Source organism: Aquincola agrisoli (assembly GCF_036621135.1).
GTDB lineage: Bacteria > Pseudomonadota > Gammaproteobacteria > Burkholderiales > Burkholderiaceae_C > Aquincola > Aquincola agrisoli.
In genome coordinates, this window is sequence record NZ_JAZIBG010000036.1 from 508,854 (window position 1) to 621,828 (window position 112,975).

Here is a 112,975-nt window from a genome sequence, read left to right on the forward strand (position 1 = left end):
GCCTCGATCAGCTTGCGCAGGATCGCGCGCTCTCGGACGATCTCGGCGTAGCGGCGCAGGTTGGCCGCGCTGGGCACGCTCTGCGCCAGCGCATTGAGGTAGACCAGGCCACCGCACTCGTCGGCCTTGCCCAGGCTTTGGAGCTGCTCGAAGACGGTGATGACATCGGCCGGCTTGTTGGCATTGATGAGCCCGCCGATGGCGCCGTAGATGGCCTTGTGCTCGAAACGATAGAAATCGGTTTCCTGCAGCACGTCGCCCGCGCGGTCCCATGCGCCGTTGTCCAGCAGCAGGCCGCCGAGCACGCTCTGCTCCGCCTCGATCGAGTGGGGCGGCACACGCAGGCGGGCGACCTCTTCATCGCGCGGACCGGGAAAGACGGGGCTTTGGAATACGGCGGACATGAGCCTGAGGATAAGCCGGACGCAGCGCAGCGCCTGTGGACAGCTCTGTGCATGACCTGGGGAAGTTCGGCGGATAACCCGCCGAGCCAAAGAAAAAGGGCCGGCGATGAGCCGGCCCCTTCTTGCAGCAGCGCGAAAGCTGCGTGTCGATCAGTCGGCTTCGCCGACCACGACGATCGTCACGTCGGACACGACGTCGGTGTGCGGCGCCACCGACACGGTGTATTCGCCGACCGTCTTCAGCGGGCCGTTGGGCAGGCGGACCTGCGCCTTGGCGATCTCGAAGCCGTCCTTCTTGAGGGCTTCGGCGATGTCGGCGTTGGTGACCGAACCGAACAGGCGGCCGTCGACACCGGCCTTCTGGCTGATGCGCACGGTCTTGCCGCTGAGCTTGTCGCCCAGGGCCTGTGCGGCGGCCAGCTTCTCGGCGGCAGCCTTTTCGAGTTCGGCACGACGGGCTTCGAATTCCTTGATGGCCACGTCCGTCGCACGGCGTGCGCGCTTGGTCGGGATCAGGAAGTTGCGGGCGTAGCCGTCCTTGACCTTGACGACATCACCGAGGTTGCCCAGGTTGGCAACCTTGTCCAGCAGGATGATTTGCATGGCGGGTTCCTCAGGACTTGTGCTGGTCGCTGTACGGCAGCATCGCCAGGAAACGGGCGCGCTTGATGCACGTCGTCAGCTGGCGCTGGAAGAACGCGCGCGTGCCGGTCAGGCGGGCAGGCGTGATCTTGCCGTTTTCACCGACGAAATCGCGCAGCGTGTCGATGTCCTTGTAGTCGATCTGCTCGACACCGGCGACGGTGAAGCGGCAGAAACGCTTGCGGCGGAACAGCAGCGACTGCTGGTTGCGCTTGGGCTTGCGGTCCTTGGAGAACCGACCTTTACCACGTGGCGGGGGCATAGTGACCTCTCTTGAATCTGAATCCGGGATTGAACAGGGCTCGTCAGTCGAGCGCCGTGACGTGAAACACGACTCCGCGGCCGTTGCGTGCTGCAGCCAGAAAGCCGGCGAAGGTGCGCGAGGCGCCCAACTCCAGCCTGCCGACCGGCTGCGTGATCTCCCCGATCGCCACCGCCCTCAGTTCCATCGAAACCTTGCGGGGGTGTCCGTCTTCCGTGACCTCGGATTCGTGCTTGAGCACCAGATCCAGGGCCGGGAGCCCGGCGGGGGTGTAGCGCAGCGCCGCACGTTCCTGGAGTTGCGCCTGCAGAACCAGCCGGTTCATGCAGCGCGCCGATGCCAGGCCGCGGGGATCATGCTCAGGCCGCGGTCTCCTGGGCTTGCTGCTTGCGGGCTTCTTCGCGCTCGACCTGCTTCATGATCACGGACGGCGCGGTTTCGGCCTTGTCCATGGCCACGGTCAGGTGGCGCAGCACGGCGTCGTTGAAGCGGAAGCCGGTCTCGAGCTCGTCCAGCGATTCCTTGCTGCACTCGATGTTCAGGCACAGGTAGTGCGCCTTGCTCAGCTTCTGGATCTGGTACGCCAGTTGGCGGCGGCCCCAGTCCTCGACACGGTGCACCTTGCCGCCGGCATTGGTGATGCTGCCCTTGTAACGTTCCAGCATGGCCGGAACCTGTTCGCTTTGATCCGGATGGATCAGCAGAACGATCTCGTAATGACGCATGGATTCTCCTTGTGGATTCCGAAGTGGAAGCCGCGGCGCTGCATCGTTCGCCTGCGGCAAGGCCGCACCGGGATGTGCGGATCGCCTCTCCCGACGCGCCGCTTCGGACAAAAATGCCCAAAGCCTGGTATCGGGAAAGCCCGCTAGTATAACAGCACAACGGACGCCGGGTCAGTCCGCCAGGGGGCTGCGCAACCGGTCCACCAACGCCGCCTGGGCCGGCTCCGGCGCAGGCCCGAAGCGGCTCGCCAGCCACATCACCGCAAACCCGACCGGCACCCCAAAGACGCCGGCAGCCACAGGGTCGATGCCCCACCAGCGGAAGTCGGCAGCCGGCTCGGCCCAGCCGAGCAGTCCGCGCAACGCTGGCAGGTTGGCCGCCATGTAGCCCATGCACACGGCCAGTCCGGACAGCATGCCGAGCGTGGCTCCCCAGCGTGTCGCGCGCCGCCAGAAGATGCCCAGCACGAGCGCCGGGAAGAAGGCCGAGGCCGCGAGCGAAAAAGCTGCGGAGACGAACTGCAGGATGTTCGCGATGCGCAGCGATGCCACCCACGCGGCGAGCAGCGCGACCACCAGCACGAGCATCTTCGACATCATCACGCGCCGGATGGCCGACGCACGCCGGTTGATTGAACGGTAGTAGAGGTCGTGCGACAACGCATTGGCCACGGTCAGCAGCAGCCCGTCCGCCGTGGACAGCGCAGCCGCCAGGCCGCCGGCGGCCAGCAGGCACGTCACGACGTAGGGCAAGCCACCGATCTCGGGCGCTGCCAGCACGATGATGTCGCTCGACAGCCGCAGCTCGGCCAGCTGCAGCACGCCGTCGGCGTTGATGTCCTCCACCCGCACCAGGCCCGAGTCGAGCTTCGACCAGCGGCGGATCCAGGCGGGCAGTTGATCGAACGGGGTGCCGATCAGGCTGCTGAGCACCTCGTACTTCACGAGCACCGCCAGCGCAGGCACCGACACGTACAGCAGCATGATGAACAGGAGCGACCACCCCACGGAGTTGCGCGCCTGCGCCACCGACGGCGTCGTGTAGTAGCGCGTCAGCACATGCGGCATCGCGGCCGTGCCCACCATCAGGCAGAACACCAGCGCGAGGAAATTGCGCCGTGCATTCCGGTCGAGCGCCTCGCCCGGCGCACCGGCCGCGAAGGGCTCCGCCTGCGGCGCCATGCCGCCCAGCGGCCGGGCCTGCTGCGTCGACTGGTCGCGGTCGCGCTCGTAAGCCGTCCGAGCCTCGTCCTCGGTGCTGGGCGCCAGGGCCAGCTGACGCTCGGCCTGCTGTATGCGGCGCAGCGGCGCATCTTCCGCTTTCAACGCCTGGATGCGCTCGGCCTGCACGCGGGCGTCCTCGGCCATGGCCGCAGGCACATCGGCGAGCTTCTGCTGGGCGGCGATCGCCCGGCGCTCCAGCGCCGCCTGCGCACGCTGCTCGGCGGCGTCGTTGCGCAGGTGCTCCTCCATGCGCGTGACTTGCTGCAGCTGCTCGTCGTAGGTGAGCTGCGGCAGGAAGTTGCCGCTCTGCTTGACCGACAGCCACACCAGCGGCAGCAGGAAGGCGATCAGCAGGACGATGTACTGCGCGACCTGCGTCCAGGTGACCGCCCGCATGCCGCCCAGGAACGAACACACCAGCACGCCGCCCAGGCCGACGAAGATGCCGACCTCGAAGCTGAAGCCCGTGAGGTGCGATGTGATCAGCCCCACACCGTAGATCTGCACCACGACGTACACGAACGACACCAGCAGCACCGCCATCACCGCGACGATGCGCGGCACGCCGCCGTAGCGCTCGCCGATGAAATCCGGAATGGTGAACTGCCCGAAGCGGCGCAGGTAGGGTGCCAGCAGCAGCGCCACCAGGCAGAAGCCGCCCGTCCAGCCCAGCAGGTAGGCCAGCCCCCCGAAGCCCTGCAGGTACAGCACGCCGGCCATGCCGAGGAAGGAGGCGGCGCTGATCCAGTCGGCCGCGGTCGCCATGCCGTTGTAGAACGCCGGCACACGGCGCCCGGCCACGTAGTACTCGGCCTCGTCGGTCGTGCGGCAGGACAAGCCGATGGTGGCGTAGACCGCCACCGTGGCCACGAGGAACAGGGTGCCGATCCATGCCCGGGAGAAGCCCGAGCGCTCTGCCACCGCCAGCAGCGCGACGAACACCAGCACCCCCACCGCGAACAGGCCGTAGCGCCGGTGCAGGCGCCGCTCGAAGGCGCCTGACGGGGTACCGCTGGCCGGGTTCAGGGCTGCCTCTTCACGCGGGCCGGCGACTGCGGACTACTTCGCCGCGGCGAGCCGCTGCCAGGTGTCGACCACGGTGTCCGGGTTGAGCGAGATGGAGACGATCCCTTCCTGCGCCAGCCAGTCGGCGAAGTCGGGGTGGTCGCTCGGGCCCTGGCCGCAGATGCCGACGTACTTGCCGGTGGCGCGGCAGGCCGCGATGGCGCGCGAGATCATCGCCTTGACCGCCGGGTCGCGTTCGTCGAAGTCGCTGGCCAGCAGTTCGAGGCCGGAATCGCGGTCCAGGCCCAGCGTGAGCTGCGTCAGGTCGTTCGAGCCGATCGACATGCCGTCGAAGTGCTCGAGGAACTGCTCGGCCAGGATCGCGTTGCTGGGCACCTCGCACATCATGATGAGGCGCAGGCCGTCCTGGCCGCGCTTCAGGCCGTGCTCGGCCAGCATCTCGTTGACCTTCTTCGCCTGGTTCAATGTGCGCACGAACGGCACCATGATCTCGACGTTGGTCAGGCCCATGTCGTTGCGCACGCGCTTGAGCGCCTCGCACTCCATCGCGAAGGCGTCGCTGAAGTCGCCGCTGATGTACCGCGACGCGCCGCGGAAGCCGAGCATCGGGTTCTCTTCGTCCGGCTCGTAGCGCGAGCCGCCGATGAGCTTGCGGTACTCGTTGCTCTTGAAATCCGACAGCCGCACGATCACCGTCTTCGGCCAGAAGGCCGCGGCGATGGTGGCCACGCCTTCGACCAGCTTGTCGACGTAGAACGCCCGCGGGCTGGCATGGCCGCGCGCCACCGACTCGACGGCCTTCTTCAGGTCGGCGTCGATGTTCGGGTAGTCGAGGATCGCCTTCGGGTGCACCCCGATGTTGTTGTTGATGATGAACTCCAGGCGGGCCAGGCCCACGCCGGAGTTCGGCATCTGCGCGAAGTTGAACGCGAGCTGCGGATTGCCCACGTTCATCATGATCTTGATCGGGCAGTACGGCAGCTCGACCTTCTCGACGTCGGTGATGTCGGTCTCGAGCAGGCCGTCATAGATGTAGCCGGTGTCGCCTTCCGAGCAGGCCACGGTGACGAGCGCGCCGTCGGCCAGCTTGTCGGTCGCGTCGCCGCAGCCCACGACGGCCGGGATGCCCAGCTCACGGGCGATGATCGCCGCGTGGCAGGTGCGGCCGCCGCGGTTGGTGACGATGGCGCTCGCGCGCTTCATCACCGGCTCCCAGTTCGGATCGGTCATGTCGGTGACCAGCACGTCGCCCGGCTGCACACGCTCCATCTCGGCGATCGAGCTGACCAGGCGCACAGGGCCGGTGCCGATCTTCTGGCCGATCGCGCGGCCCTCGGCCAGCACGGTGCTCTTGCTGGTGTCGCCCTTGAGCTTGAAGCGCTGCTCGACCTGGCCTTCGGACTGGCTCTTCACCGTCTCGGGGCGGGCCTGCAGGATGTAGAGCTTGCCGTCGCCGCCGTCCTTGCCCCACTCGATGTCCATCGGGCGGCCGTAGTGCTCCTCGATGATCAGCGCGTACCGGGCCAGTTCGGTCACGTCGGCGTCGTTCAGCGAATAACGGTTGCGCTGTTCGGGCGGCGTGTCCTCGGTCTTGACCAGCTTGCCGCTGGCCGCCTTTTCCTCGGGCGAGGCGAAGGTCATCTTGATCAGCTTGGAGCCGAGGTTGCGGCGGATCACCGCCTGCTTGCCGGCCTTCAGCGCGGGCTTGTGCACGTAGAACTCGTCGGGGTTCACGGCGCCCTGCACCACCGTCTCGCCCAGGCCGTAGCTCGAGGTGACGAACACCACGTCCTTGAAGCCGGACTCTGTGTCGATCGTGAACATCACGCCGGCGGCGCCGAGGTCGGAGCGCACCATGCGCTGCACGCCGGCCGACAGCGCGACGTCGGCATGGGCAAAACCCTTGTGCACGCGGTAGCTGATCGCGCGGTCGTTGTAGAGGGAGGCGAACACCTCCTTCATCTTGGCCAGCACTTCGGCCAGGCCGACGACGTTCAGGAAGGTCTCCTGCTGGCCGGCAAACGAGGCGTCGGGCAGGTCTTCGGCGGTGGCCGACGAGCGCACGGCAAACGAGGCGCCGGGGTTGCCCGCGGTGAGCTTCTCGAACTCGGCCGCGATGGCCTGCTCCAGTTCGACCGGGAATGGCGTGGATTCGACCCAATGCCGGATCTCGGCGCCGGCCTCGGCCAGCGCGCGCACGTCGTCGGTGTTCAACGCCGCCAGGCGGGCGTTGATCTTGTCGGCCAGGCCGCCGTGCGAGAGGAACTGGCGGAACGCGTGCGCCGTGGTGGCGAAGCCGCCCGGCACGCGCACGCCGGTGCTGGCGAGCTGGCTGATCATTTCGCCGAGGCTGGCGTTCTTGCCGCCGACGACCTCGACGTCGGTCATCCTCAGATGTTCAAACGGCACGACCAGGGCGGTCGCCAGGTTGGGTTGGGACATGGGAAAGCTCCGTGATGACAAAAAACCGGGTGTTCCGTCGAGCAGCCGACGTGCGTTCCCCTGCCGGCCAGGCATGTTCTGGATGGTTGGAGGCGGGCGGGAAGCAAAGGGGTCGGGGCGCGGAACTGAATTGGGGCGATTCTAGAGTCAGAGCCCTGGCCGCTGGCGACCTATCATCGGCGCATCACCACGCGCTGCCATCGGCCATGCCCAACCGCTCCGTCTTCTTCGTCTCCGACGGCACCGGCATCACCGCCGAGACCTTCGGCAACTCGATCCTGGCGCAGTTCACCGCCAAGCCCCGGCGGGTGCGCCGACCGTTCATCGACACCGAAGACAAGGCCCGGCAGGTGGTGGCCGAGATCAACCAGGTGGCCGACCAGGAGGGCAAACCGCCCATCGTCTTCATCACGCTCGTCAACGAAGACATCCGCGACGTGGTGACCAACACCGCGTGCCGCGGCATGGTGCTCGACATGTTCCGCACCTTCGTCGAGCCGCTGGAGCGCGAGTTCGGCATCAAATCGAACCACCGCGTGGGACGCTTCTCGGATGCGGCGAAGAGCCAGGAATACGACGACCGCATCGAGGCGATCAACTTCTCGCTGGCGCACGATGACGGGCAGTCGTCGCGCAACCTCGAGCTTGCCGACGTCATCCTGGTCGGCGTGAGCCGCAGCGGCAAGACGCCGACCTCGCTGTACCTGGCCATGCAGCACGGCATCAAGGCGGCCAACTATCCGCTGATCCCCGAGGACTTCGAGCGCAACAAGCTGCCTTCGGCACTGGCACCGTTCAAGGCCAAGTGCTTCGGGCTCTCGATCGACCCGGGCCGGCTGGCGCAGATCCGCAACGAGCGGCGGCCGGGCAGCAAATATGCAGCGCTGGAAAACTGCCGCTACGAGGTCAACGAGGCCGAGACCATGATGCGCCGCGAAGGCATCGGCTGGCTCAGCTCGACGCACAAGTCGATCGAGGAGATCGCGACGACCATCCTGCGCGACATCCGGCCGGATCGGTTGATCTACTGACTACGGTACGGCGCGCCTGCGCGCCGACTCGTACAGGCACACGGCCGCCGCAGCGGCCACGTTCAGCGATTCTTCGCCGCCGGGCTGCGGGATGCGCACCGTCACCGCGCAACGGGCCATCAGCGCAGGATCCACTCCCCGGCCCTCGTGACCCAGCACCCAGGCGCACGGCCATGGCAGATCGGCATCCGGCAGTGCCGAAGGCGCGTGCGAGCTGGTGGCCACCCAGGGGACCTCGAGTGCCGACAGCCCAGAGGGCTCCAGGCCCTCGATCAGGCGCAGGCCGAAGTGCGCCCCCATGCCGGCGCGCAGCACCTTCGGCGACCACAGCGCCGCAGTGCCCTTGAGCGCAATGACCTGCTGCACCCCCAGGGCTGCGGCGCTGCGCAGGATGCTGCCGACGTTGCCTGCATCCTGCAAGCGGTCGAGCACCACCGTCGGCGCCAATGGCAGCAGCGGCTGCGACGGCGGGACATCGACCACGAAGCCGATCGGCGCCGGCGATTCCAGCGTGCTCAAGGTTTTGAAGATGGCATCGGGCAGCAGGCTGACCCGCTCTGCCCACTGCGCCAGATCGTGCAGCGACGGCTCACGCGCCCAGGCGCCCTCCGCCACCAGGGCGTGCTGCGCCCGGCCGCCGCGTGCGCGCAACGCACGTGCGAGGTGGTCGCCTTCGAGCCACAGTAGGCCGTACTTGCGGTAGCCCGCCGGGTCCTGCGCCAGCTTGCGCAGCTTCACCAGCAGCGGGTTGTCGCGCGACGTGATGTGGCCCGGCGTGCTCATCGAGTCAGGCCGGATGCACCACGGCAGGCAGCACCTGCCGGACCGGTGCGAAGCTGCGGCGGTGTGCCGAACAGGCACCATGGGTGCGCAATGCATCGAGGTGCTCGCGCGTGCCGTAGCCCTTGTGCACCGCAAAGCCGTACTGCGGGAACTGTTCGTGCAAGGCCAGGCAGCCGCGATCGCGGTGCACCTTGGCGATGATCGAGGCCGCGGAGATCGAGGCCACGGTCGCGTCGCCGCCCACGATCGCTTCCGCTTGCACACGCAGCACCGGCAACCGGTTGCCATCGACGAGCACCTTCCCGGGCAGCAGCCGCAGGCCTTCGACCGCACGGCGCATCGCGAGCATCGTGGCGCCGAGGATGTTCAGTGCGTCGATCTCCTCGACCGTCGCCTCGCCGACGGCACAGCACAAGGCATTGGCGCGGATCTCGTCGTAAAGCTGTTCGCGCCGGCGTGCCGTCAGCACCTTCGAATCGGCCAGGCCGCGCACGGGCCGCAGGTCGTCGAGGATGACGGCAGCAGCGACCACCGGGCCCGCCAGCGGCCCCCTGCCCGCCTCGTCGACGCCCGCCGTCAACAGGCCCGGCACGTCCCAGGACAGGCCGAGTTGCTCAGGCTTCGAGGACTTGCGCGATGGCATGGGTGGCGGTGCGGCCGGTATCGCGCCGCAACAGATGGTGGAGTTCTTCGAAGCGGCGTTCCACCGCCTCGGCCTTGGCGGGAGTATCGAGCCAGTTGAGGACATCGGAGGCCAGCGTCTGCGGATTCGCAGCCGCCTGCAGGCGTTCGGGCACGACAAAATCGCGGCACAGGATGTTGGGCAGGCCCACCCAGGGCTGGTAGGCCATGTGCCTCATCAACTGCCAGCTCAGTGCATTCATCCGGTAAGCGATGACCATCGGCCGCTTGAAGAGCGCGGCCTCCAGCGTGGCCGTCCCGCTGGCGATCAGCGTGACATCGCAAGCGGCCAAGGCCTCGTGCGACTGCCCGTCCACCAACATCAACGCCGCATCGGGCGCCAGCCGTTCGCGCAGCGGCTCGACCAACTCCCGCAGGCCCGGCACGACCGGCAGCACGAAGCGCAGGTCGGGCCGCAGCGTCGACAAGCGCTGCACCGTCTCCAGGAACACGGGCGCGATCATCTCGATCTCCGAACGCCGGCTGCCAGGCAGGACCGCGAGCACGGGCACGTCATCGGGCAGCCCGAGCTTCGCGCGCGCGGCCGAGCGTGGCGGAGCCAGCGGAATCACATCCGCCAGCGGGTGGCCGACATAGGTGGCGGCGACGCCATGGCGCTGCAGCAATTCGGGCTCGAACGGGAAAAGGCACAGGACGTGGTCCGCACTGGCGGCGAGCTTCTTCGCACGCCCCCCCCGCCAGGCCCAGATCGACGGGCAAACGAAGTGGATCGACCGGATGCCGGCGCGCTTCAATCGGGCCTCCAGGCCGAGATTGAAATCCGGCGCGTCGATGCCAATGAACGCGTCGGGCCGCTCGCGCAGCAGGCGTTCGGCCAACTGTTCGCGGATCCGCGAAATGCTGCGGTAGTGGCGCAGCACCTCGAAGTACCCGCGCACCGCGAGCTTGTCGTGCGGCCACCAGGCCTCGAAGCCGTGCGCTGCCATCCTGGGTCCGCCGATGCCGGCGGCGGCCATCTGCGGCCATCGCGCCTTCATGCCGTCCATCAGCAAGCCGGCCAGCAGATCGCCGGACGTTTCGCCCGCGACCATGCCAAACCGCGGAGCCTGCGCCGCGGCAGCCACGGTCAGCGCGCGATGCCGCGGGTGGCGGCCTGCAGGAAGTCGAGCATCAGCGCCACGTCGGGCGCTGCCTCGGGCGTGGATGCGCCCAGAACGCCGATCTCCGCGCGCGCCTCGTCGAGCGTCTGGCTCTTGCGGTACAGGGCACGGTGCATCTGCTTGATCGCGTTGACACGCCCGACGGAGAAGCCGCGGCGCTTCAGGCCCACGGCGTTGAAGCCGCGAACGGCCAGCGGATTGCCGTCGACGAGCATGAAGGGCGGCACGTCCTGCGTCACCGCACTCGCGAAGCCCACCATCGCATGCGCGCCGATCTTGACGAACTGGTGCACGCCGGTCAGCCCGCCCACGGTGACCCAGTCGCCCACGTGCACGTGGCCTGCCAGCGTGGCGTTGTTGGCCATCGTCGTCTGGTTGCCGACCTGGCAATCGTGCGCGAGGTGCACATAGGCCATGATCCAGTTGTCGTCGCCGACGCGGGTGACACCGGCATCCTGGGCGGAGCCGGTGTTGAAGGTGCAGAACTCGCGGATCGTGTTGCGATCCCCGATCTGCAGCTCGGTCGGCTCGCCGGCGTATTTCTTGTCCTGAGGCACTGCCCCCAGCGACACGAACTGGAAGATGCGGTTGTCACGGCCGATCGTGGTCCGGCCCTCGATCACCGCATGCGGGCCGACCGTGGTGCCCTCGCCGATGCGCACATGCGGCCCGATCACCGCGTAGGCACCGACGCTCACCGACGCGGCAAGCTCGGCCTTCGGGTCGACGATCGCCGTGGGGTGGATGATCGTCATGCCACCTTGCGCATCGTGCACATGAGCTGGGCCTCGGCGGCCAGTTCGTCGCCGACGAACGCCTTGCCACCGAACTTGAAGATGCCGGCCTTCATGCGGTCGAGCGTGACGTCGAGGATCAGCTGATCGCCGGGCTCCACCGGCCGCTTGAAGCGCGCGCCGTCGATGCCGGCGAAGTAGTAGACCGAGTCGTCGTCGAGCTCGATGCCCAGCGTCTCGAAACTCAGCAGCGCGGCCGCCTGCGCCATCGCCTCCAGCATCAGCACCCCCGGCATCACCGGCCGGTTCGGGAAGTGGCCCAGAAAAAACGGCTCGTTGATCGTCACGTTCTTCAGCGCACGGATGCGCTTGCCCTTCTCGACTTCCAGCACCCGGTCGACCAGCAGGATCGGGTAGCGGTGCGGCAGCTTCTTGAGGATCTGGTGGATGTCCATCTTCAAACGAGTTTCTTTTCCAGCGCGCGCACGCGGTCGCGCAATTGATGCAGGTGGCGCAGCGTGGCAGCGTTCTTTTCCCAGGCCGCATTGTCATCGAAGGGAAACACGCCGCTGTAGTGCCCCGGCTTGAGGATCGAGCGTGTGACCACCGTGGCCACCGAGACATGGACGCCGTCGACGAGCTGCAGGTGCCCGAGGATGTTCGCCGCGCCGCCGATGGTGCAATGCGCACCGATGCGCGCGCTGCCTGCGACACCCACGCAGCCCGCCATCGCGGTATGGCGCCCAATGTGGACGTTGTGGCCGATCTGGATGAGGTTGTCGAGCTTGACGCCGTCCTCCAGGACCGTGTCGTCGAGCGCGCCGCGGTCGATGCAGGTATTGGCGCCGATTTCCACGTCGTTGCCGATGCGCACCGCGCCGAGCTGCTCGATCTTCTCCCAGCGGCCCTCGGTCGGCGCGAAGCCGAAGCCGTCCGCGCCGATCACCACGCCCGAATGCACGATGCAGCGCTCGCCCAGCGAACAACCGTCGCCCACGACCACCCGCGGGGCCAGCCTGGTGTGGGCGCCAATGCGGGCGTCGCGGCCGATGTGGGACTGCGCCCCGATCACCGCCCCTTCGCCGACGACCGCGCCTGCCGCCACCACCGCCAGCGCACCCACCGTCGCGGTGGGGTGCACCTGTGCAGCGGCGTCGACGACGGCGGTGGGATGCACGCCTGCGGCATCACGAGGGCGCGAAAGCGCCGCCCACATCTGCGTCAGGCGTGCAAAGTAGAGATAAGGGTCCGGCGTGACGATCACCGCCCCGCCCCCTGGCCGGCCCCGGGCCTCGTCGGCTTCCGAGGGTGCCACGATGACGCAGCCCGCCCGCGTGTCCGCCAATTGCGCCCGATACCGGGGATTGGACAAGAAGCTCACCGTGGAGGCGGTGGCCCCGGCAAGCGGCCCGATGCGGTTGAAACGCATCGCCGTGTCACCGGACACCTCGCCGCCGAGACGGGCAACGATGTCGGCGAGCGTGACTTCGATCGTCATGCCAGCCAGCCTGCTTGCTGGCCGGGCATCACTTGCCGGCGTTGAGCGCGTCGATCACCTTCTTGGTGATGTCGATGCGCGGGCCGGCGAAGACCACTTCCTGCAGGATCAGGTCGTACTTCTCGCTGTCGAAGATCTGCTTGATGACCTTGTTGGCGCGGTCGACCACGAGGGCCAACTCCTCGTTCTTGCGGTTGTTCAGGTCTTCCTGGAACTCGCGGCGCTTGCGTTGGAAATCACGGTCCTGCTCGACCAACTCGCGCTGGCGGCGGGTGCGCTCGGCTTCGCTCAGCGTCGGTGCGTCCTTGTCCAGCTTGTCGGAGGCCGCCTTCAGCCGGTTGGCCACGTCGGCCAGATCCTTTTCACGCTTGCCGAACTCGGCCTCCAGCTTCGCCTGGGCCGCCTTGGCCGGGTTGGCTTCGCGCAGCACACGCTCGCTGTTCACATAGCCGATCTTCAACTCCTGGGCCTGCGCCAGCGTGCACGTCGCCCACAACGACGCGGTTGCCACCGCGGCCGCCAACGTCTTCCACTTGTTCATCAAAACGCTGTCCCGATCTGGAATTGGAATTTTTGGATTCTATCGTTGCGTTCCTTGCGGATCGGCATGCCGAAGCTGAGCTTCAGCGGACCGACCGGCGAGATCCACGACAGACCCACCCCCATCGACGCGCGCATGGTGCCGAAGTCGAGTTTTTCATCTTCGCCCCAGACGTTGCCGACATCCGTGAAGCCGAAGATCCGCAGCGTCTTGTCGTTGCCTGCGCCCGGGACCGGCACGTACAGCTCGGCGTTCAGGTTGAGGCGCCGATTGCCGCCGATGTAGGTGCCGGTGACGTCCACCGGGCCGAGTGAACTCTGGTCGAACACCCGCACCGAGCCCAGGCCGCCGCCATAGAAATTCTTGAAGATCGGGTACGGACGGCCCCCGAGACCTTCGCCCCAACCGAGTTCCCCGTTGAGGCCGAGCGTGAACCGGGGGCCGAGCGAGATGTACTGCTGGTACTGCGCATTGGCACGCACGTAACGCGCATCGCCGACCACCGATGCTTCGACGTTCACGCGCTGGTATTTGCCGTTGGTGGGCACCAGTGCGCTGTCGCGCTCGTCGCGCGCCCAACCCAGGGTCAGCGGCACCGACAGGCTGCGTTCGCCGAACTGCTCCCGGTAGATCAGGTAGCTGTTGGGCAGCGCGCCCGGCCCCTTGATCTGCGTACTTTCCACACCGATGCCGAAGAAGACGGTGTCGTACTCCGAGAACGGCACGCCAAAACGGATCGACGCCCCCGGCGTGGACAGCTCGTAGTCGGTGCCCTGGCTGTTCAACGGACGGCTCGTGCGGTAGTAGATGTCGAACGCACGGGAGATGCCGTCCATCGTGAAGTACGGATCGACCGTCGACAGCACGATGTTGCGGTTGTACTTGCTCGTGTTGACCTCGATGCCGAGGTAGTTGCCCGAGCCGAAGACGTTCTCCTGCTTCACGGAGGCCGTCAGCGCGAGCTTGTCGGCGCTGGAGAAGCCGGCTCCGAGCATCAGGTTGCCGGTTGGCTTCTCGACCACGTTGACCGTCAGGTCGACCTGGTCGGCCGTGCCGGCCACCTCATTGGTCTCGATGTTGACCTCCCTGAAGTAACCCAGGCGGTCCACACGGTCACGCGAAAGCTTGATCTTCTGGCCGTCGTACCACGCGGATTCGAACTGGCGGAACTCGCGGCGTACCACTTCGTCGCGCGTGCGGGTGTTGCCTGCGACGTTGACGCGGCGCACGTATACGCGGCGCTGCGGCTCGGCGTTGAGCGCCACCACCACCTGGCCCGTGGCCCGATCGATCTCGGGCCGCTGCTCGACGCGCGCGAATGCGTAGCCGAACAGCCCGAAGCGCTCGGTGAACAAGCGCGTCGTCTGGGCAACGTCCTCGGCACGGTACGGCTCGCCCGGCTTGATCCGCACCAGTTCCTTGAACTCGTCGTCCCGGCCGAGGTAATCGCCTTCGAGCTTGACGGCGGTGACGGTGTAGCGCTGGCCCTCGCGGATCGAGACCGTGATCGAGATGTCCTGCTTGTCCGGCGAGATCGTGACCTGCGTCGACTCCACAGCGAACTCGAGGTAGCCGCGGTTCGTGTAGTAGGCGCGCAAGGTCTCGAGGTCGGCGTTGAGCTTGGTACGGGAATAGCGGTCGTTCTTGGTGTACCAGCTCAGCCAACCGCCGGTGCTCTGCTCGAAGAGGCCCAGGAGCGTGCTTTCGGAAAACGCCTTGGCCCCGACGATGCGGATCTCGCGGATCTTCGCTGCGTCGCCTTCGGTCATCGTGAAGGTCACGTCGACGCGGTTGCGCTCCAGCGGCGTGATGGTGGTGACGACCTCCGCACCGTAGAGGCTGCGCGTGAGGTACTGGCGCTTGATCTCCTGCTCCGCGCGGTCGACCACCGCACGGTCGAACGGCAGGCCTTCGCCGATGCCGGCGTCCTTCAGGGACTTGGTCAGGGTGTCCTTGTCGAACTCCTTCAGTCCGATGAAGTTGACCGACGAGATCACCGCACGCTCCTCGGCGAGGACGATGAGCACATCGCCCTCGACCTCCATGCGCACGTCCTTGAACAAGCCGGTGGCGAACAGCGCGCGCAGGCCGGCAGCGCCCTTCTCGTCGGTGTAGGTGTCGCCGATGCGGAAGGGCAGCGCCGCGAACACCGTGCCGGGGTCGGTCCGCTGCAGGCCTTCGATGCGGATGTCCTTCAGCGTGAAGGGTTCGACGGCCAGGGCCGGCAGCGCCGCCATGCTGCAGGCAATGGCCACGCAGGCAGCCACCGGCCGCAGCGGGCTCGAGCAAAAGAATGAATGCATCGGGAGAACGCGTCAGTGCAAGCCCAGCAGCCGGGCCACATCGTTGGAAAGGGCGAGGGACATCAGCAGCAGCATGATGAAAGCGCCGCCGCGCTGCAGCCACTTGAGCCACAAATCGGACACGGGGCGCCCTGTCAAACCCTCGAAAAGATAATACATGAGGTGCCCGCCATCGAGCATCGGCAGCGGCAGGAGGTTCAGCACGCCCAGGCTCACGCTGACCAGCGCGAGGAAGGCGAGGTAGTCGGGCAGGCCGCGCTGGACCGACTGGCCTGCATAGTCGGCGATGGTCAGCGGACCCGACAGGTTCTTCAGCGACGCTTCGCCGACGAGCATGCGCCCCATCATCTTCAGCGTGAGCGCCGACACTTCCCAGGTCCGGGAGGCACCGTTCACCAGGCCATCCAGCGGCCCGCGGCGAACCGTGACCATCTCGGCAGGCAGGCCGACGAACGCGTCGATGCGTCCGACGGCGCTCTTGCCCTCGCCGGCCATGCGCGGCTGAACGGACAGTTCCAGCATCCGCCCGCCTCGATCGACGACCCAGGTGGACGCCGAGGAGACACCGTCGCGCACGCTCTCGCGGATGCGCTCCCGCAGGACCTGCGCATCGCCCACCGGCTGCCCGTCGACACGCAGCACCCGGTCGCCCGCCCGCAGCCCGGCGCGTTCGGCGGGGCCGCCGGCCTTGATCTCACCCATCACCGGCTCGCTGTAGGGAGCGCCGATCCCGATGCGCTGCATCAGGGCGGCATCGACTTCCTGCCCCGCCACCGCGTCCAGGTCGAGTGTCAGTGCGCGACCGCGATGGCCGGTGCCACCGCCGACCATCAGGTGCAGGCGCTCGCCGCGAAGCGCGGCCTGCGTGACACGCCAGCGCAGGTCGGTGAGGGAGACGACGTCCTCCCAGGCATCCCCGTCGTCGGACACGGCGGTGACCTCGTCACCCGCGCGCAGCCCCGCGCGCTCGGCCAGGCTGCCGGCGGCGGGCGTCGACAACACGGCCCTCGGTTCGTCGACGCCGATCCACTGTGCCGCGGCATAGAGGAACACCGCCAGGATCAGGTTGGCCGCCGGCCCGGCGGCAACGATGGCAGCCCGCTTGGCCAGGGGCTGCCGGTTGAAAGCCTGGCTCGCCTGCGCCGGCGCCACCGGCCCCTCACGCTCGTCCAGCATCCGCACATAGCCGCCGAGCGGCAAGGCACTGAGGACGAACTCGGTGCTGTCGGGGGTGCGCTGGCGCCGCCACAGGACACGACCGAACCCGACCGAGAACCGCAGCACGTTCACCCCGCAGGCCCGCGCCACACGGTAGTGGCCGTACTCATGGATGACGATCAGCACGCCCAGCGTGACGAGGAAGGCCAGGACGGTGATCATCTGGCGCAGCCTTGCACCAGTTGCCGGGCGTGCGCCCGGGCGGCTTCGTCGAGCGCGAGCAGGTCGTCCAGCGACGGTTCCAGCGGCAGCGCCGGGTGCACGGCGGCGACCGTGGCCGCGTTGATCCGGTGGATGTCCAGGTAGCCGATGCGCTCTGCCAGGAAAGCGGCGACGGCCACTTCGTTGGCGGCGTTCAGCACCGCTGCGCCCCCCTCGGGGCCGCGCAGCGCATCCCAGGCGAGGAACAAGCCGGGGAAGCGCTCCCGCTCCGCGGGAACAAACGTCAGCGCCGACAACGACGTGAAGTCGAGCGACGCGGCGCCGGACACGATGCGCTCGGGGAAGGAAAGCCCATAGGCGATCGGGACGCGCATGTCTGGCGTGCCGAGCTGGGCCAGCACCGAGGCGTCGCGGCACACGACCATCGAATGGATGATGCTCTGGGGGTGGATCACCACGCGCACCTGCTCCGGCGCCAGATCGAACAACCAGCGCGCCTCGATCACCTCGAGCGCCTTGTTCATCATCGTCGCCGAATCGACCGAGATCTTGCGGCCCATCACCCAGTTCGGATGCGCGCAGGCCTGGTCCGGCGTGATGCCGGCCAGCGTCGCCGGATCGCGGTCCCGGAACGGCCCGCCCGAGGCGGTGAGCACGATGTGATCGATGCGCTGGCCCCAGGTGCTGCGGTCTTCCGGCAGGCACTGGAAGATGGCCGAATGCTCGCTGTCGATCGGCAGCAGTGTCGCGCCGCCGTCGCGCACGGCCTTCATGAAGAGCGCACCGCCCACGACCAGTGCCTCCTTGTTGGCGAGCAGCAGGCGCTTGCCGGCGCGCGCTGCCGCCAAGCACGGCGCCAGCCCCGCCGCGCCGACGATCGCGGCCATCACCGCATCGACGTCAGCGTGAGCCGCGAGCTCGCACAGCGCCTGCGGGCCCTGCAACACCTCGGTGGGCACGCCTTCGGCGCGCAGCTTCTCCCGCAGCGCCCGGGCGGCCTCCGCACCCGGCATGGCCGCGAACTTGGGACGCCACCGCGCACACTGCGCAGCGAGTTCGTCGACCTTGCCATGCGCGGTCAGCGCAAAGACTTCGAATCGGTCGGGATGGCGCGCCACCACGTCGAGCGTGCTCGTACCGACGGAGCCGGTCGAGCCTAGGATGGTCAGGCGTTGGCGCTGTGTCATGAATGGAGGATCAAACCGATGCGAAGGCCATGGCGATGGGCAGCACCGGCAGCAACGCATCGATGCGGTCCAGCACGCCGCCGTGGCCGGGCAGCAGCTGGCTGCTGTCCTTGGCGCCGGCAGACCGCTTGACCAGGGATTCGAAAAGATCGCCGGTGACGCTCATCATGGCCAGCACCAGCAGCGCCACGACCGCGCCCGGCCAGCCCAGCCGCTCGGGCAGCAGGCTGTAGAGACTGGGGGAACCGACCGCCCAGTGGGTGTCGGCCAACGACCAACAGAGGGCCATCACCAGCACCCCCGCCATCCCGCTCCAGACGCCTTCCCAGCTCTTGCCCGGGCTGATCGTCGGCGCGAGCTTGCGACGACCGAAGGTGCGCCCGCCGAAGTAGGCGGCAATGTCGGCCATCCACACCAGGCAGAACACCGACAGCAGGAAATTCAGGCCCAGCGACCGGGCTTGCACCATCGCCAGCCATGCGAAGCACAGCATGGCCAGGCCGAGCAGCCACCGCGCCACGACGGGAACGCGGGGCCAGCCTGCGGGCCCGGCACGCAGCGCCAACGCGCCGCCGACGATCCAGAGTGCCGCGGCGATCCACCATGCCCCCCCAGGAAAGGCCAGCCACCATCCCATGGCGAGGACCACGCCGCACAGTACGGCGACGGCCAGGCCCAGCATGACGGCGCCCGCGGCGCCGCTGGCGTTGAGACGCCCCCATTCCCAACCGGCCGCCCCCACCATCACCAGCGTGAACAGCGCGAACGGCCATGGGTTGGGTGCAAACACCGCTGGCAGCAGCACGGCCAGCAGGACGATCGCAGTGATGACGCGCTGCTTGAGCATGGCGCGTGGCGCTCAGTGGCCCGCGGCGAGCGTTTCGGCCGGCGCGGTCTTGACACCACCGAAGCGGCGATCCCGCTCGGCAAAGGCGGCGATGGCGGCATCGAGCTCGGCCTCGCCGAAGTCGGGCCACAGGCAATCGGAGAAGTGGAACTCCGAATACGCCACCTGCCACAGCAGGAAGTTGCTGATGCGCACCTCGCCGCCGGTACGGATGAACAGATCCGGGTCGGGCGCGAAGCCCATGGTCATGTAGCGGCCGAGGCGCTGTTCGTCGAGTTGGTCCGCCGGCACGCCGTCGCTGATCGCCCGTTGGCAAGCCTGGACGATGTCCCACCGGCCACCGTAGTTGAATGCGACGATCAACGTGATGCGCTTGTTGTCTGCCGTGGTCGCTTCCACCTGCTCCCAGGCCTGACGCACCTTGTCGGACACCGCCGAGCGATCCCCGACGATGCGGATGCGCACCCCTTCACCGGCGAGCTTGCGCAGGTACTTGGAGACGGCGACGAGCACCAGCCCCATCAAGCCCGAAACCTCCTCGGTCGGACGTTTCCAGTTCTCCGTGGAAAACGCAAACACCGTGAGGTACTCGACGCCGCGATCGGCGCAGGCCTGCACCGTGCGCACGAGCGCATCGACACCCTGCTTGTGGCCGAAGAAGCGCGGCATGAAGCGCTTCTTGGCCCAGCGGCCGTTGCCATCCATCACGATGGCGACATGGCGCGGAACGTTGCTGGTCACGCTCAGACCGCCAGGATCTCGGCTTCCTTGGCCTGCGTCAGGCGATCGATCTCGGCGATCGTGCGGTCGGTGAGCTTCTGCACCTCGTCCTGCGCACGGCGCTCGTCGTCCTCGCTGATGGCCTTGTCCTTCAGCAGCCGCTTGAGCTGCTCGTTGCCGTCGCGGCGCAGGTTGCGCACGGCGACCTTCGCGTCCTCGCTGGCATGGCGCACGACCTTCGTGAGGTCCTTGCGTCGCTCTTCGGTCAGGGCGGGCATCGGCACGCGCAGCAGGTCGCCCTGCGACGACGGGTTCAGGCCGAGGTCGCTCTCGCGGATCGCCTTCTCGATCTTCGGTCCCATGCCCTTTTCCCAGGGCTGCACGCTGATCGTGCGCGCATCGATGAGGGCGACGTTCGCCACCTGGCTGATGGGCACCATCGAGCCGTAGTAGTCGACGTGCACCTGGTCGAGCAGCCCGGGATGGGCGCGGCCCGTGCGGATCTTCTGCAATTCGCTCTTGTAGGACTCGACGGACTTGGCCATCTTGCCTTCGGCGGTCTTCTTGATGTCTGCAACTGTCATGACGGTTCCTCAGACGTGCACCAGCGTGCCCTCGTCCTCGCCGAGCACCACACGCTTGAGCGCACCACTCTTGAAAATCGAAAACACCTTGATCGGCAGCTTCTGGTCGCGGCACAACGCAAATGCCGTGGCGTCCATCACCTGCAGATTCTTGATGATCGCTTCGTCGAAGGTGATGTTGGTGTAACGGGTCGCCGAGGGATCCTTCTTGGGATCGGCGGTATACACCCCATCGACCTTGGTCGCTTTCAACACGACTTCGGCCCCGATCTCTGCGCCACGCAAGGCTGCCGCGGTGTCGGTCGTGAAGAAGGGGTTGCCGGTGCCGGCGGCGAAGACGACGACCTTGCCCTCTTCGAGGTACTGCAGCGCTTTGGGCCGCACGTAGGGCTCGACCACCTGCTCGATGGCGATCGCCGACATCACGCGGGCGGTCATGCCCTCCTGGCGCATGGTGTCGGCCAGCGCCAGCGAGTTCATCACCGTGGCCAGCATCCCCATGTAGTCTGCCGTGGCACGGTCCATGCCGACGGAACCGCCAGCGACGCCACGGAAGATATTGCCGCCGCCGATCACCACTGCCACTTCGCAGCCGAGTTGGGTGACCTCATGCACTTCGCGCACCATCCGCACCATGGTGGCGCGGTTGATGCCGAACGAATCGTCACCCATCAGGGCCTCGCCGGAGAGTTTGATCAGGATGCGTTTGTACGCCGGCATGCAGCTCCCCCGTGGGCGATATGGATCAGGTTTTCTAGTTTACGGGGCCGCACACGCGGCCCCGGGGCTTTGCAGATCGTTACTGGCCCTTGGCCGCAGCGACCTGGGCCGCCACTTCGGCCGCGAAGTCGTCCTGCTTCTTCTCGATGCCCTCGCCCACCACGTAGAGCGTGAAGCTCTTGACCGTCGTGTTGGCGGCCTTCAGCATCGCAGCGACGGTCTGCTTGTCGTTCTTGACGAAGGTCTGGTCGAGCAGCGAAACCTCCTTCAGGAACTTCGCCACCGAGCCTTCGACCATCTTCGCGACGATCTCGGCCGGCTTGCCCGACTCGGCTGCCTTCTCGGCCGCGATCTTGCGCTCCTTCTCGACCAGTTCGGCCGAGACCTCGGAAGACGACAGTGCCGCCGGCTTCATCGCCGCGACGTGCATCGCCACGTCCTTGGCTGCCACGTCGTCGCCTTCGAACTCAACGACCACGCCGATGCGCGTGCCGTGCAGGTAGCTCGCGAGCTTGCCGCCGCCCGCATAGCGCTTGAAGCGGCGGATCGACATGTTCTCGCCGATCTTGCCGATCAGGCCCTTGCGCACGTCTTCCAGCGTAGGCCCGAAGGTGTCCTGCTCGTAGGGCAGCGCAGAAAGCGCCTCGACGTCCGCCGGGTTGTGCTCGGCGACGAGCTTGGCAGCCGCTGCGGCGAACTGCAGGAACGAGTCATTCTTGGAGACGAAGTCGGTCTCGCAGTTGATCTCGATGAGCGCCCCGGTCGAGCCTTCGACGGCAGCGGCGACAACGCCTTCGGCCGTCACGCGCGACGCAGCCTTGCCTGCCTTGTTGCCGAGCTTGACACGCAGGATCTCTTCGGCGCGCACGAGGTCGCCTTCGGCCTCGGTCAGCGCCTTCTTGCATTCCATCATCGGTGCATCGGTCTTGGCGCGCAGCTCGGCGACCATGCTTGCGGTGATTGCGGGCATCAGTAATTCTCCGTTGAGTGAAAAAGGGCCTCAGCGGCCCCTTTCAGTGAAAGTCGTCGACCCGGGGTCAGGCGTCTTCGCTGACCTCGACAAACTCGTCGTCGCCAGCGGACACGGCCGTCACGAGCTCATTGGTGGCGTTGGCCTTGCCTTCGAGCACGGCATCGGCCACGGCGCGGGCGTACAGCGCCACGGCCTTGGCAGAGTCGTCGTTGCCGGGGATCACGTAGTCGATGCCCACCGGCGAGTGGTTGGTGTCGACCACGCCGATGATGGGAATGCCGAGCTTCTTCGCTTCCGCGATGGCGATCTTGTGGTAGCCGACGTCGATGACGAACATCGCATCGGGCAGCGCCGTCAGGTCACCGATACCACCGATGTCCTTGTCGAGCTTGGCGATCTCGCGCTGGAACATCAGCGCTTCCTTCTTGATGGCGGGCTGCGTGCCAGCCTCCACCTGCGCCTGCATGTCCTTCAGCTTCTTGAGCGAGCCCTTGACCGTCTTGAAGTTGGTGAGCATGCCGCCGAGCCAGCGCTGGTCGACGTAAGGCATGCCTGCGCGCTGCGCCTCCTGGGCAATCACTTCACGCGCCTGGCGCTTGGTGCCGATCATCAGGATCGTGCCGCGCTTGGCTGCGAGCTGACGAACGAACTTCATCGCATCCTCGAACAGCGGCTGCGTCTTCTCGAGGTTGATGATGTGGATCTTGTTGCGATGGCCGTAGATGTACGGGGCCATCTTGGGGTTCCAGAAGCGCGTTTGGTGGCCGAAATGGACACCGGCTTCCAGCATTTCACGCATCGTGACAGACATGGATACTCCGAAGGTTGGGTCTAGAATCCGGCGTGAATCACAGCAGGCAAACGGGTATTTCTCCCGCAAGGTCTGGCAGGATCACCCACCAGCACACCCTGTTGCGACACCTTTCAGCAGCCGGGTTCGCGATTGGTCTACCCCACACGGCAACTACCGACGTGGCAGTGCGCGGGTAAACCCAAAGATTCTAGCACGAGCCTCGATGCCCCTCCTCTTTTCCGCGACCGGCAAGCAGCCGGTCGTCCGCTCCAGCATGTCCGACAGGGCTCCAGTCCAGATGCATCCTCCCCGCCGCCCCACCGCCATGGCCACCCGGCGCCGCGGCAGGAGGGACTGACATGCGCATCGCCGTGATCGGCGCCGGCATCATCGGCGTGACGACCGCCTACGAATTGGCTGCAGACGGCCATCAGGTCACCGTCTTCGAGCGATGCGGCACCGTTGCAGAGGAGACCAGCTTCGCCAACGCAGGCGTCCTCGCGCCAGGCTATGTCACGCCCTGGGCCGCACCAGGCATGCCGGGCAAAGTGCTGCGCCACCTCCTGAGCGCGCACGCACCCGTGCGCTTTGGCGGCGCCCCCGATGCAGCGATGCTGACCTGGCTGTGGCGGTGGTGGCGCGCCTGCACCCCAGAGACGTACCAGCGCAACCGCTCAGCCATGCATGCGCTCGCGCGATACAGCCGCGCGCGCCTCGATGCCATCCAGCAGTCGCTGCGGATCGAGTATGAACAGGCACGGGGGCTGCTCGTGCTGCTGCGCACGGAGCGCGATGTCGCCCTCTCGCGCGCAGGCTTGAAGCTGCTGGCGGAGCTGGGCGTCGATTTCCACCTCGTCGACGCGGCCCGATGCCGTGAGATCGAACCCGGCCTGGACGCGGGCACGCCATTGCACGCGGGTGTGCATCTGGCTGGCGACGGCGTCGGCAACTGCCGGCAGTTCGCGATGCTGCTGCGCGCAGAAGCCCAGCGGCTGGGGGTCCGGTTCCGCTTTCATCACACGGTCTGTGCGATCCAGGCCGGCGCGCCGGTGTCGGTGCAGACCGTCGAACGCACCGACGCCAACCAACCCGGTGTGGAACACAACGACTCGTTCGACGCCCTGGTGATGTGCGCCGCGTTGGGCTCGCTGCCTTTGCTCGGGCGGCTGGGCATGAGGCTGCCGCTGCAGCCTGTCTACGGCTACTCACTGACGGCCCCCCTGCGCATCATCGAGGGTCACCCGGATTTCGGTCCGCGTGCCGCCCTGATGGACGAGAAGTACAAGGTCGCGATCTCTCGTCTCGGGCAACGTGTGCGGGTGGCCGGCAGCGCGGAACTGGGCGGACGTGCCGACACCTGGTCCAAAGGCCCGCTCGACACGCTCTACAAGGTGCTGCACGACTGGTTTCCGGGCGCTACGCACCTCGCCCAGGCGCAACGCTGGAAAGGTGCGCGGCCGATGCTGCCCGATGGCCCGCCGGTGCTCGGCGCCAGCGGGCATCCGGGCGTCTGGATCAACCTAGGCCACGGTTCCAGCGGCTGGGCGTTGTCCTGCGGTTCGGCCAGGGTCCTCGCCGACCAGATCGCCGGACGCACGCCCGAGATCGACACCGAGCGACTGTCCGCCTCGCGCCTGCACACGCACTGACTGCTGCCTCGCCATGCCTGCCGGAATCCACCGTGTCCTGCCTCCAGCTCGCAGTCTGGAGCTGTTCGACACGCCTTCGGTGCGCCGTGCGGAGGCGGCAGCCCAGGCCACCTTGGCACCCCACACGCTGATGCGGCGCGCAGGCCTGGCCGTGGCACGGCTTGCCCTGGCGACGCACCCGCATGGCCAGGCCATCGGCGTCCTCGCGGGCCCTGGCAACAACGGAGGCGATGGCCTCGAAGCCGCGATGCACCTGGTTCAGGCTGGCCGCCGCGTCACCGTGCATCTGCTGGCGGATCCTCTGCAACTGCCGGCCGACGCTGCGCAATCGCTGCAACGGGCCCGCGAAGCCGGCGCCCCGGTGTACACCACGCTGCCGTCGCGCATCGAAGCCGATCTGCTCATCGACGCGTTGCTGGGCCTGGGCCTGCGGCGAGCCCCCGAGGGGAACATCGCCGAAGCCATCCGCCTGAGCCACCGCTTCGCCGGTCCGGTCCTGGCGGTGGACATTCCTTCCGGCCTGCACGCGGAAACGGGCGCGCGCGTCGGTTCCGAGGCCGTGCGGGCAACCCATACCCTGTCGCTGCTGGCGCTGAAGCCCGGCCTGTTCACCGGCGAAGGCCGCGAGCTGTCGGGTGATATCTGGCATGACAGCCTCGGCGTCGATCCCGGTGGAACCGAGACCCCCATCGCGCGCCTGAACGGCGTTGACGGGCTGTTCCGCCACGACAGGCCGCTCAGGCATTCCCAACACAAAGGCAGCTTTGGCGATGTGGTGGTGATCGGCGGGGCCACCGGCATGGCAGGCGCGGCCCGGCTCGCGGGCCGCGGGGCGCTCGCCGCGGGCGGAGGTCGCGTCTACTTGAGCCCGCTGGATCTCGACGCCGGTGGCGACGATGCGCGCCCCGAACTGATGCACCGGCCCGCCGCATGGGCGCCGCCGCAGCAATTGCTGTCGCACGCGACCGTCGCCTGTGGCTGCGGCGGCGGCCAGGCCGTGGCAGCCGTGCTCGACGCCACGCTGCTCGGCGCGCCCCGCCTGGTGCTGGACGCCGACGCGCTCAACTCCGTTGCCGCCAGCCCTGCGCTGCAAACCGCGCTTGCACAACGTGCGCGGCACGGCCAGCCCACGGTGCTCACGCCGCATCCACTCGAAGCGGCGCGCCTGCTGGACTGCGACACGCAGGCCGTGCAGGCCGACCGCCTGCGTGCCGCCATGCACCTGGCCACACGCTTCGGCGCCACCGTCGTGCTCAAGGGCTCGGGCACCGTGCTCGCCGCGCCGGGGCGGCTGCCGTGCATCAACCCGACCGGCAATGCGCTGCTCGCCACGGCCGGCACCGGCGACGTGCTGGCCGGCTGGATCGCCGGTTCATGGGCGCAGATGCCGCAAGACACCGGCTGGGCCGCCGCGACGGCCACCGTGTGGCTGCACGGCCTGGCGGCCGACGAAGCAGCCGCCAGCGGTCAACGCGGCCCGCTGCGGGCCGCAGACCTCATCGAGGCGATGCACCGGCTCAGCTGATGCGCCGGGACGGCCTTCAGCGCCGCTTCCGGGTCTTGCCCGCGGCAGGCGACTTCCGCCCCGCCCCGCCGCCATTACGCTGGCTCGCCACCTTCCGCGTGCGCGCCTTGACGTTGCGATCGGCTTCCTGCACCGCCGCGAGTTCGTCCACGGCATTCGATGAACGCCGCTCGCCCGACTTGTCTCTCGCCGCCCGTGCAGCGATCAGGCGGTCCGTCTCGCCTTCGCGAACCATGCGGAAGTCGATCCGGCGGCCGTCCAGGTCCACGCGGCTCACCTGCACCCTGACACGCGAACCGATCGTGTAACGCACGCCGCTGCGCTCGCCGCGCAGTTCCTGCCGAGCCTCGTCGAAGCGGAAGTACTCGCCGCCCAGCTCGGTGATGTGCACCAAGCCCTCGACGTACAGCCCATCCAGCGTGACGAACAGGCCGAAGCTGGTCGCGGCGCTGACGGTGCCGCTGAACTCCTCGCCCAGACGCTCGCGCATGTAGCGGCATTTGAGCCAGGCCTCGACGTCGCGCGACGCTTCGTCGGCGCGCCGTTCGTTCGCGCTGCAATGCGCACCTGCGACGTCCCACGCTTCGGCTTCGTTCATGCGCATCGTGCCCGGCACGCCCTTCGCCGACGACTTGACCGGCTTGCCGCCCTTGCGTACCACCGTGGGTTCGGCGGACACCAGGGACGCATCGAGGTGATAGCGCTTGTTGGCCAGGAGCCCCTTGATGACCCGATGCACCAGCAGGTCCGGATAGCGCCGGATCGGGCTCGTGAAGTGCGTATAGGCCTGGTAGCCCAGCCCGAAGTGGCCACTGTTGGCCGAGGTATAGATGGCCTGCTGCATGGAGCGCAGCAACATGGTGTGGATCTGCAGCGAATCGACCCGGTCTTTCGTGGCCAATGCAATGGCCTGGAACTCGGCCGGCGTCGGATCGTCGCTCACTGTCAGGCCCAGGCCAAGCGAACGCAGGTAGTTCTGCAGCGTCGTCTTCTTCTCGGGCGTCGGTCCTTCGTGCACGCGGAACAGGCTGGGGTGCTTGCCGTGCTGGATGAAGTCGGCTGCGCACACATTCGCCGCCAGCATCGCCTCTTCGATCAAGCGGTGCGCCTCGGTGCGGATGCGCGGGACGATCTTTTCGATGCGGCCGTTCTCATCGCACACGATCTGCGTTTCAGTCGTCTCGAAATCCACCGCACCACGCGCCGCCCTGGCCTTCAACAGTGCACGGTACACCTCGTGAAGGTGCAGCAAGTGCGGCACCAGCGCCTCACGCTTTGCAGCTTCGGGCCCGCGCGTGTTGGCCAGGATGGCCGCGACCTCGGTGTAGGTGAATCGCGCATGCGAATGCATGACGGCCGGGTAGAACTGGTAGGCCTCCAAGTCACCCCCTTCGGTGACCAGCATGTCGCACACCATGCACAGGCGATCTTCGTGCGGATTGAGCGAACACAGGCCGTTCGAGAGCTTCTCCGGCAGCATGGGGATCACCCGCCGCGGGAAGTAGACCGAAGTCGCCCGTTCATAGGCATCGGCATCGATGGGTTCGCCCGGCTTCACGTAATGGCTCACGTCGGCGATCGCCACCAGCAGCCGATACCCGGAGAACGCACTCTTGCCGCGCCCCTTCTTGAACGGCTCGCAATACACCGCGTCGTCGAAGTCGCGCGCATCTTCGCCATCGATGGTGACCAACGGCACATCGGTGAGGTCGATTCGGTGGCGTTTGTCGACGGGCCGCACCCGCTCCGGCAGCGCGGCCGCCTGTGCCAGTGTTTCCGGCGAGAAGCGGTGCGGCACCTCGTACTTGCGCACGGCGATCTCGATCTCCATGCCCGGGTCGTCGATCTCGCCCAGCACTTCACTCACACGCCCCACGGGCTGCGAGAACATCGATGCCGGCTCGGTGAGTTCAACCGCGACCACCTGACCAGCCTGCGCATTGGCCGTCGCGTTCTTCGGGATCAGGATGTCCTGGCCATAACGCTTGTCCTCGGGCGCCACGAGCCATACGCCGCTTTCGTGCAGCAAGCGGCCAATGATGGGCGCCTTGCGCCGCTCGACGATCTCGAGCACCCGCCCCTCAGGCCGGCCCTTGCGGTCATAGCGCACCACCCTGACACGCACCCGGTCGCGGTGCAAGACGGCGCGCATCTCCTGTTGGGACAAATAGATGTCGCTGCCACCGGGTTGCAGGACAAAACCGTGGCCATCACGATGGCCCTGCACAACCCCTTCCAATTCGCTCATCAGAGCAGCGCCGGGGTTCGAAGCACTTGCGTTTGTTGAATTTTTGATGATAGACTCTCGGCTTCCCTGAGACGCCCAGGTGGCGGAATTGGTAGACGCACTAGTTTCAGGTACTAGCGGGTAACTCCGTGGAGGTTCGAGTCCTCTCCTGGGCACCAAATCCAAAAAGGGCCGATGCTGAAGCATCGGCCCTTTTTTCATTGGCGGCAACGGTGCAAACGTCATGATCGATGCATTGAATCATGCCGCCGCCTGCCGACAACCGCCGCGCTTGTGCAGCAAGGCCGGCGCCACGGCCAGCCTCCCGCATAGAGATGCATGCGGACAAGCCGCGTCGAACCGTGGTCAAACCACGAACTTCCTTGCCAACCCTTCCGGGCGCAGGTTGTCGTATTCCTCGAACGGCTGGTGGATCCACGGGCTCGTGGGCAGCAGCTCGACGTAGTAGTCGGGTGTGTAGCTCGATACGCCCTTGGTCCAGATCACCGCGGAGCGCAGCTCGCGAATCGATGGCATGCCACGCAACCGCTCGACCACGGCCTTCAGCGTGATGCCTGAATCGGCCAGGTCGTCGACCAGCAGCACCCGGCCCGCCAGCTCGCCCTTGGGCATGGTGATGTACTTGGCCATGTCGAGGCGGCCTTGGATCGTCCCGGCCTCGGCCCGATAGGAACTGGTGGACATGATCGCCAGCGGCTTGTCGAAGACACGCGACAACACATCGCCCGGACGCATGCCGCCCCGCGCAAGGCAAAGAATCTGGTCGAACTCCCATCCGGAGTTGTGCACCTTGAGCGCCAGCCGCTCGATCAGCATGTGGTACTCGTCCCAAGAGACGTAGAGGTGTTTGCCATCGTCGGTCAGCATCGAAAGCTCCTGGTCTGGCGATGAATCATCAGGCTTGGTAAGGGTGACGCAGCAGGATCGTGTGCTCACGGTCCGGGCCGGTGGACACCATGTCGATCGGAGCACCGATGAAGGACTGCACGCGTTCCAGATAGGCCCGTGCGTTCTTGGGCAAGGCATCCCATTGGGTGATGCCGGCCGTGCTGCCGGCCCATCCCTCGAACGTCTCGTAGATGGGTTGGCAGGCCGCGATGTCGTCCGCATCGAGCGGCAGGATGTCGATGCGCTGGCCGTGCAGGTCGTAGCCCACGCAGACCTTGATCTCCTTCAGCCCATCCAGCACGTCGAGCTTGGTGATGCACAAGCCGGAGATGCCGTTGATGATGATCGAGCGCTTCAACGCTGCCGCATCGAGCCAGCCGCAACGGCGCGCCCGGCCGGTCACGGTCCCGCGCTCCTGCCCCACCGTCGACAAGTGGTGCCCGACGGTGCCGGCATCGTCGATCGGCAGCTCCGTCGGGAACGGTCCGGAGCCCACCCGCGTCGTGTATGCCTTGGTGATGCCGAGGATGTAGTGCAGCTGCTCCGGCCCCACGCCCGAGCCGGCTGCGGCATTGCCTGCCACGCAGTTGCTCGAGGTCACGTAAGGATACGTGCCGTGGTCGATGTCCAGCAGCGTGCCTTGCGCACCCTCGAACAGGATGTTCGCGCCTTCCCGGTTGGCGGTATGGAGGCGGTAGCCCACGTCCGCGAGCATCGGCTTCAGTTGCTCGGCCACCGCCATGGCGTGGTCGAAGATGGGTTGGAACTCCAGTGGCTTCGACCGCAGGTAGCCGCTCAACGCGAAGTTATGCAGCTCGAGCAGCTCTTGCAGCTTCTTCGCGAAGCGTTCGGGATGCTTCAGATCCTGCACGCGCAGCGCACGGCGGGCGACCTTGTCCTCGTACGCCGGCCCGATGCCCTTGCCGGTGGTTCCGATCTTGCCGACACCACTGGTCTCCCGCAGCGCCTCGCGCGCCTTGTCGACCTCCACGTGGAACGGCAGGATGAGCGGGCACGATTCGCTGATGAACAAGCGGGATCGCACCTCGAGACCGATCTTTTCGAGCCGCTCGATCTCCAGCAGCAAGTGCGACGGATCCACCACCACGCCATTGCCGATGAAGCACTGCACGCCCTCGCGCATGATGCCGCTCGGGATCAATTGCAGCGCCGTCTTCACGCCCTTGATCACCAGCGTGTGGCCCGCGTTGTGCCCCCCCTGGAAGCGCACCACCGACTGTGCGTGGTCGGTCAGCCAGTCCACCACCTTGCCCTTGCCTTCGTCGCCCCATTGGGTGCCGACGACGACCACGTTCTTGCCACGCGCTCGCGTGGCCGGATTGCTCTGCTGTTGCATGGTTACCGAAAGGTTCGTGGAAAGAGAGTCAGAGCGCGCGCAGCGCCCAGCGGCCATCGATACATGCGAGCTCGCGGTCGCAGTCGAATTCCTGGCCTTCGTGTTCATGGCCCGGCAGGACGCAGACCACTGTTTCACCTTGCTCGCGGAGCTGTCGCACCGCCGCCCGCAGCGCCGCATCCTCACCCCAAGGCGCACGGATCGCCACGCGCGGCGGATGGGGCGTAGCCAGATCGACCAACGACTTCAGATCCAGGCTGAAGCCGACTGCCGGCCGCTTGCGGCCGAACACCGCACCGACCTCGTCGTAACGCCCGCCGCGCACCAGCGAATCGCTGGCACCCTCGCCATACAGCGCAAAACGCACCCCGCTGTAGTACGCGTAGCCGCTCATATCGGCGAGATCGAAACCCACCCGCACCTGGGGATGCGTGCGGCGCACATGGCTCGCAAGCCATTCGAGGTCGTCCAGCGCTGCCGTGATCGGCGCGCGAGCAGGAAGGTGTGTGCGTGCGGCCTGCAACACGTCACTCCCGCCATACAGCCGCAAGAGCGTGGACAAGGCCTGGCGGGTTTCAGGCGGGAACTCCGCCGTCAACGCCGCCATGGCACCGCCATCCTTGTGCGCTAGTGCGGAAACCAGCTCATCGAGCCGGCCCGCATCCAGCGACGAATCCGCAAGCACGGCGCGGACCACCCGCGCATCGCCGAGGTCCAGCACCGGCCGCTCGATGCCCGCCGAACGCAAACCGTCCAGCGCCAATTCGATGACCTCCAGCTCCGCTTCGAGTCCGGCATGGCCGTAAATCTCTGCACCGAACTGAAGCGGCTCACGCGTGGCATGCAGCCGCTCTGGGCGGGTGTGCAGCACCGGCCCGCAGTAGGCCAAGCGGGTCACCCCGCGGCGATTGAGCAGGTGTGCGTCGATGCGGGCCACTTGGGGCGTTGTGTCGGCACGCAGCCCCAAGGTCCGGCCGCTGAGCTGGTCGACCAGCTTGAAGGTCTTGAGGTCAAGCTCTCGGCCCGTACCCGACAGGAGCGAATCCAAGTGCTCCAGCAGCGGCGGCATGACCAGTTCGAAGCCGTAGCCGCGCGCCATGTCGAGCAGCGCCCGGCGAAGTTCTTCGATACGACGTGCCTGCGACGGCAGGACATCGGCAATGTGCTCGGGCAGCAGCCACGCAGACGACATCAAAAGGCACCGGTATTGAAAACGGCATTGTACCGATGCGAGCTTCAGCTGCCGCCATGGAGGTACAGCAACCCGAGCCCGATCAGCATGCTGACCAGGCCCATGAAACGGATCTGGCCATCGGTCATCTGCGTCGCACGCTCGAAAACGGCGCGCCAAGCAGGAGGGCTGAAGAACGGCAGCACGCCTTCGAGGACCAGCATCAGCGCCAACGCGCCCAGCAACAGATCGCTCATCGGCGCACGCCGCTCAGCGGCTGCGTGGCGACGTGCCGGCGTCCGGCGAGCGCATGGCCCTGAAGAAGTCGGCGCTCGGATCCACGACCATCACGTCGCTCTTGTTGCGAAAGCTCGCCCGGTATGCCTCGAGGCTGCGGTAGAACTGCGCGAACTGCGGATCACGACCGAAGGCATCGGCGTACAGCGCAGACGCCTGCGCATCGCCTTCGCCCTTGATCTTCTGCGCGTCGCGGTAGGCCTCGGCGATGATCACCTCGCGCTGCCGGTCGGCATCAGCACGGATCTTCTCGCCGTCGGCGGCGCCCTGCGAGCGCAGTTCGTTGGCGACCTGCTTGCGCTCCGACTCCATGCGGCGGTACACCGAATCGGTGATGTCGGCGACGAAGTCCACGCGCTTGACGCGCACATCGACGATCTCGATGCCGAAGGCCTTGCCCTCGTCCGCCAGCCGATCGCGCACGGCTTGCATGACCTGTTCGCGCTCCGTGGCGAGCACGCCGCGCACGGTGCGGCGTGTCACCACCTCGTTGAACGCGGCTTGCACGACCGGCGCCAACCGGCTTTCCAGGTTGCGGATGTCGACCCCGCTGTTGCGGATGAACTGCCGAGGCTCGACGATGCGCCACTTGATCAGCCAGTCGATCACCAGGCTCTTCTTCTCGGCCGTGAAGATCGGCCGGGTCTCCGGGCTGTCCAGCGTCTGCACACGCTTGTCCAGGAACACGACATTCTGGAACGGCGGGGGCAGCTTGACCTTCAGACCGGGCTCGGTGATGACCTCCTTGATCTCACCGAGTGCATACACGACGGCGACCTGGCGCTGGTCGACGATGAAAAGCGTCGAACTGGCCAGCATCAGCAGGATCAGCGCACCAGCGACGATGGCTCCGATTCGGTTCATGTTCTCTGTGTCTCCTGCTACTTCAGCGGACTTCGCGATCGCGGCTGCGCTGGTTTTCACGCGACCGCGCATCGAGCGACGGATTCGGGCCCGGCTCGACCGGCATGGACGGAACGGCGGTGCCGCTGGCCGAGCCTGCCTGTGGCGCCGCGCCGGACTGCTGGAGCAGCTTGTCCAGCGGCAGGTACAGCAGATTCGATCCGCTGCGGCTGTCGACCATCACCTTCGTCACGTTGCTGTAGACCTGCTGCATCGTCTCGATGTAGAGGCGGTCCCGCGTCACGCCAGGCGCCTTCTGGTACTCCGTCAGCACCGAGCGGAAGCGCTGCGCATCACCTTCGCCCTGGGCAACGACGCGCGCCTTGTAGCCCTCGGCCTCTTCGCGAAGCCGGGCGGCCGTACCTTGCGCCTTCGGGATCACGTCGCTCGCGTAGGCCTGGCCTTCGTTCTTGAAGCGATCGCGATCGGCGCCGGCCTTCACCGCGTCATTGAAGGCAGCCTGCACCTGTTCCGGCACCTGCACATTCTGGACGTTCACGTTCGCCACGATGATCCCGGCCTTCAGACGATCGAGCTGCGCCTGCACGGACTTGGCCAGATCGGTGGCGATGGCATCACGCTGTTCATAAAGCACCGAATCGATCCGGCTGCGCCCGACGATCTCGCGCACCGCCGACTCCGCCGCCTGCACCACGGCCTCGTCCGGGCTGCGGTTCTCGAAGAGGTACTCACGCGCATCCTTCAACCGGTACTGGACGGTGAAGCGGATGTCGACGATGTTCTCGTCCTCGGTGAGCATCGACGAATCACGCAGGCCGGTCGCCTGGATCACGCTGTTGCGGCCCACCTCGACCGAGCGCAACTGCGTCACCGGCACGGTTTCATGGGCCTGGAAGGGGTACGGAAAACGCCATTGGAAACCAGCTTCGGCGGTATAGGCATAGCGGCCGAACGATGTGACCACGGCCTGGTGGCCTTCCTGCACGATGAAGAAGCCGCTCGCCGCCCACACCAGCACGACGACCGCACCGATCAGGCCCACGCCGATGCCTGCGCTCTTCATATCCGGACGAAACGGCGGGCCGCCGTTCCCGTCTACCGGAGGGCGGTTGCTGCCACCGCCTTGCTTGCCACCGAGCAGGCCGCTGAGCTTGCGATTGAAATCGCGCCACAGTTCATCGAGATCGGGCGGGCCGTCGTTGCGGCCATTGTTCAGGACGAGCGTATCGCTGCCAGCCTGGGGCCGGCGCTGCAGCGCGGAGCGGGCGGCGCCGGCCAGCAACGCGCCGGCGGCTCGCGCGACGGCCGAGAGACTGGGACGCTCAGGGAACGATTGGCGCATGGTCATGCTTGCATGAATCGGGTGGCAGAGGCCTCCGGGGCCTCCGGGGAATGGGTCTCGGATACTGGATCGGGTGCCTCGCCGCGCTGGCCACCGGGATGCCAAGCGTCCGACTGGCCGGAGGCGGCCAGTGCGATCGCATCGCGCAGCGCGTCGAGGCCCAAGCCTTCCATGGCGCTGACGAAGATCCGCGGCACGCGCAGGCCGGGCGCACGTTCCAGTGCATCCACGAGTACACGCGGGCGCTGGCTTTCGTCGAGCCGGTCGAGCTTGTTATAGACCAGGATCTGCGGGATGCGTTCGGCACCGATCTCCGCCAATACCCGATCCACCTCGTCCAACTGCTCCGCCAGCGCCGGGCTGGAGGCATCCACCACGTGCAGCAGCAGGTCTGCGTCGGCGGCCTCCTGCAGCGTCGCCTGGAAGGCCTCGACCAGCTTGTGCGGTAGGTCGCGGATGAAGCCCACGGTGTCCGACAAGGAAACCGCCCGTCCTAGCGATGCCAGGTAGAGCTGGCGCGTCGTGGTATCCAACGTGGCGAACAGCTGGTCGGCGGCATAGGCGCGGGCCTTCACCAAGGCGTTGAACAGCGTGGACTTGCCCGCATTGGTGTAGCCGACCAGCGAGATCCGGAACGTGCCGTTCTTCTCCCGCGCACGCCTTTGTGTACCGCGCTGCCGCTTGACCTTCTCGAGCCGCTGCTTCACGGACTTGATACGGTCGCCGATCATCCGACGATCCAGTTCGATCTGCGCCTCGCCCGGACCGCCACGCGTACCGATGCCGCCGCGCTGGCGCTCCAGATGGCTCCAGCGCCGAACCAACCTGGTCGCGACGTACTGCAGGCGCGCCAGCTCCACCTGCAGCTTGCCCTCGTGGCTCTGCGCGCGCTGGGCGAAGATTTCGAGGATCAGCGCGGTCCGGTCAGCGACGGGCACGCCGAGGTGGCGCTCCAGGTTGCGCTGCTGGGCAGGGCTCAAGGCCTGGTCGAAGATCACGCCGTGTGCGCCGTGCGCCTCGACCAGCGCGCGGATTTCATCCGCCTTGCCGCTGCCGACGAACAAAGCCGCGTCCGGCGCCTTGCGCCGTGCGATCAGCCGCGCCACGGCCACGTCGCCAGCCGATTCGGCCAGCAACGCGAGTTCGTCGAGCGTGGGATCGAAAGACGACGACGGCCCGAGATCGACGCCGACGAGCACAGCCCGGGCGCCCTCGGCAGAAGGCGCGCCAGGCGAGGAGACTTCAGAACTCAAAGTAGGGAGTACCAGAGCGGCCGTCAGGCCGCGTCGCCCGGTTCCTGCGCATGGAAATTCACCGCACGGCCGGGCACAACCGTGGAGATGGCGTGCTTGTAGACCATTTGCGTCACGGTGTTGCGCAACAGGACGACGTATTGGTCGAAGGATTCAATATGGCCCTGCAGCTTGATGCCGTTGACGAGATAGATCGACACCGGCACGTGTTCCTTGCGCAGCAGGTTCAAAAACGGGTCTTGTAGAAGTTGCCCTTTATTGCTCATGGACATTCTCCGTGTCTTCGCAGTTCAGATTCATAGCACGTTATCACAGGGTTGCCCCTGATGGCCGGCGGATGCACGACAACGTCGTCCTGCCCCAGCCCTTTACGAGCCCTTGTCGTCGAAAGGGTTCCGCGACGATTTCATTTCAATGCGCAGCGGCGTGCCGGTGAGCTTGAAATGGTCGCGGATCCGGCCTTCCAGAAATCGCTTGTAGGCGTCCGTCACGTGCTCCAGAGAATTCCCGTGCACCACGACGACCGGGGGATTCATGCCCCCTTGGTGGGCATACCTGAGCTTGGGCCTGAAATTGCCGGCCCGCTTGGGCGCCTGGTGCGTCACCGCGTCGTGCACGAGCCGCGTCAGCACAGGCGTCGACATCTTGCACGTGGCCGAAGCATGGGCGTCGGCGATGGTCTTCCACAGCGGGCCGAGGCCCTGGCGCTTCAACGCCGAGATCTGCACGATGGGGGCGAACTTCAGGAATGCCAGGCGGCTCGCGATCGAGCGCTCCAGCATCTCGCGCTGGTAGCCGTCGATGGCATCCCACTTGTTGACCGCGAGGACCACGGCCCGCCCCGCATCCAGCACGTAGCCGGCGATGTGCGCATCCTGTTCGGTCACGCCCTGGGTCGCGTCGAGCAGTAGCACGACGACGTTGGCGTCGGCGATGGCCTGCAGCGTCTTGACGACCGAGAACTTCTCGATCGCCTCGAAGACGCGGCCCTTGCGGCGCAAACCCGCCGTGTCGATCAGCTCGAAGCGCTGGCCGTTGCGCTCGAAGGGCACATGGATGGCATCGCGCGTGGTGCCGGGCATGTCGAAGGCGATGAGCCGCTCCTCGCCGAGCCAGGTGTTGATGAGGGTGCTCTTGCCGACATTCGGGCGCCCTGCCACGGCCAGGCGGATGGGCCGCCCCTCGTCCCCCTCGGCCTCTTCATCCTCCTCGGGCCACTCGAAGCTGTCGAGGACCGCCTCGGCCAGGCTGCGGATGCCCTGGCCGTGCGACGCGGAGATCGGGTGCGGCTCGCCCATGCCGAGTTCATGGAACTCGGCCAGCAGCGGGGATTCGATCATCCCCTCCGCCTTGTTCACCGCGATGAACACCCGCTTGTTCGCCGCGCGCAGGTAGCGCGCGATGTCCTGGTCCTGGGGCGACAACCCGGCGCGGATGTCGACGACGAACACCACCGCATCGGCCTCCGCGACGGCCTGCTTGGTCTGCTTGGCCATCTCGGCCACGACGCCGGTGGGCTTGTCCGGCTCGAAACCACCCGTGTCGATCAGGATGAACTCGCGGCTGCCAACCCGGGCATCGCCGTAGTGGCGGTCACGGGTCAGGCCCGCAAAATCGGCCACGATCGCATCGCGGCTCTTGGTGAGCCGGTTGAAGAGCGTGCTCTTGCCGACATTGGGGCGGCCCACCAGGGCCACGACCGGTTTCATAGGATGTACCTGCTGTCCGCCATCACTCGGGGCGGAATGCGAAGACGCCGCCGTTGCGCGTCGTCACGATGACCGTATTGCCCCAGCGCACCGGTGCTCCGAGCACCGGCGAACCATCGGTGGGCAGGCGCAGCAACGTCGCGCCATTCTGACGGTCGAGGAAATGGACCTGGCCTTCGACGTCACCGAAGATCACGGTGCGGCCGATCACCAACGCACCGCTGAGTTGGCGGTACATCAGGCGCTCGCTCGTCCAGGCGATGTCGCCGTTCGACGCCCGCCACGCGGTGATGCGATCGCTGCCATCCGCGCCGACCACCAGGTCCGCATCCGCCCCGACGGCCTGCACGCCACCGACATTCTTGCTCCACTGCAGCGCGCCTCGTTCCGCGTTGACACAACCCACGGAAGACTGGAAAGCGCGCATGCAGACCGATTCGCCATGGCGCTGCAGGGGCCCGATCAGGTCGGCCAGCCGCTCGACCTCGTTGGTACCGCGCGGCGTGGCCACCGCCACGTCCCAGCGCACCGTGCCCCGCAGCGGGTCGACACCGACGAGGCGCGGGCCCTGGCCGACCAGCAGCGTGTCCTTGTAGGGGGCGAGCACGCTGGCCTGCGACAGCGTGAGCGCGTCGCCCGGACGCTGGAGCTTCCACAGCAGCTTGCCGTCGAGGGCATCGAACGCGTTGACGATGCGATCCACGCCCATCACGAACACCCGCTCGCCCGCCACCAACGGCGGCGTCGCCACGCGGGCATTCAGGCGATGGCGCCACTTGACGCCACCACGCTCCAGCACCACGAGTTCGTTGTCGCGCGTGACGACGGCAGCGACACGCCCGTCGGTCCCCACGCCGGCGACGATGCGCCCACCGACGTTGCCTCGCCAGATCTCTGCGCCGGAATCGGCCTGCAGCGTGACGACGTTGCCGTCCCCCGAGGCGAGCGTGATCTCGCCCTCACGCACGGTCGGCACCAGCGGGAAGGTCAGCGTGTCGAGGCGGACGCTCCACACCTGGCGCCCGGCGATCGCTGGCGTCACGGTTTCCAGCGGCGTGGGCTTCGGCTTGTCGGTCGACGAGCAGCCGGCAGCCGTCACGACGACGGCCGCCACCGCCATGCAACGCAGCAACAGGGTGCGCATCACGGCGCCACCCCGCTGGCCGCCGGCGCAGCCCCCAGCGCCGTGAGCTTGGCGTCGATCAGCTGCCGGTACTCGAGCTTGGCGTCCATCGCCTTCCAGGCGGCCTGGTAAGCCGCCTTGGCTTCATCCTGCTTACCCTGGGCAAGCAGCACATCGCCGCGGCGGTCGGCGACCAGTGCCTCGAAGCCGGTGGATTTGGCAGCTTCCAGCTGGCGCAGCGCGTCGTCGTACTGCTTCTTGTCGATCAGGATGCCGGCCGCACGCAGCCGGGCCACGGTGCGGTATTCATCCTCGCTGGCGTTGTCGGCCACCCAGGCCAAGGTCGCCAGCGCCTCGTCGGGCTGGCCCTTGTCGAACTGGAGCTTGGCGGCAACCAAGCCGCCCTGCCCCGCATAGGCCGTGCGCGGATAGGTGCCCTTGAGATCCCCGAAGACCTGCGTGGCACGCGCCGAGTCGCCTGCGTTCGCCGCGACCTCGAGCGCGTCGTACATCGCCGCTGCCTTGACGCCCTGGTTGCGCTGCCAGGTGTTCCAGCCGGTCCAGGCCGCGAAGCCGCCCAGCGCGAGCACGAGCACCCAGGTGATGAGGTTGCCGTACTGCCGCCAGAAGGCCTTGATGTCGTCGAGCTGTTCCTGCTCTTGCAGATCGAGTTGGGTTGCCATGCGATGCTTCTTGTATTCAGACCGCCCCGTTCGGCGGAGGCGGGATTATGCGTTGCGCAGTTCGTGCGCCCAGGCGCCGACGTCGGCCAGCGGCCGCAGCGCCTGGGTGGCCTGCGCGTCGCGCAGCGGCTTCACGGCCACTTCGCCACGCGCCAGCTCCTCGTCGCCAAAGATCAGCGCGAAGCGGGCACCGCTGGCGTCCGCCTTCTTGAACTGCGACTTCATGCTGCCGCGCCCTTCGGCGCCTCCCGGGTGCATGACGACGGCCACTCCGGCCGCGCGCAGCGCTTCCAGCACGGGCACCACGGCAGGCAGGGCGACTTCCGACGGCACGATGGCGTAGGCACCCGGTGCGGCCGAAGGCGCCTCGATACCCACGGTCTCCAGCAGCAGCAGCAGGCGCTCCAGCCCCAGGCCCCAGCCGACGCCCGGCGACGGCTTGCCGCCGAGCTGCTCGATCAGGCCGTCGTAGCGGCCGCCGCCGCACACCGTCGCCTGCGAACCGAGCTTGTCGGTCGTCCATTCGAAGACGGTGAGGTTGTAGTAGTCCATGCCGCGCACCAGGCGCGGATTGATGCGGTAGGCCAGGCCGACGGCATCGAGCACACGGCGGACGCCGTCGAAGTGCGCCATCGACTCGGGGCCAAGGAAGTCGATCAGCCGCGGCGCCGCATCGACCATCGCCTGCATCGCAGGGTTCTTGGTGTCGAGCACGCGCAGCGGGTTGCTGTGCAGCCGGCGCCTGGCGTCGTCGTCCAGCAGGTCGGCGTGGGCTTCCAGGTGGCGGATCAGCGCTTCGCGGTGCGCGCGGCGTTCGTCGGGCTGCCCCAGGCTGTTGATCTCGAGCGTGATGTCGCGTCCTTCCACCAGGCCCAGCTCGCGCCACAGCGAACGCGTCAGCAGGATGATCTCGGCGTCCACGTCGGGGCCGGGAAACCCCAGCACCTCCACGCCGACCTGATGGAACTGGCGGTAGCGGCCCTTCTGCGGCCGTTCGTGGCGGAACATCGGGCCGACGTAGAAGAGGCGCCGGCCGCCCTCGCGCAGGAAGCTGTGCTCGACCATCGCTCGCACCACGCCGGCCGTGCCTTCGGGGCGCAGCGTGAGCTGGTCGCCGTTCAGCCGGTCCTCGAAAGAGTACATCTCCTTCTCGACGATGTCGGTCACCTCGCCCAGGCCACGCACGAACAGCGCCGTCGGCTCGACGATGGGCGTGCGCACGCTCTGGTAGCCGTAGCGCTGCATCAGCGAGCGCACGGTGGCCTCCACCCATTCCCAGCGCGAGGAATCGGGCGGCAGCAGGTCGTTCATGCCTTTGACGGCACTCAGTCGTTCAGCCATGTCTGGAATGCGATTGAGGAGCGCGATGTGCGCTCCGGTTCGGCGGGAAGACGGACAAAGTCAGCGCATCAATGCGCTTGCGCCTCGGCGCCGAAGCGGCGCTCGATGTAGCCCTCGACGATCTTCTGGAATTCGGTGGCGATGCCCTCGCCGCGCAGCGTCATCGCCTTCTCGCCGTCGATGAACACCGGCGCGGCCGGTGCTTCGCCGTTGCCGGGCAGGCTGATGCCGATGTCGGCATGCTTGCTTTCGCCCGGGCCGTTGACGATGCAGCCCATCACGGCCACCTTGAGGGTCTCGACGCCCGGATAGCGCGCCTTCCACACCGGCATGCTGGCGCGCAGGTGGTCGTCAATCTGCTTGGCCAGCTCCTGGAACGTGGTACTGGTGGTGCGGCCGCAGCCGGGGCAGGCGGTGACGCTCGGGTTGAAGCTGCGCAGGCCCAGCGCCTGGAGGATCTCGCCGGCCACCACCACCTCTTGCGTGCGCGCCTCACCGGGCTGCGGCGTCAGGCTCACGCGGATGGTGTCGCCGATGCCCTCCTGCAGCAGGATGGACAGCGCCGTGGCCGAGGCCACCGTGCCCTTGGTGCCCATGCCGGCTTCGGTGAGGCCCAGGTGCAGCGCGTAGTCGCAGCGGCGGGCCAGCGCGCGGTAGACCGAGATCAGGTCCTGCACGCCGCTGACCTTGCAGCTGATGATGATCTGGTTGGCATCGAGGCCGATGTCCTGCGCATAGGCGGCCGACTGCAGCGCCGACTGCACCAGCGCCTGGTACATCACCTGCTTGGCATCCCACGGCTGCGCGCGGCGGCCGTTCTCGTCCATCAGCGAAGCCATCAGCTCCTGGTCGAGGCTGCCCCAGTTGACGCCGATGCGTACCGCCTTGCCGTACTTGGCGGCGGCTTCCACCATCATCGCGAACTGGCGGTCTCGCTTGTCGCCCTTGCCGACGTTGCCGGGGTTGATGCGGTACTTGGACAGGGCCTGCGCCATGTCCGGGAACTCGGTCAGCAGCCGGTGGCCGTTGTAGTGGAAGTCGCCGATCAGCGGCACGTCGATGCCCATGCGATCGAGTTGCTCGCGGATGTGCGGCACGGCCTGCGCGGCCTCCGGCGTGTTGACGGTGATGCGCACCATCTCGGAGCCCGCCAGCGCCAGGTCCTTGACCTGGATGGCCGTCTCGATCACCTCGACCGTGTCGGTGTTGGTCATCGACTGCACGCGCACCGGGGCATCGCCGCCGACGGTGACGACACGGTCGCCCCAGACCACGCGCGCCTGGCGCGAGCGGCGCGGCGCCGGCCGGGCGGCATCGATCATTCCTTCGGGATCGTCCAACATCGGGGTCGAAGAGTCTGGCTGGGCGGCTGTGTTCATGGCGGTCACTGGAGTTCGAGCCGAGCGACGTTGTCCCGCGTGGCCGAGACGTCGACCGGCTGGCCGCGGAAGCTCACCTGCGTGCCGGCGGCGTTGCCGATTGTCGCGCGCAACGGCATCTGGCCGTCGAGGCCCACGGTTTCGCCGGGCTGCAAGGTGCGGGACAGGAGCACCCGGCCACCGCCGTCGCGCACCTCGATCCAGGACTCCGCGGTCGCGCGCAGCACCAGCGGCCCGGCGACCAGCGCCGCCGCGCCCCCGCCGGCGCCGGACGCCGCAGGCGCCGGGACGCTGGCCGCGGGCGCTGCCGCCACCGGCGCAGGCACCTCGGCCGCCGACGCGGGCAACTCCGCCGCCGAAGGCACCGAGTGCACCGTCTCGATCGCTGCCGACGCCGCTTCGACCGCCTCGCCCACCGCCGCCGAGGCCCCCGCAGCCGACGACGGGATCACCTCGTCGGCACCTTCCGATACCGACGGACCTCCGAGCCAGCTCGGCGTCAGCCCCTCCGGCACGAGGTAGACGACCAAGGCGGCCACCAGCATCAAGCCCGCGCCCCAAAGCACCGGCTTCTGCAGGACGGCCCATTCCGGCGGATCGCTGCGGGAAGGCCGCTCGCGGAACGGCTGGTTCAAGCCGGTGCTGACGTCCGCCAGGGCCCCGCCCCGATCCGACCTGTGCGGCAGCAGCGCCAACACGGGATCGGCATCGATCTTCAACGTCCGGCAGACGGTCTTCGCCAGGGCCCGGACGAAGGTCATGTCCGGCAACTCCTCGTACCGGTCGGATTCGAGCGCCTCGAGCTTGCGCGGCGTGACCTTGATCGACGCCGCGAGCGCGGCGACATGGATGCCCTGCTTTTCGCGGGCGGCCTTCAGCAGCGACCCCGCCGTGGCGGCGACAGCCTCACTCATCGAAGTTTCCTCTTTCGAACGCCAGGGCCGGCGGCGACTGGGGGAACCTGGCCAGCAACTGCCGCCCCCACTCCTCCACGCCGCCACGGTTGCCGAGCTTGCGCTCGATGCGCACCGCCAGCCACAGCGATTGTTCGTTCGACGTTTCCTGGCGAAGGTTCACCCGCCGCACGTAGAAGCGGGCACGCTCGTACTCGCCGCGCAGGTACAGCACTTCGGACAAGTTGATGGCGGTCGTCGGATTGCCCGGATCGATCTCATAGGCGCGGGCGAGCGAGCGCTCTGCCACGTCGAGCTGGCCGCTGCGCGCCTGGCAGACGCCCTGTGCGAGCAGCGTGCGCACCTGATCGCGGTACTGGGGCACCGCCATCGCCGCATCAAACTGCTGCTGCGCGTCGGGAAACCGCCGGTGCTGGCACAGGAACCAGCCGTAGTTGTGCCTGGCGTCGCCATCGCGAGGGTTGAGCTGCAGCGCACGCCGGAAGCTGTCGTCCGCCAGACGCTCCTCGCCCATCGCCGCGTAGATCAGGCCCCTCAGGTTGTAGGCCTCGCCCATGTCCGGCCGCGAATTGAGGGCCTGCTTGACTTCGTCGAGGGCCACGTCCATCTGTTGGCGGCCGAAGTAGCCGGCGGCCAACTCCAACCGCAGCCTCGCACGGCGGTCGGCATCGGTCTGGTCGGACGCGGTCCGGAGCTCCTGCGTCGAACCCTGCAGCTCCGGCTGACCGGGCGGCTGGCCTGCACAACCCGCCAGGGCCGCGAGCGCTGCCAGCACGCCGGCGATACGGCGCACGTTCAACCAGCCCTCCGCCCCTGCGGGCGGCCTCCTTCGCGGGCGGTCGGCACCGCCTCGATCCGGATGGGCGGGCGAGTCAGCCGCTGATGCGCCCGGGTGCGGTCCTGCACCTCACCGGCCAGCTGGCCGCAGGCGGCCGCGATGTCGTCGCCCCGCGTACGCCGCACGGTCGTGACGATGCCGGCGTTCAGCAGCACCTGCGCAAAGGCCGAGACCCGCTCGGCCGGCGAACGCAACAGCCCCGACGCGGGAAAAGGATTGAAGGGAATCAAGTTCAGCTTGCAAGGCACCGCAGGTGCACCGGCCTGGCCATTGACCAGCCTGACCAGCGCACGCGCCTGCTCCGGTGAGTCGTTCGCACCATCCAGCATGCAGTACTCGAAGGTGATGAAGTCGCGCGGCGCGGCCTGCAGGTAACGCTCGCAGGCGGCCATCAGTTCCGCCAGCGGGTACTTGCGGTTCAAGGGCACGAGCTGGTCGCGCAGCGCATCGTCGGGCGCATGCAGCGAGACCGCCAGCGCCACCGGGCAATCCTCGCGCAACCGGTCCATCATGGGCACGACGCCGGAGGTGCTCACGGTCACGCGGCGGCGCGACAAGCCATAGCCATGGTCGTCGAGCATCACGCGCAGCGCAGGCACCAGCGCACCGTAGTTCTGCAGCGGCTCGCCCATGCCCATCATCACGACGTTGTCGATGGCGCGCTCGCCGGGCGCGAGCTTCAGACGCTGGCGCAGGTGGTGCTCGGCATGCCACAGCTGGGCCAGGATCTCGCCGGTGGACAGGTTGCGGCTGAAACCCTGGTGCCCGGTCGAGCAGAAGCGGCACCCCACCGCGCAGCCGGCTTGCGACGACACGCACAGCGTGCCGCGGTCCGCCTCGGGGATGAAGACGGCTTCGACGGCATCGCCCGCACCGACGTCGAACAGCCACTTGATCGTGCCGTCCGCAGAGGCCTGCTCGCTGATGATCTGCAGGCCCTGCACGGCGGCCTTGCCGGCCAGCTTGTCGCGCAGGGAGCGCGCCAAATCGGACATCTGCGCAAAATCGGCAGCGCCCTTCTGGTGAATCCAGCGAAAGAGCTGGACGGCGCGGAAGCGCTTTTCGCCCAGCCCTTCGCAGAAGGCCGCGAGGCCTTCGAGGTCGAAATCCAGCAGGTTCACACGCCCCGGAGCCACGCCCCCGCCCGCGACGGTGTCGGCAACTGCGGCGGGCGCCTTCGGAGCGAGTGCGGCCATGCGGACTTCGCAGCCGGTCAGCGGCTGTAGACGTTCATGCCGGGGAAGAAGAACGCGATTTCGACCGCGGCCGTTTCCGGGGCGTCGGAGCCGTGCACGGCATTCGCGTCGATCGAGTCGGCGAAGTCAGCGCGGATCGTGCCCTTGTCGGCCTTCTTGGGATCGGTGGCGCCCATCAGGTCGCGGTTCTTGGCGATGGCGCCTTCGCCTTCCAGCACCTGGATCATCACGGGACCCGAGATCATGAAGCTGACCAGGTCATTGAAGAACGGACGCGCCTTGTGCACGGCATAGAAGGCTTCCGCCTCGCCCTTCGACAGATGCGCCATGCGCGCGGCGACGACCTTGAGGCCGGCGCCTTCGAAGCGGGCGTAGATCTGACCGATCACGTTCTTCGCGACGGCGTCGGGTTTGATGATCGACAGAGTACGTTCGATGGCCATGAAAATCTCTCCTGAATCAATAACTTGGCAAAGCCTTGGATTGTAACCCGACGTTCGTGCTCACCGACCACGGCGGCCGCCGTTGCGCCCCTTCGGGCCACCCCCGCCGCCCTTGCGATGAAAGGCGTCCGCGCCGATGTAGCCGACCGCCGTCTGCATCGGATCCGGCTCGCGCGGGCCGCCGCGGCCAGCCCCGCCAGCCTTGTTGCGGCCGCCCCCAGCACCCTTTCGGGGCACCCCTGCGCCGGCCTTCTGGACCAAGCGCTTGTCGTAGGTCTGCTGCAACGGGTTCGGGATCGGGCCGTCCTCGCTGTATTCACGGCGCGGCGCGTTGTGTTCGCGCATCAGCCGCTTGTCATAGGTCTGCTGCAAGGGATTGGGAATGGGACCGTCGTCACCGTACTCGCGGCGCGGCTGGCGTTGCTCGCGGATGGCGCGCTTGTCATAGGTCTGCTGCAGCGGATTGGGAATAGGACCGTCCTCGCGCTCACGTCGCGGACCGCGGTTTTCGCGCAGCGCGCGCTTGTCATAGGTTTGCTGCAGCGGATTGGGGATTGGGCCATCCTCGCGGTCGAGCCTCGGTGCGCGTGCGTTCTGGCGAGCCTCTCGCGCCAGCCGCTTGTCGAAGGTCTGCTGCAGCGGATCGGGGATCGACGGCGTGCGCTCGCGCGGACCCCGGCTGCCCCGAGCGTCCTGGCGATCGCCCCGCTCGCCGCCACGCTCACGCTGCTGCTGGCCGCCCCGCTTGCCGCCGCGGGCCGTCTTGCCGTCGCGGCCGCCATCGCCCTGCCGAGGCTCCTTCGGCCCCCGTGGCTGCTGCCCGATGAGGCGGCGCAGCATCCTGACATCCGGCTCCTCGAGATCCACCCAGACCCCACGCTTGAGCCCGCGCGGCAGCACCACGCTGCCATAGCGGATGCGGATGAGGCGGCTCACGGTCAACCCGACCGCGTCGAACAGCTTGCGCACTTCGCGGTTGCGCCCTTCGTTGATCACGACCTTGTACCAACGGTTCAGCCCCTCGCCGCCACCGTCTTCGATGCTCGTGAACGCGGCCTTCTGGCCTTCGATGTCGACACCCGCCAGCAACTGGCCGCGCGCCTCTTCGCCCAGTGTCCCGAGGACACGCACCGCGTACTCGCGCTCGACGCCGAAGCGTGGATGCATCAGCTGGTGCGCCAGGTCGCCCGACGTCGTGAACAGCAGCAGGCCTTCGGTGTTGATGTCGAGCCTGCCCACGGACTGCCACTTGCCGTGTTGCAGCCGCGGCAGCTTGCGGAACACCGTGGGGCGCTGCTGCGGATCGTCGAGCGTGACCACCTCGCCCACCGGCTTGTGGTACGCGATCACCCGCGCCGGCGCGGGCGCGATACGGACCCGGATGGGCTTGCCGTTGACCTGGATGCGATCGCCCCAGGAGATCCGCTGGCCGGTGTGCGCAGGCTCGCCATTGACCGTGATCTTGCCGTCGGCGATCAGCTGCTCCATGTCGCGGCGCGAGCCGACGCCGGCCTGTGCAAGCACCTTGTGCAGCTTGGGTGCGTCGGCCTCGGGCGCGAGCACACGCTTGGCGTGCTCGTCGGGCGCTTCGTCGTCCCTGCCCCCATCGACCTTTGCCGCCTCGTCGGCCGCGCCCGCGTCGGCGACGACGGAAGCCCCCTCCTCGCCGACCGGCTCGGCGGGCGACTCATCATGCCCGGCATCGCCCTCGAGGCCGACGGCCGCCGGCCGCTCCGCGGCATCATCGAATGCCCCGGACAGCACCTCTGCGAACAGGGCGCCCGTGTCCGGCCGCGCCGCGGGCACCACCGGCGCCTTGGGCGCGCCGCCGGCCGGCGCTTCGCCAGCGGCTGCAGCCACGCGCTCGCCCCGCTCCTTGCGCCCGCGGCGCCGGTTGCGGGACCGGGAAGAACGCTCGCCCTGCGCATCGACCACCGGGGCGCCGGCCGCCTCGGCGGTCACCTCCGCGGACGGCTCTCGCTCGGGCGACGCCGCCGGTGTCGTGTCACCGGCAGCCGGGGCATCGAACCGGGGAACCGGCGCGGCGCCCGTCGCGTCGGCAGCGGCTTCCGCCACGACCTCCGCGCCCTCAGGCGCCTTCGCCACCTTCGGCTTGCGAGGCTTGCGGGCCGGCTTCGGCGCGTCGGCGGCCTCGACCGCCGTCACAGGCTCGGCCGTCGCCGCACCGGGCGCCTCGGCCTCGGCCGCGGCCTGCGACACATCGGCCGCGGCCGCCTTGCGAGGCGCACGACGGCGCTTGGGCTTGGCCTCACCCTCGGGAGCAGGATGAGACGCCGTGGCGTCCGCAGGGACGTCGGAGGGCAGATCGGAGTCGGTGGCGTTCATGCTTGCGCTTCGGGAGAAGGGGGAGTGGCGGTCGGCGGGGAGGAAGTTCCGGGGGCGGCCGGCACGGACCCGGCTGCGAGGTCTGGGGCCGCTTCGGGAGCCGGGGTGTCGCTCTCGCCGCCGTCGAGCAGCGAAGGCTGGTCGGCCAGGCCCGTGGCCAGCAGGTCGACGGCCGCCGGATGGCCTTCGAGCGGCGGCAACTGGTCGAGGCTGGCCAGACCCAGGTCGTCGAGGAACTGCCGCGTCGTGGCATAGAGCGCCGGGCGCCCCGGCGCATCCCGATGCCCGATCGCCTCGATCCAGTTGCGGTCCTCGAGCTGCTTGACGATCTGGCTGCCCACGGTGACGCCGCGGATGTCCTCGATGTCGCCGCGCGTCACCGGCTGGCGGTACGCGACGATGGCCAGCGTCTCCATGACGGCCCGCGAATAGCGGGGCGGCTTCTCCGGATGGAGGCGGTCGAGGTACTCGCGCATCTCGGGCCGGCTCTGCAGGCGCCATCCGGAGGCCAGCGCGACGAGCTCGACCCCCCGGCCCTCCCAGTCGCGCACGAGTTCGTCGAGCAGGCTGCGCAAGGTGTCTGCGCCGACCTGGTCATCGAACAAGGCACGCATGTCGCGCAGCGCCAAGGGCTGCTGCGCGCAGATGAGCGCGGTCTCGAGGACGCGCTTTGCATCCTGTGTGTTCATCAACTCAGCTTGAGGGGCGCCGATCGCTGTCGGCGGCGTTCACAACATGGACGGATCGATCAGATTCCGGCGGCGCTTGCTTGGGCCCTGTGGGGCCGCTGCTCTTGGCGGATCGGGGGCTCGTCGGTGCAACGCTGGCGAATGGGGCCTGCCGCATACCGTGAAAGCCGGAGCCGGTTCGAGTACTGAGAGACTTCGGCAGCCTTCACCAACGAACCCGGCGCATTGGAGCGGCATTGTAGCGCCCAGACGCCGCAATCAAGCGGACGGCGCCGGGCCATCACCACAAATCTTTTCCCACGCCTCGCGCAGGTCCGCCGGCGGCGGAGCAGAAAAGGCCAGCGGCTGGCCGCCGATCGGATGGGCAAAACGCAGGTCCGCCGCGTGCAACGCCTGCCGCGCCATGCCCAGCACGGGGCGCCCGCCGTACACGGCATCACCCACGAGCGGATGCCCGCGCGAAGCCATGTGGACGCGGATCTGGTGCGTGCGCCCGGTGTGGAGCGTGCAGCGCACCGCGCACACGCCGTCGCGGCCACCGAGCCTTTGCACATCGGTACGCGCCGGCTTCCCACCGGCCACCACGGCCATGCGCACCCGCGACTGCGGATCCCGGGCGATCGGGGCCTCCACGGAAAACGGCACGGCGGGCACATCGCCGTGCACCAGGGCCAGGTAGGCGCGATGCACGTCGCGCGCCGCGATCGCCCGCGTCAGCGCCGTCATGGCCTGCAGCGTCTTGGCCACCACCATCACGCCGGAGGTGTCCTTGTCGAGCCGGTGCACGATCCCGGCGCGCGGCAGGTCGAACGCGCCAGCGTGGTGGGCGAGCAACCCGTTCAGCAGCGTGCCGCTCCAATGGCCTGCGGCCGGATGCACCACCCATCCGGCCGGCTTGTCCACGACGAGCAGATGCGCATCCTCGAAGACGACCGGCAGGTCCATCGGCTCGGCACGGAACGACCGGCTCTCCGCCGTGGGCACCAGCGTCACCGCAACCGACTGCCCGAGCTTCAGGCGGCGCGAGGCGGTGTCCGCCACGACTCCGTCGACCCGCACATGCCCCCGCTCGATCAGCGACTGCAAATGGCTGCGTGAAAACTCGCCGGCGTGCGCCACGAGCACCTTGTCGAGCCGCTCGCCGTGGGCAGCCTCGTCCACCCGCCAGCAACGTGTTTCGGCCTGCGCCTCCGAGTCGGCATCGTCGGCATCGGCCTGCAGGGTCAAGGAGGCTTCCGTCACCGGCAGGTCGCCGGGGGAGCTCGAGGGGGCAACCATATAATTCGCGCTCGATTTTTCAGCGGAGCCGGATCCTTCCCGGCGCAGACGATGACCGTTTCCCGACCCGCGCAACGCGCAGCCCGTTGGCTCGCGATTCCGGCGCTGGCCAGCGCCCTGGCGCTCGGTGGCTGCAGTTCCACGCCCAAGGAAGACCCGAACTCGCAGCAGGCGGTCGACAAATTGTACGAAGACGCCAAGGACGACATCTCGTCGGGCAACTTCGAGCGCGCGACCAAGACCCTCGAACGGGTCGAGGGCCGCGCCGCCGGCACGCTGCTGGCACAGCAGGCCACGCTGGAACTGGCCTACGTGCACTACCGGACCGGCGAACGCACCGAGGCGCTGGCGGTGCTCGACCGGTTCATGAAGCTGCACCCGTCCAGCCCCGCCTACGACTACGCGCTGTACCTGCGCGGCATCATCAACTTCAACGACAACCTCGGCTTCCTCGGCAGCCTTTCGCGCCAGGAACTGTCGGAGCGCGACCAGCAGGCCTCGCGCGACTCGTACCAGTCGTTCAAGCAGCTGGCGGACCAGTTCCCCGGCTCGAAGTACGCACCCGATGCGCGTGAGCGCATGAACTACATCGTGAACGCGCTGGCGGAATATGAAGTTCACGTCGCCCGCTACTACTACCGCCGTGGCGCCTACGTGGCCGCCGCGAACCGCGCCCAGCAGGCCACGCAGGAGTTCCAGCGGTCACCGGCGGTGGAGGAAGCCCTCTACATCCTCGCGATGAGCTACGACAAGCTCGGCCTCGTGCAGTTGCGCGACGACAGCGAACGGGTGCTGAAGCAGAACTTCCCGGACAGCCGCTTCGTCAGCGAAGGCCTGCGCGAGCGCGAAAAGGCCTGGTGGCAGTTCTGGTGACCTGAGCCGCGCGGGGGGCGCCCATCGCTAGGCGTCGTGGTGCAGCGCCAGCGCCCGCAGCCAGTCCAGCGCCTCTTCCTCGCTGGCCGCCTGGGTCATCGGCGGCAGCGCCGAACGCAGCCGGCGCCCATAGTTCATTTGCGCCATGCGCGGGTCGCACACCACGAGCAGGCCGTGATCGGTCTCGCTGCGGATCAGGCGCCCGGCCCCCTGCTTCAGCGAGATGGCGGCATCGGCCACGAAGCATTCGCTGAACGCATTGCCGCCCTGGTTTTCGATGCGCTTGACCCGCGCCTCGACCAAGGGATCGTTCGGCGGCGGGAACGGCAGCTTGTCGATCAGCACGCATTGCAGTGCGTCGCCCGGTACGTCGATGCCCTCCCAGAAGCTCTGCGAGCCCACGAGCACGCTGGCGGGCCGTGCGAGGAACTGCTGGATCAGCGAGCGCTTGGGCTGCTGGCCCTGCACCAGCACCTCGATGGCCCCGCCCGCCCAGGACAGCTCGTCGCGCAGCGACTGCGCGATCGTCTGCATTGCCCGCAGCGTCGTCGTCAGCACGAAGGTGCGCCCCCCCAGCGCCTGCGCGCAGCGGGCCGCCAGCCGCCCCACCTCCTCCGGATGGCGGCTCTCGTTCGGCTTGGGAAAACGCGGAGGGATCCACAGACGCGCGTGCGCGGCATAGTCGAACGGACTGCCCACGCGCAGCTTGTGCGCATCCTCGAGTCCCGTGGCACCGGTGAACCAGCGCAGGCCGTCGTCGTCACCCAGGGTGGCCGAGGTGAACACCCAGGCCCGCGGGGCCGCTTGGCGCTGCTCGGTCAGCATCTCGCGGATGTCCAGCGGCGCTTCCACGAGGCGCGCCTGCTGGGCGGAGAGGTCGATCCACCGCACGTGCTCGGGCGTCGGCGGTTCGGCGAAGTGGCGTGCGACCTGCGCCGCCTGCTGGGCACGGGCCTGCAGGCGCACGAAGTCGGGGCTGGTCTCGCTCACGACCGACAACCCGTCGACCGCCGCATCGCACGCTGCCGCGACGGCCTCGAGCGCGGCGCAGAAATCGGCGGCCGCCGCGCGCTCGTTCCAGCGCAACTTGATCGACGCGTACACCTCGCGCATCGAGCCGCCCGCGGCCAGGCGCAGTTCGCGCGCCGCGCGGTCGCAACGCGACGCCAGCGCCTGCCAGTCGACCACGCCCCTCGCCTGCTGCTGGCCCAGGCCCAGCATGTCGCGCGCGAGGTCGATGAGCTGGGCCGTGCCGAGCGCACGCCCGAGGAACTGCGTGCCGACGTCGACCAATTGGTGCGCCTCGTCGAACACCGCCGCGTCCACGGTGGGCAGCAGTTCCGCCACGCCGCTGTCGCGCAGGGCCATGTCAGCGAAGAACAGATGATGGTTGACCACCACCAGGTCGGCACCCATCGCGTCGCGCCGCGCCTTCATCACATGGCACTCGCGGTACCGCGGGCACTCCGTGCCCAGGCAGTTGTCGCGTGTCGAGGTGACCAGGGGGATCACCGGCGAACGCTCGTCCAGCCCATCCAGCTCGGCCAGGTCGCCGCTCGCGGTCGCCTGCGACCACTGTTCGATGCGTGCCAGCGCGCGCAGCGCGAAGCGGTCGGCCAGCGACACGGTCTCCCGCGCCAGCGCCATGCGGTGCAGGCACAGGTAGCTGCCGCGCCCCTTCAGGAGCGCCAGCGTCACCGGCACGTTCAGGGCCTCGCGCAGCCTGGGCAGGTCGCGCAGGAAGAGCTGGTCCTGAAGGCTCTTGGTCGCCGTGCTGACCAATGCACGCCGGCCCGAGAGCAGCAAGGGAATCAGGTAGGCGAAGGTCTTGCCCACGCCCGTGCCGGCCTCGGCCACGAGGCTGCCGCGCGTCTCCAGCGCCTGGGCGACGGCGGCAGCCAGCTGCAGCTGGCCTTCGCGCGCCACATAGTGGGGATCGGCCTTCGCCAACGGGCCGTCGAGCGCAAACGCCTGCTCGACCGCCTCCGCCAGCGGGAGGCCCGCCTCGCTGGACGGGCTTCGGGCCAAGTCGGCGAAACGCGCGGCCCAGTCTTCGTCGTCGAGCGCGCCGGATGCTGTATGGGCCATCGGCTCCCCGATGGGCAAGTCGTCGCTCACGCGGGCTCGGGCGGGTCGAGTTCGGCTTCGAGCCGCGCGATCTGGTCGCGCAACAGGAGGCGGCGCTTCTTGAGCCGGCGCAGCGACAGATCGTCTGCGGACTGCTCGCCAGCGAACCGATCGATCGCACTGTCGAGGTCGGCGTGTTCCATGCGCAACTCGATCAGGAGGCGTTGGGGCGAGTGCAGGTTGTCGATCATGGCAGCCGGTGAAGTTTAGGCGACAAGCCGGCGCTGCTGGCGGCCACCCATCCCGTATATTGCTGCGATGTTGATGTACAAGCCCCCGCCGGCCGGCTCCACCGGCCACCGCCTCTCCGCCGCCACCGGCATCCACCGGGGCGACCGCGCCTACCAGCAAGACCAGGTGGAGCTGCTGGCGCATCCGCGCGCGGCGGGTTGTGCACTGGCGGTGCTGGCCGACGGCATGGGTGGCAAGAGCGGTGGCCGCAAGGCCGCCGACCAGGTACTGCTCACCGCACGCCAGCTGTTCGAACGCTTCATCCCGGGCCGTGACGATGCCGGCGAGACGTTGAAGCAGCTGGTGCTCGAAGCGCACCTGATGATCAAGCTGACCGCCATCACGGCGGAAGAGGAGCCGCACAGCACCGTGGCGGCGTTCCTCGTCCAACAGGATCGCAGCTGCGTCGTCATCCACGCCGGCGACTCCCGCGTCTACCACTTCCGCGGCCCGAACCTCATCTCCCGCACGATCGACCATTCGTTCGTGCAGCGACTGATCGACGAGGGCCGCCTGGCGGAGGACGAAGCCAACAGCCACCCGCAGTCCAACCTGCTGACCGGCTGCCTCGGGACCCAGCAGGATCCTCCGATCACGCTGAAGGCCATCGAGCGGCTGGAAGTCGGCGACAGCCTGCTGGCCTGCAGCGACGGCCTGTGGCACTACTTCACCCCGCAGGAGCTGGGCACGATCATCGACGCATTGCCGCCGCGCGAAGCCGGCGAGATGCTGGTCAGCAAGGCCCGGCAACGGGCCCGCGGCGGCGGCGACAACCTGTCGCTCGCCCTGCTGCGGGTCGATGCGCTGCCGCGGAGCACGGCCGCGGCCTGAACCGCCGGCTCAGGGAATCGCAGGCGGCGTCGGCAGCCCCGGCGCCGGCGGGCGTTGGACATTGCGCTGCTCGACCTTGGCGCGATGCGCAGCGGCCTCCGAGGCCCGCCGTGCCTGCGCGGCAGCCCGGTCGGCCGCAGCCGCCTCCTGCGCCTGCCGATCCGCCGGCTCACGCGGCACAGGAGGCTTGCGCGGCACAGGAGGCTTGCGCGGCGCTTTCGGTGCGGCAGGCGACGGCGGCGGCGAGGCGCGTTGCGGGGCGCTGGCCGCCGCCGCATCGGCGGCAGCCTTCTCGCGCTGCCGCCGTTCGATGGTGGCCAGGCGGTCGGCCGCACGCTGCCTTCGCTGGGCCTCGTCGAGCACGACACGCTCTTGGCGCAGGCGCTCCATCACCTTGCGCCGCTCGGCGCGCGCCTCGTCCACACAGGCCGTCACGACAAACTGCTGCTGGCACGCCGCCTGCCGCTCGCGGTAGGCCGCTTCGGCCGCAGCCTCCTCCCTGCCGATGCGCGCACGCTCGTCGGCGGCACTCGTGGCCTGCGCTGCGGCGGGCACTTGCCACAGGCCCAGCGCCACCAGCAGCCAGCCGACGGGCTGCCGCAGCGCGATGACAACACTCGGGCGCATGTCCGGCCGTTCAGGTGATGCGGGTGTCGACCTCGCGCCGCTCCAGCGCCAGGAACTCGGCCGACTGCATCTCGTTGAGACGGGAGACGGTGCGAGGGAATTCGTGCGACAGCGGCCCTTCGGTGTAGAGCTGCTCGGCGGGCACGGCGGCCGACATGATGAGCTTCACCCGGCGATCGTAGAGCACGTCGATCAGCAGGGTGAAACGCCGCGCCTCGCTCGCGAGCCGGGGCGGCATCTCCGGCACATTGGACAGCAGGACGGTATGGAACTGGCTCGCGATCTCGAGGTAGTCGTTCTGCGAGCGCGGGCCGCCGCACAGCTGCTTGAAATCGAACCAGACCACCCCGCCAGCCTTGCGCCGGGCGGGGATCTCGCGCTGCTCGATGTGCAGCACGGGTGCTTCGTCGCGGACTTCGGCGAGGCCCTCGAACGCCCGCGTCAGCGCGGCATCCGCCGACGCGTCGAGCGGCCAGTGGTACATCTCGACCTGCTCCAGCGTACGGCGGCGGTAGTCGGTGCCGTTGTCGACGTCGATCACCTCCAGCTTCCTGTTCAGCAGGTCGATGGCGGGGAGGATGCGGTCGCGGTGCAGGCCGTTCGGGTACAGGTCGTCCGGCCGGAAGTTCGACGTGGTGACGATGCTCACCCGGTTGTTGAACAGGGCCTCCAGCAGCCGGTGCAGGATCATCGCGTCCGTCACGTCGGCGATGTGGAACTCGTCGAAGCAGATCAGCCGGAAGCGGTGCGCAATGCGCTTGCCCAGTTCGTCGAGCGGGTTCTGCAGGCCCTTGAGCTCCTGCAGCTCACGGTGCACCTCGCGCATGAACTCATGGAAGTGCAGCCGCGTCTTGCGGCGCAGCGGGACGGACTGGAAGAAGCAGTCCATCAGGAAACTCTTGCCGCGCCCGACGCCGCCCACCATGTACACGCCGCGCGGGATGGGCGGCCGGCGCAGCAGCCGCGTCACCGCGTTGCTGCGCTGGGCCAGGTAAGCCAGCCACTCGTTCTCGCAGCGCTCGAGCGCCGCGATCGCGCGCAGCTGGGCCGGATCGCTCTTGTAGCCGCGCTCGGCCAGCTGCGCCTCGTAGACCTGTCGGACGGCCATCGGACGTCAACCCACGCGCCGCGCCGCGCCAAGGGCGGCCTGCACCCCTTCGCAGGGGCGCGAAGCGGCGCAGCCGCAAGCTCCGGGGCTCGACATGCCGCTCAGAAATTGAGCGTGCGCTTGTCGACAGCCAGCGCGGCTTCCTTGGTGGCTTCCGACAGCGACGGGTGCGCGTGGCAGATCCGGGCGATGTCTTCGGCGCTGGCCTTGAACTCCATGGCCACCACGGCTTCGGAGATCAACTCGCTCGCGAACGGCCCGACGATGTGCACGCCCAGGATCTCGTCGGTCTTGGCATCGGCCAGGAACTTGACGAAGCCCGTCGTGTCGCCGAGCGCCCGCGCGCGGCCGTTGGCCATGAACGGGAAGCTGCCGGCCTTGTAGGCGCGGCCTTCGGCCTTGAGCTGCTGCTCGGTCTGGCCGACCCAGGCGATCTCCGGGCTCGTGTAGATCACCCAGGGGATGGTGTTGAAGTTGACATGACCGTGTTGGCCGGCGATGCGCTCGGCCACGGCCACGCCCTCTTCTTCCGCCTTGTGCGCCAGCATCGGGCCGCGCACCACGTCGCCCACCGCCCACACGTTGGGCAGGCTGGTCTTGCACTCGGCGTCGACCATGACGGCGCCGCGCTCGTCGAGCTGCAGGCCCACGGCTTCGGCGTTCAGGCCGATGGTGTTGGGCACGCGGCCGATCGAGACGATCAGCTTGTCGACCACGAGCTTCTGCTCGCCACCCTTGGCGTCGGTGTAGGCGACCGTCACGCCCTTCTTGTCGCTCTTGATGTCGCCGATCTTCACGCCCAATTCGATCTTCAGCCCCTGCTTCGCGAAGGCCTTGCCGGCTTCCTTGGCGACCTGCTCGTCGACCGCGCCGAGGAACACCGGCAGCGCTTCGAGCACGGTGACTTCGGCACCCAGGCGGCGCCACACCGAGCCCATCTCCAGGCCGATGACGCCGGAGCCGATGACCCCGAGCTTCTTGGGCACCGCGCCCACGCGCAGCGCGCCGTCGTTCGACAGCACGTTCTTCTCGTCGAACGGCACGCCGGGCAGCGCACGGGCGTTGGAGCCGGTGGCCACGATCACGTGCTTGGCCACGACGGACTCTTCCTCCTTGCCCGCGACCTTGATCTCCCAGCCGCCCTCGGTCGCCTTCACGAACGAGCCGCGGCCATGGAAGAAGGTGACCTTGTTCTTCTTGAACAGGTACAGGATGCCGTCGTTGTTCTGCTTGACCACCGTGTCCTTGCGGGCCAGCATCTTCGGCACGTCGATCGACAGGTTGTCCAGGCCGATGCCATGGTCCTTGAAGTGGTGGCCGGCCTGCTCGAAGTGCTCGCTCGACTGCAGCAGCGCCTTGCTGGGGATGCAGCCGACGTTGGTGCAGGTGCCGCCGGGCGCGGGGCCGCCCTTGTCGTTCTTCCACTCGTCGATGCAGGCGGTGTTGAAGCCGAGCTGCGCCGCACGGATGGCGGCGATGTAGCCGCCGGGGCCGCCGCCGATCACGACGACGTCGAAAGTCTTGTTAGCCATAGAGAGTCAATCCAGTCGCGTCCAAGCAGACGCCGCGGAACCGGCTTCGCCGGGCCGCTGGCGGCGCCCCCTTGAGGGGGAGCGGCGCGAGCCGCTCCGGGGGTGGGTCAAATATCAAACAGGAGGCGGGCCGGGTCTTCCAGCGCTTCCTTCATCGTGACCAGGCCCAGCACGGCTTCGCGGCCGTCGATGATGCGGTGGTCGTAGCTCATCGCCAGGTAGTTCATCGGGCGCACCACGATCTGGCCGTTCTCGACGACGGCGCGGTCCTTCGTGGCGTGCACGCCCAGGATCGCGCTCTGCGGCGGATTGATGATCGGCGTCGACAGCATCGAGCCGAAGGTGCCGCCGTTCGAGATGGAGAACGTGCCGCCGGTCAGGTCGTCGAGCGACAGCTTGCCGTCGCGCGCCTTCTGGCCGAACTCGGCGATCTTCTTCTCGATGTCGGCGAAGCTCATCTGGTCGGCGTTGCGCAGGATGGGCACCACCAGGCCGCGCGGCGAACCCACCGCGATGCCGATGTCGAAGTAGCCGTGGTAGACGATGTCGTTGCCGTCGACGCTGGCGTTGATGACCGGGTACTTCTTCAGCGCCGCGACCGCCGCCTTCACGAAGAAGCTCATGAAGCCCAGCTTCACGCCATGCTCCTTCTCGAACTTCTCCTGGAACTTCTTGCGCATCTCCATCACCGGGGCCATGTTCACTTCGTTGAACGTGGTCAGGATGGCATTGGAGGATTGCGACTGCAGCAGCCGCTCGGCGACGCGGGCGCGCAGGCGCGACATCGGCACGCGCTGTTCCGGGCGGTCGCCCAGGTTCTGCATCACCGGTGCGGCCACCGGGGGCAGCGGCTTGGCGGCTGCAGGTGCCGCCGGCGCTGGCGCGGCCGCCGGCTTGGCGCCGCCAGCCACCGCGCCCAGCACGTCGCCCTTGGTCACGCGGCCGTCCTTGCCGGTGCCGGTGACGCTGGCGATCGACAGGTTGTTGTCCGCCAGCAGCTTGGCAGCGGCGGGCATCGCCACGTCGCCCTTGCTGCCACCGGCGGCCGCTGGCGCGGCTGCAGGCGCCGCAGCGGCCGGCGCGGGCGCGGCCGCCGGGGCGGCCGCAGGTGCCGGAGCGGCTGCGCCGGCCTTGCCTTCGGTGTCGATCTTCGCGATGACTTCGTCGCTGGCGACGGTGGCGCCATCCTGCTTGACGAACTCGGCCAAAACGCCGGCGGCGGGCGCCGGCACTTCGAGCACGACCTTGTCAGTCTCGATCTCGATCAGGATCTCGTCCTCGGCGACGGCTTCGCCGGGCTTCTTCTTCCAGGTCAGCAGGGTGGCTTCCGCGACCGACTCGCTCAGTTGCGGAACCTTGACTTCAATGATGGCCATGATGGGTTGTGTATTCGATTCGGACGGTGATCACTTGGTCAGCACGAAGCCCTTGAGCTTGGCGAACGCTTGATCGAGCAGCGCCTTCTGCTGCTCCTGGTGGAGGTGGGCGTAGCCGACGGCGGGCGACGCGGACGCAGGCCGGCCGGCATAGCCAAGCTTCTGGCCGTCGACCATGTTCTCGTGGATGTAGTGCTGCACGAAGAACCAGGCACCCTGGTTCTGCGGCTCGTCCTGGCACCAGACCACCTCCGTCGCGTTCGGGAACTTCTTCAGCTCCGCTGCGAAGGCCTTGTGCGGGAACGGGTAGAGCTGCTCGACGCGCAGGATCACCACGTCGAAGGCCTTCTTCTCGTTGCGCTGCTTGATCAGGTCGTAGGCGACCTTGCCCGAGCACGCGATGATGCGCTTGACCTTCTGCGGATCGACGTCCGGGTTGTCCGTGCCGATGACGGTGCGGAACTCGCCCTTGGTGAACTCCGACAGCGGGGAGGTGGCGTCCTTGTTCCGCAGCAGCGACTTGGGCGTCATGATGACCAGCGGCTTGCGGAACATGCGCACCATCTGCCGGCGCAGCAGGTGGAAGATCTGGCTGGCCGAGGTCGGCTGCACCACCTGCATGTTGTTGTCGGCGGCTAGCTGCATGAAGCGCTCCAGGCGGGCCGAGCTGTGCTCGGGGCCCTGGCCTTCGTAGCCGTGCGGCAGCATCATCACCAGGCCGTTGACCCGGCCCCACTTCACTTCGCCCGAGGCGATGAACTGGTCGATCACGACCTGCGCACCGTTGACGAAGTCACCGAACTGCGCCTCCCAGATCACGAGCGTGTTGGGTTCGGCGCTGGCGTAGCCGTACTCGAAGCCGAGCACCGCCTCTTCCGACAGGATCGAGTCGATGACGGTGTACGGGGCCTGGTTGTCGGCCACGTGCTGCAGCGGGATGAACGTGCCTTCGTCGAACTTCTCGCGGTTCTGGTCGTGCAGCACGGCGTGGCGGTGCACGAAGGTGCCGCGGCCGCAGTCCTCGCCCGACAGGCGCACCGGGTAGCCCGAGGCCACCAGCGACGCGTAGGCCAGCGTCTCGCCCATGCCCCAGTCGACGTTGATCTCGCCACGGCCCATCGCGGCGCGGTCGGCGATGACCTTCTCGACCAGCGGGTGCAGCTTGAAATGCTCGGGGATGGTGGTCACGCGCTCGGCCAGGCGCTTGACCTCGGCCAGCGGCAGCGCGGTGTCGGCCGCATCCGTCCACTTGCGGTTCAGGAACGGCGCCCAGTCGACGGCGTACTTGCTCTTGAAGTTGGTCAGCACCGGGTCGACGGTGTGGCGGCCGGCGTCCATCGCGGCGCGGTAGGCCTTGACCATGCTGTCCGGGCCTTCGGGCGGCAGCACGTTCTGCGCGACCAGGCGGTCGCCGTAGAGCTTGCGCGTGCCAGGATGCTTGCCGATCTTCTTGTACATCAACGGCTGGGTCAGGCTCGGGGTGTCCTGCTCGTTGTGGCCCAGCTTGCGGAAGCAGACGATGTCGACGACGACGTCCTTGTTGAACTCCTGGCGGTAGTCCATCGCGAGCTGCGTGCACAGCACGACCGCTTCCGGGTCGTCGCCGTTCACGTGCAGCACCGGCGCTTCGATCATCTTGACCACGTCGGTGCAATACAGCGTCGAGCGGGTGTCGCGCGGGTCGCTGGTCGTGAAGCCGATCTGGTTGTTGATGACGATGTGGACCGTGCCGCCGGTGTAGTAGCCGCGGGTCTGCGCGAGCGCCAGCGTCTCCATCACCACGCCCTGGCCGGCGAAGGCCGCGTCGCCGTGCACCAGCACGGGCAGGACCTGGTCGCCCTCGGTGTCGCCGCGGCGGTCGAGGCGGGCCTTGACCGAGCCTTCGACCACCGGGTTGACGATCTCCAGGTGCGAAGGGTTGAACGACAGGCTCAGGTGCACCGGGCCGCCGGGGGTGGACACATCGCTCGAGAAGCCCTGGTGGTACTTCACGTCGCCGGCCGGCAGGTTCTCGGGGGCGGTGTGCTCGAACTCGGCGAACAGGTCCTTGGGCATCTTGCCCAGGGTGTTGACCAGCACGTTCAGGCGGCCGCGGTGGGCCATGCCGATGACGATTTCCTGCACGCCCTTCTGGCCGGCGCGCTGCACCAGTTCGTCCATCGAGACGATGAAGCTCTCGCCGCCTTCCAGCGAGAAGCGCTTCTGGCCCACGAACTTGGTGTGCAGGTAGCGCTCGAGGCCCTCGGCGGCCGTCAGGCGCTCCAGGATGTGCTGCTTCTGCTCCGCGGAGAACGACGGCTTGCTGCGGATGCTCTCGAGCTTCTCCTGCCACCAGCGCTTTTCGGCGGGCTCGGTGACGTGCATGTACTCGGCGCCGATCGAGCCGCAATAGGTCTCGCGCAGGGCCTGCACGATCTGCCGCAGCGTCATCTGGTCGGCAGAAGTGAAATAGGTGTTCGTGGCGCTGAACACGATGTCCATGTCGGACTCGGTCAGGTCATAGAACGCCGGCTCCAGCTCGGCGATCTTGGGGCGCTCGGTGCGCTTGAGCGGATCGAGGTCGGCCCAGCGCGAACCCAGGAAACGATAGGCAGCGATCAGCGACTGCACGTGCACTTGCTTGCGTGCGATCGCGAGGTCGGTGTTGCTGGCCTTCAGCGCGAAGGCGCCGGCCTTGGCGCGCTGCGCGAACGACTCGATGACAGGCGCGTGGGCCACGTCTCGGTTTTCGGAACCATCCACCGCAGGCACGTGCTGCAGTGCATCGAAATAGGCGCGCCAGTTGTCGGGCACCGAGCCCGGGTTGTCGAGATAAGCCTCGTACAGCTCTTCGACATAAGGGGCGTTGCCCCCGAACAGGTACGAGTTCGACCTGTATTGCTCCATCATTTCGCTCACCTCACGCACCCGTCTCGGGCACTGTTGGCTGGTTGGAAAACCTTCCGCGACACGGCTTGACCGGTTGGCGGATTGCGACCCGCCTGAGCTGCTGCCAGCAAAGGGGACGGGAAGGACCTGCTTGTCACCAAGGCGCGGACTGTAGCACCGCAGACACAGGCCCGCCTATCCTGGTGCAGACAGCCTCGTTGCGAGTTGTTGTTCGCGCACAAAAGCGGGGTTAGTCCGGCTTTGCACCGGCGCGGCGCGGCGGGTCTATTCCTCTGGCAGGCCACGCAGACCGGCCATCACCGGCGCGAGCGCCTGCCGTGCATCCTCGAGCAGGCCGGGCAGCGCCTCGGCATCGCCCTCGCCTGCGCAGATCACCTCGATCGCACGCGCCGCCAGGTGCACACGCTGCGCACCCAGGGTGCCCGACACCCCGGCAAGATCATGGGCGAGCCGCCGTGCCGCAGGTTTGTCGCCAGCGCTCCACGCGGCCTCGAGCCGCTCGGGGATGTCGTGCTGGGCATCGCGGAACTTCAGCAGCAGCCGCCGATACAGCCGCTCATTGCCCATCGTGCTGGCACGTCCGATCGCCACATCGATACCAGGCAGGTGCTGCATCGGGTCGGTGCCCGCAGGCGGCGCGGCAGGGGCGAACACCGGCAGCGGCGTGCTGCCGCCGTTCCGGTCGGGCCGCACGCAGCGGGCCAGCGCAGCAAACAGCTTCTCGGCATCGATGGGCTTCGGAACGTGATCGTTCATGCCCGCCGCCAGCACACGGTCGCGATCGCTCGCCAGGCCGGCAGCCGTCATCGCGATGATCGGCAGGCCGTGCCAGCGCGGGTTGGCGCGGATCAGTCGGGTGGCCTCCAACCCATCCATCACCGGCATCTGCAGGTCCATCAGCACGCCGTCGAAGAGGACGGTCGACAGGGCATCCAGGGCCTCGCGGCCATGAGCGGCCAGGCTGACCTTGGCGCCGGCGCGTTGCAGCAGGTCGAGCGCCAACTCCTGGCTGATCGGGTTGTCTTCGACGAGCAGAAGATGCAGCCCGTCGAAGCGGCGGCCGGCTCGCGTGGCCGTCGCGGCCGGTGACGCGGTCGGTGATGCGGCCGGCCGCGCCCGCAGCGCCGCCAGGCTCGCTCGTACGAGGCGGTCGGGTGTCACCGGCTTGACGAGAACATCCTGTATATCCACCCGCTGGAGCTTGGCCTGGGCCACCGCCTCCTCGCCGCCGAAGCCGGTCGCCATCACGAGGATGGGGGCCGTCGCACCTGCGTGGCCCCGCAACTGGCGAGCGCAGCTGACGCCGTCCATGCCGGGCATCCGCCAGTCCACGAAGATCAAGTCGAAGGGCCGGCCGGCCTGCCGGGCCAACGTGGCGGCACGCAGTGCATCCCAGCCGTCCGCGGCGATTTCCACCTGCAGGCCAAGGTCGCGCGCCATGTCGCCGAGGGTCCGCGCCACCAGCGCGTTGTCGTCAACGATCAGCGCGCGCCGACCGCGCAGAGGCACGCCCCCCACCGCAAGGGCTGCGCCGTCCTCGGACGCCTCGAAATGGAAAGAGGCAGGAAGGACGACAGGATCGGCGTCCGACCCGGGATGCAGCACCACGAACTGCAGGGACAGCACGCCGTCCTTTCGCCCGCACTCTTCGACCCGGATCACGACTTCGCCGGACTGCGCGCCGTCGATGACCCGCTGCGCGATGTCAGCCAGCGCCCGCAGCAGCCAATCGGCATCGCCGGTGAGGCGGTCTGGCAGCGAAACAGGCATGGTCAGCAGCAGCTCCACGGACCTGTCGTCGGCCTGCGCGGAAAGCCTCCCTGCGAGGTCGTCGATCAACTCGGCCAAGCGGAAGGTGGCGTGCTCCATACCGGGTTTCCTGCTCAGGTCTGGGGGGTCAAGCGCTGACGCGGCGCGCGCCCAACCCCTCGTCGACCGCATGTCGAGAATCTCTCTCCAACTGCCGGCACCACAACCGCCGTGCCGGGAACCGCCAGCTGGGGCCGGCGAAGGGTCGGCGGCCGAAAAACCTTTCGGTGATGCGCCGACGCCTGCGCCGTGTCAATACGATAGCGCGGATCGTACAACAACAAAAAATCAGCGCGCGTTGAACGCATAAATTCCAATATTCACCACCTCACATTTATCAAATGAGGCTCTGAATATCAGAATGAGGCCTGGGTTGAGTGCCGACCGGTAGCCCTCAACCTCACAGGCGTCCGTGGGGCAGCACGGTTGCGGAGACAGAAGCGGTCGACGTGCCGGATGAGCGGCGGCCGTCTGGGCGTCTTGAGACGGCCATCCAGCAACACCACCACCCTTACGACAAGCCAGATGCCTTAACGAACGCGAGCTGGAAATTCAAAATATACAATATGAAAAATATAATAAAATATACGTCTCATATGGAGAATTTATCGCATTTAAACTCGCCAAATGCATCAATAAAGGCCGGCTTGACTTTCTTCCAAAGAAAGCGTCTGTGACACTAAGCCGCAGCTTCGGGGGCACTGGCCTCGGCGGACAAACGCGGCAAATGCTTTGCCAGCGCTTTGCGCAGCAGCGGCTCGAGCTGGGCCACCAGTTGAAGTTTGTGCGCCACCGGCACGCCGGCGAGCGCGAAGGCATAAGGCGCCCGCTGCTGCTCGTCGAGCGACGTCATGACGATCAACTCGCTGTTGGCAAACTGCGGGTGCGAGCGCAGGCTCGCGATCAAGGTCGCGCCGTCGATACCCGGCAGCAGGATGTCGACGATCAAGACCTGGGGTTGGAGCTGCCCGTACATCGCCAACCCGGCGATCCCGTCGTCCGCTACATGCAACTCGACCTCGGGATACTGTTCACGCACGAGCAGCGAGACCAGGTTCTGGAAGTGCGATGAATCCTCGACCAGCAGCACGCGCGGCGCAGCGCTCTCGGCCTTGCCTGCGAAGCTCCCGCCGGCCCCCGACGAGACATGCATGCGGTTGACCGCGATCCACCTCTCGACCGACACCTTCGAAATGCGTCGATGCCCACCGGGCGTCTTCCAGGCTTCCAACTCACCACGATCGACCATCAGCTGCACCGAGCGCACCGCCAAGCCAAGCAGGCGCGCCGTTTCAATGGTCGTGTAGAACGCCGACGTGGTGACTTCTTCGGCGGGGGGCGTGGTTTTCGCGTTCATATGGCGTTGATTATTTCATCCGCAAAGCGGTTGCGGCTATTTTTAAGCACCGAATTAAGACGTGTTTATGTAGCAGATCCGATCAAGGGACAACCCTGATGGCCCAGCCCCCGCGACCCCCGCACGCATATCTGCAGTTTTTGTCATGTTCGAGCCACTGTGGGCGGTACAAGAGCGCGAAAGACCGGCCAGCGGCCCAGAGCCTGCAGCAATCGGCGTGCGAGACCGGCTCCGGCGACAACTGCACATTCGTACCGACTGCGTAAAAGCTGCACACCAAGTTACCGAGCCGCACAAGGTGATATCGGCGCGAAGCGCACGCACTTGACCGTAAGTGACTGCAAGTGCGTGGGCATGACACCTGCCCGCTGCGTCAGCACCGGAGGGATTGCAGCAGGCCCGACGCAGACACCAGGAGATCGCCATGACCGACCGCCACATCAACAAAGACCAACTTCCCCTCTCGTTCGGTGCCTTCAAGCCCACCGGGCACGTCGTGCTGGTTTACGCCGACGACCGCGCTCCCGCGCTGACCGAAGCGCTGCGTGCACGTGGCTTGGCCGAAGCCGACATCGTCTCGATGACGTCTGAAGAAGTCGCCGAACGCTTCAAGGCGCTGCTGCCCGACACGAGCGGCGCGTCCGGCTTCGGATCGGAGATCCAGTCGATGCGGCAGATCTACATGCTGGCGCTCGAGGGCCACGGCATGGCCATCGTGCGCGTGCCCGACGACCGAACGCGCAGCCACGTGGTGGCCGTGGCGCAGGAACACGATGCCGTGCTGGCCAAGGAATACGGCCGCCTCACCGTCGAGGAATTGCTCTGAAGCAGGTCGGCATGCTGGCGTCGGCAGGCAGACGCAGGGTTCGGCGGCGCATCATCGGGTCTTCGAGCCTTTCCCATCCGATGCAAGCCCGAGCTCATGCCGACACTCACCTGGCTGGACGATGACGCCACCCCCCTTCCCGACACGCGCCACGCCCTCCCCGCCGGCTCCGAGGCCCCCGGCCTGCTGGCTGCCGGCGGGCGGCTGACCCTCGAGCGCCTGGAGGAGGCCTACCGCAGGGGCGTGTTCCCCTGGTTCTCGGACGGCCAGCCCGTGCTGTGGTGGAGCACGGATCCGCGCATGGTGCTGCGCGTTGCCGACTTCAAGCTGTCGCGGTCGCTGCGCAAGACCCTCGTGAAATTCCTGCGGACGCCGGGCTGCGAGGTCCGCATCGACAGCGCCTTCGAGCGCGTCATCGCGGCGTGCTCCGGCACGCCGCGGCAGGGTCAGTCGGGCACGTGGATCGTCCCGGAGATCGTCGACGCCTACGTGGCATGGCATCGCGCCGGCCGCACGCACAGCGTGGAAACCTGGATCGATGGCGAGCTGGCGGGCGGGCTGTACGGGGTGTCGATCGGCCGCATGTTCTTCGGCGAGTCGATGTTCTCGCTGCGCACCGACGCCTCGAAGATCGCCCTGGCAGCGCTGGTGTGCTTCTGCCGCGCGCACGGCATGCCGCTCATCGATTGCCAGCAGAACACGCAGCACCTGGCCTCCCTCGGCGCCCGAGAGATGGCGCGCACGGACTTCGAAGCGCACCTGGCGCACGCCGTGCCGGCGCCCGGCCCCCGGCTTTGGTCCTATGATCCAGCGCACTGGGCCCAGCTCGGACTGCGCGGAGAGCCAAGCGCGTGACCTACCCGAAAGACCTTCCGCTCGCGTCACTGCAGTTCTACGCAACGGCGCCCTATCCCTGCAGCTACCTCGCCGGACGCATGGCGCGCTCCCAGGTCGCCACGCCCAGCCACCTGATCCATGCCGACGCCTATTCCGGGCTCGTGGCCAACGGCTTTCGCCGCAGCGGCATGTTCACGTACCGCCCCTACTGCGACGGCTGCCGCGCCTGTGTGCCGCTGCGCATCCTCGCGAACCGCTTCCAGCCCACCCGCAGCCAACGCCGCGCCTGGAAGGCGCATGCCACGCTGAAGGCACGGGTGCTGCGGCTGTGCTTCGTGCCCGAGCACTACCAGCTCTACCTGCGCTACCAGTCCGGCCGGCACGCGGGGGGCGGGATGGACCACGACAGCGTCGACCAGTACACGCAGTTCCTGCTCCAGAGCCGCGTCAACTCGCGCCTCGTCGAGTTCCGCGAGCCCAGCAGCGACGGCCTGGGCACGCTGAAGATGGTGTCGATCCTCGACGTGCTCAACGACGGCCTGTCCGCGGTTTACACGTTCTACGAGCCGGAGCCGCACACCAGCTACGGCACCTACAACGTCCTGTGGCAGATCGAGCAGACGAAGCTCCTCAAGCTTCCGCACGTCTACCTCGGCTACTGGATCGGCGAGAGCGGCAAGATGGCCTACAAGGCCCAGTTCCAGCCGCACGAACTGCTGCAGGACGGCAGCTGGGTGGAGTCCCCCGCAACCACCGCGTCCTGAGGGCGACATCTGGCACGCAGGTCGTGACCGATTGCGCAGATGTGCGTGCAAGTGCTTTCCGCACGGATCCCGCACATGCAGGATTGCTTCCTGATGTAAGCAATTCCAACCGTTCAGCCGCCCTTTTCGGACGGTCCACGGCGGTGCGCGAGGGGACAGGACATGGAGCAAGGAGTACCGGCTCATTCCGGCGTTGCGGCATCGACCGACGGCGGCACCGGCGCCGCCTTGCGCGACAGCGAGGCACGCTTCCGGCAGATCGCCGAGGAGATCGACCTCGTCTTCTGGGTCTGCGAACTCGAACCGCAGCTGCACGTCAGCTACGTCAACCCGGCGTTCGAGCGGATCTGGGGCCGGCCGGCCCGCAGCCTCTATGCCGACCCGCGGCTGTGGCTGCACAGCGTGATCCCTGCCCACCGCGACCGTGTCGAGGCGGCCTTCCGGCGCTGGCGCGAGGACCCGTCGAGCGCGGGCTACGCCGTCGAGTACATCGTCGAGCGGCCGGGCGGCGAGCAGCGCTGGATCCGCGACCGCGGCCGCGCGATGCTCAGCCCGGTGACCGGGCGCCCCCGCCGCCTGACCGGCGTGGCCGAGGACATCACCTCGCGCAAGCGGGCCAAAGCCGCGGCGGCCCAGGTTCAGCAGGAACTGCGTGAACTCGCCGAGGGCCTGCCCCAGCTGGTGTGGACCTGCCGGCCCGACGGCGAATGCGACTACCTCAGCCCGCAGTGGGTGGCCTACACCGGCGAGCCCGCCGCGCAGCAGCTCGGCCGCGGCTGGCTGTGCCATGTGCATCCCGACGACCGGGCCGCCCTCGAGGCGTCGATCGACACCGCGTTGCGGCGCCAGAGCCCCTGCGAGAGCGAGCATCGCCTGCGGCGCCACGACGGCACGTACCGCTGGTTCCAGAGCCGGGCCTGGCCGGTGCGGGACGCGTCGGGCGCGATCAAACGCTGGTTCGGCACCGCCAGCGACGTGCACGACCTGAAGAGCACGCTGGCCGCCCTGGGCACCAGCCGCGCCTGCCTGGCGGCAGTGCTCGACAACCTGACCGAGGGCCTGCTCATCAGCCCGCTGGAGGGGGGCACGGTGGCCCTCAACCCCGCGGCCCGCGCGCTGTTCGGCGTCACAGGGGAGGCGGATGTCGCGCGGGACCGGCTGTTCGACGGCTTCAGGCTGTTCGGACTCGACGGCACCGAGCTGCCCGCGGGCCGGCAGCCGCTCTCCCGGATCGAGCGCGGCGAATCGATCGAGCGCCTGGTGCTGCGCCTGGTCCATGTGGCCGCGGGCTGGGAGAAGGTGATGGACTGCCGGGGCGCGCGTGTCAGCGATCCGCAGGGCCGCCCCATCGCCGCGGTGCTGCGGGTGACCGACGTCACCGAGCGACATCGGCATGCCGCCGAGATCGCGCGGATGAACACCGAGATGGAGCAGCGCGTGCGCGAGCGCACCGCCGAACTGGAGGCCGCGCTGAAGCAGCTGGAGGCCTTCAGCTACACCGTGTCGCACGACCTGCGCGCACCGCTGCGGGCGCTCGACGGCTTCTCGAAGATCGTGCTGGACGAATACGGCCCGCAGCTGCCGGAGTCCGGCCGCCGCTACCTGGGCATCATCCGGGACAGCGCCCAGAAGATGGGACGGCTGATCACCGACCTGCTCGCGTTCTCGCGCACGGGCCGCGTGCGGCTCAGCCGCCGGGCGGTGAACACGCAGGCGCTGGTCACGGAGGCCGTCGCCACGCTGGCGCCACTGCGCGAAGGGCGCCGGATCGACCTTCGCATCGGCAGCCTGCCCCCGTGCCACGGCGACGTGTCCCTGCTTCGGCAGGTGTGGGTGAACCTGCTGTCGAACGCCTTCAAGTACAGCCGCCAGCGCGACCCGGCGGTGATCGAGGTCAGCGGCGAGGCCGCGGCCGACGGCAGCGTGCGCTACCGGGTGCGCGACAACGGCGTGGGCTTCGACATGCGCCACGCCGACAAGCTCTTCGGCGTGTTCGAGCGGCTGCACCGCACCGCCGAGTTCGAGGGCAACGGCGTGGGGCTGGCCATCGTGCAGCAGATCCTGGAGCGCCACGGCGGCAGCATCCGCGCCGAATCGGCACCCGGCGACGGCGCGACCTTCCAGTTCCATTTGCCCGCGGCCTGACCATGAGCCCTTCCGCCAGCATCGACCTGCTGATCGTCGAGGACGACCCGCTCGATCTCGAACTGACGATGCGCGGGCTGCGGCAGGCGCCCCTGGTCGGCGGTGTGCATGTGGCCCACGACGGCCAGGAGGCCGTGGACTTCATGCTCGGGCTTGGGGCGTACACGCTGCGGCGCGACGCGGAGCCGCCCCGGCTCGTGGTGCTCGATGTCAAGCTGCCCAAGCTCAGCGGCTTCGACGTGCTGGCGCGGCTGCGCTCTAACCCCGCGACGAGCATCGTGCCCGTCGTCATGCTCAGCTCCTCGCAGGAACGCAACGACGTGCTGCGCAGCTACCGGCTCGGCGCCAACAGCTACATCGTCAAGCCGGTGGAGTTCGAGCGCTTCGTGCGTGCGCTGCGCTATGTGGGCCGCTACTGGCTGGGCCTGAACCAGCCGCCCGAGGGCACCGGGTTCGTCACCCAGACCTGAGCGCCGCGGCGCGCCGCCGGTGCACCTGCAAGCGGCCGGCTTTCCGAGTCGGTGCAAACTCATGGTTTTTCCGGACCTGCACCCCCATGACGCCCGACCGCAAGCCGATCACCCTGCACCGCCTGCGCGAGATGCATGCCGCCGGCGAGAAGATCGCCATGCTCACCTGCTACGACGCCACCTTCGCGCAACTGCTGGATGCCGCCGGCGTGGACGTGCTGCTGGTGGGCGACTCGCTCGGCATGGTGCTGCAGGGCCAGGCGAGCACGGTCCCGGTGAGCCTGGACGACATGGCCTACCACGTCGCCTGCGTGGCGCGCGGCAACCGCAGCGCCTGGGTCGTCGGCGACCTGCCCTACGGCAGCTACCACGCCTCGCACGAGCAGGCGCTGGCCAGCGCCGTCAGATTGATGCAGGCCGGCGCCCACATGGTCAAGCTCGAGGGCGGCGGATGGACGGCGCCGCTGGTGCGCTTCCTGTCCGAGCGCGGCATCCCGGTCTGCGCCCACCTGGGGCTCACGCCGCAGTCGGTGCATGCGCTGGGCGGCTGGCGCGTCCAGGGCCGCGACGACGCTGCGGCCTCGTTGATGCGCCAGCACGCCCGCGAGCTGGCCGACGCCGGCGCGCAGATGCTGGTCGTCGAGCTGGTACCCAGCGCACTGGGACGCGACCTGGCCGCCGAGCTGCCCATCCCTGTCATCGGCATCGGCGCCGGCGCGGGCTGCGGCGGGCAGGTGCTGGTGCTGCACGACATGCTCGGCTTCACGCGCGGCAAGCTGCCGCGCTTCGTGCGCAACTTCATGGAAGACAGTGCGGGGGCCGAGGCGGCCGTGCGCCGCTACGTGGGGGACGTGAAGGCCGGGCGCTTCCCCGACGACACGCTGCACGGCTACTGACGGCCGCGCCGAGGAGACACAGCACATGGACACCATCCACCGCATCGACGAACTGCGCGAGGCGCTCGCCGGCGGCCCGCGCCCCGCTTTCGTGCCGACGATGGGCAACCTGCACGAGGGCCACCTCGCGCTGGTCCGCCAGGCCCGGGGGCTCGGCCGCCCGGTCGTCGCCAGCATCTTCGTCAACCGGCTGCAGTTCGCGCCGCACGAGGACTTCGACCGCTACCCGCGCACCCTGCAGCGCGACAGCGAGCTGCTGCAGGCGGCGGGCTGCGACATCGTCTTCGCCCCCGACGAGCGCGAGATGTACCCCACGCCGCAGAGCTTCAAGGTGCAGCCGCCGGCCGAGCTCGCCGACATCCTCGAAGGCCACTTCCGCCCGGGCTTCTTCACCGGCGTCTGCACGGTGGTGATGAAGCTGTTCCAGATCGTGCAGCCCTCGGCGGCGCTGTTCGGCAAGAAGGACTACCAGCAGTGCATGGTCGTGCGCGGCATGGTGCAGCAGTTCGCGATGCCGATCGAGGTGGTGGGCGGGGAGACGGTGCGGGCGGAGGACGGCCTGGCCCTGTCCTCGCGCAACGGCTACCTGAGCGCAGCCGAACGCGCCGAGGCGGTGGCGCTGGTGGAGCAGCTGCGCAAGGTCGCGGCCGCCGTCCGGCTGGACCGCCGCCGCATCGGCCTGGTCGAGGAAGCGGCGATGCATTCGCTGCGCGAACGCGGCTGGCAGCCCGACTATGTCGCCGTGCGCCGCCGCGCGGACCTGGCTGCCCCGGCGGCTGCCGACGATCCGCTCGTCGTCGTGGCCGCGGCCAGGCTGGGCACCACCCGCCTGATCGACAACCTGGAGATCTGAGGAGTACCCCCAAGATGCAGCTCGTTGGCATGCTCGATTCGCCCTACGTGCGGCGCACCGCGATCTCGCTGCGCCTGCTCGGCCTGCCGTTTGAACACCGCTCGGTCTCGGTCTTCCGGCAGTTCCCCGAGTTCCAGGCCGTGAACCCCGTGGTGAAGGCGCCGACCCTCGTCTGCGACGACGGCGAGGTGCTGATGGACTCCACCTTGATCATCGACTACGCGCAGGCCCTGGCCGGCACGCGCCGCAGCCTCATGCCGGCCGCCCTGCCCGAGCGCCAGCGCGCACTGCGCCTGGTCGGCCTGGGGCTGGCCGCCTGCGAGAAGGCCGTGCAGATCCTCTACGAGCGCCGGCTGCGCCCGGCCGACCGGCAGCATGCGCCCTGGCTGGAGCGTGTGCACGGGCAGCTGCTGGCCGCCTGCGATGCGCTGGAGGCGTCGATCGCCGCGCAGCCGCTGGCCGCCACCACCGACACCATGGACCAGGGCGGCATCACGGCGGCGGTCGCATGGCAGTTCATCCAGGCGACCGCCGCGGACCTGGTGCCTGCCGCGCGCTACCCGGCGCTCGCCGCCTACTCGGCCCAGGCCGAGGCACTGCCCGACTTCATCGCACTGCCGCCGGTGTAGCGGGCGCACGGCGCGCTCAAGTTCCGGTCACGACGACCCGATCTACCGGGCATCGTCCCGCAGGAGCTTGATCCGTGCCCACTGTTCCCGCCACGCCCATGGCCCCCTTCGTCCAATGCGCCGGCACGCTGCCGGCCATGCCTGAAGTCGCCCACACGCTGATCCGGTCCTTCTCGCGCGACGACCTGTCGCTGCACGAGGTGGCGGGCTTGATCGGCCGCGACCAGACGCTGGCCGCCAAGGTGCTGCGGCTCGCCAACTCGCCGCGCTACTCGCCGTCGCACAGCATCGCGACGCTGAAGGACGCCGCCGCCACGCTGGGCCTGCGCGCGCTGCGCGACCTGACGCTGTCGGCCTGCATGAGCGGGGCCTTTCCCGCGGTCATCGGCTTCGACCGGCTGGCCTTCTGGCGCTCCACGCTGGCGCTGGCGGCCTACACGCAGCCGCTGGCCCGCGCGCTGGACTGCGACGAGGACATCGCCTACCTCGGCGGCCTGGTGCTGCGCACCGGGCAGATCCTCATGCTGATGGCCGACCCCGAGCACGCCGTGCTCGTGCACTACCAGTCCACCGCCGTCGACAGCGTGATCGGCGTGGAGACCCGGCTGGTCGGCTGCAGCCACCCGGAGATCACCGCCGAGCTGGCGCACCAGTGGCGCTTCCCGGACACCCTGGTGATGGCCTTGAACGCGGCGGTCGACCCGCTCGCGACGCGCCCCTTCAACCGCCTGGGCGCGCTGCTGCGGCTGGCCAGCGTCGTCACCGACTGCCGCGACCTCGGCGTGCCGGTCGACGAGGGCCTGCGCGCGGCCCAGCCGGCCCTGGTCGAGCACCTGCAGCTCGACCTCCCCTGGCTCCTGGAGCACCTGCCCGACCACCGGCTGGCGACCGCCGGCGTCGAGGCGCTGGTGCACTGAGCGCTGCTTCAGCCAGCCACCACCGCAATCCCCTTCAGCTGCCCGGCCGCCTTGGAAGACGCCGGCCGCGGATAGCGCTTCGCATCGAAGCGGTGCAGCAGTTCGGCCTCGCGCACCTTCGCCAGCGCCACGTTGGCGATCTTCACGTGGCCGTAGCCGCGCATCTGCTGTGGCACCGTGGCGATCTCCTTCGCCAACGCCAGGTTCTTCGCATCCAGCGCCGGCAGCAGCTCGTCGAGGCGCCGCTCGAACGACGCGATCAGCTCGCGCTCCATGCGGCGCTCCTCAGTGCGGCCGAAGACGTCGAACACACCGCCGCGCAGCGCCTTGCCCTTGGCGAGCACCTTCAGTGCCGGCATCAGCCACGCGCCGAAGCGCAGCTTCTTCGGCGCCTGGCCCTTGGCCGGCGGGCTCAGCAGCGGCGGCGCCATGTAGAACTCCAGCTTCACGTCGCCTTCGAACTGCTGCGCCAGCTGCGCGCGGAAGCCACCGTCGGTGTAGAGGCGCGCCACCTCGTACTCGTCCTTGTAGGCCATCAGCTTCAGCAGGCTGGTGGCAGCCGCGCGGGTGAAGGGCAGCGAGGCATCGCCGCCCAGCGCCGACTCGCGTTCACGCAGGCGTTCGACGCGATCGGCGAACCGGCGTGCGTAGGCCGCGTTCTGGTAGCCGGTGAGGTGCGCCACGCCACGTGCCACCAGCGCGTCCAGCGTTTCGCCGGCGGGGGCATGCTCGCCTTCGGGCGGCTGCGACAGCAGCGCCTCGCAGGCCTTGGGGTCGGCCGCGGCCAGGCGGCCCAGCGAGAACGCCAGCTTATTCGAATCGACCGCCACGTTGTTCAGCTCGATCGCACGCAGCAGCGCCTCCAGGCTCACCGGCACCAGGCCGCGCTGCCAGGCGTAGCCCATCGCCAGGATGTTGGAGACGATGGTGTCGCCGAGGAAGGCCTCGGCCAGGCCCTGCGCGTCGAAGGTCTCCACGCGGTCCTCGCCGGCCGCGAACTCGAGCTTGTCGAGCAGCAGGTCGACCTTCAGGCTCGCGTCGGGGTTCTTCAGCGATTCGGCCACCGGGATCTCGTGCGTGTTGGCCAGCACGCGGGTGCGGCCGTGGCGCACGGTCTGCAGCGCTTCCGGCGATGCGCCGACGACCACGTCGCAGGCCAGGATGGCATCGGCCTGCTGGGTGTCGATGCGCACCTGGTTCAGCCGCTCGGGCGTGTCGGCCAGCCGCACGAACGACAGCACCGAGCCGCCCTTCTGCGCGAAGCCCATGAAGTCGAGCACGCTGGCGCTCTTGCCCTCCAGGTGCGCGGCCATCGCGATCACCGCGCCCACCGTCACCACGCCCGTGCCGCCGACGCCGGTGACCAGCAGGTCGTAAGGCCCCGTCCAGACATGGGCCGCGGGGCGCGGCAGCGCGGCCACCTGCTGCGCGAAGCGCTCGCTGCCCGCACCCACCAGCGCGCCCGTCTTCTTGCGCAGCTTGCCGCCCAGCACGCCGACGAAGCTGGGGCAGAAGCCCTTGGCGCAGGAATAGTCCTTGTTGCAGCTCGACTGGTCGATCTTGCGCTTGCGGCCAAACTCGGTCTCGTTCGGCAGCACGGCCACGCAGTTGCTCTGCACGCTGCAGTCGCCGCAGCCTTCGCACACGCGCTCGTTGATGAAGAGGCGGCGCTGCGGGTCGACCATCTCGCCCTTTTTGCGGCGGCGGCGCTTCTCGGCGGCGCAGGTCTGCTCGTAGATCAGCACGGTGACGCCTTCCACCTCGCGCAGGCGTCGCTGCACGGCGTCGAGCTGGCTGCGGTCGTGGAACTCGGTGCCGGCCGGGAAGCGGCCCTTGTGCGCGTCGTACTTGGTGATGTCGTCCGACAGCACGATGACCTGCTTGACGCCTTCGGACTCCACCTGCCGCGCGATCGCGTCGACGCTGATGATGCCGTCGACCGGCTGGCCACCCGTCATCGCCACGGCGTCGTTGAAGAGGATCTTGTAGGTGATGGTGGCCTTGGCCGCCACGGCCTGGCGGATCGCCAGGTAGCCCGAGTGGTAGTACGTGCCGTCGCCCAGGTTCTGGAAGACGTGCGGCACCTTCGTGAACATCGAATGCGACACCCAGTCGACGCCTTCGCCGCCCATCTGGATCAGGCCCGCGGTGTCGCGGTCCATCCAGTTGGCCATGAAGTGGCAGCCGATGCCTGCGCGCGCGGTGGAGCCTTCGGGCACGACGGTCGACGTGTTGTGCGGACAGCCGGCGCAGAAGTACGGCACGCGCTTGACGGTGTCGGCGCCGTTGGCCAGCAGCTCGGGCGGCGTGAAGTCGCGCACCAGGTGGCGCTTGTCCATCTGGGGGTTGCCGGGGAAGTGGCGCACCAGCCACTGGTCGACCAGCTGGATCAACCGCGAAGGCCGAAGCTCGCCCAGCGCCGACACCAGCGGCCTGCCCTGCACGTCGAGCTTGCCGACGAGCGCCGGGCGCTGCGGCTCGTTGTAGAACAGGTCGCGCAGCTGCGTCTCGACGACGGCACCCTTTTCCTCGATGACGAGGATCTCCTTCAGCCCCTGCGCGAAGGCCTTCATGCGCGAGGTCTCGAGCGGGAAGCTCAGGCCCACCTTGTAGAGCCGCACGCCGGCCTCGGCCAGCATCGCCGGCGTGATCTCCAGCCGGCGCAGCACCTCCATGAGGTCGAAATGCGCCTTGCCACAGGTGACGATGCCCACCGTGGCGTGCGCCGACTCGATGACGTGGCGGTCGATCGAATTGACCGCCGAGAACGCACGCACCGCGTCGAGCTTGTCGACCAGGCGCGACTCGATGCGCAGCGAAGGCAGGTCGGGCCAGCGGTAGTGCAGGCCGTCGGCCGGCGCCTGGTGGCCGGTGCGGGCGCGCACGGCGTCGGCATCGGCCCAGGCGGCCACGCGCGATTCGATGATGTCGAGGTCGACCGTGGAGCCGCTTTCCACCACTTCCGACAACGCCGTCATCCCGACCCAGGCGCCCGAGAAGCGGGACATCGCGTAGCCGTAGAGCCCGAACTCCAGGTACTCGGCCACGTTGGCCGGCGACACGACGGGCATGCTCCAGCCCATCATCGCGTGGTCGCTCTGGTGCGGCATCGATGAGCTCACGCAGCCATGGTCGTCACCCGCCACCACCACCACGCCGCCGTGCGGCGACGAGCCGTAGGCGTTGCCGTGCTTCAGCGCATCGCCCGCGCGGTCCACGCCCGGGCCCTTGCCGTACCACATCGCAAACACGCCGTCGACGGTGCGTTCGGCGTCCGACTCCACCCGCTGCGTGCCCAGCACCGCGGTAGCGCCCAGTTCCTCGTTGATGGCCGGCAGGAAGCGGATGCCCTGCTCGGTGAAGCGCTTGCCGGCCTTCCAGATGGCTTGGTCGAGCATGCCCAGCGGGGAGCCGCGGTAGCCGCTGACGAAGCCCTGCGTGTTCAGGCCCGCGGCCTCGTCGCGCGCGCGCTGCATCAGCATCAGCCGCACCAGCGCCTGCGTGCCGGTGAGGAAGATCTGGCCGCCGGTGGCCCACAGGCTGTGGGCGAGCTGGTAATCGGGGCGGACGATGGGCGACGCAGCGGTCGTTGTCTCTGAAGTTGTCATGGCGTGCAGCTCGACCGTGAGGCTTGGAATGGGCAAAGGATAGGTTCGCCCGCCGAGTAATCGGTGCTTTGTTTACTGCCGCATCGCTATGATTCGAGTAAATCCTTCTTCTTTACAGCGATGAACGAGGAAATTTCACTCGACGCCTACAGCCTGCGCATCCTGGCCGAGCTGCAGCGCGATTCGCGGCAGACGGTGCAGCAGCTCGCCGAGGCCGTGGGCCTGTCGCCCAGCCCCTGCTGGAAGCGCGTGAAGGACATGGAAGCCGCCGGCGTGATCCGCGGCTACACGGCCCGGGTCGACCCCGAGAAGGTGGGCCTGGCGCTGCGCGTGGTGGTCGAAGCCAACCTCGAGAAGCACAGTGAAGACCTGGTGCGACGCTTCGAAGAAGCCGTGGCGGCCAGCCCGAACATCGTGCAGTGCCACAGCACCACCGGCCAGGCCGACTACGTGCTGACCGTGCTGGCCAGCGACATCAAGCGCTACGAGCAGTTCCTGCACGACACCATCTTCAGGCTGCCGGGCGTGACGCACGTGCGCTCGTCGATCGTGCTGCGGGAGGTGAAATCGGAAACGGCGCTGCCCGTGCAAGGCAGCGCCGTCTCGGCAGCGCCGGCGCCGCGGGCGCGGCGCAAGGCGTGAGGGGGATGCGCCTCAGGCGACGTTCACCGGGATGCGGCGCGGCTGCGCGTGCTGCGCCTTGGGGATGCGCAGCTTCAGCACGCCCTGCGAGAGCTCGGCCGTCACCTGCTGGCTGTCCAGCTCCTTGCTGAGCGTGAAGACGCGGCGGTAGCGCGCGCGTTCCACCTCGACGTGGCGCACGGCCAGGCCCTCGGGCTGCACGAGCTGCACGGTGCCTTCGATGGTGAGCGTGTCGCGCTCGACGTCCAGCGCCAGCGACTCCTTGCTCACGCCGGGCAGGTCGGCGTACAGCGTGATGCCGGTGGCGTCCTCGATCACGTCGACGGCCGGCACGATCGCGGGCTCGTTGCGGCGGGAGGCGCCAGCCTGCTCGGCCGGGCGGGCCGATGCCGGGGCCGTGTCCCCGGCGGGGGTCTGCGCGAATGCAACGCCGCGCTCCTGGTAGGCGGCGGGAACGGTGGAGGTGTTCATCGTCGGATCCTTCGTCAAGAACGTCATTGCACGGTGATGCGGCGCGGCTGCTCGGCCTGGCGGCGTTGCACGCTCACGCGCAGCACGCCGTCGGTGTAGCTGGCCGACACGCCCTCGGGATCGGCGTCGTCCGGCAGGCTCACCACCCGGCGGAACGAACCGGCGAAGCGCTCGTTGATGTGCAGCGAGGTCTTGCCGTCCTGGGAGGGCTCGGGCAAGGCGCTGCGGCGCTCGCCGGCCACGCTCAGGATGCCGCGGTCGAGCTGCACGTCGATCGACGCCGGATCGAGGCCCGGGGCGAAGGCATACACCTCGAACGACTGCGGCGTGCTGCCGACGTTCAGGGCGGGATAGCCGCCGCGGGCATGGCCGCGGATGCTGGGCGTGAGGTCGAAGGCCTGCTGCACGTCGCGCTGCAGCCGGTCGAACTCGGCGAACAGGTCTCGGGAGAACAGGGATAGGGCCACGGCTGACTCCTCGTAGGGGGTTGCGGGAAGCGCCGCGAGGGCCGCGGCGCCGATGCACCAACAATGCGATCGGCCGCGGAGGTTTCAAGGGGGTCCGCTGCAAGCGATTTTTGTGGCGCGGGCAGCCGCGCAGTCCGCCAGCGACCGCCGCTGCGCATCCGCGTACAGCGCCATCTCGTCGATCGTGCGGCGCCCGAGCGACTGCTTGAAGACCTCCCGGCTCGACGGCGCGCCTGCGTGCGGCGGCCGCACGTCGCCGAGGTTGGACTGGAGGATGCCCGCCGCGGCACGGCCCCGCGCCGTCGGGAAGTACCGGTAGTACGCCAGGCCCTGGGCCCGGAGCTGCTCATGGCTGTCCGGGAAGGCGCGGAACGCACGCTCCAGCGCCTCGGCATGGCGTGCCGGACGGGCCGCGGCGGACACGCCGCGAGCGCGCCGCGGGCCGTGTGCAGCAGCCGGTCGTAGAGCCGCCGTCCGGCCGGCGTCAGCGCCGCGCCGCGCTGCTCGACCTCGCCGAAGCGGGCCGTGTGGCAGCCATGCTCGCCCTCGGCCTGGCCGAGGAAGCGGATGCGCTCCTCCAGCGCCTTGAAGCTGGCCTGGCGCAGCAGGAGGGGGCACCGGCGGCGCGGCGGTCCTCCGATCACGGCATTTGCGCGCGCGCCGTGACGATGCGGCGGCGCTCGCGCGTAGGAAAGGGGGCGCGCAATTCGTCGGGGTCCACCAAACGTGCGACATGCATCGCTCTGCTGCCCCCGGCCTAACGGCCCTTGAGGCGGCGCGCATCGAACGCGTCGCGCCACTGCAGCGTGGTGTAGGTCAGTTGCGCGGCGACACGGCCCGCGACGCCGTAGCTGCGGGGCAGGCCGAAGCGGCCGAAGCCGCGCGGCAGCTGCGTGGCATGGACCAGCGCATCGGCCAGCGCCTCGCCGGCCACGGCCGTCGGCGCCATGCCGTGGCCGCCGAAGCCGACCGCGTACCACACGCCGCGCTCGTCTCGCCCGATCTGCGCCATCTGGTGCCTCGCGTAGCTCATCAGCCCACCCCAGGCGTACTCGATCTCCACATCCGCCAGCTGCGGATAGACGTGCGCCAGGTCCTGCTTCAGCAGCCTCGCGATGGCCTGCGGCGCGCGGTCGAGGATGGAGATGCGCCCGCCCCAGAGGATGCGGCCATCGGCCAGGGGGCGGTAGTAGTCGAAGGCGAAGCGTGTGTCGTAGACCGCCGAGCGGCAGGCGATCGCCGACTGCAGGCGGCTGCCCAGCGGCTGCGTCGCCACCACGTAGGTGGCGATCGGCATGACCGACCGTTCGACGGGCCGGTACACGCCGCGCGCGTAGCCGCCGCCGGCGAACACCACGTGGTCGGCATGCACCTCGCCGCATTCGGTGAAGACCACGAAGCGGCCGGCCCGGCGCTCGATGCGCAGCACCGCGGACTGCTCGTGCACCCGCACGCCCAGGCCCTGCAGCGCCCTCGCCACCCCGGCGACGTACTTCAGCGGATGGAAGTGGAAGGCGTTGCGCTCCAGCAGGCCGCCGTGGTAGCGCTCGGTCTTCAGCAGGTCGCGCAACGCGCGCTGCGGGATGGGCTCCCACTCGACGCCATAGACCTCCTGCATCAGCCGGCGCGGCCGCTCCAGCCGGGACGGGTCGGCGAACCAGTTGGCCAGGATGACGCCCTCGTCCACCAGGTCGCAGTCGATGCGGTAGCGCGCGATCCGGCGACGGATCAGCTCGATGGCATCGGTCGTCAGGCGGTAGAGCCGGCGCGCCTCCTCCGCGCCGAGGCGGTCGCACAGCTCGGCATTGCCGAGCCCGTAGCCGCCGAACACGAAGCCGCCGTTGCGCCCCGAGGCGCCGTGGCCGACGCGGTGCGACTCCAGCACCGTGACCTCGCACAGGCCCCGCTCGGCCAGCCCCAGCGCCGTCGACAGGCCGGCCAGCCCGCCGCCGAGGATGCACACGCGTGTGTCGCTCCGCCCGCGTGCGGGCGCGCAAGCCGGCCGCTCCGCCGTCGCTTCGTAGAACGTCAGTCCCGGATCGATCGTCATGCCATGCGCCCTGCCGGGCCCGCCCTCCTGTACGCCACGGCGCCGCTACCCGCCGTCGGCACGGCCTGCGCCGGATAGTGCGCCGTCGCCGCCAGTGGCGCCGTGTCGCCGGCACCGGACTGCTCCAGCAGGTTGCAGCCGGGGAAGTCCATCTCCGGGTAGCCGACGAAGGCCGACGGCGTGCAGAGCTTGCGCAGCCCCCAGATCGCGACGAAGAGCACCAGCCCCACACAGGTCGAGATCGCACCGTACCAGTCGACCTGGCCCTTCAGGAGCGCCTGGTAGTTCTGGCCCAGCATCACCACCAGGCACAGCACGAACGCGAACATCGGGCCGAACGGGAAGAACCTCGCCACGTAGGGCAGCCGCGCCAGGTCGTGGCCCTGCTGCAGGTAGCCCCGCCGGAACCGGTAGTGGCTGATCGAGATGCCCAGCCACGCGATGAACCCAGCATGCCCGAGGTGTTGAACAGCAGGATGCGCCAGAAGATGAGCGCCGCAAAACCACCGGCGACGGGCGCCTCGCCGCCGATGAAGACGACGATCGTCGCCACCTTCACCAGCGCGAACCAGTACTCGGTCTCTCCGAAGAGCTTGACCGACCCGAGGTTGAGCAGCGTGATGACCGCCAGGAACGCTGCGCTCCAGACGAAGCCCGGCACGTCCGGGAACCAGTAGGCCATGATGATCTGGGAGGCGACCAGGTCGGCCGCGATGGTCACGTCCCAGGCGTACCAGTAGTTCCACGCCAGCTCGCCCAGGCTCGTCATCAGGAAGTACACCATCGCGCCGATGGCTGGTTGTCTCGGTGCCAGCATCGGGGCGGCCGCACGGCCGCCGGGTTCGGGGCGATTCCTGCGTGGGCAGGTGCGTCGAGGGTTCGGCGAGCGGTGCTCCTCCTTTCAGTCGAAGACGATGCCCTGCGCCAGCGGCAGCGCGCGGGAGTAGTTGACGGTATTGGTCTGGCGGCGCATGTAGCCCTTCCAGGCATCGGAGCCGGACTCGCGGCCGCCGCCCGTCTCCTTCTCGCCGCCGAACGCACCGCCGATCTCGGCGCCGCTGGTGCCGATGTTGACGTTGGCGATGCCGCAATCGCTGCCCACCGCGCTCTGGAAGGCCTCGGCCTCGCGCAGGTCAGTCGTGAAGATGCTGGACGACAGGCCCTGCGGAACCTCGTTGTTGAGCTGCAGCGCCTCGTCGAAGCTGTCGTAGGCCATCACGTAGAGGATGGGCGCGAAGGTCTCGTGCCGCACCACCGCCGTCTGGCCCGGCATCTCGACGATCGCCGGGGCGACGTAGTAGGCGCTGGGGAACTCCGCCTGGCACACGCGCTCTCCACCGGACACCACGCCGCCCTCGCGGCGTGCCTGCACCAACCCCTCCTGCATGGCGTTGAACGCAGCGCGGTCGATCAGCGGGCCGACCAGGTTGTCCTGCCGGGGATCGCCGATGCGCACCCGGGCGTAGGCGGCCCGCAGGCGGGCGAGCAACTCGTCGCGCATCGAGCGGTGGACGATCAGGCGGCGCAGCGTGGTGCAGCGCTGGCCGGCGGTGCCGACGGCGCTGAACAGGATGCTGCGCACCGCCATGTCGAGGTCGGCGCTGGGCGCCACGATCATCGCGTTGTTGCCGCCCAGCTCCAGGATGCACCGGCCGAAACGTGCCGCCACGCGCGGCCCGACCTCGCGCCCCATGCGCGTGCTGCCGGTGGCGCTGACGAGCGGCACGCGCGGGTCGTCGACCAGCGCCTCGCCGGCCGCGCGGTCGCCGATCACCACCTGCGACAAGCCCGCTGGCGCATCACCGAATGCCGCCAGCGCCCGCCCGAGCAGCGCCTGGCAGGCCAGCGCGGTGAGCGGGGTCTTCTCCGAGGGCTTCCAGACCACCGCGTTGCCGCACACCAGCGCCAGCGCGGCGTTCCAGGCCCACACGGCGACGGGGAAGTTGAATGCACTGATCACCCCGACGACCCCCAGCGGATGCCAGGTCTCGCGCATGTGGTGGCCCGGCCGCTCCGAGGCGATGGTCAGGCCGTGGAGCTGGCGCGAGAGCCCGACCGCGAAGTCGCAGATGTCGATCATCTCCTGCACTTCGCCCAGGCCTTCCTGGGTGATCTTGCCGGCCTCGACCGACACCAGTTCGCCCAGCGCCGCCTTGTGCTCGCGCAGCACGTCGCCGAACAGGCGCACCAGTTCGCCGCGGCGGGGCGCCGGCACCTGCCGCCAGGCCAGGAAGGCCCGGTGCGCTGCACCGATGCGTGCGGCGACCTGCTGCGGCGCCTCCAGCGCCACGCGGGCGATGAGGCTGCCATCGATGGGGCTGTGCACCGCATGCCCGGCCTCGGCGGCCCATGCGCCCGAAGGCACGCCCAGTTTCTTCAGTAGACCGTCGACCACGTCGGCTCCTCTCGGCAAGGGTCTTCATACAGGACCCGGGCTAGTATTGAACCGCTGTGCAGGTGCGACAAACGATGTTTTGGAAACAGACAATTCCAACGAGGAATGAACTGCCCCGATGCCCAAGCGATTGATGCCCTCGACAGCCGCGCTGCAGTGCTTCGAGGCGGCGGCGCGGCACCTCAGCTTCACGCGCGCGGCGCAGGAGCTGAACCTGACCCAGAGCGCGGTGAGCAAGCAGGTGGCACTGCTCGAGGAGATGCTGGGCCGGGCCCTGTTCATGCGCGTGCGCCAGCGGCTGCAGCTGACGCCGGCCGGCGCGCTGTACCTCGCGGAGGTCGACAAGATCCTGACGCAGATCGACATGTCGAGCCGCTACATCCTCAGCTACGGCGGCGAGACCGAGGTGCTCACGGTGGCCACGCAGCCCACCTTCGGCGCGCGCTGGCTGGTGCCGAACCTGCGCGGCTTCGGCAGGCAGCACCCCGGCATCCACCTCGACATCCGCAACGTGCTGGAGCCGCTCGACCTGATCCGCGCGAAGGCCGACGTGGCGTTCTTCTTCGGGCAGGGTACCTGGCCGGGCGCCACCTGCCTGGAGCTGTTCCGCGAAGAGGTGGTGCCCGTGTGCTCACCCGAGCTGCTCGAGGGGCAGGCGTTCGGCCGTGCGCAAGACCTGACGGTGCACACGTTGCTGCAATGCACCTCGCGGCCGGAGGCCTGGCACGAATGGTTCCTGGCGCAGGGGCTGCAGTCGCAGAAGAGCTACCACGGCCCGCGCTTCGACACCTTCACCATGTGCATCCGTGCGGCGCAGGTGGGCTGCGGCATCGCGCTCGTGCCGCGCTACCTGGTGGAGGAGGAGCTGGCCGAAGGCAAGCTCGTGGTCCCCTGGCCGCACGCGATGCCGAGCACCGGCGCGCACTTCGTCGCGCATGCCGAGCACGCGGCGGAAGTGCCCAAGGTCAAAGCCCTGGTGCGCTGGGTGCTCGACCGCTGCGTCAACCGCGCTTGGCCACCAGCGTGAGGATGTCGTAGCTGGCCACCAGCTCACCGTGCTGGTTCTTCACCTCGACATCCCAGGCCACCACGCCCTGCCCCACGCCCTTGTCGTCGACCTTGTTGCGGTCGATCTTGCGCTTGGCCGTCAGCCGCGCCTGGATGGTGTCGCCGATGGCCACCGGCTTGGTGAAGCGCAGCGTGTCGAGCCCGTAGTTGGCCAGCACCGGCCCCGGCGCGGGCGACACGAACAGGCCCGCCGCCGCCGACAGCACGAAGTAGCCGTGCGCGATGCGCTGGCCGAACTGCGTGTCCTTCGCGGCGATCTCGTCGAAGTGCATGTAGAAGTAGTCGCCCGAGATGCCGCCGAAGTTGACGATGTCGGCCTCGCTCACGGTACGGCGGTGCGTCAGCAGCGAATCGCCGATCTCCAGGTCCTCGAAGTGCTTGCGGAACGGGTGCTGCACGGTCTCCGTCACCTGGGCGCCGCGCACGTGTTCGCCGGTGATGGCGGCCAGCATCGTGGGCGAGCCCTGCACCGCGGTGCGCTGCAGGTAGTGCTTGACGGCGCGCACGCCGCCCAGCTCTTCGCCACCGCCGGCGCGGCCCGGGCCGCCGTGCTTGAGCATGGGCAGCGGCGAGCCGTGGCCGGTGGATTCGACCGCCGCCTCGCGGTCGAGCACCAGCATGCGGCCGTGCATCGCGGCGGCGGCCGGGATGATCTGCGCCGCGATCTTCGGGTCGCGCGTGACCAGCGTGCCCACCAGGCTGCCGCGGCCGCGCGCGGCCAGCGCCAGCGCCTCGTCGACACCGTCGTAGGCCATCAGCGTGCTGACGGGGCCGAAGGCCTCCACGTCGTGCACCGCGTCGTTCTTCAGCGGCTCACGCGCCAGCAGCAGCGTGGGCGAGAAGAACGCGCCCTCGGCCGTGCCCTCGCCGAGCGGCTTGAAGCCGTCGCCCGCACCGTAGACCAGCTCGGCGCCCTGGCGCAGCGTGGCCACGCGGTCGCGCACGTCGTCGAACTGCGCGTGCGAGGCCAGCGCCCCCATGCGCACGCCTTCCACCGACGGGTCGCCCACCGTCACCTTGGCCAGCCGCGCGCGCAGCGCCTCGGCCACCGCGTCGATGCGGTCGCGCGGCACGATGGCGCGGCGGATCGCCGTGCACTTCTGGCCGGCCTTGACGGTCATCTCGCGCGCCACTTCCTTGACGAAGAGGTCGAACTCCTCGTCGTCGGGCGTCACGTCGGGCGCCAGGATGGCGCAGTTCAGCGAATCGGCCTCGGCGTTGAACGGGATGCTCTGGCGGATGATGTTGGGGTGCACGCGCAGCTTGGCGGCGGTGTCGGCCGAGCCGGTGAAGGTCACCACGTCGGCGCCGTCCAGCCGGTCGAGCAGGTCGCCGGTGGAGCCGATCACCAGTTGCAGCGCGCCTTCGGGCAGGATGCCCGATTGCTGGATCAACCGCACCGCCGCTTCCGTCAGGTAGCTGGTGGCCGTGGCGGGCTTGCCGATGCAGGGCATGCCGGCCAGGAAGTTCGGCGCGAACTTCTCCAGCAGCCCCCACACCGGGAAGTTGAACGCGTTGATGTGCACTGCCAGCCCGCGCCGCGGCACCAGGATGTGCGTGCCCGCGAAGCCGCCCTTCTTGCCCAGCGGGATGACCGGGCCCTCGTGGACCACGTTGCCCGAGGGCAGCTCGTTGCTGCCCATGCTGGCGTATGCGAACAGCGTGCCGGCGCCGCCCTCGATGTCGATCCACGAATCGGCGCGCGTGGCGCCGGTGTGGGCCGAGACGGCATAGAGCTGCTCCTTGTGCTCGTTGAGGTACTTGGCCAGCGCCTTCAGCCGCTGCGCGCGCTGCTGGAAGTCGAGCTTCAGCAGGTTGGGCAGGCCCACCGTGCGCGCGTGGTGCACCGCCTCGCCGAAGTCGATGGCATCGGCGTGGGTCTTGTAGACCGCTTGGCCGTTGATGGCGCTGCGCAGCGTCTGCGCGGCTTCGCTGCCAATCCAGCGGCCGGCGATGTAGCTCTGCACGATCGGTGTCGTCATGGGGTCTCCTGGAAAAACGGTCTGGGGCCTCAGTCGCGATCAGGCGCGCCGAGCGGGAAGAGCTTGCGGAAGGGCCGCGCCTCGTCGATCGCCCGCGCGAACGACGGCCGCGCGAGCAGGCGCTGCCGGTAGGCGCGCAGGTGGGCGAAGCGCTCGTCGATCGGGTGCACCCAGTCGGCGTAGAACAGCGCGGGGCCGGCCGCGCAGTCGGCCAGGCTGAACTGGTCTTGGGCAGCCCAGGTGCGGCCGGCCAGGTGCGTATCGAGCCAGGCGTAGAGGGTGTCGAGCGTGGCGTGTGCATCGGCCACGCCGGTGGGGTCGCGCTGGCCTTCGGGCCGCAGCACGTCGCCCACGATCTTCTGCATCGGCGTGTGCACGTGGTTGTCGAAGATGCGGTCCATCAGCCGCACGTCGACGGCCTGCGCCGCGTCCTTCGGGATCAGCGTCACCGGCCCCGGGTGGAACACTTCCAGGTACTCGATGATCGCGGTGGCCTCGGGCACCGTGCGTTCGCCGTCCGTCCGTTTGTCCACCAGCACCGGGAACTTGCGCGGCGGCCACAAAGCGGCCAGGCGCCCGAAGCCCGCGGCGTCTCCCAGCAGCAGCGGCTGGAACGGCGTGCCGTTCTCGTACAGCGCGATCAGCACCTTCTGGCAGTACGACGAGAAGGGGTGGAACAGCAGGGTCAGAGCCATATCACCTCCAGGCGCCATGGCGCGGCTTTTAGCGTTCGTCGAACGACAAGACGACGCGTTCGGTCAGCGGATGCGCCTGGCAGGTCAGCACGAAGCCGTTGGCGACCTCGTTCTTGTCGAGCGCGAAGTTGCGCTCCATGCGCACCTCGCCTTCGATGAGCTTCGCGCGGCAGGTGCCGCACACGCCCGAGGTACACGAGTACGGCACTTCCAGGCCCGCGGCCGAGGCGCAGTCGAGGATGCTCGGCTGGTCCTTGGTGAACGAAATCTCGCGCGACAGGCCGTCGCGGATGATGGTCACGCGCGCCGTCTCGGCATCGCCCGGCTTGGCCTCGTGGATCACCGCACCGACCGGCGCACCGGCGGGCGTGGCGACGCCGAAGCGCTCGATGTGGATGCGCTCCTCGGGCACCCCGGCGGCCAGCAGCGCGGCCTCGGCCTCGTCGTTCATCTGGAACGGGCCGCAGATGTAGGCGTGGTCGATGCGCCCGGCCGGCACCACGCTGCGCAGGAACTCGCCGATCTTGTCGCGGTTCATCACGCCCATGTTGAGCGGCGCGTCGGTGTGCTCGTCGCTGAACACGTGGTGCAGCACCAGGCGCGTCAGGTAGCGGTTCTTCAGGTCTTCGAGTTCTTCCTTGAACATCGTCGACTTGAGCAGCCGGTTGCCGTAGATCAGCGTGAAGCGGCTGTCGGGCTCGCGCGCCAGCACGGTCTTCATGATCGACAGGATCGGCGTGATGCCCGAGCCGCCGGCGATGCCGACATGGTGGCGCCGCGCCCCCGGCTCCAGCGGCACGAAGAAGCGGCCCTGCGGCGCCATCACCTGCAGGCTGTCGCCCGGCTTCAGGTTCGCGTTGATCCAGTTGGAGAACACGCCGCCCTTGACCTTGCGCACGCCCACGCGCAATTCGCCGTCGTCGACGCCCGCGCAGATCGAGTACGAACGGCGCAGGTCCTGTCCGTCGATGGTGCTGCGCAGCGTGAGGTACTGGCCCTGCGTGAAGCCGAACACGCCCCGCAGCTCCTCAGGCACGTCAAACGAAACGACCACCGCCTCGGCGGTGTCGGGCGTCACGGAGCGGACGCGCAGCGGGTGGAAAGAGAAGTCCATGCAATCTCCTCGTTTGAGGTAGCGACGCTTGACCCAGCACACACCATGGAACCGGCTGCGCCGGGCCATCGGTGTGGCCCCTCGAGGGGGTGCGCCGAAGGCGCTCCGGGGGTGGGCTAAATACTCTTGAAGTGTTCGAAAGGCTCGCGGCAGGCCACGCAGCGGTACAGCGCCTTGCACGCGGTGGAACCAAAGGCCGACAGCCGCTCGGTGTTCGCACTGCCGCAGCGCGGGCACGGGACGCGCTCGCGGCGCACCAGGCGGATCGGCACGGTGCCGTCGGCCGCCACCGGCCCGGGCGGCGCGATGCCGTATTCGCGCAGCTTGCGCTTGCCGTCCTCGGTGATCCAGTCGGTGGTCCAGGCCGGCGCGCGGCGCAGGCTGACGCGTGCCGGGCCCAGGCCCGCGGCGTCGATCGCGTCGAGCACGCTGCGCTCGATCACCTCGGTCGCCGGACAGCCGCTGTAGGTGGGCGTGAGCACCACCTCGAGGCCGTCATCGTGCTCGACCACGTCGCGCACGATGCCCAGGTCGCGCACCGAGATGGCGGGCACCTCGGGGTCGGGCACGTCGCCGAGCACGCGCCAGGCGTCGGCCACACGGCCTTCGATGGCGGTGATCACCACACCCCCCCGGGGAAGCTGCGCTGCAGGTGCTGCATCTCGGCCAGGATGTAGCCCATGTGCTCGGTGTGCACGCCGCGCTTGCCGGTCGAGCGGAAGGCGCTGTCGCGCGGCACGGCCAGGCCGGCTTCGTCAAGCACGGACTTCACTTCGGCGAGCCACGGCGCCTGCAGCCCGCCCGGCTGCGGGCCCAGCCCGCTGGCGCTGGCCGCCTCGTCCACCGCGTCGGCCTCGAACATCTCGGGCATGAAGCGCCAGGCCTCGGCCAGCGCGGTTTCGGTGCGGCGGCGCGATTCGTCGGTGCCGTCGCCCAGCCGCACCACCCAGTCGGCGGCGTGCTGCTGGTGGTAGCGCGCCTCCTTGACGGCCTTGCCGGCGATGGCGGCCAGCTCGGCGTCGCTCGATTCGGCCAGGCGCTCCCAGTGCAGCTTGAGCCAGGTCGAGAGCATCAGGTTGCGCACGACGGTGAAGGCGAAGTCACCGCGCGGCAGCTCAGCCAGCGTGAGGTTGAAGTAGTCGCGCTCGTCGCGCAGGAAGGCCAGCTTGTCTTCGTCGAAGCCCTGGCCGCCGAGCTGGCCGGCGTGCGTCAACAGCGCCCGCGACTGGCCGATCAGGTCGAGCGCCATGTTGGCCAGCGCGATGTCCTCTTCGAGCACCGGCGCGTGGCCGCACCACTCGCCCAGCCGCTGGCCGAGGATCAGGCAGGTATCGCCCAGGCGCAGCACGTACTGCACGGCCGGCGAGCGTTCAAGTTGGATGGATGCTTGCATGAGGAGTCAGTCCGCGTTGTGTGTCGACCCAGCGCACACCACGGAACCGGCTTGGCCGGGCCGTTGGTGTGGCCCCCTTGAGGGGGGCGCCGAAGGCGCTACGGGGGTGGGCTCATCTCACATGTGGTCCACGGCCTTGGGCAGCTCGTAGAACGTGGGGTGGCGGTAAACCTTGTCCTCGGCCGGATCGAAGTACATGTCCTTGTCGCGTGGGTCGCTGGCGACGATCTGGTCGCTGCGCACCACCCACACGCTGCTGCCTTCCTGGCGGCGGGTGTAGACGTCCCGTGCCATCTGGATGGCCATCTGCGGATCGGCGGCGTGCAGGCTGCCGCAGTGCTTGTGGTCCAGGCCCGCCTTGCTGCGGACGAACACTTCCCACAGGGGCCATTCGTTTGGGGTGGCGGCGCTCATGCGGCTTCCTTCAGTTGTTGCTTGCGTGCATGGGCCATGGCGGCATCGCGCACCCAGGCCCCGTCTTCCCAGGCCTTCACGCGGGCGCCCAGGCGTTCCTTGTTGCAGGGGCCGTCGCCGCCCACTACGCGCCAGAACTCGCTCCAGTCGATCTGGCCGTAGTCGTGCGCCTGGCGCTCCTCGTTCCACTTCAGGTCGGGGTCGGGCAGCGTCACACCGAGGATCTTGGCCTGCTCGACCGTGGCGTCGATGAACTTCTGGCGCAGCTCGTCGTTGCTGACGCGCTTGATGCCCCAACGCATCGATTGCGCGCTGTTCGGCGACTGGTCGTCGGGCGGGCCGAACATCATGATCGACGGCCACCACCAGCGGTTCACCGAATCCTGCACCATGGCCTTCTGCGCGTCGGTGCCGTGCTGCATCATCGTCAGCAGGGCTTCATAACCCTGGCGCTGGTGGAAGCTCTCTTCACGGCAGATGCGGATCATCGCCCGCGCATACGGCGCGTAGGAGCAGCGGCAGATCGGCACCTGGTTCATGATGGCCGCGCCGTCGACCAGCCAGCCGATGGTGCCCATGTCGGCCCAGGTCAGCGTGGGGTAGTTGAAGATCGAGCTGTATTTGGCCTTGCCGGTGTGCAGGCCGTCGAGCAGCTGGTCGCGGCTGGTGCCCAGCGTCTCGGCCGCGGCGTAGAGGTAGAGGCCGTGGCCGCCCTCGTCCTGCACCTTGGCCAGCAGGATGGCCTTGCGCTTCAGCGTGGGCGCGCGGCTGATCCAGTTGCCCTCGGGCAGCATGCCGACGATCTCCGAATGCGCGTGCTGGCTGATCTGCCGAACCAGCGTCTTGCGGTAGTGGTCGGGCATCCAGTCCTTGGCTTCGATGAAGTCGCCGGCGTCGATGCGGGCGTCGAAGCGCTCCTGCAGCGCCACCTCTTCGGCCGAGCGCAGGTTCTTCGGGCCGTCGGCGCCCTCCTTGCCCATCGTGTCCATCGCTTGCGTGTACATGCTGGCGTGTCCTTTCAGCAGTGCGTTGTGTCGGGTCAGCGGTCGCGGAAACGCGGCGCGCGCTTTTCGCGGAAGGCATCCACGCCTTCAAGATAGTCGTGCGAGCGGCCGAGCGTGCGCATCAGCTGCGCCTCGGCCGACAGGGCGGCGGCGAGGTCCATGCCCCCCGCGGCGTCCATGGCCTGCCGCGTCGCCACCAGCGCGCGCGTGGGCATCGCGGCCAGGCGGCCGGCGAGCGCGTGGGCGGTGGCGGCGAGCTGGTCGTCGTCGACGCACTGCCAGATCAGGCCCATCTGCGCGGCCTCGGCCGCGGGCAGCTTGTCGCCCAGCATCGCCAGGCCCAGCGCACGGGCCCGGCCGGCCAGGCGCGGCAGCACCCAGGTGCCGCCGGTATCGGGGATCAGGCCGATCTTCGCGAAGGCCTGGATGAAGCTGGCCGAGCGGCCGGCGACGACGATGTCGCAGCCCAGCGCGAGGTTGGCGCCCGCACCGGCCGCCACCCCGTTCACGGCGGCCACCACCGGCACCGGCATCGAACGCACCCGCAGCACCAGCGGCTTGTAGTGCGCCTCGACGACCGCGCCCAGGTCCTTCGGCTCGGCGGCCGGATCGGGATCGGGGGCCACGGCCGGGTCGGCCAGATCCTGGCCGGCGCAGAACGCGCGGCCCGCGCCGGTCAGCACCACACAGCGCACCTCGGCGTCGGCCGCGGCGGCCTCGAGCGCGGCCATCAGCGCCGTGTGCATCGCGCCGTTGAAGCTGTTGAGCTGCGCGGGGCGGTTGAGCGTGAGCGTGCGGATGCCGCCGGCATGCGAGGTGAGGATGAGCGGTTCGGCCATCGGTCTTGTCTCCATCCGGTCTGGCTCATTATTCGACCGACCGGTCGGTCAATGATAAATCGATCGCCGTCCTGCCGCAAGGTGGCGACGCAACGCAGACGCTGGGGATAACCCGCAAAGCTCGCCTCGAAACGGGCTCCGCGCGGTCCGGACCCGGGCCGGCAGGGCTTCCCCGCCGACAATAGAAGGCTGCCACCGCAAAAAGCCGAACGACCATGTCCCGAATCGACGACCCCCTGCACGACCGCGAAGCCGGCTCGCGCGACAGTACGCAAGACACCACCCGCATCGACGACGTGCGCATCTCGGCCGTGCGCCCGCTGATCTCGCCCGCGCTGCTGCTCGACGAACTGCCGGTGCCGCCCGACGTGCAGGCGCTGGTGGAGCGCAGCCGCAACGAGATCGCCGACGTGCTGCACGGCCGCGACGACCGGCTGATCGTGGTCACTGGCCCCTGCTCCATCCACGACCACGACCAGGCCATCTCGTACGCCCAGCACCTGAAGGCGCTGCAGGCCAAGGTCGAGCGGGAGCTGCTGCTGGTGATGCGGGTGTACTTCGAGAAGCCGCGCACCACCGTCGGCTGGAAGGGCTACATCAACGACCCGCGCCTGGACGGCAGCTTCCGCATCAACGAAGGCCTGCGCAAGGCGCGCGAGCTGCTGCTGGAGATCGGCGCGCTGGGCCTGCCCACCGGCAACGAGTTCCTCGACCTGCTGAGCCCGCAGTACATCGCCGACCTGATCGCCTGGGGTGCCATCGGCGCACGCACCACCGAAAGCCAGAGCCACCGCCAGCTCGCCTCGGGCTCCAGCTGCCCGATCGGCTTCAAGAACGGCACCGACGGCGGCGTGCAGATCGCGGCCGACGCGATGGTGGCCGCGCGCGCGCCGCACGCCTTCATGGGCATGACCAAGATGGGCCAGGCCGCGATCTTCGAAACGCGCGGCAACCTCGACTGCCACACCATCCTGCGCGGCGGCAGCAAGGGCCCGAACTACGACGCCGAGCACGTGGACGCGGCCTGCGCGGTGCTGAAGAAGGCTGGCCTGCGCGAGCAGGTGATGGTCGACTGCTCGCACGCCAACTCGTCGAAGCAGCACGCCAAGCAGATCGAGGTGGCCCACGACGTGGCGCGCCGCATCGCCGCCGGCGAGCGCCGAATCACCGGCCTGATGATCGAGAGCCACCTCGAGGAAGGCAGGCAGGACCTCAAGCCCGGCGTGCCGCTGAAGTACGGCGTGTCGATCACCGACGCCTGCATTGGCTGGGCGCAGACCGAGCCGGTGCTGCGCGCGCTGGCCGATGCGGTGCGCACGCGGCGCGAAAGCGCCTGAGCCGCTTGCGCATGCCCAGCTTGCTCATCGTCCACCACACGATGACCGGCGGCACGCGCCAGATGGCGGAGGCCGCGGCGGCGGGCGCGCGCACCGAGCCCGGCGTGCAGGTGCGTTCGCTCACCGCCGCCGAGGCCGGGCCGGCCGATGTGCTGGCCGCCGACGGCTACCTCTTCGCCACGCCCGAGAACCTGGCGTCGATGGCCGGCCTGATGAAGGACTTCTTCGACCGCTGTTACTACCCGGCGCTCGATCGCATCCAGGGACGGCCCTACGCCAGCCTGGTCTGCGCCGGCAGCGACGGCAGCAACGCGGCGCGGCAGATCGACCGCATCGCCACCGGCTGGCGGCTGAAGGCCGTGGCGCCCGTGCTGATCGTCTGCACGCACGCGCAGACCCCGGAGGCGATCCTCGCGCCCAAGCACATCGGCGACGCCGATCTCGGACGCTGCCGCGAGCTGGGCGCCGCGATGGCCGCGGGCCTGGCGCTGGGCGTCTACTGAACGCCCGTCAGAACGAGGTCCACTCCTGATCGCCGCCGGCCGCGGCCGTCTCGGCGCGTGCCGGTGCCTTGGGGGCTGCGGCCGAGGCGGGCGCCGCGCGCTTCGCGGCAGCGGGGGCGGGCCGGGGCGCAGCCTTCGGCGCGGCGGCCTGGGCGATCGCATGGGCGGCGGCGGCATGGTGCGCGGGCGGGCTGGCGGGCATGGCACGGTGCCCGTCGCTCGCCAGCCGGAACACGGCCACCGCGTCGACCAGCTGCCGGGCCTGGCCCTTCAGGCTCTCGGCGGCGGCGGCGGACTCTTCCACCAGCGCGGCGTTCTGCTGCGTCGCCTGGTCCATCGCGGTCACCGCCTCGCCCACCTGGGCGACGCCGGAACTCTGCTCGCGCGAGGCGGAGCTGATCTCGCCGACGATGTCGGTCACCCGGCGGATGGAGCGCACCACCTCGTCGATGGTGGCACCGGCCTGGTCGACCTGCTGCGTGCCCTGCTCCACGCGCTCGGCGCTCTGCGTGATCAGCACCTTGATCTCCTTGGCCGCATCGGCCGAGCGCTGCGCCAGGCTGCGCACCTCCGAGGCGACGACCGCGAAGCCCCGGCCCTGCTCGCCGGCGCGGGCGGCTTCGACCGCCGCGTTCAACGCCAGGATGTTGGTCTGGAAGGCGATGCCGTCGATCGTGCCGATGATGTCGGCGATGCGGTTGGAGCTTTCGCTGATGCCCTTCATGGTCTGCACCACCTGCTGCACGGCGGCGCCGCCGCGGGTGGCCACGTCGCTGGCCGCCATCGCGAGCTGGTTGGCCTGCTGCGCGTTGTCGGCGTTGGCGCGCACGGTGGAGCCCAGCTCCTCCATCGAGGCGGCGGTCTCCTCCAGGGCGGAGGCCTGGTTCTCGGTGCGCGCCGACAGGTCGTTGTTGCCCGAGGCGATCTGCGCGGAAGCGGTGGCCACGCCTTCGGCGTTCTGGCGCACGCCGCCGACGATGTCGGCCAGGCGCGTCTGCATCTCCTTCAATGCGGCGAGCAGTTGCGCGGTCTCGCTGTGGCCGCTGGCGTCGAACTGGGTGGTCAGGTCGCCGGCCGCCACGCTGCGCGCCACGCGCACCGCTTCGTTGATCGGGCGCGTCGTGCTGCGGATGAGCCACGTGCCCATCACGCCGGCGATGGCCAGCGCCGCGCCGATCAGCGCCGCGACGGTCCACTGGGCGTTGGCGACCTCGGCATCGGCGGACTTGCCCGCGTCGACCATCAGCTTGTCGCCCAGGTTGATGAGCTCGTCGACCGCCGCCACGTATTCGGCGTGGCGGGGGCGCAGGTCCTTCAGCATCGTTGCCCGGGCCTCGTCGACCTTGCCCGCCTTGATCAGGGCCGTGACCTGCTCACGCGGCGCCTTGTAGGCCGCCCGGGCGGCCGCCAGCTTCTCGAAGCCGGCCTTGCCCTTCGGCGTGGTCATGATGTTCTTGAGGGCGTCGAACTCGGCGGCGAGCAGCTTGCCCGAGCGGTTGATCTCCTCGTCCAGCGCCTGCATCTCGGCCGGATCGGTGACGATGAACATGTCGCGCATCGCACGGGCGGCGGTGGCGTTCTGCTCCTTGATCACCTGGAAACGCTTCACCTTGGGGTAGCGGTCGTCGATCGCGAGGCTGAAATGCCCGTTGATCGCGGTGACCTTCAGCAGCGCCACCGCGCCGAGCACCACGATGAGGATCGCGAGCACCGCGAAGCCGAGGGTCAGGCGGGTCGAGATCTTCATGGATTGCAGGTTCATGGCGGGTACTCCAGGGATGCGCAGCCAGGTCTATCGGCGTCCCCCATGCAAAGTGAGAACGGGTAAACCCTTAGATCCCGCCTCCGTCCGCTCAGCGCGCCGGCTGGAAGGCGATCAGCCCCATGCCCGCCAGGGCGACCGCCACGCCGGCCACGTCCCAGGGCGTCGGGCGGATGCCGTCGACCGCCCACAGCCACGCGATCGCCACGCCGATGTAGACGCCGCCGTAGGCGGCATACACCCGCCCGGCCGCCGCCTCGTGCAGCGTCAGCAGCCACGCGAAGAGCGCCAGGCTCGCCGCCCCCAGCACCAGCCAGCCCGCCGACCGCCCCTGCTTCAGCCACAGCCACGGCCCGTAGCAGCCGACGATCTCGGCGACGGCGGTGGCGATGTACAGCAGCAGCGTCTTCATGGCACGCATTGTCGCGGCCGGTCCCCGCAGGCTTCAGCGGGCCGCCGGCACCGGCTGCGCCGCGGCGGGCGTGCCGGGCATCCGCAGGCTCCACACCAGCAGCCCCAGGGTGGAGACCGCGAACACGCAGCAGAACACGATGGCTGCACGCGGCACGCCGACATGGTCGGCCAGCAGCCCCGTCGCGAGGATCGGCACGATGGTGCCGAGGTAGCCGATGCTCAGGAACGAACACAGCAGCCCCGCCCGGCTGGCCGGCGTCGCCATGCCGCTGACCCGCGACAACGAGGCCAGGTACGTCAGGCCATGGCCCAGCCCGAGCAGCAGGTCGGCCGTGAAGAAGAGCAGCGGCGACGGCAAGATGAGCGCACCCGCCAGGCAGGCCACGCTCGCCGCCAGGGCCGACAGGCCGAGCCGGGCGTTGACGGCCTGCGGGCGGCGGCGCATTGGCAACTGGATGCCCGACGAGCAGAACAGGACGGCGGAGAGCGCCAGGCCGCTCACCGCAGGGCCGTGCCATGGCAGGATGGTGTCCAGGAAGGTGGGCGCCAGCGACGCCATCATGCTGAACACCGCGTACGCGGTGAACAGCCCCAGCGACGCCAGCAGGAAGGCCGCCCGTGCGCCGGGCGCGGGCAGCACGAAGCTCGGCGCCAGCCGCAGCGAAGATGCCGGGCGCGGCGGCGCGCCCGTGGCGCGGACCTTCGCCAGGCCGAGCAGCACGGCCGCGGTGGGGGCGGCGATGAGCAGGTGCGGCCACACCAGCGGCTGCGGCAGCCCTTGCGCGAGCAGCCCGCACACGAGCGGGCCGAGGCCGAACCCCGCCATGGTGGTGACCGACGCCACCAGGGGCGCACGCCGGACCGCCCCCGCCGGCTCGGCCTCGACGAGCCCCACCGTGGCCGACGCGGTGATCAACCCCGACGCCACGCCGACCACCGCGCGCGCGGCGACCAGCCACTCCACGCCCGGCGCAGCCGCGGAGGCCGCCAGCCCGGCGACCATCATCAGCAGGGCGGCCTTCAGCACCTTCAGCGGGCCGGCATGGTCGCTGACGCGGCCGAGGAACAGGAAGGCCGACAGCACGCCCAGCATGTAGGCCACGAAGACGACGGTGATCGTGCTCGCCGCCAGGCCCCACTGCAGGCGGTAGATCGGCAGCAGCGGGCTGATCATCGTCGCGCCCATGTTGCCGACGAGCAGCGCCAGCGCGATCAGCCGGAACGCCCGGCGTGGGGGCGGCGCCTCAGCCACGGCGGCAGTCATAATTGAACATCAGGTCAATTATAAGGATCGCACCCCGCCATGTCCGAGCAGTCCCGCCGTCCACCCGCGCCGAGGACCCGCGGCCCAAGCCCGGACAAGACGGCCCGCACCCGCACGCTGATCGTCGAGGCCGCGCTCGACGTGTTCCTCGCGCGCGGCTTCGCCCAGGCCACGATGGCGGACGTGGCCCGGCAGTCCGGGCTCGCCAAAGGCACGCCGTACCACTACTTCGCCAGCAAGGAAGCGCTGTTCGAGGGTGTGGTGCAGGACCTGGTGGTCGGTGCGCTGTTCCACGAGCAGCCGCCCGCGTTCTTGGAGGACGAGACGCTGGAGGCCTTCTTCCGGCGCACGCTGCTGCCGCTGATCCGCGGCATCGAGCAGTCGCGCCGGGTCGCGGTGATGCGGCTGGTGATGACCGAGGGCATGCGCTTCCCGGCCCTCGCCGACGTCTACCGCCGCGAGGTGTTCGCCCCGATGAACGCGCACATCCGCAAGGTGGCGCGGCAGGCGGTGGCGCGCGGCGAGCAGCGCGCCGCCGTGCTGGCCCGCCATCCGCACCTGCTGATGGCGCCGGTGTGGATGGGCGCGATCCACAACACGCTGCTGCGCTGCACGCCCGAGGCCAGCATCGGCAGGCTGTTCGAGGAGCAGCTGCACGCGCTGCTCGGCGCCGGCCCGCGCTGACGCGCGCGCGGACGGTCAGGCTGCCGTCGCGAGCACCTCCAGCGCCTGCCGGTGCAGCGCCGCGGTGGCCGCCGCCGCCACGTGGCCGGCCGACGCGAGCGTCAGGGGCTTGCCTTCCCAATCGGTGATGACGCCGCCGGCCGCTTCCACCAGCCCCACCAGCGCCATGTAGTCGTATGGCTGCAGGCCGGCCTCGACCACCAGGTCGGCCGTGCCGCCGGCGAGCTGCGCGTAGCTGTAGCAATCGCCGCCGAAACGCCGCAGCGCGCAGCGGCGGCTCAGCGTGTCGAAGGCCTGCCACTGGCCGGCACTGAACATGTCGGGCGAGGTGGTGAAGATGCGCGCCTGCGCGAGCGCGGTGCACCCGCTGGCGCGCACCGCCTCGCCGTTGCGCGATGCGCCCAGCCCCGGGCGGCCCACCCACCGCTCGCCCAGCACCGGCATGTCCACCATGCCGAGCGCCACCCGCCCCTGGTGCACCAGCGCGATCAGCGTGCCCCACAACGGAGAACCGGTGATGAAGCTCTTGGTGCCGTCGATGGGGTCGAGCACCCAGACATGGTCCGCGTCCAGCCGCTCGCGGCCATGCTCCTCGCCCAGGATGCCGTGGCCCGGCACGCGCCGCGCCAGCACCTCGCGCATCGCGGCTTCGGCCGCACGGTCGGCCATCGTCACGGGGCTGTCGTCGGCCTTGGTGATGACGTCGATCGCCGTGCGGAAGTGAGGCAGGGAATGCCGTTGGGCGGCATCGGCAAGCTCGTTGGCGATCGCAAGGGCGTCGAGGGTCGGCATGGGAACAGGCTCCGGCAGTTGATGGGGGGCGCAGGCCTGCAGGGCCTGCCGCGATGCGATCTGTGGCACGAATGGTGCTTGCGGCTATTGTTGCCAAGTACTTAAATTTGCACAACTACTCAAATGTGCACCGACTTGGCGATGACAACACCGCCGCCGCGCCCCATTTCAAACCAATCGCACCGTGGAGTACCCGATGCCCACCTTCCCGACAGCCCAACGCCTGCTCGCCACCGCCCTGTTCGCCGCCGCCGCTGCAGCCCACGCCGGCACCGTCACCGTCTACACCGCGCTGGAAGAAGACGAGATCAAGGACTACGTGGCTGCCGCCAAGAAGGACCTGCCCGACGTCGACGTGAAGGTGCTGCGCCTGTCCACCGGCGACCTGGGCGCGCGCATCCTGGCCGAAGCCGCGAACCCGCAGCACGACGTCATCTGGGGCTGGGCACTGACCAACATGCTCGACCCGCGTGTCACCGCGCTGCTGGCGCCCTACACGCCCAAGGGCGCCGACCAGCTCAAGGCCGCCGACAAGGCCGCCGACGGCAAGTGGTTCGCCACCACCGGCTACATGGCCGCCTTCTGCGTGAACACCGAGGTGCTGAAGGCCAAGAACCTGCCGATGCCCACCAGCTGGAAGGACCTGACCAACCCCGTCTACAAGGGCGAGGTGGTGATGCCCAACCCGGTGTCGTCGGGCACCGGCTACCTGCAGATCGCGGCGCTGCTGCAGTCCAAGGGCAGCAGCGAGGGCTGGGCCTTCCTCAAGTCGCTCGACGGCAACGTGGCGCAGTACATCAAGTCGGGCTCGCGGCCGTGCAAGGCGGCGCGCGCGGGCGAGTTCGCCATCGGCACCTCGCTGGCCTTCGCGGCGATGCAGTCGGTGGAAGAAGGCTTCCCGGTGAAGATGGTGATCCCCACCGACGGCGCCGGCTACGAGCTCGAAGCCTCGGGCCTGATGGCCAAGGCGAAGAACCCGGCCGATGCCAAGCGCTTCCTCGACTGGACGCTCTCGCCCGCCGCCACCGGCCTCTACGTCAAGTACAAGGAGATCGTGACGCTGCCGGGGGCGCCGCAGTCCAAGGCCGCGAAGGCCGCCGGCCTGCCGGCCGACCTGAGCAAGCTGCTGTACCCGATGGACTTCGCCCAGTCCGCCAAGGACCGCGACACCGTGCTCGCCACCTGGCAGAAGAACATCGGCCGCTGAGACGCACCGCCATGGCACTGCAGATCCGGAACATCCACAAGAGCTTCAACGGCCAGGTGGCCCTGGAGCGCATCGACCTCGACGTGGGCGGTGCCGAGTTCGTCTGCCTGCTCGGGCCCAGCGGCTGCGGCAAGACCACGCTGCTGCGCATCGTCGCGGGGCTGATGGCCGCCGATGGCGGCAGCATCACGCTGGGCGGGAAGGACCTGGCCTCGGTGCCCGCGCGTGACCGCGGCTTCGGCATCGTCTTCCAGTCGTACTCGCTGTTCCCGCACATGACGGTGGCGCAGAACGTGGCCTACGGCCTGCGCATCCGCGGCACCGATGGCGCGGCGACGGCGCGGCGCGTGGCCGCGTTGCTCGACCGGGTCAAGCTGCCGGCGTTTGCGCAGCGCTACCCCGGCGAGCTGTCGGGCGGCCAGCAGCAGCGCGTGGCCATCGCCCGCGCGCTGGCGGTGAACCCTTCGCTGCTGCTGCTCGACGAACCGCTCTCCGCGCTCGATGCACGCGTGCGCGCCGACCTGCGCCGCGAACTGCGCGAGGTGCAGCGCAGCCTGGGCATCCCGACACTGATGGTCACGCACGACCAGGAGGAAGCCATGTCGATGGCCGACACCATCGTCTGCATGAACCACGGCCGCATCGAGCAGCACGGCGCGCCGAAGGCGCTGTACGAGCAGCCGCGCACGCGCTTCGTGGCGGACTTCATGGGCCACAGCAACCTGCTGCCCGCCGCGCAGGCGCAGCGGCTGGTGCCTGCGTTGCCCGCATTGCCGCAAGGCCTGGCCGCCGGCGATGCGCTGCTGTGCGTGCGCCCCGAGCGGGTGCGCCTGGCGGACGCCGCCGCCGCACAGGTCGCCACGCTCGCCACCGTCACCGACGTGGGCTTCCTTGGCAGCATCCAGCGCGTGCGCGCGCTATGGGGAGGCATCGAGGTCCTGGCCGAGACCAGCAGCGCCGTGCCGCTGTCGGTGGGCCAGTCGGTGCCGCTGGCCATCGGCGCGGACGACTGCCATTGGGTGCACGCATGAGCGCCGCGCAGACCTCTGCCGCAGCCACCTTGCCGGCGGCCGCGCAGCCTGCGGGCCGGGCGAACCGCGGCGCCGTCCTGCCTATGCGCGTTGCAGACCGCTGGCTGCTGCGCGCCTGCCTGTGGCTGCCGCTGGCCGCGCTGGTGATGTTCTTCGGCGTGCCGATGCTGGGCATCGGCTGGCGCAGCCTGCTGCAGGACGGCGGCGGCGTGGGCCTGGCCAACTACGCCGCGCTGCTCGACACGCCCGGCGTGTGGCGCGCGCTCTCCAACAGCCTGCTGCTGGGCGGCGCCACCACGCTGGTCACGCTGGCGCTGGGCTTCGCGCTCGCCTACGGGCTGGAGCGCACCTGCATGCCCGGCAAGCGCTTCGCCGCCATCAGCATGGCACTGCCGATGCTGGCGCCTTCGCTGGTGTTGGGGCTCGGGCTCATCTTCCTTCTTGGGCGCAACGGCATCGTCGGCAAGCTGCTGGGCATCCGGCCCGACGTCTACGGCTTCTGGGGCCTCTTGATCGCCGATGTGCTGTACGCGCTGCCGCAGGCGGTGCTGATCCTGCGTGCCGCGCTGCGCCACGGCGACGCGCGCCAGTACGAAGCCGCCGAGATGCTGGGCGCCACGCCGTGGCGGCAGTTCGCCGACATCACGCTGCCCGGCGTGCGCTACGGCCTGCTGAGCGCGGCGTTCGTGGTGTTCACCGTCACCATCACCGACTTCGGCAACGCAGTGGTGATCGGCGGCAACTTCCCGGTGCTGGCCACCGAGATCTACAACCAGGTGAGCGGGCAGATGAAGTTCGGCCTGGGCGCGGTGGTGGGCATCGTGCTGCTGGTGCCGGCGGCGCTGTCGGTCTTCATCGAGCACCTGGCCGCGCGGCGCCAGGCCGGCGCGGGCGCCGAGACGGCGCAGCCGCCGGTGCCGGTGCGCCGGCCGGGCCGCGACGGCGCCTTCTTCGCCGCGATGCTGCTGATCGCCGGCGCGATCTATGCGGTGGTGTTCACCGTTGTCGTCGCCAGCTTCATCCGCCTGTGGCCCTACAAGCTCGACCTGACGCTCAAGCACTACGACATCGACATCGCCGGCGGCTACGCGCCGTTGTGGACGTCGGTGTGGGTCTCGGTACTGGCCGCGGGCGTGGGCACGGTGATGCTCTTCCTGCTGGCCTTCGGCGTGCAGCGCCTGCCGGGCCGGGCCGCCGCCGCGGCGCGGCTGCTGAGCGCGCTGCCGGTGGCGGTGCCGGGGCTGGTGCTGGGCCTGGCCTACGTGTTCACCTTCAACAGCGCCGGGATGCCCTGGGGCGCGCTCTACGGCACCGCGCTGTTGCTGGCGCTGTGCAACTACTACCACTACCACACGCAGGGTTTCGTGACGATGACCACCGGCATGCGCACCGTGCCCGCGGCGCTGGAAGACGCCACCACCGTGCTGGGCGGCGGCATGGCCCGCGTGCTGGGCGACGTGTACTGGCCGGCCCTGCGCACCACCCTGCTGGCCATCGCGGTGTTCCTGTTCATGCGGTCGATGGTCACGCTGTCGGCGGTCATCTTCCTGATCACGCCGTCGCTGTCGATGGGGTCGGTGACGGTGATGCGGCTGGACGAGGCGGGCTTCACCTCGCAGGCAGCGGCATTTTCAACGTGCATCATGGCGATTGTCGGCGCCATGGCGCTGCTGCTGCATGCGCTTACGCGCCGGGCGGCGGCGCCCCGGCGCTGAGGCAACCTCCCTTTCCATCCGCACCGAGACATGCTTCAAGAAGAACGTTTCCTGCGCATCCGCAGCCTGCTGGCCACCTTCGCGCGCGTGAGCGTCGACCGCATCGTGCAGGACCTCGAAGTCTCCCGCGAGACGGTGCGCCGCGACCTGGTGCAGCTCGAGGACCTGGGCGAACTGCGGCGCGTGCACGGCGGCGCGGTCGCCATGGGCGCCGAGCCCGAGCCGCCGCTGGCCGTGCGGCTGGCCGCCCGCCAGAAAGAGAAGCGCGCCATCGCCAAGGCCGCCGTGGCGCTGCTGCAGCCGGGGCAGACGGTGTTCCTCGACACCGGCAGCACCAACGCCATCTTCGCGGAAGAGCTGGCCACGCTGTGCGGCATGGTGGTCGTCACCAACTCGCTGAACATCGCGCTCAAGCTCGCCAACGCCGGCGAAGGGCGCGATTCGCGCAACCAGACGCTGCTGCTCGGCGGCGAGATCGACGCCAAGACGCAAGCCACGTACGGCGAGGCGGCGATCGAAGAGATCCACCGCTTCCGCGCCGACGTGGCGCTGCTGTCGCCGGTGGGGCTTCACGCCAAGCACGGCGCGATGAGCTTCGAGCACCACGAGGCGGCGATCGCCCGCGCGATGGCGGCGCAGGCGCAGCAGGTGGTGATCCTGGCCGACCACAGCAAGATCGGCCAGGCCAGCCGCGTCACCTACGCCAAGCCGGCCGACATCGACGTGATCGTCACCGACGCCGGCGCGGGCCCCCTGCCCGCGCTGGCCGCCTTGCGCAAGGCCTGCCAGCAGGTCATCCTGGCCTGAAACCTCCCCGGAGCACGCACCATGCCTTACAGCCACAGCGTCGGCAGTACCACCTGGCCCTTCGCCGACCTGCGCGAGCTGATGGCCAAGGCCACGCCCGCGCGCTCGGGCGACGTGCTGGCCGGCGTGGCGGCGCAGACCGCAGTGGAGCGCATGGCCGCGCGCATGTGCCTGGCCGAGGTGCCGCTGAAGCGCTTCCTCGACGAGGCGCTGGTGCCCTACGAGGCCGACGAGGTCACGCGGCTCATCATCGACACGCACGACGCGGCCGCCTTCGCGCCCATCGCGCACCTCACCGTCGGCGACTTCCGCAACTGGCTGCTCACCGAGGCGGCGGACAGCGCCACGCTGGCCCACGTGGCACCCGGCATCACACCCGAGATGGCCGCGGCGGTGAGCAAGCTCATGCGCAACCAGGACCTGGTGCTGGTGGCGCGCAAGTGCCGCGTGGTCACGCGCTTCCGCAACACCATCGGCCTGCCCGGCCACCTGGCGGTGCGGCTGCAGCCCAACCACCCCACCGACGACCTGCGCGGCATCGCCGCGTCGATGCTCGACGGCCTGCTCTACGGCGCGGGCGACGCGGTGATCGGCATCAACCCCGCCACCGACAGCCTCCCCGCGCTCACCGGGCTGGTGCACATGCTCGACGAGCTGATTTCGCGCCTGGCGATTCCCACGCAGTCCTGCGTGCTCACGCACGTCACCAACACGGTGCAGATGATCGAGCAGGGTGCGCCGGTCGACCTCGTCTTCCAGTCGGTGGCCGGCACCGAGCGCGCGAACGCCAGCTTCGGCATCAGCCTGGCGGTGCTGCGCGAGGCGCACGAGGCGGCCCTGTCGCTGAAGCGCGGCACGCTGGGCGACAACGTCATGTACTTCGAGACCGGCCAGGGCAGCGCGCTCTCGGCCAACGCACACCACGGCGTCGACCAGCAGACCTGCGAGGCCCGCGCCTACGCGGTGGCCCGCGCCTTCCGGCCGCTGCTCACCAACACGGTGGTGGGCTTCATCGGGCCCGAGTACCTGTACGACGGCAAGCAGATCATCCGCGCCGGGCTCGAAGACCACTTCTGCGGCAAGCTGATGGGCGTGCCGCTGGGCTGCGACGTCTGCTACACCAACCACGCCGAGGCCGACTCCGACGACATGGACACGCTGATGACGCTGCTGGGCGCCGCCGGCCTCACCTTCATCATGGGCGTGCCGGGGGCCGACGACATCATGCTGAACTACCAGAGCACCTCGTTCCACGACGCGCTCTACCTGCGCGAGGTGCTGGGCCTGCAGCGCGCACCCGAGTTCGAGGCGTGGCTGCAGCAGATGCACATCAGCGACGCGCAGGGCCATGTGCGGGCCGTCGACGCGCAGCACCCGGCGCTGCAGCAGATGCGGCAGCTTCGGCTGGCGGCGTGAGGCGGGGCGACCATGACCACCGACCGCCGCCCGCCCGACGCCGCGCCCGCCGCGTCGCCCGCGCCTGAGCCGCCGCGCATCGCCACGCCCGACCCCTGGGGCGACCTGCGGGCCCACACCACCGCGCGGCTCGCGCTGGGCCGCGCCGGCAGCAGCATGCCGACCGACGAGCTGCTGCGCTTCGGCTTCGCCCACGCGATGGCGCGCGACGCGGTGCACCTGCAGCTCGACGTCGATGCCTTGTGCCGCCAGATCGAGGACGACGGCTGCCAGGCCCTGGCCGTGCACAGCGCCGCGGCGGACCGCGCGGCCTACCTGCTGCGCCCCGACCTCGGCCGGCGCCTCGACGACGCCAGCGTCGAGCGGCTGGCCGCGCAGGCCGCGCTGCCCTGCGACCTGCTGATCGTCGTCGGCGACGGCCTGTCGTCGATGGCGGTCGAACGCAACGCGCGGCCGATGATCGCGGCGCTGCGGGCGCAAGCGCCGGCCGGCTGGCGGCTCGGGCCCATCGTCGTCGCCAGCCAGGCCCGCGTCGCGCTGGGCGACGAAATCGGCCAGCTGCTGCACGCGCCGATGGTGGCGATGCTGATCGGCGAACGCCCCGGCCTCAGCTCGCCCGACAGCCTGGGCCTGTACCTCACCTGGCAGCCCCAGGTGGGCCGCAGCGACGCCGAGCGCAACTGCATTTCCAACATCCGGCCGGCCGGTTCCTCGTATGCCGACGCCGCGCGCCGCTGCTGGTGGCTGGCCGCCGAGGCGCGCCGCCTGAAGCTCACCGGCGTGCAGTTGAAGGACCGCAGCGACGACACCCTGCTGCGCGGCGCTGCCGCCCCCGAGGCGCTGCCCACCGAGCTGGCCACGCCGCCGCCGCAGCCCACCGGCGAGCCGCCCTCCGGCTGACGAGCCGGCTCGCCCCCACCGCCGCTTGCCACCGATCGCCGTGCGCGCTGCGCGCGCGGCATGGAGTTCCTTTGCCCATCGTTGCGCCGTCCGTCCAAGAACCTCCAGGAGTTGTCATGAAGATCCGCACCTACCGCCCCTCCACCCTGATGGCCGCGGCCGCCACGGCCGCCGCGCTGCTGGCCGGCTGCGCCAGCACGGCCCCCACCGCGGCCATCGACAACAGCAGCCTCGCGAGCGCCGAGTTCCGTCCGCACGTCGCCACCTACGGCGTGGTCTACAAGCTGCCGGCGGACGTGACGGACGTGCTCAACGCGAAGATCCGCGACCCGCTGCGGCAGAGCCTGCTCGCGCAGGGCCTGCTGGCCGAAGCCGAGGCCTACAACATCCCGCACGTGACCGTGGTGCACATCCACAGCGCCGACCCGGCCACGCCGCGCAGGATGCTCGCCGCGCTGCCCAAGGTGCCGGGGCCCCTCACGCTGACGCTGAAGACCTTCTACACCACCGAAGCCGCCAAGGACGCCGGCCGCCCGTGGTGGCTGGACCTGGGCATCGTGAAGACCGGCAAGGGTTTCGAGGACATGATGGCCTTCAACACCGTGGCCACCGCGGCGCTGGCCCCGCTGCGCGACGGCCCCCTGCCGCGCGTGACCGGCCCGGTCTACGCGAAGATGGGCGACGCCGGCAAGGCACTGGTGCGCACCATGGGCGTGAGCGGCGTCAACGTGGTGCAGGACGGCAAGGCCCTGCGCGCCCACAACCCGCACAACACGCTGGTCTACAGCATGGCGCCGTTCACGCCGGCCGTGCAGGCCTCGATGAACCAGGTGGCGGCGCAGTTCAACACCGTGCTGCCCGATGGCATCACCACCACGTTCCGCGACGTGTCCATCGTCGAGCTGGCCTTTGCCGGCAACGTCATCCGCGAGATCTACCGCGTGAGCCTGGTCGATGGTTCGGTGATCGACGCCGCCACCGGCCAGAAGATCCGGTGACCCCGGGCCGCTGAAGCGCCGCTGCCCGCGGCGCCGCGGCCTTCCCGCTCCAGTTCGACGCCTCTTGCACATCGCGCCGGCCTGCCGGCGGCGAGGGGCGCCCCTTCGTCTCCACCCTTGTCCCACCTCCGCCCGAAAGGCCTGTTCCATGCACTTCCTCGCACGTCTTTCCGCCGCCAGCCTGCTGGCCGCCTTCACGCTCGGCGCGCATGCCGCCTACGACGCCAACCTCATCGTCAACGGCGATGCGGAATCGGGCGTCTCCGGCTGGACGGCCTACGCCGGCACGCCGCTGTTCATCGCCGACAAGTACAGCTCCAACTGGGTCACACCCACCCAGCCGGGGCCGACGGACCGCGGCAGCAACCTCTTCGTCGGCGGCAGCGTCAGCTACGCGGCGGGCTACCAGGTGTTCGACTTCAGCGGCCACCAGGGCGACATCTCGGCCGGCCTGGTGAGCTACTCGTTGTCGGGCTGGCTGGGCGGCTGGAGCAGCCAGGACGACAACGCGATGGTCTACGTGACCTTCCTCGACGGCCTGGGCAACCTGGTGGGCGAAGCCTCGCTCGGCCCGGTGATGGCAGCCGACCGCGGCAACGCCACCGGCGTGTACTTCCGCGAGGACAGCGGCCTGGTGCCCACCACCGCCGCCAGCGCCGTGCTCGCCCTGTCGATGGAGCGCAAGGCCTCCAGCGACAACGACGGCTACGCCGACAACCTGTTCTTCTCGATCTCGGCCGTGCCGGAGCCCGGCACCTACGCGCTGATGCTCTTCGGCCTGGCCGCCGTGGGCGCCGCCGCGCGCCGCGCCAAGCGCCCTGCCGCGCAAGCCTGACATCCACCCCGCAGGAGCTCCGAACATGCCCATGCAACACATGCTGGCCCGCTGGGCCGCCGCCGCCGTGCTGGCCGCCGTCGCACCATTGGCCTCGGCCGCCAGCACCGTGCTCACCTTCGACGCCCTGACCGAGGTCGACTACCTGCCCGCCGGCTACGGCGGCCTCGACTGGTCCGCTTCGACCTGGACCTCGTTCGACGGCAGCGGCGCGGCCTACGCGCCACATTCAGGCGGCACCGTCGTCACGCTCGGCTGGGGCGCCACCGATGCCGACAGCCTGGTGCGCTTCGGCCAGGCCGTCACGTTCGAAGGCGCCTGGTTCTCCGGCTACACGGAAGGCGACGTGACCTTCAAGCTGTACTACCAGGGTGCGCTGGTGGGCACCTCGGCCACGCTGGCCGCGAGCGCCACGCCCAGCTTCCTGGCCAGCGGCTACGCCGGCCTGGTCGACGCGGTGTCGATCAGCAGCACTGGCCACGCCTTCTACGCGATGGACGACTTCACCTTCACCACCGCCGTGCCCGAGCCCGAGACGTACGCGCTGATGCTCGCCGGCCTCGGCGCCGTCGGCCTCGCCGCGCGCCGCCGCCGGGCCTGAGCCCAGCCGCCCGCGACACACCCACAGCAACCTCCAGGAGCACCCCGACATGAGCAGCACCAACCGCCGCGGCTTCCTGCGCAGCGTGGCCTCGGCCACCGGCGCCACCGCCGTGATGACGACTTTTCCGCCCGCCATCCAGCGCGCCCTGGCCATCGAGGCCAACCACCGCACCGGCACGATCCAGGACGTCGAGCACATCGTCATCCTGATGCAGGAGAACCGCTCGTTCGACCACTACTTCGGCACGCTGAACGGCGTGCGCGGCTTCGGCGACCGGTTTCCGATCCCGGTGCCCGACACCACCTACATCCACGGTCGCAACGTGTGGGTGCAGCCGAACACGGCGTACCAGGCGCAGCCGGGCCGGCCGCCGTCGACCACTACCGGGCCGGCATCCATCGCGCCCTTCCCGCTGAACACCACGCAGACCTTCGCGCACATGCGCATCTCGGGCACGCCGCACAGCTGGACGGACGCGCAGGCGGCCTGGGACCACGGCCGCATGCACCAGTGGACGGCCGCGAAGAACAACCATTCGCTCGGCTACTTCACGCAGGCCGACATGCCCTTCCAGTTTGCGCTGGCCAACGCCTTCACGCTGTGCGACGCGTACCACGCGGGTTCGCTGACCGGCACCAACACCAACCGCCTCTTCCATTGGACGGGCAGCAACGATCCGCTGGGCTTGGGCGGCGGCCCCGCGACCGACAACAGCCGCGACTGGTTCAACGAGAACCCGGCCACCGACTACACCTGGACGACCTACCCCGAGCGCCTGCAGGCCGCAGGCATCAGCTGGCAGGTCTACCAGAACATGGCCGACAACTTCACCGACAACCCGTTGGCCGGCTTTCGCAACTTCCGCAACGGCTGGTACAACCGCCCGGGCCACTCCGTGGCGCTGAAGGAACGTGGCATCTCCACGCGCGACCTCGACAAGCTGCGCGAGGACGTGCTGGCCGGCACGCTGCCCCAGGTGTCGTGGATCATCGCCACCGCCGAGGGCTCGGAGCACCCGGGCCCGTCAAGCCCCGCGCAGGGCGCCGACTACACCGCCAAGGTCCTGGAGGCGCTGACCGCCAACCCCGAGGTGTGGAGCAAGACGGTGCTGATCGTCAACTTCGACGAGAACGACGGCTTCTTCGACCACATGCCGCCGCCGGCCGCGCCCTCGTACGTCACCTTCGACGCCGACCCCGCCAAGGCCGTGCTGGCCGGCGCCTCGACCGTCAGCACGCTGGGCGAATACAACGAAGTACTCAACGGCTCGTCGGCCACCTACCTGCACCGGCCTTACGGCATGGGGCCGCGCGTGCCGATGTACGTGGTGTCGCCGTGGAGCAAGGGCGGCTGGGTCAATTCGCAGGTGTTCGACCACACCTCGGTGCTGCGCTTCATCGAGGCGCGGTTCGGCGTGGCCGAGACCAACATCACCCCGTGGCGCCGCGCGGTGGCCGGCGACCTGACCTCGGCCTTCAACTTCAAGAACCCGAATGACACCGCATTCTTCGCGCAGTTGCCCACCACGCTGGCACTGGCCAACCAGGCGCGGGCGCTGTCGGGCACCACCACGCCGCCGACGCCGAGCACGCTGGCGCTGCCGTCGCAGGCCGTGGGCGCGCGGCCTTCCCGCGCGCTGCCCTACGAGCTGCACGTCACCAGCCGCATCGTCAGCCAGCCCGGCCGCGCCAGCGCCGTGCAGCTGGAGCTGACCTTCGCCAATACCGGCACGCAGGCCGCGGTGTTCCATGTGTACGACCGCAAGAACCTCACCGCGATCCCGCGCCGCTACACCGTGGAGCCGGGCAAGCAGCTGAGCGGCCAGTGGGCGCCCGACACCGCGGGCCTCTACGACCTGTGGGTGCTGGGGCCGGCGGGGTTCCACCGCCACTTCACCGGCAACGCCAGGCGCGCCGTCGCCGCGGCGCAACCCAATCCCGACGTGCAGGTGGGCTACGACAAGCTGACCAACGACCTCGTCGTGACGCTCGCCAACACGGGCACCGGGCCCTGCACCTTCACCATCGCCGCGAAGGCCTACTTCGACCCGACGCCGGCCACCTACAAGGTGGTGGCGCGCAGCGAACAGGTGGTGCGCTGCCCGCTGGGCGCCAGCAACCGCTGGTACGACTTCAGCGTGCGCGTGGCGGGCCAGGCGGAATACAGCCGCCGGTTCGCCGGGCGGATGGAGAACGGGCAGGACGGGGTGAGCGATCCGGCGATGGGGGGCGTGGCGGTGGCGAATCAGCTGGTGGTCGGCTGAGACGTTGAAGCGCGGCCACGCAACTCATTACAATGACCAACAAAGTAAGGAGCCGAAGTGGCCGAATCCACCATCACAGCCAAGGGCCAGACGACCGTCCCGGCCGACATCCGCGCCCTGGTCGACGCCAAGCCAGGCACCCGGCTGGTCTGGTCGGCCATGCCGGACGGCACCATCATCGTCCGGGCCAAGAGCAAGTCCATCCTGGACATGGCGGGCATGCTGAAGGTGCCCAAGGGCACCCACGTCGCGCTCGATGACATGAACCCCTGGCGGTAACCGCCCCGCATGCCTGCGCTCGACACCAACGTGCTGGTTCGCTACCTCGTCCAGGACGATGCAGTGCAGCTGGCCGCCGCCAAGCGGTTGATCGCGCGATGCGTCGCGGAGGGCGCGTCGCTTTTCGTGCCGGTGACCGTGGTCCTCGAACTGGAGTGGGTGCTGCGCTCGAGCTTCCGCTGCGCGAAGGAAGAGGTGCTCGGCGTGCTGTCGAGCCTGTTCTCGGCGGCGGAGTTGAGCTTCCAGTCCGAGCAAGCGTTGGAAGTGGCGCTGCAGCTCTATCGCAAGGGCACAGCGGATCTCGCCGACTGCCTGCACGTGGCCCTGGCGGCCCAGGCAGGAGAACAGCCGCTGTGGACCTTCGACAAGGGCGCGGCCAAGGTGGCCGGCGCGAAGTTGGTGGGGCGCTGAGCGCGGGCTGGCTTCAACAACGCCAATCGAACATCTTCCGGCCGGGATGCAGGGGATTCCAGGCCGGCCTTTCCACCACCTTGCCGAGAGTCAGCCGCGATGGGGACGACTGGATCGCGTAGCCCAATTCCAGGAAGCCGAACGCACCTGACAGTTCCAGCGTTTGATGGTCGGTGTGGCGGACGCGCTCCATGCCGCTGAGGTCCAGGCCGAGGCGCTGGATGTGAGGGAGGCGGCCGGCCTGGGCCAGGGACGGCGACGCCGCGAAACGACGCCTGTATCTCGCCGGGCAGGCGAGCGACCTTGAGCGAGACGAGGTCGGGCAGGACCTCCGTCACCCTCACACTGAACACGCTCTCGCCGCTTGATTCAACAAACGACAGTCCTGGCTGGAACTCCATCTGGCTCAGACCCGGGCCACTCAGGACCGACACCTGGGCACGTCCTGCACCCACGGACATCAGCATGAACTGAAGCAGCGGTTGCTCGCTGGCCCGCCACGTGGGTGCGGTTGCAGACAAACTGCCGTTCGTCCACGCACACAGGCAAGCGGAAGACCCGGGACCGAGCATAGGAGAACGCGATCTGGTCCTCGGTCACCGAGCGCAATTCGTCAGACGCCGAGCCCTTGCCTGGCTGGACGTACATGATTCGGTTCGCGTTGTGTCCCGAGTACACGACTTTCAGCGCGCCATCGCTCTCCCAAGTCACGTCGTGGATGTGCTCTCCCCGCCAGGGGCCGTCGTTCAGTTCGCCGGGTGAAAACGTGACCAGGCGAGCGTCCCGGCTCGCCACCACGAACTTGTCCGGCGCCAGGCTGTGGACGAACACCAGCCTGGACCGCGTCGAGTCCAGCGCGGCCGAATAGACCTTCGGGCTCTGCGGCGGCGGCGACGGCGACGGCGGCAACGGAACCTGCCGTCCATTGCGTGGCGCCAGTCCCGTCGATGACGTCGAGCACTGCCGCGTATCCCGCCTCGGGCGCACCCTGCGGCGACACGTTGCGCGCGAAATCCGCTGCGGGCCAGGCCGCGAACACTGCGCCCAGTACACCCAGGCCCAAGGCCTTGGCAGGTCGTGCAGCACACATCGACAGCGGCCTTTTCTTCATGGACTTGCGGCAGCGTTCATCTCGGCGGGAGTCATGTGCGCAAACGCCGATGAATTGCAGACGGCGGCAAATTCGCACCGCATCAACCAAATTGCACAAAACTCCACATATCACAGAATTGTCACAGTCGATGGCTAACGTCCTTCATGTAGCGATCACGGAAAAGCAGCCCTCGGGCGCGGGCTCCGTGGCGCCTACCGGCATTTCAATCAGGAGGACATCGCACCATGACCCAGACCATCACCCGTGCTGCCGGCGCCCTGTGCCTGGCGGCCTTCGCCCTGGGCGCGCAAGCCGCGGCCTACGACACCAACCTCATCGTCAACGGCGGCGCCGAGCAGGGCACGGCGGGCTGGACGGCCTACGACGGCTACAGCCTGTTCAGCGCCGTCGACTACGGCTCGAACTGGGTGCTGCCCACGCAGCCGGGCCCCGCCGACCGCGGCGGCAAGCTGTTCGTCGGCGGCAGCGGCGTGCAGATCGCCGCGGGCTACCAGCTGCTCGACCTGAGCGCCAACAGCCCGGCCATCGCCACCGGCCAGGTGTCCTATGACCTGAGCGGCTGGCTCGGCGGCTGGACGAACCAGGGCGACAACGCGGTGTTCTTCGTGTCGTTCCTCGACGCCACCAGCAACGTGCTGGGTACCGCATCGCTCGGCCCCGTGACGCCGGCCGACCGCAACAACACGACCGGTCTCTTCTACCGCGACGCCTCGGGCTACCTGCCCGCCGGCACCACGCAGGTCCGCTTCGACCTGTCGATGGAACGCCTGGTGAGCGGCGACAACGACGGCTACGCCGACAACCTGAGCTTCACGATCTCGGCCGTGCCCGAGCCCGAGACCTATGCCTTGATGCTCGCCGGCCTGGCCGCCGTGGGCCTGGTGGCGCGCCGCCGCAACCGCGGCTGAATCGCATTGCACACGCCCCTTCACAGGAAGCCCCGACCATGCTGAATTCCCTCCCCCGCTGGGCCGCCGCCATCGCGCTGGCCGCCATCGCCCCGCTCGCCTCCGCCGCCAGCACCGTGCTGAGCTTCGACGACCTCGCCACCGACTTCGTGCCCGCCAACTACGGCGGCCTCGACTGGACGGGCTCGGGCTGGTTCTCGTTCGACGGCACCGACACGCAACGCCCCTACACGCCGCACTCCGGCAACAACCTCGCGACGCTGAGCTGGGACGGCAGCGATGCGAACAGCACCGTGCGCTTCCACCAGGCGGCCACGTTCGAAGGCGCCTGGTTCTCCGGCTACGCGGAAGGCGACGTGACCTTCAAGCTGTACTACCAGGGGGCCCTGGTCGGCACATCGGCCACGCTGTTGGCGAGCGCCACGCCGAGCTTCCTGGCCAGCGGCTACGCCGGCCTGGTCGACGCCGTCTCGATCACCAGCGCCGGCCACGCCTTCTACGCGATGGACGACTTCACCTTCACCGCCGCCGTGCCCGAGCCCGAGACCTGGGCGCTGATGCTGGCCGGCCTGGCCGCCGTCACCGCCGCCGCGCGCCGCCGCGCCTGAACGCGCCACCCGCCAGGAGCACCCCAGACATGAGCGACACCAACCGCCGCGGCTTCCTGCGCAGCGTGGCCTCGGCCACCGGCGCCACCGCCGTGATGACGACCTTCCCGCCCGCCATCCAGCGCGCCCTGGCCATCGAGGCCAACAACCGGACCGGCACGATCCAGGACGTCGAGCACATCGTCATCCTGACGCAGGAGAACCGGTCCTTCGACCACTACTTCGGCACGCTCAACGGCGTGCGCGGCTTCGGCGACCGTTTCCCGATGCCCGTGCCCGATGCCACCGGCATCACCGGCCGCAACGTGTGGGTCCAGCCGAACACCGCCTACGTGGCGATCCCCGGCCGCCCCGCCACCGGCCCCGCCGCCATCGCCCCGTTCCCGCTGAACACGACGCAGACCTTTGCGCACATGCGCGTCTCGGGCACACCGCACAGCTGGACGGACGCGCAGGCCGCCTGGGACCAGGGCCGCATGCACAACTGGACGCGTGCGAAGAACAACCACTCGCTCGGCTACTTCACGCAGGCCGACATGCCGTTCCAGTACGCGCTGGCCAATGCCTTCACGCTGTGCGACGCGTACCACTGCGCCACGCAGACCGGCACCAACACCAACCGCCTCTTCATCTGGACGGGCTACAACGACCCGCTGGGCCAGGCCGGCGGCCCGTCGACCGACAACAGCCACGACTGGTTCAACGAGAACCCGGCCACCGACTACACCTG

The 112,975-nt window shown here is 68.9% G+C and carries 106 protein-coding genes, 1 tRNA gene and 2 pseudogenes (2 of these 109 only partly in view); 35 read left to right on the top strand and 74 right to left on the bottom strand.

What is annotated here, in order from left to right; genetic code table 11:
* The 7 genes from dnaB to ppsA form a co-directional block, all read right to left on the bottom strand.
* Window positions 1-404 carry the 5' portion of a replicative DNA helicase gene (gene dnaB / locus V4F39_RS18905; protein WP_332291354.1) on the bottom strand. 1,009 nt of this gene lie to the left of the window's left edge, so 404 of the gene's 1,413 nt are visible here — the first part of the coding sequence; it begins with the start codon at window positions 402-404; its stop codon lies beyond the left edge, outside the window.
* Between the two features lie 150 nt (window positions 405-554).
* Window positions 555-1,007 carry a 50S ribosomal protein L9 gene (rplI, locus tag V4F39_RS18910; protein WP_332291355.1) on the bottom strand — a complete coding sequence of 151 codons (453 nt, stop codon included), beginning with the start codon at window positions 1,005-1,007 and terminating at the stop codon, window positions 555-557.
* Between the two features lie 10 nt (window positions 1,008-1,017).
* Window positions 1,018-1,308 (bottom strand): 30S ribosomal protein S18, encoded by a 291-nt coding sequence (gene rpsR / locus V4F39_RS18915; RefSeq protein ID WP_332291356.1) that lies wholly within the window; start codon window positions 1,306-1,308, stop codon window positions 1,018-1,020.
* A 43-nt stretch (window positions 1,309-1,351) separates the two neighbouring features.
* Window positions 1,352-1,633 carry a primosomal replication protein N gene (priB, locus tag V4F39_RS18920; RefSeq protein ID WP_332291358.1) on the bottom strand — a complete coding sequence of 94 codons (282 nt, stop codon included), beginning with the start codon at window positions 1,631-1,633 and terminating at the stop codon, window positions 1,352-1,354.
* 34 nt (window positions 1,634-1,667) lie between these two features.
* Complete coding sequence (gene rpsF, locus V4F39_RS18925) at window positions 1,668-2,033, bottom strand: 30S ribosomal protein S6 (RefSeq protein WP_332291359.1); 366 nt, start codon at window positions 2,031-2,033, stop codon at window positions 1,668-1,670.
* A gap of 171 nt (window positions 2,034-2,204) precedes the next feature.
* The gene (locus V4F39_RS18930) at window positions 2,205-4,211 is read right to left on the bottom strand and encodes a sodium:solute symporter family protein (protein WP_332291360.1); all 2,007 of its coding nucleotides are present in this window, start codon (window positions 4,209-4,211) and stop codon (window positions 2,205-2,207) included.
* 105 nt (window positions 4,212-4,316) lie between these two features.
* Window positions 4,317-6,725 (bottom strand): phosphoenolpyruvate synthase, encoded by a 2,409-nt coding sequence (ppsA, locus tag V4F39_RS18935; protein ID WP_332291361.1) that lies wholly within the window; start codon window positions 6,723-6,725, stop codon window positions 4,317-4,319.
* Window positions 6,726-6,931: 206 nt separating this feature from the next.
* Between ppsA and ppsR the strand changes: the two genes are divergently transcribed.
* On the top strand, window positions 6,932-7,756 hold the full coding sequence (gene ppsR / locus V4F39_RS18940; protein ID WP_332291362.1) for a posphoenolpyruvate synthetase regulatory kinase/phosphorylase PpsR: 825 nt from the start codon (window positions 6,932-6,934) through the stop codon (window positions 7,754-7,756).
* Here the strand turns inward: ppsR and V4F39_RS18945 are convergent, their stop codons facing one another.
* The 16 genes from V4F39_RS18945 to rpsB all read right to left on the bottom strand — a co-directional run bounded on the left by V4F39_RS18945 (window position 7,757) and on the right by rpsB (window position 22,639).
* A complete protein-coding gene (locus tag V4F39_RS18945) occupies window positions 7,757-8,539 on the bottom strand; it encodes a TrmH family RNA methyltransferase (RefSeq protein WP_332291363.1) in 783 nt (260 codons plus the stop codon).
* A gap of 4 nt (window positions 8,540-8,543) precedes the next feature.
* Entirely contained in the window at window positions 8,544-9,182 is a 639-nt protein-coding gene (gene rnhB, locus V4F39_RS18950) for a ribonuclease HII (RefSeq protein ID WP_332291364.1), read from the bottom strand.
* Window positions 9,154-10,272, bottom strand: a complete 1,119-nt coding sequence (gene lpxB, locus V4F39_RS18955; RefSeq protein WP_332291576.1) for a lipid-A-disaccharide synthase — start codon at window positions 10,270-10,272, stop codon at window positions 9,154-9,156. The genes rnhB and lpxB overlap by 29 nt, the downstream gene beginning before the upstream one ends.
* Before the next feature lie 35 nt (window positions 10,273-10,307).
* On the bottom strand, window positions 10,308-11,096 hold the full coding sequence (gene lpxA, locus V4F39_RS18960; RefSeq protein WP_332291365.1) for an acyl-ACP--UDP-N-acetylglucosamine O-acyltransferase: 789 nt from the start codon (window positions 11,094-11,096) through the stop codon (window positions 10,308-10,310).
* Window positions 11,093-11,530, bottom strand: coding sequence for a 3-hydroxyacyl-ACP dehydratase FabZ (fabZ, locus tag V4F39_RS18965; RefSeq protein WP_332291366.1), 438 nt, complete (start codon window positions 11,528-11,530; stop codon window positions 11,093-11,095). The genes lpxA and fabZ overlap by 4 nt, the downstream gene beginning before the upstream one ends.
* Window positions 11,531-11,532: 2 nt before the next feature.
* Complete coding sequence (lpxD, locus tag V4F39_RS18970; protein ID WP_378235008.1) at window positions 11,533-12,567, bottom strand: UDP-3-O-(3-hydroxymyristoyl)glucosamine N-acyltransferase; 1,035 nt, start codon at window positions 12,565-12,567, stop codon at window positions 11,533-11,535.
* A gap of 34 nt (window positions 12,568-12,601) precedes the next feature.
* On the bottom strand, window positions 12,602-13,114 hold the full coding sequence (locus V4F39_RS18975; protein ID WP_332291368.1) for an OmpH/Skp family outer membrane protein: 513 nt from the start codon (window positions 13,112-13,114) through the stop codon (window positions 12,602-12,604).
* Window positions 13,114-15,417, bottom strand: a complete 2,304-nt coding sequence (gene bamA / locus V4F39_RS18980) for an outer membrane protein assembly factor BamA (protein WP_378234997.1) — start codon at window positions 15,415-15,417, stop codon at window positions 13,114-13,116. The genes V4F39_RS18975 and bamA overlap by 1 nt, the downstream gene beginning before the upstream one ends.
* A gap of 12 nt (window positions 15,418-15,429) precedes the next feature.
* Window positions 15,430-16,797, bottom strand: a complete 1,368-nt coding sequence (gene rseP, locus V4F39_RS18985; protein WP_332291369.1) for an RIP metalloprotease RseP — start codon at window positions 16,795-16,797, stop codon at window positions 15,430-15,432.
* Window positions 16,794-17,984 carry a 1-deoxy-D-xylulose-5-phosphate reductoisomerase gene (gene ispC / locus V4F39_RS18990; RefSeq protein ID WP_332291370.1) on the bottom strand — a complete coding sequence of 397 codons (1,191 nt, stop codon included), beginning with the start codon at window positions 17,982-17,984 and terminating at the stop codon, window positions 16,794-16,796. Before ispC ends, rseP begins: the two co-directional genes overlap by 4 nt.
* Before the next feature lie 10 nt (window positions 17,985-17,994).
* Window positions 17,995-18,831 (bottom strand): phosphatidate cytidylyltransferase, encoded by an 837-nt coding sequence (locus tag V4F39_RS18995; RefSeq protein WP_332291371.1) that lies wholly within the window; start codon window positions 18,829-18,831, stop codon window positions 17,995-17,997.
* Window positions 18,832-18,843: 12 nt separating this feature from the next.
* Window positions 18,844-19,578, bottom strand: a complete 735-nt coding sequence (gene uppS, locus V4F39_RS19000; protein ID WP_332291580.1) for a polyprenyl diphosphate synthase — start codon at window positions 19,576-19,578, stop codon at window positions 18,844-18,846.
* Window positions 19,575-20,135: a ribosome recycling factor gene (gene frr, locus V4F39_RS19005; RefSeq protein WP_332291372.1), complete on the bottom strand. Its 561-nt coding sequence runs from the start codon at window positions 20,133-20,135 to the stop codon at window positions 19,575-19,577. The genes uppS and frr overlap by 4 nt, the downstream gene beginning before the upstream one ends.
* Before the next feature lie 9 nt (window positions 20,136-20,144).
* Window positions 20,145-20,855: a UMP kinase gene (gene pyrH, locus V4F39_RS19010; protein WP_332291373.1), complete on the bottom strand. Its 711-nt coding sequence runs from the start codon at window positions 20,853-20,855 to the stop codon at window positions 20,145-20,147.
* Between the two features lie 79 nt (window positions 20,856-20,934).
* Window positions 20,935-21,825, bottom strand: a complete 891-nt coding sequence (gene tsf / locus V4F39_RS19015) for a translation elongation factor Ts (protein ID WP_332291374.1) — start codon at window positions 21,823-21,825, stop codon at window positions 20,935-20,937.
* 67 nt (window positions 21,826-21,892) lie between these two features.
* On the bottom strand, window positions 21,893-22,639 hold the full coding sequence (gene rpsB, locus V4F39_RS19020) for a 30S ribosomal protein S2 (protein ID WP_332291376.1): 747 nt from the start codon (window positions 22,637-22,639) through the stop codon (window positions 21,893-21,895).
* A 341-nt stretch (window positions 22,640-22,980) separates the two neighbouring features.
* Between rpsB and V4F39_RS19025 the strand changes: the two genes are divergently transcribed.
* Together V4F39_RS19025 and V4F39_RS19030 are read left to right on the top strand one after the other, a co-directional pair.
* The gene (locus tag V4F39_RS19025) at window positions 22,981-24,270 is read left to right on the top strand and encodes a D-amino acid dehydrogenase (protein WP_332291377.1); all 1,290 of its coding nucleotides are present in this window, start codon (window positions 22,981-22,983) and stop codon (window positions 24,268-24,270) included.
* Between the two features lie 13 nt (window positions 24,271-24,283).
* Window positions 24,284-25,795, top strand: coding sequence for an NAD(P)H-hydrate dehydratase (locus tag V4F39_RS19030; protein ID WP_332291378.1), 1,512 nt, complete (start codon window positions 24,284-24,286; stop codon window positions 25,793-25,795).
* 16 nt (window positions 25,796-25,811) lie between these two features.
* Here the strand turns inward: V4F39_RS19030 and rnr are convergent, their stop codons facing one another.
* On the bottom strand, window positions 25,812-28,043 hold the full coding sequence (gene rnr, locus V4F39_RS19035; RefSeq protein ID WP_378234999.1) for a ribonuclease R: 2,232 nt from the start codon (window positions 28,041-28,043) through the stop codon (window positions 25,812-25,814).
* A 73-nt stretch (window positions 28,044-28,116) separates the two neighbouring features.
* Between rnr and V4F39_RS19040 the strand changes: the two genes are divergently transcribed.
* Window positions 28,117-28,201 (top strand) — tRNA-Leu (locus V4F39_RS19040).
* 187 nt (window positions 28,202-28,388) lie between these two features.
* Here V4F39_RS19040 and V4F39_RS19045 read toward each other — a convergent pair.
* The 20 genes from V4F39_RS19045 to V4F39_RS19140 all read right to left on the bottom strand — a co-directional run bounded on the left by V4F39_RS19045 (window position 28,389) and on the right by V4F39_RS19140 (window position 49,097).
* Window positions 28,389-28,910, bottom strand: coding sequence for a phosphoribosyltransferase (locus V4F39_RS19045; RefSeq protein WP_332291379.1), 522 nt, complete (start codon window positions 28,908-28,910; stop codon window positions 28,389-28,391).
* A 28-nt stretch (window positions 28,911-28,938) separates the two neighbouring features.
* Window positions 28,939-30,288 (bottom strand): adenylosuccinate synthase, encoded by a 1,350-nt coding sequence (locus V4F39_RS19050; RefSeq protein ID WP_332291582.1) that lies wholly within the window; start codon window positions 30,286-30,288, stop codon window positions 28,939-28,941.
* A 28-nt stretch (window positions 30,289-30,316) separates the two neighbouring features.
* Window positions 30,317-31,480, bottom strand: a complete 1,164-nt coding sequence (locus V4F39_RS19055) for an ATP phosphoribosyltransferase regulatory subunit (protein WP_332291380.1) — start codon at window positions 31,478-31,480, stop codon at window positions 30,317-30,319.
* A gap of 44 nt (window positions 31,481-31,524) precedes the next feature.
* Window positions 31,525-31,716: a DUF2065 domain-containing protein gene (locus tag V4F39_RS19060; RefSeq protein WP_332291381.1), complete on the bottom strand. Its 192-nt coding sequence runs from the start codon at window positions 31,714-31,716 to the stop codon at window positions 31,525-31,527.
* A gap of 13 nt (window positions 31,717-31,729) precedes the next feature.
* Window positions 31,730-32,620 (bottom strand): protease modulator HflC, encoded by an 891-nt coding sequence (gene hflC, locus V4F39_RS19065; protein ID WP_332291383.1) that lies wholly within the window; start codon window positions 32,618-32,620, stop codon window positions 31,730-31,732.
* A 22-nt stretch (window positions 32,621-32,642) separates the two neighbouring features.
* Complete coding sequence (gene hflK, locus V4F39_RS19070; protein WP_332291384.1) at window positions 32,643-33,962, bottom strand: FtsH protease activity modulator HflK; 1,320 nt, start codon at window positions 33,960-33,962, stop codon at window positions 32,643-32,645.
* A 2-nt stretch (window positions 33,963-33,964) separates the two neighbouring features.
* Complete coding sequence (hflX, locus tag V4F39_RS19075; protein ID WP_332291385.1) at window positions 33,965-35,161, bottom strand: GTPase HflX; 1,197 nt, start codon at window positions 35,159-35,161, stop codon at window positions 33,965-33,967.
* Between the two features lie 77 nt (window positions 35,162-35,238).
* Window positions 35,239-35,481, bottom strand: coding sequence for an RNA chaperone Hfq (gene hfq, locus V4F39_RS19080; RefSeq protein WP_250196916.1), 243 nt, complete (start codon window positions 35,479-35,481; stop codon window positions 35,239-35,241).
* A 102-nt stretch (window positions 35,482-35,583) separates the two neighbouring features.
* A complete protein-coding gene (gene der, locus V4F39_RS19085) occupies window positions 35,584-36,924 on the bottom strand; it encodes a ribosome biogenesis GTPase Der (protein WP_332291386.1) in 1,341 nt (446 codons plus the stop codon).
* A 22-nt stretch (window positions 36,925-36,946) separates the two neighbouring features.
* On the bottom strand, window positions 36,947-38,068 hold the full coding sequence (gene bamB / locus V4F39_RS19090) for an outer membrane protein assembly factor BamB (RefSeq protein ID WP_332291387.1): 1,122 nt from the start codon (window positions 38,066-38,068) through the stop codon (window positions 36,947-36,949).
* The gene (locus tag V4F39_RS19095; RefSeq protein WP_332291388.1) at window positions 38,068-38,730 is read right to left on the bottom strand and encodes a YfgM family protein; all 663 of its coding nucleotides are present in this window, start codon (window positions 38,728-38,730) and stop codon (window positions 38,068-38,070) included. The genes bamB and V4F39_RS19095 overlap by 1 nt, the downstream gene beginning before the upstream one ends.
* Before the next feature lie 45 nt (window positions 38,731-38,775).
* Window positions 38,776-40,071, bottom strand: coding sequence for a histidine--tRNA ligase (hisS, locus tag V4F39_RS19100; protein ID WP_332291390.1), 1,296 nt, complete (start codon window positions 40,069-40,071; stop codon window positions 38,776-38,778).
* Window positions 40,072-40,139: 68 nt separating this feature from the next.
* Window positions 40,140-41,393: a flavodoxin-dependent (E)-4-hydroxy-3-methylbut-2-enyl-diphosphate synthase gene (gene ispG / locus V4F39_RS19105; RefSeq protein ID WP_332291392.1), complete on the bottom strand. Its 1,254-nt coding sequence runs from the start codon at window positions 41,391-41,393 to the stop codon at window positions 40,140-40,142.
* A gap of 62 nt (window positions 41,394-41,455) precedes the next feature.
* A complete protein-coding gene (locus tag V4F39_RS19110; RefSeq protein ID WP_332291393.1) occupies window positions 41,456-42,364 on the bottom strand; it encodes a helix-turn-helix domain-containing protein in 909 nt (302 codons plus the stop codon).
* On the bottom strand, window positions 42,357-43,157 hold the full coding sequence (gene pilW, locus V4F39_RS19115; protein WP_332291583.1) for a type IV pilus biogenesis/stability protein PilW: 801 nt from the start codon (window positions 43,155-43,157) through the stop codon (window positions 42,357-42,359). Before pilW ends, V4F39_RS19110 begins: the two co-directional genes overlap by 8 nt.
* A gap of 2 nt (window positions 43,158-43,159) precedes the next feature.
* On the bottom strand, window positions 43,160-44,398 hold the full coding sequence (gene rlmN, locus V4F39_RS19120; protein ID WP_332291395.1) for a dual-specificity RNA methyltransferase RlmN: 1,239 nt from the start codon (window positions 44,396-44,398) through the stop codon (window positions 43,160-43,162).
* A gap of 17 nt (window positions 44,399-44,415) precedes the next feature.
* Window positions 44,416-44,841, bottom strand: coding sequence for a nucleoside-diphosphate kinase (gene ndk / locus V4F39_RS19125; protein WP_332291397.1), 426 nt, complete (start codon window positions 44,839-44,841; stop codon window positions 44,416-44,418).
* Window positions 44,842-44,901: 60 nt separating this feature from the next.
* Window positions 44,902-47,187: a pseudouridine synthase gene (locus tag V4F39_RS19130; protein ID WP_332291398.1), complete on the bottom strand. Its 2,286-nt coding sequence runs from the start codon at window positions 47,185-47,187 to the stop codon at window positions 44,902-44,904.
* Window positions 47,184-47,876 carry an SMC-Scp complex subunit ScpB gene (scpB, locus tag V4F39_RS19135; protein WP_332291400.1) on the bottom strand — a complete coding sequence of 231 codons (693 nt, stop codon included), beginning with the start codon at window positions 47,874-47,876 and terminating at the stop codon, window positions 47,184-47,186. Before scpB ends, V4F39_RS19130 begins: the two co-directional genes overlap by 4 nt.
* Window positions 47,877-48,134: 258 nt before the next feature.
* On the bottom strand, window positions 48,135-49,097 hold the full coding sequence (locus V4F39_RS19140; RefSeq protein ID WP_332291584.1) for an RluA family pseudouridine synthase: 963 nt from the start codon (window positions 49,095-49,097) through the stop codon (window positions 48,135-48,137).
* A gap of 108 nt (window positions 49,098-49,205) precedes the next feature.
* Here V4F39_RS19140 and V4F39_RS19145 point away from each other — a divergent pair, with 108 nt between their 5' ends.
* Window positions 49,206-50,027 (top strand): outer membrane protein assembly factor BamD, encoded by an 822-nt coding sequence (locus tag V4F39_RS19145; protein WP_332291402.1) that lies wholly within the window; start codon window positions 49,206-49,208, stop codon window positions 50,025-50,027.
* 27 nt (window positions 50,028-50,054) lie between these two features.
* Here V4F39_RS19145 and yoaA read toward each other — a convergent pair whose 3' ends face one another.
* Window positions 50,055-52,145, bottom strand: a complete 2,091-nt coding sequence (gene yoaA, locus V4F39_RS19150; RefSeq protein WP_332291403.1) for a DNA repair helicase YoaA — start codon at window positions 52,143-52,145, stop codon at window positions 50,055-50,057.
* The gene (locus tag V4F39_RS19155; RefSeq protein WP_332291404.1) at window positions 52,142-52,345 is read right to left on the bottom strand and encodes a YdcH family protein; all 204 of its coding nucleotides are present in this window, start codon (window positions 52,343-52,345) and stop codon (window positions 52,142-52,144) included. Before V4F39_RS19155 ends, yoaA begins: the two co-directional genes overlap by 4 nt.
* 73 nt (window positions 52,346-52,418) lie before the next feature.
* Between V4F39_RS19155 and V4F39_RS19160 the strand changes: the two genes are divergently transcribed.
* The gene (locus tag V4F39_RS19160) at window positions 52,419-53,216 is read left to right on the top strand and encodes a PP2C family protein-serine/threonine phosphatase (RefSeq protein WP_332291405.1); all 798 of its coding nucleotides are present in this window, start codon (window positions 52,419-52,421) and stop codon (window positions 53,214-53,216) included.
* Window positions 53,217-53,225: 9 nt separating this feature from the next.
* On the opposite strand, the gene V4F39_RS19165 is transcribed toward V4F39_RS19160, so the two are convergent.
* The 7 genes from V4F39_RS19165 to V4F39_RS19195 all read right to left on the bottom strand — a co-directional run bounded on the left by V4F39_RS19165 (window position 53,226) and on the right by V4F39_RS19195 (window position 63,914).
* Window positions 53,226-53,843, bottom strand: coding sequence for a hypothetical protein (locus V4F39_RS19165; protein ID WP_332291406.1), 618 nt, complete (start codon window positions 53,841-53,843; stop codon window positions 53,226-53,228).
* A 10-nt stretch (window positions 53,844-53,853) separates the two neighbouring features.
* A complete protein-coding gene (gene zapE, locus V4F39_RS19170) occupies window positions 53,854-54,951 on the bottom strand; it encodes a cell division protein ZapE (protein WP_332291407.1) in 1,098 nt (365 codons plus the stop codon).
* Window positions 54,952-55,052: 101 nt separating this feature from the next.
* Window positions 55,053-56,483, bottom strand: coding sequence for a dihydrolipoyl dehydrogenase (lpdA, locus tag V4F39_RS19175; RefSeq protein WP_332291408.1), 1,431 nt, complete (start codon window positions 56,481-56,483; stop codon window positions 55,053-55,055).
* A 107-nt stretch (window positions 56,484-56,590) separates the two neighbouring features.
* Entirely contained in the window at window positions 56,591-57,859 is a 1,269-nt protein-coding gene (gene odhB / locus V4F39_RS19180; RefSeq protein ID WP_332291409.1) for a 2-oxoglutarate dehydrogenase complex dihydrolipoyllysine-residue succinyltransferase, read from the bottom strand.
* Between the two features lie 30 nt (window positions 57,860-57,889).
* Entirely contained in the window at window positions 57,890-60,748 is a 2,859-nt protein-coding gene (locus tag V4F39_RS19185) for a 2-oxoglutarate dehydrogenase E1 component (RefSeq protein ID WP_378235000.1), read from the bottom strand.
* Between the two features lie 264 nt (window positions 60,749-61,012).
* Window positions 61,013-62,617: a response regulator gene (locus V4F39_RS19190; RefSeq protein WP_332291412.1), complete on the bottom strand. Its 1,605-nt coding sequence runs from the start codon at window positions 62,615-62,617 to the stop codon at window positions 61,013-61,015.
* A gap of 619 nt (window positions 62,618-63,236) precedes the next feature.
* Window positions 63,237-63,914, bottom strand: coding sequence for a response regulator (locus V4F39_RS19195; protein ID WP_332291413.1), 678 nt, complete (start codon window positions 63,912-63,914; stop codon window positions 63,237-63,239).
* Window positions 63,915-64,338: 424 nt separating this feature from the next.
* Between V4F39_RS19195 and V4F39_RS19200 the strand changes: the two genes are divergently transcribed.
* The 9 genes from V4F39_RS19200 (at window position 64,339) to V4F39_RS19240 (ending at window position 72,251) form a co-directional block, all read left to right on the top strand.
* On the top strand, window positions 64,339-64,740 hold the full coding sequence (locus tag V4F39_RS19200) for an Ntn hydrolase family protein (RefSeq protein ID WP_332291414.1): 402 nt from the start codon (window positions 64,339-64,341) through the stop codon (window positions 64,738-64,740).
* 96 nt (window positions 64,741-64,836) lie between these two features.
* A complete protein-coding gene (gene aat / locus V4F39_RS19205; RefSeq protein WP_332291415.1) occupies window positions 64,837-65,595 on the top strand; it encodes a leucyl/phenylalanyl-tRNA--protein transferase in 759 nt (252 codons plus the stop codon).
* The gene (locus V4F39_RS19210; RefSeq protein ID WP_332291416.1) at window positions 65,592-66,341 is read left to right on the top strand and encodes an arginyltransferase; all 750 of its coding nucleotides are present in this window, start codon (window positions 65,592-65,594) and stop codon (window positions 66,339-66,341) included. The genes aat and V4F39_RS19210 overlap by 4 nt, the downstream gene beginning before the upstream one ends.
* A 162-nt stretch (window positions 66,342-66,503) precedes the next feature.
* Window positions 66,504-68,486 (top strand): PAS domain-containing sensor histidine kinase, encoded by a 1,983-nt coding sequence (locus V4F39_RS19215; RefSeq protein ID WP_332291417.1) that lies wholly within the window; start codon window positions 66,504-66,506, stop codon window positions 68,484-68,486.
* Window positions 68,487-68,488: 2 nt separating this feature from the next.
* The gene (locus V4F39_RS19220; RefSeq protein WP_332291418.1) at window positions 68,489-68,956 is read left to right on the top strand and encodes a response regulator; all 468 of its coding nucleotides are present in this window, start codon (window positions 68,489-68,491) and stop codon (window positions 68,954-68,956) included.
* Between the two features lie 86 nt (window positions 68,957-69,042).
* Window positions 69,043-69,852: a 3-methyl-2-oxobutanoate hydroxymethyltransferase gene (gene panB, locus V4F39_RS19225; RefSeq protein WP_332291419.1), complete on the top strand. Its 810-nt coding sequence runs from the start codon at window positions 69,043-69,045 to the stop codon at window positions 69,850-69,852.
* 25 nt (window positions 69,853-69,877) lie between these two features.
* Window positions 69,878-70,705 (top strand): pantoate--beta-alanine ligase, encoded by an 828-nt coding sequence (gene panC, locus V4F39_RS19230; protein ID WP_332291420.1) that lies wholly within the window; start codon window positions 69,878-69,880, stop codon window positions 70,703-70,705.
* A 14-nt stretch (window positions 70,706-70,719) separates the two neighbouring features.
* On the top strand, window positions 70,720-71,334 hold the full coding sequence (locus tag V4F39_RS19235; protein WP_332291421.1) for a glutathione S-transferase: 615 nt from the start codon (window positions 70,720-70,722) through the stop codon (window positions 71,332-71,334).
* Window positions 71,335-71,432: 98 nt separating this feature from the next.
* Window positions 71,433-72,251, top strand: a complete 819-nt coding sequence (locus V4F39_RS19240) for an HDOD domain-containing protein (protein WP_332291422.1) — start codon at window positions 71,433-71,435, stop codon at window positions 72,249-72,251.
* Between the two features lie 8 nt (window positions 72,252-72,259).
* Here V4F39_RS19240 and V4F39_RS19245 read toward each other — a convergent pair whose 3' ends face one another.
* Complete coding sequence (locus V4F39_RS19245) at window positions 72,260-75,859, bottom strand: indolepyruvate ferredoxin oxidoreductase family protein (protein ID WP_332291423.1); 3,600 nt, start codon at window positions 75,857-75,859, stop codon at window positions 72,260-72,262.
* Between the two features lie 120 nt (window positions 75,860-75,979).
* On the opposite strand from V4F39_RS19245, the gene V4F39_RS19250 reads away from it, so the two are divergent.
* On the top strand, window positions 75,980-76,501 hold the full coding sequence (locus tag V4F39_RS19250) for an Lrp/AsnC family transcriptional regulator (protein WP_332291424.1): 522 nt from the start codon (window positions 75,980-75,982) through the stop codon (window positions 76,499-76,501).
* Window positions 76,502-76,513: 12 nt separating this feature from the next.
* Here V4F39_RS19250 and V4F39_RS19255 read toward each other — a convergent pair whose 3' ends face one another.
* The 7 genes and pseudogenes from V4F39_RS19255 to amaB form a co-directional block, all read right to left on the bottom strand.
* Complete coding sequence (locus V4F39_RS19255; protein ID WP_332291425.1) at window positions 76,514-76,972, bottom strand: Hsp20/alpha crystallin family protein; 459 nt, start codon at window positions 76,970-76,972, stop codon at window positions 76,514-76,516.
* 23 nt (window positions 76,973-76,995) lie between these two features.
* Window positions 76,996-77,439, bottom strand: coding sequence for an Hsp20/alpha crystallin family protein (locus V4F39_RS19260; RefSeq protein WP_332291426.1), 444 nt, complete (start codon window positions 77,437-77,439; stop codon window positions 76,996-76,998).
* A gap of 84 nt (window positions 77,440-77,523) precedes the next feature.
* On the bottom strand, window positions 77,524-77,862 hold the full coding sequence (locus tag V4F39_RS19265; protein WP_332291427.1) for a 2-oxoadipate dioxygenase/decarboxylase family protein: 339 nt from the start codon (window positions 77,860-77,862) through the stop codon (window positions 77,524-77,526).
* Between the two features lie 56 nt (window positions 77,863-77,918).
* Window positions 77,919-78,239, bottom strand: a pseudogene (locus V4F39_RS27215) (2-oxoadipate dioxygenase/decarboxylase family protein); the annotation flags it as partial.
* Complete coding sequence (locus tag V4F39_RS19270; RefSeq protein ID WP_332291428.1) at window positions 78,197-79,489, bottom strand: NAD(P)/FAD-dependent oxidoreductase; 1,293 nt, start codon at window positions 79,487-79,489, stop codon at window positions 78,197-78,199. The gene V4F39_RS19270 and the pseudogene V4F39_RS27215, both read right to left, overlap by 43 nt.
* Window positions 79,486-80,330 (bottom strand): annotated as a pseudogene (locus V4F39_RS19275) (amino acid permease); the annotation flags it as partial. The gene V4F39_RS19270 and the pseudogene V4F39_RS19275, both read right to left, overlap by 4 nt.
* A 60-nt stretch (window positions 80,331-80,390) precedes the next feature.
* A complete protein-coding gene (gene amaB / locus V4F39_RS19280) occupies window positions 80,391-81,869 on the bottom strand; it encodes an L-piperidine-6-carboxylate dehydrogenase (RefSeq protein ID WP_332291585.1) in 1,479 nt (492 codons plus the stop codon).
* Window positions 81,870-82,002: 133 nt separating this feature from the next.
* Here amaB and gcvA point away from each other — a divergent pair, with 133 nt between their 5' ends.
* Complete coding sequence (gcvA, locus tag V4F39_RS19285; RefSeq protein WP_332291429.1) at window positions 82,003-82,911, top strand: transcriptional regulator GcvA; 909 nt, start codon at window positions 82,003-82,005, stop codon at window positions 82,909-82,911.
* On the opposite strand, the gene paaZ is transcribed toward gcvA, so the two are convergent.
* The 8 genes from paaZ to V4F39_RS19325 form a co-directional block, all read right to left on the bottom strand.
* A complete protein-coding gene (gene paaZ / locus V4F39_RS19290) occupies window positions 82,886-84,934 on the bottom strand; it encodes a phenylacetic acid degradation bifunctional protein PaaZ (RefSeq protein WP_332291430.1) in 2,049 nt (682 codons plus the stop codon). The two genes, gcvA and paaZ, sit on opposite strands and share 26 nt — an antisense overlap.
* 29 nt (window positions 84,935-84,963) lie before the next feature.
* Window positions 84,964-85,629, bottom strand: coding sequence for a glutathione S-transferase family protein (locus V4F39_RS19295; RefSeq protein WP_332291431.1), 666 nt, complete (start codon window positions 85,627-85,629; stop codon window positions 84,964-84,966).
* Window positions 85,630-85,657: 28 nt separating this feature from the next.
* Entirely contained in the window at window positions 85,658-86,743 is a 1,086-nt protein-coding gene (gene paaE, locus V4F39_RS19300; RefSeq protein WP_332291432.1) for a 1,2-phenylacetyl-CoA epoxidase subunit PaaE, read from the bottom strand.
* Window positions 86,744-86,859: 116 nt separating this feature from the next.
* Window positions 86,860-87,366, bottom strand: a complete 507-nt coding sequence (gene paaD / locus V4F39_RS19305; protein WP_332291434.1) for a 1,2-phenylacetyl-CoA epoxidase subunit PaaD — start codon at window positions 87,364-87,366, stop codon at window positions 86,860-86,862.
* Window positions 87,363-88,136 (bottom strand): 1,2-phenylacetyl-CoA epoxidase subunit PaaC, encoded by a 774-nt coding sequence (gene paaC, locus V4F39_RS19310; protein WP_332291435.1) that lies wholly within the window; start codon window positions 88,134-88,136, stop codon window positions 87,363-87,365. The genes paaD and paaC overlap by 4 nt, the downstream gene beginning before the upstream one ends.
* A 117-nt stretch (window positions 88,137-88,253) precedes the next feature.
* Window positions 88,254-88,550, bottom strand: coding sequence for a 1,2-phenylacetyl-CoA epoxidase subunit PaaB (paaB, locus tag V4F39_RS19315; protein WP_332291437.1), 297 nt, complete (start codon window positions 88,548-88,550; stop codon window positions 88,254-88,256).
* The gene (gene paaA / locus V4F39_RS19320; RefSeq protein WP_332291438.1) at window positions 88,547-89,554 is read right to left on the bottom strand and encodes a 1,2-phenylacetyl-CoA epoxidase subunit PaaA; all 1,008 of its coding nucleotides are present in this window, start codon (window positions 89,552-89,554) and stop codon (window positions 88,547-88,549) included. The genes paaB and paaA overlap by 4 nt, the downstream gene beginning before the upstream one ends.
* A 35-nt stretch (window positions 89,555-89,589) precedes the next feature.
* A complete protein-coding gene (locus V4F39_RS19325; RefSeq protein WP_332291440.1) occupies window positions 89,590-90,393 on the bottom strand; it encodes an enoyl-CoA hydratase-related protein in 804 nt (267 codons plus the stop codon).
* Window positions 90,394-90,608: 215 nt separating this feature from the next.
* Here V4F39_RS19325 and V4F39_RS19330 point away from each other — a divergent pair, with 215 nt between their 5' ends.
* Both V4F39_RS19330 and V4F39_RS19335 read left to right on the top strand, forming a co-directional pair.
* On the top strand, window positions 90,609-91,730 hold the full coding sequence (locus V4F39_RS19330) for a 3-deoxy-7-phosphoheptulonate synthase (protein WP_332291442.1): 1,122 nt from the start codon (window positions 90,609-90,611) through the stop codon (window positions 91,728-91,730).
* An 11-nt stretch (window positions 91,731-91,741) separates the two neighbouring features.
* Entirely contained in the window at window positions 91,742-92,233 is a 492-nt protein-coding gene (locus V4F39_RS19335) for a flavodoxin family protein (protein WP_332291443.1), read from the top strand.
* 7 nt (window positions 92,234-92,240) lie between these two features.
* Here the strand turns inward: V4F39_RS19335 and V4F39_RS19340 are convergent, their stop codons facing one another.
* The 3 genes from V4F39_RS19340 to V4F39_RS19350 form a co-directional block, all read right to left on the bottom strand.
* The gene (locus V4F39_RS19340; protein WP_332291444.1) at window positions 92,241-93,995 is read right to left on the bottom strand and encodes a methyl-accepting chemotaxis protein; all 1,755 of its coding nucleotides are present in this window, start codon (window positions 93,993-93,995) and stop codon (window positions 92,241-92,243) included.
* A gap of 91 nt (window positions 93,996-94,086) precedes the next feature.
* Window positions 94,087-94,407 (bottom strand): YnfA family protein, encoded by a 321-nt coding sequence (locus V4F39_RS19345; protein WP_332291445.1) that lies wholly within the window; start codon window positions 94,405-94,407, stop codon window positions 94,087-94,089.
* 33 nt (window positions 94,408-94,440) lie between these two features.
* Window positions 94,441-95,673, bottom strand: a complete 1,233-nt coding sequence (locus V4F39_RS19350; protein ID WP_332291446.1) for an MFS transporter — start codon at window positions 95,671-95,673, stop codon at window positions 94,441-94,443.
* A gap of 39 nt (window positions 95,674-95,712) precedes the next feature.
* Between V4F39_RS19350 and V4F39_RS19355 the strand changes: the two genes are divergently transcribed.
* A complete protein-coding gene (locus tag V4F39_RS19355; protein WP_332291448.1) occupies window positions 95,713-96,357 on the top strand; it encodes a TetR/AcrR family transcriptional regulator in 645 nt (214 codons plus the stop codon).
* 15 nt (window positions 96,358-96,372) lie between these two features.
* Here V4F39_RS19355 and hisN read toward each other — a convergent pair whose 3' ends face one another.
* Window positions 96,373-97,149 carry a histidinol-phosphatase gene (gene hisN / locus V4F39_RS19360; protein WP_332291450.1) on the bottom strand — a complete coding sequence of 259 codons (777 nt, stop codon included), beginning with the start codon at window positions 97,147-97,149 and terminating at the stop codon, window positions 96,373-96,375.
* Between the two features lie 196 nt (window positions 97,150-97,345).
* On the opposite strand from hisN, the gene V4F39_RS19365 reads away from it, so the two are divergent.
* The 12 genes from V4F39_RS19365 (at window position 97,346) to V4F39_RS19420 (ending at window position 109,615) form a co-directional block, all read left to right on the top strand.
* Entirely contained in the window at window positions 97,346-98,356 is a 1,011-nt protein-coding gene (locus V4F39_RS19365; RefSeq protein ID WP_332291451.1) for an ABC transporter substrate-binding protein, read from the top strand.
* A gap of 11 nt (window positions 98,357-98,367) precedes the next feature.
* Entirely contained in the window at window positions 98,368-99,387 is a 1,020-nt protein-coding gene (locus V4F39_RS19370; protein ID WP_332291452.1) for an ABC transporter ATP-binding protein, read from the top strand.
* Between the two features lie 83 nt (window positions 99,388-99,470).
* Window positions 99,471-101,102 (top strand): ABC transporter permease subunit, encoded by a 1,632-nt coding sequence (locus tag V4F39_RS19375; protein ID WP_332291453.1) that lies wholly within the window; start codon window positions 99,471-99,473, stop codon window positions 101,100-101,102.
* A gap of 30 nt (window positions 101,103-101,132) precedes the next feature.
* Window positions 101,133-101,909 (top strand): DeoR/GlpR family DNA-binding transcription regulator, encoded by a 777-nt coding sequence (locus V4F39_RS19380; protein WP_332291454.1) that lies wholly within the window; start codon window positions 101,133-101,135, stop codon window positions 101,907-101,909.
* A gap of 21 nt (window positions 101,910-101,930) precedes the next feature.
* The gene (locus V4F39_RS19385) at window positions 101,931-103,325 is read left to right on the top strand and encodes an ethanolamine ammonia-lyase subunit EutB (RefSeq protein WP_332291455.1); all 1,395 of its coding nucleotides are present in this window, start codon (window positions 101,931-101,933) and stop codon (window positions 103,323-103,325) included.
* Between the two features lie 12 nt (window positions 103,326-103,337).
* Complete coding sequence (gene eutC, locus V4F39_RS19390; protein WP_332291456.1) at window positions 103,338-104,225, top strand: ethanolamine ammonia-lyase subunit EutC; 888 nt, start codon at window positions 103,338-103,340, stop codon at window positions 104,223-104,225.
* Window positions 104,226-104,341: 116 nt separating this feature from the next.
* Window positions 104,342-105,223: a hypothetical protein gene (locus V4F39_RS19395; protein ID WP_332291457.1), complete on the top strand. Its 882-nt coding sequence runs from the start codon at window positions 104,342-104,344 to the stop codon at window positions 105,221-105,223.
* 148 nt (window positions 105,224-105,371) lie between these two features.
* The gene (locus tag V4F39_RS19400; protein ID WP_332291458.1) at window positions 105,372-106,058 is read left to right on the top strand and encodes a PEP-CTERM sorting domain-containing protein; all 687 of its coding nucleotides are present in this window, start codon (window positions 105,372-105,374) and stop codon (window positions 106,056-106,058) included.
* A gap of 25 nt (window positions 106,059-106,083) precedes the next feature.
* Window positions 106,084-106,659, top strand: a complete 576-nt coding sequence (locus V4F39_RS19405) for a PEPxxWA-CTERM sorting domain-containing protein (protein ID WP_332291459.1) — start codon at window positions 106,084-106,086, stop codon at window positions 106,657-106,659.
* A gap of 49 nt (window positions 106,660-106,708) precedes the next feature.
* Window positions 106,709-108,925, top strand: a complete 2,217-nt coding sequence (locus V4F39_RS19410; RefSeq protein ID WP_332291460.1) for a phosphocholine-specific phospholipase C — start codon at window positions 106,709-106,711, stop codon at window positions 108,923-108,925.
* A 57-nt stretch (window positions 108,926-108,982) separates the two neighbouring features.
* On the top strand, window positions 108,983-109,204 hold the full coding sequence (locus tag V4F39_RS19415) for an AbrB/MazE/SpoVT family DNA-binding domain-containing protein (protein WP_332291462.1): 222 nt from the start codon (window positions 108,983-108,985) through the stop codon (window positions 109,202-109,204).
* 9 nt (window positions 109,205-109,213) lie between these two features.
* Window positions 109,214-109,615 carry a type II toxin-antitoxin system VapC family toxin gene (locus tag V4F39_RS19420; protein ID WP_332291464.1) on the top strand — a complete coding sequence of 134 codons (402 nt, stop codon included), beginning with the start codon at window positions 109,214-109,216 and terminating at the stop codon, window positions 109,613-109,615.
* A gap of 13 nt (window positions 109,616-109,628) precedes the next feature.
* On the opposite strand, the gene V4F39_RS19425 is transcribed toward V4F39_RS19420, so the two are convergent.
* Window positions 109,629-109,808: a hypothetical protein gene (locus tag V4F39_RS19425; protein WP_332291465.1), complete on the bottom strand. Its 180-nt coding sequence runs from the start codon at window positions 109,806-109,808 to the stop codon at window positions 109,629-109,631.
* 1,145 nt (window positions 109,809-110,953) lie between these two features.
* On the opposite strand from V4F39_RS19425, the gene V4F39_RS19430 reads away from it, so the two are divergent.
* The 3 genes in view from V4F39_RS19430 to V4F39_RS19440 are tightly spaced (at most 38 nt apart) and all read left to right on the top strand, a layout consistent with a single transcriptional unit that may run on beyond the window.
* Window positions 110,954-111,637, top strand: a complete 684-nt coding sequence (locus tag V4F39_RS19430; RefSeq protein ID WP_332291466.1) for a PEP-CTERM sorting domain-containing protein — start codon at window positions 110,954-110,956, stop codon at window positions 111,635-111,637.
* A gap of 38 nt (window positions 111,638-111,675) precedes the next feature.
* Window positions 111,676-112,245 carry a PEPxxWA-CTERM sorting domain-containing protein gene (locus tag V4F39_RS19435; protein ID WP_332291467.1) on the top strand — a complete coding sequence of 190 codons (570 nt, stop codon included), beginning with the start codon at window positions 111,676-111,678 and terminating at the stop codon, window positions 112,243-112,245.
* Window positions 112,246-112,274: 29 nt separating this feature from the next.
* Window positions 112,275-112,975 carry the beginning of a phosphocholine-specific phospholipase C gene (locus tag V4F39_RS19440; RefSeq protein WP_332291468.1) on the top strand. 1,513 nt of this gene lie beyond the right edge of the window, so only the first 701 of its 2,214 coding nucleotides appear in the window; it begins with the start codon at window positions 112,275-112,277; its stop codon lies beyond the right edge, outside the window.

Coding starts and splice junctions, on each gene's coding strand:
- rplI (WP_332291355.1), bottom strand. CDS start 1,007: ATGCAAATCATCCTGCTGGACAAGGTTGCCAACCTGGGCAACCTCGGT.
- rpsR (WP_332291356.1), bottom strand. CDS start 1,308: ATGCCCCCGCCACGTGGTAAAGGTCGGTTCTCCAAGGACCGCAAGCCC.
- priB (WP_332291358.1), bottom strand. CDS start 1,633: ATGAACCGGCTGGTTCTGCAGGCGCAACTCCAGGAACGTGCGGCGCTG.
- rpsF (WP_332291359.1), bottom strand. CDS start 2,033: ATGCGTCATTACGAGATCGTTCTGCTGATCCATCCGGATCAAAGCGAA.
- ppsA (WP_332291361.1), bottom strand. CDS start 6,725: ATGTCCCAACCCAACCTGGCGACCGCCCTGGTCGTGCCGTTTGAACAT.
- ppsR (WP_332291362.1), top strand. CDS start 6,932: ATGCCCAACCGCTCCGTCTTCTTCGTCTCCGACGGCACCGGCATCACC.
- V4F39_RS18945 (WP_332291363.1), bottom strand. CDS start 8,539: ATGAGCACGCCGGGCCACATCACGTCGCGCGACAACCCGCTGCTGGTG.
- rnhB (WP_332291364.1), bottom strand. CDS start 9,182: ATGCCATCGCGCAAGTCCTCGAAGCCTGAGCAACTCGGCCTGTCCTGG.
- lpxB (WP_332291576.1), bottom strand. CDS start 10,272: ATGGTCGCGGGCGAAACGTCCGGCGATCTGCTGGCCGGCTTGCTGATG.
- lpxA (WP_332291365.1), bottom strand. CDS start 11,096: ATGACGATCATCCACCCCACGGCGATCGTCGACCCGAAGGCCGAGCTT.
- fabZ (WP_332291366.1), bottom strand. CDS start 11,530: ATGGACATCCACCAGATCCTCAAGAAGCTGCCGCACCGCTACCCGATC.
- V4F39_RS18975 (WP_332291368.1), bottom strand. CDS start 13,114: ATGAACAAGTGGAAGACGTTGGCGGCCGCGGTGGCAACCGCGTCGTTG.
- bamA (WP_378234997.1), bottom strand. CDS start 15,417: ATGCATTCATTCTTTTGCTCGAGCCCGCTGCGGCCGGTGGCTGCCTGC.
- rseP (WP_332291369.1), bottom strand. CDS start 16,797: ATGATCACCGTCCTGGCCTTCCTCGTCACGCTGGGCGTGCTGATCGTC.
- ispC (WP_332291370.1), bottom strand. CDS start 17,984: ATGACACAGCGCCAACGCCTGACCATCCTAGGCTCGACCGGCTCCGTC.
- V4F39_RS18995 (WP_332291371.1), bottom strand. CDS start 18,831: ATGCTCAAGCAGCGCGTCATCACTGCGATCGTCCTGCTGGCCGTGCTG.
- frr (WP_332291372.1), bottom strand. CDS start 20,135: ATGACAGTTGCAGACATCAAGAAGACCGCCGAAGGCAAGATGGCCAAG.
- pyrH (WP_332291373.1), bottom strand. CDS start 20,855: ATGCCGGCGTACAAACGCATCCTGATCAAACTCTCCGGCGAGGCCCTG.
- tsf (WP_332291374.1), bottom strand. CDS start 21,825: ATGCCCGCAATCACCGCAAGCATGGTCGCCGAGCTGCGCGCCAAGACC.
- rpsB (WP_332291376.1), bottom strand. CDS start 22,639: ATGTCTGTCACGATGCGTGAAATGCTGGAAGCCGGTGTCCATTTCGGC.
- V4F39_RS19025 (WP_332291377.1), top strand. CDS start 22,981: ATGCGCATCGCCGTGATCGGCGCCGGCATCATCGGCGTGACGACCGCC.
- V4F39_RS19030 (WP_332291378.1), top strand. CDS start 24,284: ATGCCTGCCGGAATCCACCGTGTCCTGCCTCCAGCTCGCAGTCTGGAG.
- rnr (WP_378234999.1), bottom strand. CDS start 28,043: ATGAGCGAATTGGAAGGGGTTGTGCAGGGCCATCGTGATGGCCACGGT.
- V4F39_RS19045 (WP_332291379.1), bottom strand. CDS start 28,910: ATGCTGACCGACGATGGCAAACACCTCTACGTCTCTTGGGACGAGTAC.
- V4F39_RS19050 (WP_332291582.1), bottom strand. CDS start 30,288: ATGCAACAGCAGAGCAATCCGGCCACGCGAGCGCGTGGCAAGAACGTG.
- V4F39_RS19055 (WP_332291380.1), bottom strand. CDS start 31,480: ATGTCGTCTGCGTGGCTGCTGCCCGAGCACATTGCCGATGTCCTGCCG.
- V4F39_RS19060 (WP_332291381.1), bottom strand. CDS start 31,716: ATGAGCGATCTGTTGCTGGGCGCGTTGGCGCTGATGCTGGTCCTCGAA.
- hflC (WP_332291383.1), bottom strand. CDS start 32,620: ATGAACCGAATCGGAGCCATCGTCGCTGGTGCGCTGATCCTGCTGATG.
- hflK (WP_332291384.1), bottom strand. CDS start 33,962: ATGCGCCAATCGTTCCCTGAGCGTCCCAGTCTCTCGGCCGTCGCGCGA.
- hfq (WP_250196916.1), bottom strand. CDS start 35,481: ATGAGCAATAAAGGGCAACTTCTACAAGACCCGTTTTTGAACCTGCTG.
- der (WP_332291386.1), bottom strand. CDS start 36,924: ATGAAACCGGTCGTGGCCCTGGTGGGCCGCCCCAATGTCGGCAAGAGC.
- bamB (WP_332291387.1), bottom strand. CDS start 38,068: ATGCGCACCCTGTTGCTGCGTTGCATGGCGGTGGCGGCCGTCGTCGTG.
- V4F39_RS19095 (WP_332291388.1), bottom strand. CDS start 38,730: ATGGCAACCCAACTCGATCTGCAAGAGCAGGAACAGCTCGACGACATC.
- hisS (WP_332291390.1), bottom strand. CDS start 40,071: ATGGCTGAACGACTGAGTGCCGTCAAAGGCATGAACGACCTGCTGCCG.
- ispG (WP_332291392.1), bottom strand. CDS start 41,393: ATGATCGATGCCGCCCGGCCGGCGCCGCGCCGCTCGCGCCAGGCGCGC.
- V4F39_RS19110 (WP_332291393.1), bottom strand. CDS start 42,364: ATGAGTGAGGCTGTCGCCGCCACGGCGGGGTCGCTGCTGAAGGCCGCC.
- rlmN (WP_332291395.1), bottom strand. CDS start 44,398: ATGGCCGCACTCGCTCCGAAGGCGCCCGCCGCAGTTGCCGACACCGTC.
- ndk (WP_332291397.1), bottom strand. CDS start 44,841: ATGGCCATCGAACGTACTCTGTCGATCATCAAACCCGACGCCGTCGCG.
- V4F39_RS19130 (WP_332291398.1), bottom strand. CDS start 47,187: ATGAACGCCACCGACTCCGATCTGCCCTCCGACGTCCCTGCGGACGCC.
- scpB (WP_332291400.1), bottom strand. CDS start 47,876: ATGAACACACAGGATGCAAAGCGCGTCCTCGAGACCGCGCTCATCTGC.
- V4F39_RS19145 (WP_332291402.1), top strand. CDS start 49,206: ATGACCGTTTCCCGACCCGCGCAACGCGCAGCCCGTTGGCTCGCGATT.
- V4F39_RS19155 (WP_332291404.1), bottom strand. CDS start 52,345: ATGATCGACAACCTGCACTCGCCCCAACGCCTCCTGATCGAGTTGCGC.
- V4F39_RS19160 (WP_332291405.1), top strand. CDS start 52,419: ATGTACAAGCCCCCGCCGGCCGGCTCCACCGGCCACCGCCTCTCCGCC.
- V4F39_RS19165 (WP_332291406.1), bottom strand. CDS start 53,843: ATGCGCCCGAGTGTTGTCATCGCGCTGCGGCAGCCCGTCGGCTGGCTG.
- zapE (WP_332291407.1), bottom strand. CDS start 54,951: ATGGCCGTCCGACAGGTCTACGAGGCGCAGCTGGCCGAGCGCGGCTAC.
- lpdA (WP_332291408.1), bottom strand. CDS start 56,483: ATGGCTAACAAGACTTTCGACGTCGTCGTGATCGGCGGCGGCCCCGGC.
- odhB (WP_332291409.1), bottom strand. CDS start 57,859: ATGGCCATCATTGAAGTCAAGGTTCCGCAACTGAGCGAGTCGGTCGCG.
- V4F39_RS19185 (WP_378235000.1), bottom strand. CDS start 60,748: ATGATGGAGCAATACAGGTCGAACTCGTACCTGTTCGGGGGCAACGCC.
- V4F39_RS19190 (WP_332291412.1), bottom strand. CDS start 62,617: ATGGAGCACGCCACCTTCCGCTTGGCCGAGTTGATCGACGACCTCGCA.
- V4F39_RS19195 (WP_332291413.1), bottom strand. CDS start 63,914: ATGAACGCGAAAACCACGCCCCCCGCCGAAGAAGTCACCACGTCGGCG.
- V4F39_RS19200 (WP_332291414.1), top strand. CDS start 64,339: ATGACCGACCGCCACATCAACAAAGACCAACTTCCCCTCTCGTTCGGT.
- aat (WP_332291415.1), top strand. CDS start 64,837: ATGCCGACACTCACCTGGCTGGACGATGACGCCACCCCCCTTCCCGAC.
- V4F39_RS19215 (WP_332291417.1), top strand. CDS start 66,504: ATGGAGCAAGGAGTACCGGCTCATTCCGGCGTTGCGGCATCGACCGAC.
- V4F39_RS19220 (WP_332291418.1), top strand. CDS start 68,489: ATGAGCCCTTCCGCCAGCATCGACCTGCTGATCGTCGAGGACGACCCG.
- panB (WP_332291419.1), top strand. CDS start 69,043: ATGACGCCCGACCGCAAGCCGATCACCCTGCACCGCCTGCGCGAGATG.
- panC (WP_332291420.1), top strand. CDS start 69,878: ATGGACACCATCCACCGCATCGACGAACTGCGCGAGGCGCTCGCCGGC.
- V4F39_RS19235 (WP_332291421.1), top strand. CDS start 70,720: ATGCAGCTCGTTGGCATGCTCGATTCGCCCTACGTGCGGCGCACCGCG.
- V4F39_RS19240 (WP_332291422.1), top strand. CDS start 71,433: ATGGCCCCCTTCGTCCAATGCGCCGGCACGCTGCCGGCCATGCCTGAA.
- V4F39_RS19245 (WP_332291423.1), bottom strand. CDS start 75,859: ATGACAACTTCAGAGACAACGACCGCTGCGTCGCCCATCGTCCGCCCC.
- V4F39_RS19250 (WP_332291424.1), top strand. CDS start 75,980: ATGAACGAGGAAATTTCACTCGACGCCTACAGCCTGCGCATCCTGGCC.
- V4F39_RS19255 (WP_332291425.1), bottom strand. CDS start 76,972: ATGAACACCTCCACCGTTCCCGCCGCCTACCAGGAGCGCGGCGTTGCA.
- V4F39_RS19270 (WP_332291428.1), bottom strand. CDS start 79,489: ATGACGATCGATCCGGGACTGACGTTCTACGAAGCGACGGCGGAGCGG.
- gcvA (WP_332291429.1), top strand. CDS start 82,003: ATGCCCAAGCGATTGATGCCCTCGACAGCCGCGCTGCAGTGCTTCGAG.
- paaZ (WP_332291430.1), bottom strand. CDS start 84,934: ATGACGACACCGATCGTGCAGAGCTACATCGCCGGCCGCTGGATTGGC.
- V4F39_RS19295 (WP_332291431.1), bottom strand. CDS start 85,629: ATGGCTCTGACCCTGCTGTTCCACCCCTTCTCGTCGTACTGCCAGAAG.
- paaE (WP_332291432.1), bottom strand. CDS start 86,743: ATGGACTTCTCTTTCCACCCGCTGCGCGTCCGCTCCGTGACGCCCGAC.
- paaC (WP_332291435.1), bottom strand. CDS start 88,136: ATGCAAGCATCCATCCAACTTGAACGCTCGCCGGCCGTGCAGTACGTG.
- paaB (WP_332291437.1), bottom strand. CDS start 88,550: ATGAGCGCCGCCACCCCAAACGAATGGCCCCTGTGGGAAGTGTTCGTC.
- paaA (WP_332291438.1), bottom strand. CDS start 89,554: ATGTACACGCAAGCGATGGACACGATGGGCAAGGAGGGCGCCGACGGC.
- V4F39_RS19325 (WP_332291440.1), bottom strand. CDS start 90,393: ATGGCCGAACCGCTCATCCTCACCTCGCATGCCGGCGGCATCCGCACG.
- V4F39_RS19330 (WP_332291442.1), top strand. CDS start 90,609: ATGTCCCGAATCGACGACCCCCTGCACGACCGCGAAGCCGGCTCGCGC.
- V4F39_RS19335 (WP_332291443.1), top strand. CDS start 91,742: ATGCCCAGCTTGCTCATCGTCCACCACACGATGACCGGCGGCACGCGC.
- V4F39_RS19340 (WP_332291444.1), bottom strand. CDS start 93,995: ATGAACCTGCAATCCATGAAGATCTCGACCCGCCTGACCCTCGGCTTC.
- V4F39_RS19345 (WP_332291445.1), bottom strand. CDS start 94,407: ATGAAGACGCTGCTGCTGTACATCGCCACCGCCGTCGCCGAGATCGTC.
- V4F39_RS19350 (WP_332291446.1), bottom strand. CDS start 95,673: ATGACTGCCGCCGTGGCTGAGGCGCCGCCCCCACGCCGGGCGTTCCGG.
- V4F39_RS19355 (WP_332291448.1), top strand. CDS start 95,713: ATGTCCGAGCAGTCCCGCCGTCCACCCGCGCCGAGGACCCGCGGCCCA.
- hisN (WP_332291450.1), bottom strand. CDS start 97,149: ATGCCGACCCTCGACGCCCTTGCGATCGCCAACGAGCTTGCCGATGCC.
- V4F39_RS19365 (WP_332291451.1), top strand. CDS start 97,346: ATGCCCACCTTCCCGACAGCCCAACGCCTGCTCGCCACCGCCCTGTTC.
- V4F39_RS19370 (WP_332291452.1), top strand. CDS start 98,368: ATGGCACTGCAGATCCGGAACATCCACAAGAGCTTCAACGGCCAGGTG.
- V4F39_RS19375 (WP_332291453.1), top strand. CDS start 99,471: ATGCGCGTTGCAGACCGCTGGCTGCTGCGCGCCTGCCTGTGGCTGCCG.
- V4F39_RS19380 (WP_332291454.1), top strand. CDS start 101,133: ATGCTTCAAGAAGAACGTTTCCTGCGCATCCGCAGCCTGCTGGCCACC.
- V4F39_RS19385 (WP_332291455.1), top strand. CDS start 101,931: ATGCCTTACAGCCACAGCGTCGGCAGTACCACCTGGCCCTTCGCCGAC.
- eutC (WP_332291456.1), top strand. CDS start 103,338: ATGACCACCGACCGCCGCCCGCCCGACGCCGCGCCCGCCGCGTCGCCC.
- V4F39_RS19395 (WP_332291457.1), top strand. CDS start 104,342: ATGAAGATCCGCACCTACCGCCCCTCCACCCTGATGGCCGCGGCCGCC.
- V4F39_RS19400 (WP_332291458.1), top strand. CDS start 105,372: ATGCACTTCCTCGCACGTCTTTCCGCCGCCAGCCTGCTGGCCGCCTTC.
- V4F39_RS19405 (WP_332291459.1), top strand. CDS start 106,084: ATGCCCATGCAACACATGCTGGCCCGCTGGGCCGCCGCCGCCGTGCTG.
- V4F39_RS19410 (WP_332291460.1), top strand. CDS start 106,709: ATGAGCAGCACCAACCGCCGCGGCTTCCTGCGCAGCGTGGCCTCGGCC.
- V4F39_RS19420 (WP_332291464.1), top strand. CDS start 109,214: ATGCCTGCGCTCGACACCAACGTGCTGGTTCGCTACCTCGTCCAGGAC.
- V4F39_RS19425 (WP_332291465.1), bottom strand. CDS start 109,808: ATGGAGCGCGTCCGCCACACCGACCATCAAACGCTGGAACTGTCAGGT.
- V4F39_RS19430 (WP_332291466.1), top strand. CDS start 110,954: ATGACCCAGACCATCACCCGTGCTGCCGGCGCCCTGTGCCTGGCGGCC.
- V4F39_RS19435 (WP_332291467.1), top strand. CDS start 111,676: ATGCTGAATTCCCTCCCCCGCTGGGCCGCCGCCATCGCGCTGGCCGCC.